We start from the raw sequence: 115343 nt of genomic DNA, 5'->3' as shown, positions 1-115343 counted from the left end.
CTGAACCTCGCATCGGCCCGGCTGGCCGCGGGTTCGCCGGAAAAGGCCGTCATCGTCAAGGAATCCGAGATCGGCAAGAAGGCGCGCGGACAGCTGATCGGCATCCCCGGCGCACCCTCCTCGCTGCGCTTCGACAAGGACGGCAAGGGTCGGATCTGGACCGTGTGCGACCAGCTGAAGGTCGACGGCAGTAAGGATTTCACCACTTCGGTGCTGGCCGGTGAGCCCTCGCTCGGCGAGAAGGCCTCGGTCATGGGCAGGGACCGGGCGCTGCTGGTGCAGGGCAAGGACGCGACGTACCTGGTGTACGACAACAAGCGCGCCCGCGTGGACCTCAAGGACCGCGCCGTCACCGACGCGCTGAAGATCACCGGCGCAACGGCCCGGCCGATCGGTGAGGGCCTGCTCAACACCATTCCCGAAGTGCTGGCGATCACGCCGCCCAAGATCGACAACCCGGGCGGTTCGGTCAGCTACTCGGTCGGCAACCACCGGATCGGCGATGTGGTACACGTGCCGGCGCAACCCAATACGGAATACGTTGTGCTGCAGGACGGTCTGCAGCAGATCTCGGCGGTGACCGCCGAGATCATCCGTAACCGGTATCGCTCGACATCGAGCAATGACGTCGTCGACCAGACGGACAAGACCTACGCGTCGGTGGCGAACACACTGCAGGTCAGCACGTATCCGCAGACCGTGCCGTCCATCATCGACTACAAGGACCAGCCGATCAGCTGCCTGTCCTGGAAGCCGCTGGCCGCTGCCGCGGACAACAAGGACGGCGGCAATCGCGCCGAGCTTTCGGTGCTGACCGGTGTGGCACTGCCGATTCCGGATAAGGCCAAACTGGTGCCGCTGGCCCAGGCGGACGGTTCCGGCCCCAATGCCGACTCGGTCTACATTGCGCCGGGCACCGGGGCATTCGTCCAGACCACCGGCATCGAACCGGACAGCCGCCGCAAGGACAGCAAGTTCTACATCGCCGACACCGGTGTCCGCTACGGCGTCAAGGATGCCGATGCCGAGAAGGCACTCGGCATGGATACCGATTCGGGCACGAAGGCCGAACCGGCACCGTGGCCGATCATCGGCCTGCTCGCGGCCGGTCCCAGCCTGGCCCGCGCGGACGCCATGGTCGCCCATGACGGTATCGCCGCGGACCCGTCACCGTCGAAATCGCCTGTCGCCTCGGCAAATTGAGCGACTAGTCGGAACTGTCCCGCATCGCGGCCGCACGCAATTCGGCGACTTCGGCTCGCAGCGAGCGGATTTCGTCGATCAGCACGGTGATCTCCCGGTCGGTGCGGTCGGCGGTCACCTCGACGTTCCGCAGCTGTTCCATTACCCAGCTGGTCGTGGTGCCGATGGCGAAGCTGATCAGGCCGATGCCGAGGGTCATCAGGATCAGCGCGATCAGGCGGCCGTGCACGGTCACCGGATACACATCGCCGTAGCCGACGGTGGTCACCGACACCATCGACCACCACAGCGCGTCACCGAAGTTGTGAATCTTGCTGTCGGGCGCGCCGTATTCGGCATCGAAGAACGCCAGACTGCACAGCACCAGCGTCAATGCCGAACTGGTGCCGACGAATATCGCCAGCCGAGCGCGGGTCACCCGATTGCGGTTGAGCGTGTCGAGCACCAGCAGGGCGGCCCGCAGCAGCCGCACCGGCCGGAACGGCGGCAACAATACGATCAGCAGTTCCAGCGGATGGGTGCGCACGAACCGCCAGCGATCGGTCGACAGCCACATCCGGATGCCGAAGTCCGCGGCGAATACCGCCCAGATCAGGATGTCGACCCGTTCGAGCCAGGCATCCAATCGCGGTGAGGCACCGGTATCCAGCACATGCCAGGCGTAGACGCCGATGAACAGCACGGCCAGCACCACCATCGGGATACCGGTCGCGTGTTCCCAGACTTGTCTACGGCTCGGTTGTCCGTCGTCGTGTTCTGCTGCGCGCGTCAGGACCATGGGAACTACCTGTATCGATCGGGTGCGACACCCTATGTACCGCCGTTTGCCACGATGACGCTACATATCGTCGGACTTGACCCCGAACCGGCGTCGGATCGGGAACGAGGCGAGGTAGCCGAGAACCAGTGCGGCGCCGATGATCCCGGTACCGATCAGCGCGACATTGCGGGCCCGGTTGTCCGCTGGCGGCGCCGGTGCGGACACCGCCAGCTGGGCGCTTCTGGCCGGGCTCGACCGTTTGGGCGGCAGCGGCGCACTGCTCACCTCATCGGTCAGCGCCGCGACCGGATCGACCGCGCCGTAACCGATGTACGGACTCCACCCCTCCGCGGGCGCGTGCGCGGTGGCCTGCATCCGCTTGATCACGTCCAGCGCGCTCAGCTCCGGAAAGCGGGCACGCACGAGCGCGACCACACCGGAGACCAGTGGCGTCGCGAAGCTGGTGCCGCTCATCGCCTGTTGCTGCCCTTGCTGATTCACCGTGCCGGTTGCGGTGCCGGTCCCGCGCGGGTCGAGCGAGACCATATTCTCGCCCGGCGCGGCCACACTCACCCACGGGCCGGGCACGGTGAACTTCGACGGCGCGCCGTTGGAATCGATCGAGCCGACGGAGAGCACATAGTCGTCCCAGCGCGCCGGGCTCACATTGACCTTGACATTGCTCCACGGATCGGCGGACGGATTGAGCGGATCGATGATCTGCTGTTCGGTCTTGCAGGATCCGTCCTGGTTACCGGCGGCGACGACCACGACCACGTTCTTCTCCAGCGTCGCGTATCGCACTGCCGCACCGATGGATCCGTCGACGTCATTGGACGAGCCGCACCACACCTCGGAGATATTGATGACGCTGACGTTCGCATCGGCCGCGCGCCGGATCGCCGAGGCCATGGTGGCCAGATTGCCGTAGCCCTCGGGCAGGTCGTCGGGATTGCGCTCCCGGGCCCGGCCCTCCTTCTGATACATCTTGCTGGTCTGCCGGATCGTCATGATGCGCGCTTCCGGCGCGACACCCGAGAACCCCTGACCGTCCACCTTCGACGCGGCGATCAGGCCCGCGACGAAAGTGCCGTGCCCGTCGCAATCCTCGGTGCCATCGCCCGAATTCGCCACGAAGTCGCCACCGGCGATGAGTCCGGGCAATCGGGGATGGCGTGCCACGCCGGTGTCGATGACCGCGATGGTCTGGCCCTCGCCCTTGGAGAACCGCCATGCGCTGTCCAGATCGAGTGAGCGCTGCGCGGTGGGGATCGTCGCGCCCTCACCGCCGGATACGGTGTTCGAACAATCGGAATTCGCTGGCCGCTCGGTCTTTTCGGGCGGCGCCGCCGGATCACCGGCGGGCAGCAGACCCGGGTTCACCGTCGGCGGGTGATCGGCGGACGCGGCGCCGGCGCCGAGCCCCAGCGACGCGCTCATGCCCAACGCCGCGACCGCAGCCGCGACGCGCAAATGCCGGTTCACAGCCCGCGAACGAGTGAGTAGAGCGAGGCCACCCAGAAAACCAGCGGCAGCACGGCGGCCACGAACGCGTACTCCAGCAGTTCCACGCCACGGCGCATCGGCGGTGTCGCGGACTGGTTCGGAATGATGATGCCGAGAATCAGCGCGGCGATCAGCACGACCATCGCCGCCCCGAAGACGGCCAGCGGCTGCTCCATACCGATGGCCACGCCGACCATCATGATCAGCACGATCGATGCGCCGCCCGCGATCAGCACCACGGCCTGCTCCGCGCCCGCGTAGGTGCGACTGCGGAACATCAGCACCACCGCGGTCACCAGCGCAAGTGCGATACCGGGCCAATACGGATCGTCCGCACCGGGATCGGTGGCTGCCAGCGCACCCGCCACCGAGAGCAGCGTGGTAGCCGCGACCAGTCCGGCCAGGTACATCCGGGCCCGCTCCGATTTCGTCCGCAGCACATCCATGGTCGGCAGCGCGCGGTGATCGTCCGGATCGTCTTCGGTCGGATCGATCGGGGTGCCCGGGGACGGCACCGGCGGCAGCGGCAGGCTTGCCAGCAGCATCGAAACCCGCGGTGCGAGTGAAAGACCCGCGAGGCCGAGCGCGGCGACGGCCGCGCCGATGGCCTTCTCCGGCTGGTCGGTCAGCACCCCGACCAGCCCGGACGGTACGGCGTACACCGCGAGCGTGGCAGCGCCGATGAACAGCGCGAGCCCGACGCCGGTGACCCGCCACGCGAGAATCGCGGTGGCACCGACCAATACCGAGCCGAGTAGCAGATGCGCCCAGCCGTAATCGTCTGGCACATAGAGCATTCCGGCGGTGAACGCGGCGGGCAGCGCACAGCCGCCGAGCACCAGCGCGGTCGAGGTGTCGCCGTACATTCTGCTGAGCACCATGCCCGCGACCACGAGCAGAATCGCCACGGCTAGCGCGAGCGAACCGCTCACCCAGCCCGGCAGCGCATCCTTGGACAGCAGCAGACCGAGGCAGCCCACGATCATGGTGAGCGCGGCGAGCACCGAACCGGTGATCCGCGCGACCTTCGGTGTCCAGCTGCGATAGTGATCGGCATCGGCGATCGCGACGTTGTACATGATGTCGTCGAACAGCGGCGTCGGCGCGATGTGCGAAGCGCTTTCCAGCATCAGCAATTCGCCGTCGCGCACACCGTGCTCGCCCAGACTCAGCGAATTGGAGAACGGAGGATGGCCGATTCGGGCGAGCACCCATTCCGCGGGCTCGAAGCGCTCGCCCTCATTGTCGAAGTCATTGGTGCGGCTGTGTTGAGCGACCATATCGACGACACTCGGAATCACCAGCGCGACCGGCACATCGACCGGAATCGCCATATCCACCTGGGTGTGCTTCGCGAGAATCGTGACCCGCGCGAGGTCGGGTGCACGGACGATGCCGCGCGAGGATTCTTCGTCGATGTGGTCAAGTCGCGCGTGCGTCAAGCTTCCCCCAACTCGGTCTCTACCTCGTATTTCCGCGTCCCGTGAGCGAGGGGGCCGAGCTTGCGAACCCACCGTTCGGGCAGCAGAATGCTGGTCGAACTGTACGACATGTCAGCGGTGGCCTCTACACTGAGGCCGAAAAAGTGCAGCTTGCGAAGAGGGGGATCTCGTTCGATGAGTACCGTCCGGTTCCAGCGGCGTGCGCGTCGCGAGATGCCGCGCTCGCCCGGTGGCGAGGTCACGCTGCAGCCGCCGCCCGAAATCCCAAGGGTGACACCGGGCAGCCTGGTTTCGAAGCTGATGCCGGTCGTCATGGTCGTCGGCATGGTCGGCATGATGGCGCTGCTGTTCACTCAGGGCGGCAGCATCGCATCGAATCCGATGAGCATGATGTTCCCGATGATGATGGTCGTCTCCATGGTCGGCATGTTCGCCGGTCAGGGCGGCGGCAAGGGACAGAAGGCAGCCGAGGCGAACGAGGACCGCAAGGACTATCTGCGCTATCTCGACCAGGTCCGCAAGGATGTCGACCAGACCGCCGCCCAGCAGCGCGCCTCGGTCGAGTGGAGTCACCCGGAACCGGCCCTGATCTGGATGCTGGCGGGGACTTCCCGCATGTGGGAACGTCGGGCCGGGGACAAGGACTTCTGCCACGCCCGGATCGGCATCGGCGGACAGCGCCTGGCCACCCGTCTGGTCGCGCCGGAGACCGGTCCGGTCGAGGAATTGGAGCCGATCGCGGCGGTTTCGCTGCGCCGCTTCGTGCGCGCGCACTCCACGGTTCCGGATCTGCCGACCGCGATCGCGGTCAAGGGCTTCGCGACCATCGCACTCGACGGTGACCGTGCCGAGGCCCGCGATATGACCCGCGCAATGCTGTTGCAGCTGTGCATGTTCCAGGCGCCGGACCAGGTGCTCATCGCCATCGTCTGCGGCCCGGACACCGCCCGCGAATGGGCGTGGACCAAGTGGCTGCCGCACACCCAGCATCCGGACGCGCAGGACGGCATCGGCACCCAGCGCATGTTCTACGGCTCGATCCGCGAGGCCACCGCCGGCCTGCATCCGTTGCTGGCCAACCGTGTTCGCTACTCCCGCAACCAGCCCGCCAATGCCAACCTGGTGCATATCGTCATTGTCGTCGATGGCGGCCTGCTGGAGGCCGAAGAAGACCAACTTCGGGAATCCGGCTATGAGGGCGTCACCATTATCGACTTGTGCGGTTACGCACCGCGTTTGGCGGTTTCCCGCGGCATCAAGATGGTCGTCGAGAATGGTGAATGCGTCGGTCGCGGCGCCACCGGCAATCAGGAGCGGTTCGCGCTCATCGACCGGATCAGCCCGCAACAGGCCCAGCAGGTCGCGCGCCGCCTCGCCCCGTATCGCGCCGCGACCCAGCGCAGCAGCGATGTCGAACACGATGACGCCGAAGTGATCTCGACCTGGACCCAGCTGATGAAGCTCGGCGATATCGGTACGTTCAATCCCGAACACGCCTGGCGCCCGCGCTACGGCCGTGAGCGGCTGCGCGTGCCCTTCGGTGTCGGCGCGGACGGTGCGCCCATCGAACTCGATATCAAGGAAGCCGCCGAGAGCGGTATGGGCCCGCACGGATTGTGCATCGGCGCAACCGGTTCCGGTAAGTCGGAATTCCTCCGCACCCTGGTGCTCAGTCTCTTGGCCACGCACTCACCGGACCAGTTGAACCTGGTGCTCGTCGACTTCAAGGGTGGTGCGACCTTCCTCGGTCTGGATGGTGTGCCGCACGTCGCGGCCGTCATTACCAACCTCGAAGAGGAAGCCGACCTCGTCGACCGTATGCGTGACGCGCTGGCCGGTGAAATGAACCGCCGCCAGGAGGTGCTGCGCCAGGCGGGCAACTTCGCCAATGTCTCCGAATACGAGAAGGCCCGCGCCGCCGGTGCCGACCTCGACCCGCTGCCCGCACTGTTCGTGGTGCTCGATGAATTCTCCGAATTGCTCACCCAGCATCCGGATTTCGCCGAACTGTTCGTCATGATCGGCCGCCTCGGTCGCTCGCTGCACGTGCATCTGCTGCTCGCCTCGCAGCGCCTCGAAGAGGGCAAGCTGAAGGGCCTGGAGAGCCACCTCTCCTATCGCATCGGTCTGAAGACCTTCTCTGCCAATGAATCCCGCCAGGTCCTCGGCGTCCCCGACGCCTACAACCTGCCCGGCGTCCCCGGCGGCGGCTATCTCAAATCCGACTCCGGCGAGATCCAGCGCTTCCAGGCCGCCTACGTCTCCGGCCCCTACGTCGGCGGCGGCTCCCAGCGCGAGGTCACCCAGGCCGGTGTCGCGGGCGGCGAAATCGACATCAAGGCACGCCCTTTCACCGCCACCCATGTCGACTTCCGTGCCATCGACCGCGTCCCGCTGCCGTCCGAGCCGACGCACGATCCGGAACCGCAGTCCGAAGACGGCGAACAGATCTCCAACCTCAATATGCTGGCCTCCCGCATCCGCGGCCACGGCCGCCCGGCCCACGAGATCTGGCTCCCGCCCCTGGATGAGGCGCCCACCCTCGACCAGCTCATCCCGCGCAGCGTGCTCACCGGCGAATACTCCGCCGTCGCTACCCTGCGCGCCCCCATGGGCATCGTCGACCGCCCCTACGACCAGCGCCGCGACCCCTTCGTCGTCGACCTGTCGGGTTCACGAGGCAATGTCGCCGTCGTCGGCGGTCCGCAGTCGGGTAAGTCGACCGCCCTGCGCACCATGATCATGGCGCTTTCCCTCACCCACACCGCCGAACAGGTGCAGTTCTACTGCCTCGATTTCGGTGGTGGCACCCTGGCCAGCCTGGAAGGGCTGCCGCACGTGGGTTCGGTGGCCAGCCGCTTGGACGAGGACAAGGTCCGTCGCACCATCGCCGAAATGACCACTATCGTCCGCCAGCGCGAGGCCCGCTTCCGCCAGCTCGGCATCGAATCGATGACCGAATTCCGCCGCCTGCGCGCCATGGACCCAACCAGCAGCCCCGGCGCCACTGGCGCACACGAGGATCCGTTCGGCGACGTCTTCCTGGTGATCGACGGCTTCGGCTCCATCCGCCAGGACTTCGACCCCCTCGAACAGCCCATCATGAACCTCGCGGTCCAGGGCCTGTCCTACGGCGTGCACGTCGTCATCGCCCTGGCCCGCTGGGCCGAAGCCCGCCCCGCCCTCAAAGACCAGATCGGCACCCGCATCGAACTGCGCCTCGGCGACCCGATGGACTCCGACCTGGGCCGTAAGTTCGCATCACTGGTCCCGCAGGGCCGCCCCGGTCGCGGTATGACGCCGGAGTGCCTGCACATGTTGACAGGTCTGCCGCGCATCGATGGCAGTGCCGCCCAAGAGAATCTCGGCCAGGCCGTCGCGGACGCGGTGTCGACCATCGCTCGGCTCACCCCGGGACGTCCGGCTCCGGCGGCCAGGATGCTGCCCGAAATGTTGCCGCGCGAACAACTGCTGCAGCTGGCTGGCAACTGGCCTTCGCAGGTCGACCCGGAAGCCAAGTGCACGCGAATTCCGCTCGGCATCAACGAATCCGAGCTGGCACCGGTATACCTCGACTTCAACGAGAGCCCGCACTTCATCGTCATCGGTGATACCGAGAGCGGTAAGACGACCCTGCTGCGCTCGATCATCGAGGGCATTGCCGCCTCGAACACACCCGACCAGGCACGCTTCATCCTGGGTGACTATCGGCGCACCATGCTGGGACTGGTACCAGAGGGATATCTCGCCGGATACGGTTCCACCGCACCGCAATTCACCCAGAACATGGCCGATCTCGCCGCCTATGTGGCCCAGCGAACGCCGGGTGCCGATGTCACGCCGCAGCAGTTGCGCGAGCGCTCCTGGTGGCGTGGTCCGGAGCTGTACGTCATCGTCGACGACTACGATCTGGTCGCCTCCTCCAGCGGTAACCCGGTATCGGCGCTGTTGGAGCACCTTCCGCACGCCCGAGATCTCGGTTTCCATGTGATCATCGCGCGACGCTCCGGTGGTGCGAGTCGCGCACTGTACGAAGCGACGGTCGCGCGTATGAAGGATCTCGGTTCGGCCGCTCTGGTCATGAGCTGCAATAAGGACGAGGGCGTGTTGTTCGGTAACACCCGCCCGGGTATCAAACCGCCTGGGCGCGGTACCTACGTCACGCGCAATAGCGAGGGCCTGATTCAGCTGGCGTGGATGCCTCCGGCGGAATGATGCCAAGTGTCGATCTGGTGGTGACGGACACCCGCGTCTGGGCGCGCGGCCCGGCCACACATTGGGATGCGCCGCCGTCGGTCGTGCTCGGTAGCAATGGGGATCTCGTTGTCGGAGAGCCTCTTACACCGCCGACACAGGTGAGTTCCGCGGTCCAGTACGTCGGCGCGGACCGGATAGCCCTGCTGCCGCGTATTCCGGCCATTGTCGAAGCGATGACCGCGGTGGTCGGCACGGTGCTGCGGAACCTCGGTGTTCCGATTCCGTGCGAACAGGTCACCGTCGTGTGCCCGACCGAATGGGGCTTGCGACGACGCGCGGTCATCGACGATGCCCTGCGTCGCTTCGCCACCGATATCCTGTTCGAGGACATGGCAATACGTGCCGTGGTCGCCGATGCGGGTGCCGCGCGCAGCAGGCGCACGGTCGTGTTGGAGTTCGGGCCGCTCTCGACCACCGCCACCGCCGTTGTACGGAGCCACCAAGGCATTCACATCGAATCATGTGAACATGAACCGAATCTCGCGATATCCGATATTGCACCGGAGAGCAGTGGGTTCGACGAGCTGTCCGCACTCTTCGATCGTCTGCTCGGCGGTCGGCCCGCCGAGATGGTTCAGGCGGTAGGTGTTTCGGATCCGACGAAACTTGACCTCATCAGGTCGGTGGCGCAGCAGTTCTGCGGACCGAGCGTGGAACTGCGCACGATCGGGGGAGCTGATCTGGTGCGCGGATCGCGACCGGAGCCGGAATACCAACCCGGGATCACGCCATTGCCGACGACGGAATGGATGCAGCCGCTGCGGCAGCGGGCCGCGGCCATGCAGCCCTCCGGTCGCAATACCAAAATGTATGTGCTGGTTGCCGTTGCCGCGGTCGCGGTGGTTGCCGCGGCCGCCATCGGTGCCGTGTTCGCATTCGGTGGCTCGGAAGACAAACCCACCGCGTCTGGACCGAGCACATCTGTGCCTGCGGGTCCGACGTCGCAGTCGACCGGTGTGCGGCCAGCGCCGACGACCACGCCGAAGCCGGCATCGGAAACCGTTGGGCGCGTGGGCTTCCAGCTACCGGCCGGGTGGCGATTCGCGCAGGCACCTGACCCGAGCAAGCCTCGGGTCGATCTCGTCCCCTCGGACGGAACTCGGATGCGCATCACCGTGATCCAGACTTCAGTCGCCGCGGGCACCGGATACGAGCAGGTCGCGGCGAATCTCGACGCCCAGATGAAGCAGCGCCCGAGCGGCTCGGTCAGCGAGCTGAAGCGCGACGTCGTATTCGGCGGCAAATCCGGCCTGGCCTACACCGAACAGCCCGGCGACGGCTCAACGGTGAACTGGCATGTGTTGGTGGAGCACGGACTTCAGGTCAGCACGGGGTGCCAGTACATCGGCGACTGGCAGTCGCTCGCCCAGACCTGCGAGCAGTTCGCGGCATCCATCCAGACGACGCCGTAATTCTCTTCTCTCGGCGGGACATCGTGCCGTATCCATACCTGTTCCGGTGTCCCACACAAACATTCGTGCCCCCGGCAGTTCGCCGGGGGCACGAATGATCTGAGGGCGTATCTCAGAAGAGGCCAGCGAGGGCGGTGTCCGTGCCCTGAAGCTCGGAATTGCCCTTGTCGACGAGCTGGGCGGCGCCCTGCAGCGTCGTGTTCAGCTGAACGACGTGCTGGTTCCAGGTCGTCTGGTACTGGTCGAAGGCGTCCTTGGCCGCACCGCCCTGGGTGTCGAAGAAGGCCTTGACCTTCTTCTCGAACGCCTCGAGCTCGTTCCGGATGTTCTCGGCACGGTTGATGATCTGCCGGGCGCCGTCCGCAACGCCGTCGAAATTAGCGGAGATGGGCTTGCCGCTGCTCATTATTCAAGCTCCTATGCTGCGTAGTTCTGGAATTTAGACCGCAGGCAGGTCGAGGCTGGAAACCTGCGCCTGCACCTTGGAGGCGAAATCATCGGTCTGATCGGAGAACGAGTTGCTCATCTTGAGCAGCTTCTCGGAGGTCTCCATCAGCTGGTCGTTCATCTTGTCGGCCTGGAAGTAGTAGCGCTCCATGAAGGCGTTGAACGCGTCGCGGGCCGCACCCTGCCAGTTGGCGCCGTTCGTCACGTTGTCTTCATCGGTCTTCAACTGCCTGATGGCGAGCATCAGGCTGTTGTGCTGCTCCTGGAACTCCTTCGCCTTCGCATTGATACCCTCGGTATCCGCAGCGAAATTCCCTGGTGAAGTCATCGCTTCTGCTCCTGGTTCTGGTTCTGGTCAACGTCCCAAGTGCTAGTTGACCTCTTCATATGGTTGGACGCGTCCTGGGCCCGTTCGGTTCCATCCAGTTCGAAAGAATCTGGTAGGTCCACCGCGTCGCACGGGCGCTGTAGCGTTGTCGACCGGCCACATCACGGTCGGAGGGCCTCAGAGATCCCCCCGGATGTCTCGGACCGCAATGTTGTCGTTTCGGTCGCCACCAGCACACCGATCCCCTCCTTCCCCCTTCGCGGCCACCTGAACTGGCGAGTGGGCTGGCTGCGAACACCCTACCGAACAGCGCAGTGTCGCGTCTATAAGACGGATCCCAGTTCGACAGGAGCCATGAGGCACGCCCGATGCGCTACTTGACGACCTTGGCGATTGTCGGAACCATCTTGTCTACCAACGTGTCCTGGGATTGCCCGGTCCACACCTGAAAGGCCTGCACGGTCGACGGATCATCGACCACAACGATTTTCGCGTTGCTGGACAGAATGCCGCCCGGCAATCCGCGCAGGCCACCGTTTCCGGCTTGACTGTCGGTCCGCAGCACGATCACGACCTCGGAATCGACGTCGGTCGAATAACTGGAGGCCGACAGCGCACGCGGTGACTTCTCATCGCCGACGGCCTTGTATTTGGGGCTGTAGACAAAGCCGACATTCTGCAGGAACTTGGATTGCTCGCTGGGATTGAGCACCACCGAGAGGGTGGAGTTACCAAAATTGAACGCGGTGACCGTCTTCCCCGCGAATTGCGGATTGGCGTTGCGGGCTTCGGCCACCTTGTCGCCGCCACCGCCGGGATCCGATCCGCCCTTGGTCAGTAGGAAGGTTCCGGCCGCGATGGCGGCGACCACCACCACGGCGAGTGCACCGGGTACCAGGAGGCGACGGGCGCGCGATCGTTCGGTGTGATTCCGCTTGGTCGCGATCAGGCTCTGATCCGTATTCTCCCGCGGCATGAATCCGGTAGTGGAAGTGTGGGTTCGGGTGTTGTATCCGGCGCCGGAACGATATGGATCCCCGACGACCGGCATCGGCATGGATGGATTCGAATAGCCCGCGACGGACATGCGGGCATCGGTCGCGTACCCGGCCTCCGGCGCGCGGAACTGCGTGCCGTAGAGCGCCGCCTCTGCCGCTTGGGTGAACTCGCGGCAGGTCCCGTAGCGCTGCTCCGGGTCCTTGGCCATGACCTTTTCGATCACGGCGTCCAGTGCGGGCGGCAGACCGGGCCGGACCGCGCTCAGCTTCGGCGGCGGCTCGTGCAGATGCCCCATCATGACCACGGCGGGCATGGTCGACGGATACGGATTCTGACCGGTCAGCAGTTTGAAGAACGCGCAGCCGAGGCTGTAGATATCGGCGCGGTGATCCAGGCTGGTTCCGACCAGCTGCTCGGGTGGGGCGTAGGCGACGGTGGCCATGAAATTGCCTGTCGCCGTGAGATCTTGACCGTCCTCGGCGGACTTGGCCACACCGAAGTCGGTGAGCAGTACCCGCTCCTCGTCTCCTTCCTCAGCGGCGGAGAGCAAGAAATTGGCCGGCTTCACGTCGCGGTGCAGCAGCCCGCGCCGGTGCGCGTAGTCGAGTCCCTTGCCGACCTCGGACACGATGCGCAGTGCGCGCTGCGGCGTCATTACCGAGGGGCCCTTCTTGGCCTCGTCCGCGGCATCGACTCCGTCGATGTACTGCATGGCGATCCAGAGCTGACCGTTCTCCTCGCCGCGGTTGTAGACGGCGACGATATTCGGGTGGTCCAGTCCGGCAGCCAGATTCGCTTCGCGCTCGAACCGGGCGCGGAACTCGTCATCGGTGGACAGATCGGCGCTGAGAACTTTCAGTGCGTCGCGGCGGGGCAGGATCGGGTTCTGGGCGAGATACACCGTGCCCATGCCGCCGCTGCCGAGAACCTGAAGTACCCGGTAGCCCCCAATGATTGCGCCGGGCCGCAACGCCATTCGGTCCTCCTCAATGATGTCGAATGCCCGGATACGCGAGCCTCCGCCAGAAATCTAGCAAGTCGTCGGTGGGTATTCGAGTCGCATCCGCACCGTCCTCAGCGACTCTGCAGCAGGGCATACTGCGCAGAGATCTTCTGGTGCAGATCCTGCAGCTGCTTGCCGAAGGCCTGCACGACGTACCGATCGACCTGGAACAGGCACAGATTCATCGTCCCCTTCGGATTCTGATCGGTCACTCCATCCGCGAAGCATTGGACATGGTCACCGAGCCCGGCGGGGGCGGCCGACAATTTCTGGTCGGACTTCAGCGGCTGCCATTTCGTCCACAGCCCCACCGCATCCTGGAGTGTCTTGGTCCGGAAGACGACGGCATCCCCGAAGGACACCAGATCGACGCCGTGCTGCTCCAACTCCGGCAGCGTCTCCGGGCTGGCATTCATCAGCGACACCGTGCCGCGACCACTGAAGAAACCATCGGGCTCCGCACGAATCGGCCGCTCCGGATTGCTGGGGATGGTGCGACCGAGCAAACCCTGTGGATCGAGCGGAATATGCGAGAGCTCGCCCGCCGGAGTCGGCTGAAATTTGTCGAGCAATGGAAGCTGCACATCGAGCATCTTCTCGACCTGCGATGTCAACGCGGGCAGATTTGGTGCGGAGGTATCGTCCACGACTTTGATGTAGATGACATACCGGTCGTGCACGGTCCACGAGCCGACGGAGGAGATATCCGGCCGCCAATGCGCGTAGGTATCCGGCTCGGCGATCGACACCGGCTGGTTGTCGTGGTTATAGGTGAAGTCGTCGTGCTCCAGGGTCGGTCCGACGGTGGATGCGGTCTGCGCGTCCGGGAACATCAGTACCGCGATGTTCAGAGTCCGCCGTTTGTCTTCGGGCGCGCCGCCGGTCTGCCATGCATTCACCCAGCCCGCCACCAGGTCTTTGGCGACTTCATCGAAGGTGTCGTTGATGACGAGACGGCCGAGAGTCTTGCGGTTGAGCAGGGTATGCGGCGCGGTACTCCACGCATCTTCGACATAGGAAGGATCGGCTTCGTAAGGCAGCGCAACGTAATCGGCCAGCCGTTGCGCCTCGCGCGTCCGAGCTTGCTTATCGCTCTTGGCATTACCCACTTGGCGTGGCTTGGTCTGGTAGTTGCCGACATCGAGCTTCGATACGTCGGGTTGTACGCGGACCGGCTGGCCGGTCACCTGGGCGCCACACCCTGACAACGCGGTCGTCAGCGCTGCGGCCCCGCACAGCGCCGCCATCCATCGAACGGCCGTCGGCTTCGTCGCGAGCTTCATGCCTCCCCTAACGCCCGTAAGCAAGTAACTTGTATTGCGCGGCGGCCTTTTGGTACGCCTCCTGCATATTGGTTCCCTGGACCCGCGCAACGTATCTGTCGTATGCGAGATAGCACACGGGCGGATACGTAAGCGAAGAGCTCTTCTTATCCTTGACGTCGAAACACTTGACGTCGGGCATATTCGGGGGTGCGTCGACCGGACGATATCCCTCGGCCTTCTGATCGATCATGGCGGCAATCAGGCGGACGGTGCTGCTCGAATCCCGTGTGCGATAGACCTTCTCACCGGCGTATGCGACCAGATCGACGCCCGCATCGTCGTAGGCGGCCTTGGCCAGCGCTGGGAAATTCTCCGAATGCAGCGCGACATGTCCGGGCATCAGCACGGTGCGATCGTTGCCGGATACGCTCTTCTGCCGCTCTTCGAGCGGTAGGGTCCGGCCGAGTAGTCCGTCGACATCCATTGGGAGGGAGGTGAGTCGATCGATCGGCGTCGGCGAGTAGTCCTTCAGCATTTCGATCTGTTCGGTGAAGGCCGCCTGGGTGAAAGCGATCAGTGGCGCGGTGTCGACCGGTTCGCTGACCGGATCATCGATATAGACGTAGACAAGCACGGCGTCGTGCACGAGAAATGAGTCGAGAGTTCGTTTGCTGGGTGACCATTTCGCACGAGCAGTCGGATGCCCAGGGATCGTTACGGTTTCGCCGGGCAGTACCTCGGCCTGGCGGTCCGCAAGGCGATGAGCCGCGGTTTCGGCCTTGCCCTTGTCGGTGAACCGGAGCGTGTCCATGATCACCGAGCGGCCGAGCCAGAAGGGGCTCCGGCGCTCACCCGTCGTCTCCCATCCGGCGACGAGTCCTTGGGCGAGATCGGGGAATTCCTTGCTATCGATCGACGAGATGGTCGCCGGGGATGTCAGGGTGGTCCGCCCATCGATGTTCGCCAGGCGTTGGAAAGCGAATTTCCCGTCTATATCGAAAGGTAGCGGTACGGAGTTTCCGAGCCGTACCGACTCCAGATAGCCCCCGGAGTCGGCATTGCGCGTTGTTTCCATATCGCGTGGTGTTGTCGGATAATTGCCGGAATCCAGTTTGGCGATGTCGATGGTCGGCGTGGTCGTGCCCTGGCTGTCGCCGCAGGCGGTGGTCGCCGCGATGGCGACAGCGAAAATGGCGTACAGACTGTGTCGCAAGCGCATGGTCGGACTCACTCACTCTTCGCCAGAATCGCGTACTGAGCGGCGGCACGCTGGTACAGCACCGGATCCACCGCCCCGGTGAACGTGCTCCCGACGACGACTGCCGCGTACCGCCCGTAGACCACAACGCAGTACTGGTCGAAACTTCGGGTGCCGTCCCGTTTATCCAGCTTGACGCACCGGATGTCGGACAGGCCCGACGGCGACGCCATGACCTCGTCGTTCTTACCGGTCTTGGCCAGCACGGATTGCAGGTGGAAGGCCCCGCGCAGATCGCGCGCACGGTAGATGACCGCGCCCCGGCGGCCGACCAGATCGACGCCGCTCTCGTCGAACGCCTTCTGCATTTCGATCGGATTGCGTTCGTAGTGCAGTTCTCCGGCCGGTTGGAAATAGCCGAAGTCGTCCTTGCCGATGAACGGGTCGGTGTGGTCCGGAGCCTCGGGCAGGGCTCGTCGCATGATGCTGTCCGGATCGGTCGGCAGGTCGAGCAGGTCGTCCATCGGTATCGGCTGCTGCTGATCCAATCGGGCGATCTGTAGGTCGATGACCTTTCCGATATTTTCCGCGATAGCGGCCTGGTTCGGTTGGGGCAGGGCGGTATTCACCAGGATGACGTACGGGCCGTGCGCCATGAACGAGGTGATGGTCTTGTCGTCAGTGGAAGAGGCTTTGGCATCCGGATGCCCAGGGATGGTCACCGGATGGCGGTCCCCATCGCTGTTGGTGAGTTGATCGAACTGGTCGGCCGCGGCTCGGCCCGCTGTGTCGGTCGGAAAGCGCAGCACCGCGATGATCAGCTTCTTGCGACTGCGGAGATTGTTGTTGGTGCCCGAAACATATACTCCGGCAAGGAGATTGTTGTCCTTCGCGACGGGACGATATCTCTCGGGCACGTAATTGTCGCCGACCATGGAATCGGCGTCGGACATGAGCCGTTGATTCCCGGTGTCGTAGATTTCGCTATCGATTTCGTATGGATGGACCAGGTAGTTGAGCATCCGACGCGCTTCGATCAGGCGCATTGCGGGAATGGTGCTGATGCCCGGGTCGTATGCCGTGGGCTCGGGGGTGTACACCCCCGTCTTCAACGCCGCCAGGTCCACCGGCGTCAGCCCCGGCCCCGGATGCCCCGTCACACTCCCGGCGCACCCCGCACTCACCACGGCCAGCAGCGCGACGAATCCGCCTCTGAACCTCATACCTCCCCCGTTCCCTCTCCCCGCTCGCATACTTCCCGCGGGATCCTACTCGACGCAAGCCGCCAGCACCGGGGGCTGGATTCGGGGCGGGGCCAGGGCATTGGCGGTTACCTGCCGAACGCCAGCAGTTCGTACTGTGCCGCGAGCTTTTGGTCGAGGTCTTGGCGCTGATCGGCGGTGATGGCGGCTACGTAGCGGTCATACGTTAGGTAGCAGATGAATTCGACGAGGTTGCGGGATTTGGTCGCGTCGTTGTCGAGCTTTTTCGAGCATTTTGCGGTGGGGAGGCCGGGTGGGCTGTCGGTGGGTTCGAAGAGGCCGGTGAGTTGGTCGAGGAAGCTTGCGGTGAGTCTGCTTGCGGCGGCGGGGCCGGCGGTGCGGTAGATCGACGAGTCGCTGTGGGCGATCAGGTCGACCTTGGCGTCGTCGAATGCACGCTTGCTGATATCGGGGCGTTCCTCGAGATGCAGGGCGGCGTGGGGGGTGTAGGCGCCGGTGATGTCGGCGTAACCCGCGGCGGGCTGGTTCGGCAGCGTTCGGGCGACCAAGCCATCGATATCGGCGGGTTCCTGTGCGACCTTGTCCGACGGTGTCGGGGTGTAGCCCTTCAGCAGATCGAATTGTTTGTCGAGCAGCTTCTCGGTGAAGTCGATCAGCGGGGCCGGATCCTTTGGGGTTGCGAGATAATTGCCGACGTAGGTGTAGAGCAGGTAGTCGTCGTGCGCGATCCAGGTTTGCACGGCATCGAATTCGCTCAGTGCGGATTTGGCGTTCGGATAGGCGGGAATCGAGAGCGGCCCTTTGCGGGGGTATGTGCCGTTCTTCTCATCGGAGAACACGTTCATGGCGGCGTTCGCCTGCGCGTTGTTCGAGAACCGTAGCAGGGTGAGATCGATGTTCAGCCCGAGCGAATTGTCTTTCCTGCGGTGCCCCGAAGCGGTCCAGCCCGCGACAAGACCGGGGGCCGCAGCGTCGAAGTTGTCGACGGATCCACCCAGCCAGCCATTTCGCGGCGGATTCTGCGGGGTGAACGGATGCAGGTAGAACGGTCGCTCGTTGTAGACCAGGCGACTATCCAGATCCATCATCAGTGGCACGAATTCGGCCAGCCGGATGGACTCCTGTACCGCACCGGTTTCCGCCGTTCGCTGCTTGTCGATATCGCGCGGCGTCGTCGGATAGTTTCCGGGCGCCAGCTTCGACACATCCACCGCGGGGGCGGGGTCGGCGGACCCGCCGCAGGCCGCGGTCATTGCCAGAGCGGTGGCAATGGCGAAGCAGAGCACGCCGTTTCGAAATCGGTGGTTCATCGGTGCGCTCACTGGGTCTTGGCCAGGATCGAATAGTGTGCGGCGGTCGCCTGGTACAGCGCCGGGTCGAATTGCCCGAGACCCTGTCCCCGGGAACCGAGCACCGCGACGTAGCGGTCGTACACGAGGATGCACAGATATTTGCTGTTGAAGATCGGCTCCGATTCGTCCAGCTTCAAGCAGCGCGCGTCGGGCAGACCCGGTGGGCTGCCGATCGCTTCGTCATCGGTGCCCAAGTGCGCCAAGGCGTTCTGGAGCCGAAATGATGCCGCGAGGTCACGGGTGCGGTAAAGGGTCGACTGGTTCTGTGCGACGAGATCGGTACCGGCTTCCTGCAGCGCCCGCTTCAGATCGGGGCCGTTGCGCTCGAAGTGCAATTGCCCGATGCCGTCATAGATGCCGACGTAGTTGTCCCGCGAGTACTCCCGTGTCTCCTTGGTCGGCGGCAGTGTGCGCCGCATGATCCCGTCGGGGTTCAGCGGCAGGTCGAGGATATCGTCCACCGGTGTCGGGACCATTCTGTCCAGCTCGGGAATCTGCAGGTCCAGCATTTTCTTGAATTGTGTCCCAAGGGCTTTCGGATCCGATTCCGGCATGGTGATCATGCTGAGCAGCACGAACGGACCATGTGCGAGGAAGATGTAGCCCTTCTTATCGTTGTCCGAGGAGGCCCGGATATCCGGATAGCCGTCGATCGCTACCGGGTGCCGCCCCGGTTTGAATTCATCGGTCGCCCGGTCGAATTCGCTGGCCGCGGTGCGTGCCGCGGCGTCGGACGGGAAGCGAAGTAGCGCAATGGCCAGATTCTTGATGCTGCGCAGGCTGTCGTTGGACCGCTGCGTGTACACCCCGGCGATGAAGTTGTTGCGCTCGACGACCGGCAGGTACTGACCGGGCAGTACACCGACGAAACCGTCGTCGAAGATCGAGGACGTCGCCTCCACCAGCCGGGTATCGACGAGGTGGCCGATATCGCTGTCGACGTCATAGGGCAGCACCAAATAGCCCAGCATGCGCCGGGATTCGATGCGGAAGACATCCGCCTTCTCGAAACCATCGGTAATGTAGTCCCGCGGTGCGGACGGATAGGGCCCGATATCGAGTCTCTTCGGATCCACCGCGGTCATGCCGGGTCCGGCGTGACCGGGAACCTCGGTGGCGCAGCTCGCGACAACGCCGACGACGAGCATCGCCACCGTCGCGGCGATCGCCGCTGTTCGAAGTTTCGATATCGCGGCGAATCTCACATCCCACCCGTCCGTTCTCGTTCCTCCGGGCGGATCCTACTTCACCTGGGCCTCGAGCACCGGGACCAGCTTTTCCAGCAGAACTGCTTCCGAATCCGTTGTCCAGTCGCGGATGGCACGCACGATTCGGGGGTCGTCGATGGCGATGACGGTGGCGGTGGAGTCGAGCAGTGTGCCGGGTAGTCCGCGCAGTCCGCCGGAACCGGAACCGGTGTCGCTGCGGATGGCCAGCACGTAGCCGGACTGGATCTTGCCGAAGACGGTGTACTGGTTGCTGACGGCGACCGGGCGGGGGGTCGGTTCGTCGCCGGTCCTGGTGAAGGCCGGGTTGTAGGTGAAGCCGAGGTCTTGCAGGAAGGCGGTCGGGTTGGACGGAGTGAGGAAGACCGCGTCCTGATTGTCGGTGATATCGACCATGGTCAGCTGCTTGCCCAGAAACTGCGGATGCTGTTTGCGGACTTCGTCTTTGGACAGTGCCGCGGTCGCCGCCGCGGGTGTCCGCTGATCGCCGGAGTTGGCCCAGATGCCGATCCCGACCGCGAGCGCGATCGTCACGACGGCCGCCGCGGCAATGGCGAGCCAGCGGCCGCGGGGCGCGGTGACCTGTGGGGTGGGTGGTTCGGGCCGCGGCGGGGCGGGTGTGAAGACCTGGATTGGGTAGGCGGGTGAGGTGTTCGTGCGGGCGGGGGCATGGCCGGATTTCAACGCATCGGTTGTGGCGTCGGTGAATTCGCGGCAGGTGCCGAACCGGTCTGCCGGATTCTTGGCCATGGCGATCGCGAGCACGTCGTCGATGGCGGGCGGCAGGCCTGGTCGCGTATCGGTCGCGCGCGGCGGAGGCTGTTGCAGATGGCCCATCATCGCCACGGTCGGCTGATCGGACGGGAACGGATTCCGGCCGGTGAGCAGCTTATAGAACGAGCACGCCAGACTGTAGATATCCGAGCGCGGACCGAGGTGGTGGCCGGATAGCTGTTCGGGGGAGGCGTAGGCGATGGTGGCGACGAAGGTGCCGGCCTGGGTGAGTTCGCTTGCGTCGTCGGCGGATTTGGCGACGCCGAAGTCGGCGAGCAGAACCCGCTCCTCATCGGTGTCATCGGTGGTCAGCAGGAAGTTCGCCGGTTTGATATCGCGGTGCAGCAGCCCTTTGCGGTGCGCGTAGTCCAGGCCCTTGCCGACGTCGGTGATGATCCGCAGTGCGCGCAGCGGATGCATGCCGTGCGGGTCGCGGGCGATTTCGGCGGCCGCATCGATGCCGGGCACGTACTGCATGGCGATCCACAGCTGACCGTATTCTTCACCGCGGTTGTAGACCGCGACGATATTCGGATGGTCGAGTCCCGCGGCGACATTGGCCTCGCGTTCGAACCGGGTCCGGAACTCGTGGTCGGCCGTGTGCTGGGCGCCGAGCACTTTGATGGCATCCTTGCGCGGCAGGCTGGGGTGCCGAGCCAGGTAGACCGTCCCCATACCGCCTGCGCCGATCTGCTTTTCGATGCGGTAGCCGCCGATGATGGTGCCGGGGCTCAGTGCCATGGCTGATCTCCTCTAACGGTTGTTCGCGAACAACGCGTACTGTGCGGCCGCCTGCTGCTGGGCGTCGCCGAGTTGATTCGCGCTGACGAAACCCACGTATGGGTGATATGCGACGATGCAGGTGAATCGCTTGCTGTTGGTACCGGATTCCTGGTTTTCCACACACGCCGAATCGGGCAGGCCGGGCGGTGCGGCGGCGTCGCGGGCGACCGCGGTCATGGTGACCCGATCCCGCACGACGGCGCGGGCGGCGGCGTCATCGGCCAACTGGATCACCGGGGTGCGTCCGAGCGCGGCGAACCGGCCGATGTTCCGCGCACCGAAACGGGTATCGGCGAGTTCGCGGTCCTTGGCGAAATGCAGCATGCCGTGACTGCCGCTGACGAATCCGTCGTCATCGTCGTATCCCGGTTTCAGCTGCTTGCTGTCGGGATCGAGCACCCGGTCGAGTAGCCGATCCGGATCCCATGGCAGGTCGATCGTCTGGGCCGCGGTCAGCGCGGGTAGCTGGTCGAGCTGGGCGAGTTGCAGGTCGTAGGCCCGGTCGGCGAGTGTGGTGAGCGCGTTCAGATCGGTTTCGGGTGTGCTGATGAGGAAGGCGACCACATAGGACCCGTGCGCCAGGACGGTCCGCAGCACGGGCGCGTCCGGCCGCCAATGCGATTGCGCCGCAGGATGTTTCGGCAACAATACGCGCTGATTGCTATCCTTGAAGGTCGCGAAGTCGGCCTCGTGGAACTCGGTCGCGGCGGTTGTGGCCCGATCCGCATCGGGGAACTGCATGACCATGGTCGCCGCGTACCTGGATTTCGCCGGGGACGGAACCGGCCAGCCCGGGAAGGCCAGCGAGGTCGACGCGTTATCGGATCCCTGGGATTCGAAACCGAACATCATCTTGTTGCGCTTGATGATCTGCTCGACCGCGGACCAGTCGCCGAGTTCGTCGGGTCGTCCGGGAATGGTGCCCGAGTGCATGCCGTACTTCATGGTCTTGTCGATCTCATATGCGGAGACGACATGGTCGGACAGCCGCATGGCGGCGACCTTGCCCATCTCGTAGAAGTTCGGGACGTAGGCGTCATCGTGTGCGTTGCGCGGCTCGGTCGGATATTTGCCGACATTGAGCTTGCGAACGTCGATTTCGGCGGGCAGTGCGGTCGGCGATACGGTCGTCCCGCACGCTCCGAGCAATATGGCGAGCGCGAGTGCGGCCGTGACCGCGAGGTAGCCGCGCAGCTTGCGAGTCATGCTCATTTGGCGTTCACCAGCAATGCGTATTGGGCCGAAATCCGTTGCTGCACATCATTGAGCTGGTCGGACCAGGTGTATCCGGTGTAGCGGTCGAAGGCCACCGCGCAGTAGAAGCGGATCACCGACTTGTCCCGACCGAGGTATTCCTGGCATCGGGCCTGCGGCAGATTCTTCGGCGCGGGCGCGGACCGGAACTTGCGGCTGGGGCCGACGAGCTCATCGCGCAATCTTCGGGCCCCAGCGGCATCGGCCGTTCGATACACCTCGGCGCTGTCGACGGCGAACCGGTCCACGCCGACGGCCTGGAATTTCGGAACGTCCTGCGCCGGTGCGGAACTGAAGTGTTCAGCGCCGCGAGCGCGGTAGGCACCGGGCGGATTCAGATTGAAATCCGCATCGAGTCGGGGCAGGGTGCGCCCCAGCATGCCGTCCAGATCGAGCTGCGCGCTCATGAGCTGGGCAGGCGGTGTCGGGGCGAATTCGCCGAGCGCCGGAACCGCCTTGTCCAGGCTCTGTGTCACGAGGGCGACGAGCGCGGGCAGGTCCTGTTCGTCGAGGAAGATCTTGCGGTAGTCGTAGACCCAGGTGTAGACGACCATCTTGCCGGTGGCAAAGAACGATCCGATGGACTGCTGGGTCGGGCGCCAATGTGCCTTGACGGCAGGATATCTCGGAATAGTGACCGGCTGGTTCGCGGCGGCGGCCGCCTCGAAGTCGGAGCGTTCCAACGCGATCGCCGCGTCTGCGGCCTTTTGCTCGTCCGGGAACTCCATGACCACATTCATCAGATCGGTGCCGCGATTGTCCTCCGCAGACGAACCGAAGCTGACGAAGCCGGTGATGAAATCCGGTGCCACCGCCTCGAATTCGTCCAGCTTGATGGCCCAGTGCAGATCCGAGGTCTTCGGGTCGAAGAAGATCCTCGAGCTGAAGTGCGGCGCGTACGCGAACCGTGGGTCGATCTCCCGCGGTGTCGGCACGAAATTCGCCAGCCGTTCGGCCTCGACGATCCGAGCCTGGTCGAGGTTCTTGGCCGCGCCGTAGTCACGCGGTTCGGTCGGGTAGTTGCCGACCTCGAGTGTGTTCAGGTCTACCGCGGGCTCCACGGCCGTGGTCGCCGCACTCTCGGATCCACATCCACCTAGCACCAATCCGACTGCGATCAGTGCGCAGGCAGCACGAACAGAATTTGGTCTCAAAGCGGTTTTCCCCCCGGGTCACAGTCTGACGGAATGCTACAACGGGGGGCCCGCCGATGCGTACCGCTGGGTCCGAGGACTCAGAGGCTGTTGGCGAACAGCGCGTACTGCGCGGTCACCTTCTGCCGCACATCCGATTCCCTATCGCTGGTGACCACACCGACATACCGCTTGTACCCGACGTAGCAGCGGTACTTGTACTGCCGCTCGGGATCGCCTTTGCTATTGAGCTGCAAGCATTTCGCGCCCGGTACATCCTTGGGTGCGTCGATGGGGTCGAAGGTGTCGCGCACCTCGGCCATCAGGCCATCGATGAACTTCTGCCCGGCCGGATAGTCGCGGACGCGGGTGACCGAGCCGTTGTCGACGATGGCGAATTTCTCGACCCCGACCTCGTCCACCAGCTGCTGGGTCTTGGTCTCGTCTTCGGCCGATTGGACGAAGTAGCTGGGTCCATAGACCGCGAAGTTATCGGCATTCGGGGTGTGGCCGCGCCGGTCGGCGACCACGACGCGGGCGAGCATGCTCTCCGGATCGACCTTCAGGTTGTTGAACTGGTCCTTCGGTGTGGCCTGGAATGTGTCCAGCGTGCGAACCTGGGCGTCGAGCGTCTTCTCCACCCAGCTCAGCAGGTCCGGGCCGTCCGCGCGGGGGCGTCCGACGAACAGCGAGATGACGAATTCCTTGTGCGCCATGAAGGTTCCGATATTGGGAATACCAGGGCGCCAATGAACATAGGCATCCGGGTATTTGTTCGACGGCAGTTTGCGGTTGTCGGGGGAGATATTGATATCGGCGTCTTCGAGTTCGCGGGCGGCGATTTTCGCGGTGGACTCGTCCGGGAACCGGAAGACCACAGTGGTGATCGCGGTGGTATCGGCCGAGGGCCGGGTCTGCCCGGGTGGATCGGGCTTATCCGATCCACTGGTGGCATATCCGGTGAGGTAGTTGCGGTTCACCAGTACCGGCTTCGATGCCGAGGCGACGTGTTCGACGGCGTCGTCGATGCTGCTCAGCACCTTGCCTTCACGGCCATAGGTGAGCGACGGGTCGATCTTCGTGGTCGCGACAACGGCCTCCGACATCCGCATGCCCTCGAGCAGCGCCCCGTGCGAGCCCGCGTCCTGGTCGTACCTGTGCCGCTCGACCGGATACGTGCCTATCTCCAGTTTGCGTACGTCCTGTTCCGCCGCCAGCGGCGTGCCCTGGACGCCACTGCATCCGGCCAGCACCCCGGCCAGCGCGGTACAAGCTACGGCAAACGCGATTCGCGAAGTCCTGACCATGGCAGACCCCTTTGTTCCTCCCGTTGTGCATCTGAAGTTACCGGACGGACGCCGGGGAGGGGGGCCTATGAGGGGTCGGTTGCAATACCCTTGGGTGTGTGGCGACAACCCTGCGATGCCTATACATAGGAGGCCGATTCCGTTGAAGGATCGGCAGGTTGAGGTTGTCGCCGGAAATCACGCCGTCGCCCGGGTCGCGGGTGCGGTGGTGCTCGTCGCACATCGTGGGCATGCCCGACCGACATCGGCCGCAACCGCCGTCATCGCACTGGAGTCACTGGCCGAACTCGTCCGCGAGGCCGCCGAACAGCATCCCGACGGCCCCGGCGCATTGGTCGCGCGCGCGGCAACCCGCTGGCTCATGAAATATGCCGAACAGATCAGTCCCGGTGAGCCAATCGATTTCGGCATCCTGTCCGCGGCCGAGACCGGCGGCGTGGCGGTCTTCCTGCACGGCGCGATCACGGCGGTGCTGGCCGGTGCCGGGACAGTCGAGCGCTACCGCGGCAGCGACGCCGCCTTCACAGTGGATCGGGTCGCGACGGTGCCCGCGCGGGCAGTCGCGTTATTCGTCGACGACCCCGAGGGCCGCATTCCCGAACTGCCCGCCGAGCGCGGGATCGGCTGGCTGGTGGAGGGAATCGCACAGGCGGGCGGCGCGATCGTCTGGTCCGACGCGGCGCGCGGCAGGTCCGCATCGGTGCCGTCCGAGGCCGCCCATCCACCACCGACCGCGCGCATCGATTCCGGCCCGACCCAAAGGCCGCACCCTGAACTGCAGCTGACCGAAACCAGGGCCTCGACCGCGATGCTCGATTCGGTCCAGGACCAGCAACCGGTCGACCCGCATCACGCGCCGACCCAAATGGGCGGCACCAATCCGGCCCCGCGTCCGGATCCGGATCTGCAGCGCCGACTGGAGGCCACCGCCAAGTCCACCGCGCTCACGGTCAAGGTGATGGGATTCAAGTGCGCGCGAGCCCATCCCAGCGATCCGCGCTCGGCCTTCTGCACGGTCTGCGGGATGCCGGTGGATCAGACGCAGCAGCTGATCGAGGTGGTGCGTCCGCCGCTCGGCATGCTGGTCCTCGACGACGGCATGACCTACATGCTGGCCGCGGACGCGGTGCTCGGTCGCGATCCGGAGCATTCCGAACAGGCGCGCCGCGGCATGGTGCCATTGAAGGTCGAGGACTCCTCGGGCGGCATGTCCCGCGCGCACGCCGAGGTGCTGCTGGTGAATTGGGATGTGTCCCTGGTGGATCGGGGATCGACCAATGGCACTCGCACCCGACTGCCCGGCTACCGCGACTGGATCCGCCTGACACCGCATCAGCCGATGGTGCTGGTGCCGGGCACCGAAGTCATGATCGGGAACCGAGTGCTGCGCTACGAACCCGCCGCCCCGCCGCCGTTCGGCTAGGAATACCGCGACGTGCAGGTGTGCTCGCCATTGAGCACCCCGGCGCGGAACGCGTCCACTCGGGAAAACCCACTCGGTACGGTCCTACCCTCGACATCGCTGGCCGCCAACCCATCGGCCAGCAGTCCGGATACCGCCTCGTCGAGATCGCCTGCGGCCAAGACGATATCGCCCTGCGCCTGGGTCCGCCCCGGTTGCGCGAGCTTGCCGGTGACCACACCCGACAGACAGGCCGCGCGCAGTCCGGCCTTGGCGCCCACGAGATCCTGGCCGTTGCTCTGCTGCACCGCGAGGGTATAGCGCGAGATGAAGACTACATAGCCGTTGTAGTCGCCGGTGACCTTGATCGGCAACGGATCCTTGTCGTCGGCATTCGAGGTGCCGCGCTGGGCGAGCGCGGGCACATCGGTCGCGATGGTGTTCTTGGCGGGACAGTAGGAGACCGGCGGTGTCGTGACGCCGTTCTTGCAGTCGATCTTCGCGCCGGAGTACTCATAGGTCGGCTCCGGCTTCAGCGGCAGGATCGTGGCGAGGGCCTTGCTGAGTTCGATCAGACTGTCCTTGTCGATCGGATTCTCACCGCGGCCCGGATCGTCCTTGAAGCTCTGCGGCAAATTGCCACGGCGGCGGGCGATCTCGTTCATATCAATGGCCTTGCAGGCCTTCGGACCGTCGGTGAAGCCGATCTGCACGGCCGTGACCCGCTCGAACGCCGAACCGTGCACGCTCTCGGGGTCATCGGGATTGGAATCGCGAATCGCGACCGTCGCGGCCAGCACCGAGTTCAGGCCATCGGAGGTGTTGATGGTGAAGTGCTTCGATTTGCCTTCGGCCACATGGCGAATGAACGCACCCGAGAAACAGTCTGCCTGCTGTTCCTTGACGATCACCGGATCCTTGGTCTGCACGATTTTGGCCAGCGTCTGGATGGCGTGCCCGTATTCATGGGCGAGCACCATGATCACCGCCATCTTGCCGAAGGTGTCCTCGATCGTCGGCAACAGCACCGAGCGGTCCCAGCCGATGGAGTTGTCCAATCGGCAGTAGGCGGCGTTCACCAGGTGATAGGTGGATTCCTTACAGAATTCCAGCGCCTGACTGCGCGGTGCCTTCGAGCTCCAGGAGATCAGCTTGTCGACCGGCTTGAACTCACCGTCGAAGTCCTTGCTGTATTCGGCGCGCCAATAGGTCTGAATATCCTCGATCGCGTTGAGTGCCAGCGCATCCACCTCACCGCTGTCGCCGTTGATCGCGGTGAGCGAGGTATCGGGGACGTTGGGGCGCGGTCCGCTCGGACCGCTCGTGGTGGGCAGTCCGGCGACCTTGAACGGATCGTCGTAGACCGAAACCGCATGACCGCTCACCTGACGAGTACAGCCCGCCAACATTGCGATTACGCAAAGCGCTGCGGTCAGGACTGCGGTCGCTCGGAGTTTCGGCAAGGCTCCCCCTAGTCGGCCGGTAGCGCGTTCATAACGGTCTCCGGATCGGGGTAAGAGGCGCATCGGGGGCACCGCCGAAGTCCGGGTGATGGAATAGTATCCGCTGCATGTCTTTACCGGGGGCGCAGACCATCACCGTGCGCCATGATGGAACCGAACGGGTCTTCGATTCGAATCAACAGGTCACGATGGGTCGCGCACCGGAAGTGACGCTCTTCGTGGACAGCCCGCTGGTCTCGCGTGTGCATGCGACACTCGCCTGGCAGGGGAACAGCTGGGTACTTACCGACAATGGCAGCACCAATGGCGTTTTCGTGGATGCGCGCCGGTTGAGTCAACCGGTTCCGATCACCCGGCCCACGCAGGTGCGCCTCGGTGATGCGATCAGTGGTCCGCTGTTGCATCTGCTGCCCGTGGCACAGTCGTCGCGGCCGCGGGCTCCGATGGCCCAGCCGCCCGCGGCACAGCAGCGGTCGTCGGTGCCGCCGGGTTATCAGCATCCGCGACGGACACCACCGGCGCAGCAGCGTCCGGAACAGCAACCCGTACAGCAGCAATCTCCGCACCCGTCTTCGCAGCCGCAGCCCCAACAGCAGCACCCGCAGCCGCTTTCGCAGCCGCAACCTCAGCAGGCGCCGCCCGCCCAGCCGCAGCAGCCGAATGTCAATATGACCTTCAAGGCCGATAGCTCGATGCTGCCGCCGGTCCGCTCGCGCCCGTCGACCGCGCCGACCGCCCGGGCCGACCGGCTGCCGCCCGGCGGGCTCAATATCGGTCGTACCTCCGATAACCAGATCGTCGTGAACGATCCGCTGGCCTCGCGCAGGCACGCCCGCCTGGTCGCGGGCTCCGAGGGGCTGACCATCGAGGACCTCGGTTCGGCCAACGGCACCTTCGTCAATGGTCATCGCGAGCAGCGCACGCTGCTGCGCGAGCGCGACATCATCACCATCGGCAATATCGACTTCGTCGTCCAGCAGGGCACTTTGGTGCTTCGGCAGAAGCCGGTCGCCGAACAGGGCCTGCACGTGCACGGTGTCGGCTTCACCGTCGAGGGCAATAAGCAGCTGCTCATCGATGTCAATATGCAGGCGGGGCGTGGCACACTAACCGCGCTCATCGGTCCGTCGGGTGCGGGCAAGTCGACGCTGTCGAAATTGATCGCTGGCACCACCCATCCCTCCGGGGGTGTGGTCACCTTCGAGGGCCGCAACCTGCACGCCGAATACGAGGCGCTGCGTTCCCGCATCGGCATGGTGCCGCAGGACGATGTGCTGCACCGCCAGCTGACCGTGCGCCAGGCCCTCGGCTACGCCGCCGAACTGCGACTGCCGCCGGACAACTCGAAGGCGGACCGCCAACAGGTGATCGATGGTGTGCTGAAAGAACTTTCGCTCACCGAACACGCCGACACCAGGGTCGACCGGCTCTCCGGCGGTCAGCGCAAGCGCGCGTCGGTGGCGCTGGAGCTGCTCACCGGTCCGTCGCTGCTGATCCTGGACGAACCGACCTCGGGCCTGGACCCGGCGCTGGATCGTCAGGTGATGGTGATGCTGCGCGAGCTGGCCGATGCCGGGCGCACGGTCATCGTCGTGACCCACTCGGTGGCCTGCCTCGACATGTGCGATCAGGTGCTGCTGCTCGCCCCCGGCGGCAAGACCGCCTTCTGCGGACATCCGGCCAGCGTCGGCGCGGCCATGGGCACCAGTGACTGGGCGGAGATCTTCGGGCGGGTGGCCGCGAACCCGGATCAGGCGTTCGCCGCGTACCGCTCCAGACTGGCGTTCGCCCCACCACCGCCACCGCCCGCTCCGCCGCGGCAGGGCTCGGCGGGCAGTCCACCGCAATCCGGGCGCGCCAAGCAGTTCTCCACACTGGCCCGGCGGCAGGTGCGATTGATCTTCGCGGATCGGGGCTATCTCGCGTTCCTGGTGATTCTGCCGTTCATTCTCGGTGCGCTGTCGCTGGTGGTGCCGGGCAGTAACGGTTTCCAGTCGGGTCCGCTGGAGCAGGTGCAGAGCGGCAACGAGACACTTTTCGTGCCCTCCGGCGGCAGTGAGACCCAGCAGTTGCTGGTGGTGTTGATTCTCGGCGCCTGCTTCATGGGGTCCACGCTCACCGTGCGCGATCTGGTCGGTGAGCGCACCATCTTCTATCGCGAGCGCGCGGTCGGGCTGCTGCCATCGGCCTATCTGCTCGCCAAGATCGCCGTATTCAGCATTACCGCATTCCTGCAGTCCGCGGTGCTGGTCGGGATCACGCTGGTCGGCAAGAAGCCGCCGCTGGAGGGTTCGGTGATCCCGAACGGACCGGCCGAGCTGTATTTCGATATCGCACTGACCGCGGTCTGCTGCGTGGTCTTCGGCCTGCTGCTGTCCAGTCTGGCGAAGTCGAACGAGCAGGTGATGCCGATGCTCGTGGTGATGATCATGGTCCAGCTGGTGATGGCCGGCGGCCTGATCCCGGTGACCAACCGGGTCGTACTCGAGCAGGTCTCGTGGCTGTTCCCGTCGCGCTGGGGCTATGCGGCCGGGGCGTCGACGGTGGATATTCGGACACTGTTCGCCAACGCGCAAACCGATGAGTTGTGGAAGCACGAGGCGAATATCTGGTACCTCGATATCGCCCTGCTCGTCGCGATCACCGCGGTGCTCGCGATCATCACCTGGCGTCGCCTGCGGTTGCGAAAGTCGACGGCGTGAGCAGCCGGTCATCCGGGGTCTACCCGGATGCGGTGAGCATGTCGGTCGCGCAGCAGGCACACTTATGCCTGTGACGGTGCGAGTTGGGGCAGTACATCTCGGGTGGGATGTGGTGTCCGTTGCCGCAGGCGGCGGTGGGACACCGATCCGCCCGGTGCAGGTAGAAGGAACGTATACGCCGCCCGCATATTTGCTGGCGGATTCGTCGGGTCGGCTGCATACCGCTGGTGTGGAGCGGCAGCGGCCGGATCTGGGGATGGCGATCGCCGACGTGCGTGACATCCTCGGCCATCCGCAGATCGTGGTCGCCGGTGCGACGTGGCCCGCCGAACTGGTGTTCCGGGCCCGTATGTACAACCCGCTCGCGGCCATCGGCAAATATCTGCGCGGTAAACCGGACCTGGTGGCCCTGCCCTTCCCGGACGGCTGGCCCGATGCGAAGGTCGATGTGTACGTCGATCTGGTCGAGCGGCTCGACGTGACGGTGGAGCCGTTGCCGGAGAGTGTCGCGCTATCCGGATATGTGCGTGCGCTCGGTCTGGTGCGCTCGCCGGATGAGCGCAATCCGCACGGCATCGGCGCGACCGGGGTGTACTCCGATGGTCGGACCATGCTGGTGGTCGCGGTGCACGGCGACGATGAGCAGCCGACCGAATCGGTCGATGTGCCGGTGACCGCCGAGGCCATGCGCGATGCGCGTTCGGCCGACAATGTGGTGATCGAGGTGATGGCCGCCGCGCGCTCGATCGGCGCGGACACCTCGACGGTGCTGCTTTCGGGCAATGTCTGCTTCAACGACGCGTTGCGGCTGGCCTTCCAGAACCACCTGGGGCACCGGTTACATGTGGCCGATCATCCGATGCATGCGCTGGTGCTCGGTGCCTCGCATCTGCTGGTGACCGATAACGAGAACGGAGAGCCCGAGTCGGCGGGGCGGCATGCCGAGCCGACGCCGCCGCCGGTGTCGCGGGAGCGGCAGGCAGAGTCGGTGCAACAGGTCGAATCGGCCCAGCAGCAGGCACTTTCGGCGCAGCGGCAGGTCGAGGCCGCGCAGGCGTTATCGGCGCAGTGGCAGGCGGAGGTGTTGCAAGGGCGGCCGGATCTGCCGTCGCGGCCGGAGCAGGTGCCGGTTCGTCCGGAACCGTGGTCCGGGCATCCAGAGCCAGCGCAACCGCATGCGCCGGTGGTTCAGTACGGGCCCGGGTATCCGACCGTGCCGCCCGCCGAACCCACGGGTGAGGAGCCGACCACGCGGGTCGGCCGGGAATCCCTACCGCCGAACCTCGCCGAGTTGGGAAGTCGATTCACTCGGCCGCCCGGGCAGTACCCCGACGCCGCGATGGGGCGTCCGCAAGGACCCGCACCCCAGAGCCCGCCGCCGCAACCGCCGGCACCTCCGCTCGGACCGCACGGTCCCTATCAACCGCAGCAACATCCTGGTGCCGAGGGCCAGTGGGGCGAGCGGCCACCCGAATCGGATGACGATGACAAGCCGCGCAAGGGCAAGCGGTGGGGCAAGTTGTTCGGCGCCCAAGCGGTGGCCGGTGCCGCCGCCTTGGCCGCCATGGGCATGCCGTCCGGCGGTGACCGGGTCGAATTGGCCGCCTCGATCGCGCCGGTCTCCTGTCCATTGACCCCGTACGTCACCAATGAGCAGCGTGCGGGCATCGCCGCAGCGCGCGGATTCGACCAGGGCTTGGTCGTCCTGGTACTGGAAGACTCCGCCTACGACGCGGCCGGAGCCGAATGCGCGCAGCCGAGCATCGACGTACCCCGCTATGTCGTGCCCGGTCCGCCCGGCGCCATCGATCACGGTCCGCCGATCGAGATCTGACCGGTTTCATACCGCTCGGGCATGGCTGGTATCGTTGCCCGTTGGCGTGTGGAAGGTACGTCGAGCCCCGGGTCTCCACCAGCCGCCGGGACCTCGCTCGACCGCGCGCCGTGGCTGGCAACACCGACTACAGACAGGGAATCACTGTGCCTACGTACAGCCCCAAGGCGGGTGACGTGACCCGGAAGTGGTACGTCATCGACGCCACTGACGTAGTGCTCGGCCGTCTCGCCGTCCAGGCAGCGAATCTGCTGCGCGGCAAGACCAAGCCGACCTACGCGCCGAACTTCGATGGCGGCGACTTCGTCATCATCATCAACGCCGACAAGGTTGCCATCTCCGGCAACAAGAAGTCGGACAAGCTGATCCACCACCACAGCGGACACCCGGGCGGCCTCAAGTCGCGCACTGTCGGTCAGGTGTTGGAGTCGCGCCCCGATCGTCTCGTGGAGAAGGCCGTCAAGGGCATGATCCCGAAGAACAAGCTCGGCAACGCCATCGCGGGCAAGCTGAAGGTCTACGCGGGCCCGACGCATCCGCACGCCGCCCAGCAGCCCATTCCGTTCGAGATCAAGCAGGTGGCCCAGTGACCGCTCCCGAGGAATACAACGAGGACTACGCCGACGACGCGGTCGTCGATGACGCCAACGTCGAGGTCGTCGAGGAGGAGTACGGCTACGAGGCCGAGCCCACCACCTTCGCCCCGATCGTGATCGACCGCCCGGTGCAGACCGTCGGTCGTCGCAAGGAGGCCGTCGTCCGCGTGCGCCTGCTGCCGGGTACCGGCAACTTCGTGCTGAACGGCCGCACCATCGAGGACTACTTCCCGAACAAGGTGCACCAGCAGTTGGTCAAGTCCCCGCTGGTGACCGTCGAGCGGACCGAGTCCTTCGACATCCACGCGCGTCTCGTCGGCGGTGGCCCCTCGGGCCAGGCCGGTGCGCTGCGTCTGGCCATCGCCCGTGCGCTCATCGAGGTCACCCCGGATGACCGTCCCGCCCTGAAGCGGGCCGGATTCCTCACCCGTGACCCGCGCGCCACCGAGCGTAAGAAGTACGGCCTCAAGAAGGCCCGCAAGGCGCCTCAGTACTCGAAGCGCTGATTTTGGCTGCGTCGGCCGCCGTCTTCCGTCACCCTGGAGGTGTTGGAGACGGTACGGTCGGCGGGGCACCTGCACGAGAGCAGGCTCCCAGTATCGCTGGGTGCCTGCTCTCGTGCTGTATGAACTCGAGGCATTCGCGGGGTACTTCCCGGTCGTACAGATCGCTGCCTTCGGGCACGCCGCGGATCCACCGATGATGGGCGAGGGTATGGGACGTTTGTTCGGCACCGACGGAGTCCGCGGGCTTGCCAACGGATCATTGAGTCCGGAACTGGCGCTGCAGGTTTCCGGAGCGGCGGCGCAGATTCTGAGCCGCGGCAAGAAGCGCGCACTCGCCGTGGTCGGTCGCGATCCGCGCGCCAGCGGCGAAATGCTCGAGGCCGCGGTGACCGCTGGTCTGACGGCCGCGGGTGTGAATGTGCTTTCGGTAGGGGTACTTCCGACACCCGCCGTCGCATATCTGACCGGTCTGTACGACGCCTGCCTCGGCGTCATGATTTCGGCCTCACACAATCCCATGCCGGACAACGGGATCAAGATCTTCGCGGCGGGCGGGCACAAACTCGATGACGCGATCGAGGACCGGATCGAGGCGCTGATCGCCGAGGGCGCGCCGCTGCGGCCGGTCGGCGCCGCCATCGGTCGGGTGGTGAACGCATCCGGTGCCCGGGACCACGGGCTGGTCATACCCGACCAGTACAGCGTGGCAGGAACGCACGAGCGCTACGTCGAGCATCTGGTCGAGGCGACCGGGCAGGATCTGTCCGGGCTCACCGTCGTGGTCGACTGCGCGCACGGCGCGGCCGCCGAGGTCGGTCCCGCCGCGTACCGCGAGGCCGGAGCCACGGTGTTCGCGATCAATGCCGAGCCGGACGGCCTGAACATCAACGACGGTTGTGGCTCGACCCATCTCGACCAGATCCAGCGCGCGGTGCGTGAGCACGGCGCGGACCTGGGCATTGCACACGACGGCGACGCCGATCGCACCCTGGCCGTGGACGCCGATGGCGCGATCGTCGACGGTGACGCGATCCTGGCCATCCTCGCGCTGGCCATGCACGAAACCGGTTCGCTCGCCCAGAACACCTTGGTCGCCACCGTGATGAGCAACCTCGGCCTGCACATCGCGATGCGCGAAGCCGGAATCACCTTGCGCACCACCGCCGTTGGCGACCGGTATGTCCTCGAGGAACTGCGCCGCGGCGGTTACAACCTCGGCGGCGAACAATCCGGCCACGTGGTGTTCCCCGACTACGGCACCACCGGCGACGGCATCCTCACCGGACTCAAACTCATGGCCCGCATGGCACAAACCCACCGCACACTGGCCGATTTGGCATCGGTACTCCAGACCGTCCCCCAGGTCCTGGTGAACGTTCCGGTCACCGATAAGGCCGCGGTCGCCGCCGCCCCCGAAATCCAGGAGGCGGTGCAGGAAGCCGAACGAGCTCTCGGCGACTCGGGCCGAATCCTGCTGCGTCCCAGCGGAACCGAACAACTGGTCCGAGTAATGGTCGAGGCCACCGACCCGGTTCAGGCCCAACAACTGGCCGACGACCTGGCCAAGCGCGTCGCCGCGGTGTAGGACCGCTCTGGCGGCCGCCCCTTTCAGCCCTGCGCACCCTTTGTGAGCGCTTCATCCACGGATGTGAAGCTGCCACGAGGTGTGGACGTGAACTCGCCGTTGTCGAGCGATCCCGATACGGCGAGTTGTCCACAGGAAACCGGTTATCCACAGACTTTCTGTTTGCGCTGGTCGGTGCCGCGAGGCCGAAGCGCTGTTCGTCGATAGTTGGCACATGCGACCAGGCCTGGAAGAAGTGCGTGACAAGCAATTCGGCGTTTTCACCTCATGGCAGGTGCTATGCGAGTACACCCGCGCGGAGCTGCGCGCCCTCCTCGACCAAGGCGAATGGGTCCGGGTCTTCCGCGGCGTCTTCCGCGAGGCCACTACCGCACCCTCGGCCCAATTGCGCGTAGAGGCGGCCCGCCTATCGATGGGCGTGCCAACCCTCGCCGCCGCCTACAACACCGCCGCCGAACTCCACGGCTTCGCGGTACAACACAACCATCCCACCCACGTCCTCGCTCAACAGGATTCCCGCATCGGCCGCCTCATCGTCCACCGCGACCATGTGGACAAAGACGAACTCGAACTGGTCCAGGGCACCGTCACGACCAACGCCGCCCGAACCGCAATCGACGTAGCACGAACCGCCAGCCGACCGGATGCCCTGGCGACCCTGAACGCCGCTCTGCGCCGGGGTATCCCGCGTGCCGCGCTGACCCTCGAACTCCAACGCCACCACAGACGCCGTGGCCACACCCAAGCCGCCGAACTCTTGGAACTTGCCCGAGCACGCCCCCAAGCCACCCTCCGCACCCGCCCGAAGTGCCCCAACGCGGGTGTCCCCAATCTGTCAGGGTGGCTGGCATCGGGTGATGAATCTACGAGGCGATCATGCCGTTGCGCGGCCACGCCTGCTCGCGACGGGCCCGATGGACTATCCGGCCTGCCGTGGCCCGAAAGAACCCGTCCTCGGGTCGGTCCCGACGGGCGGTGCTGCTCGTCTTGTCGATGATCAGGCTGCGGTTCAGGCAGCGCCACTGTTCGCTCCCCGGAGTGTCTCGTATCGTGCGCCGGTCAGGGCTCGGATATCACCTGACCCAGTGGTGGTACGCAACTCAGCGTGCCCGGGCGCCAGGTGGCTCGACCGCGGAGCCGGCGGTGCCGGTCTGGCTGAGCGCACCATCAGTGGCTGAGGTGGCTTTCGGGCTCTTCAACCGATGGCTGGCGCGGGCGCCTCAGCTTTCGGCGAGATGGCCGTTGTTCATGTGCCAGCGGCGGGTTGCGGTGACCGAGTCGAGCATGCGGCGGTCGTGGGTTACCAGAAGCATTGTGCCCTCGAAGGATTCGATGGCCTGCTCGAGTTGTTCGATGGCGGGCAGGTCGAGGTGGTTGGTCGGCTCGTCGAGGACGAGCAGGTTTACGCCGCGGGCTTGGAGGAGGGCGAGGCCGGCGCGGGTGCGTTCGCCAGGGGAAAGGGTTTCGCACGGACGCAGGACATGTGGGCCGCGCAGGCCGAATTTGGCCAGTAGGGTGCGGACATCGGCGTCGGTCCAGTCGGGCATTTCGGTGCTGAAAGTGTCCGCGAGGGCGGCACTTCCGCGGAACAGGCCGCGGGCCTGGTCGACCTCGCCGATTTCGACGCCGGAGCCGAGTGCGGCAGTTCCATTGTCCGGCTGGATCTTTCCGAGCAGCAGCGCGAGCAGCGTGGACTTCCCCGAACCATTGACTCCGGTCAGCACGATACGGTCGGCCCAGTCGACCTGGGTGGTGATCGGGCCGAGGACGAATTCTCCTCGGGTGGCGGTGGCATTGGACAGGGTGGCGACCACCGAACCGCTGCGCGGGGCGGCGGCGATGCTCATGCGCAGCTCCCATTCCTTGCGCGGCTCGTCGACCACCTCCAGGCGTTCGATGCGCCGCTGGGTCTGGCGGGCCTTGGCGGCCTGCTTCTCGGTGGATTCCGCACGCATCTTGCGACCCGCCTTATCGGAATCGATCTTCTTGGGGTCGCGCACCTTTCGGCGGGCATTGCGAACCCCGTGCTCGAGCCAGTTGCGTTGCATCTGGGCGCGGGCTTCGAGTCCGGCCTTGGTGTCGGCGTACTCCGCATAGGCCTCGCGGGCATGCTCGCGGGTGATCTCGCGCTCCATCAGGTACGACTCGTAGCCGCCGTCGTAGATCCCCACCTGCTGTTGCGCGAGATCGAGTTCGACGATGCGGTTTACCGTGCGCGCCAGGAACTCTCGGTCATGACTGATCACCATCAGCGGTACCCGAACGCCGGTCACGAACTGTTCGAGCCGGGCGAGGCCGTCGAGATCGAGGTCATTGGTCGGCTCATCGAGCAGCAGAATGTCGAAGCGGGACAACAGCACCGATGCGAGTCCGGCCCGTGCCGCCTGACCGCCGGAGAGTCCGATCATCGGCGTATCGAGGCCGTTCGGAAGGCCTTCCGTGAGACCGAGATCCGCCGCGACCTCCTGGGCCCGCTGGTCCAGATCGGCACCGCCGAGTGCGAGCCAGCGCTCGAGGGCTGGCGAATATTCGTCCGCGCCGCCATCTGCCAAACGCTCTGCCGCGGCGTCCATGATCCGCTGCGCGTCGGCGGCACCCGTACGGCGGCCGAGGAATTCGAGCACCGTCTCCCCGGGGACCCGCTCGGGCTCCTGCGCCAGGTATCCGACGGTGGCATCGGGTGGTGACAATGTGATGCTGCCGGTAGGCGTGGATCGGTTCGCGAGCATACGCAGCAGCGTCGACTTGCCCGCGCCGTTCATGCCGACCAGGCCGATCACATCACCCGCGGCAAGGGTGAAGTCCAGGTCGTCGAACAGGGTTCGTTCGCCGTGGCCCGCGGACAGTCCGCGGGCGTGCAGAGTAGTGCTCACCCGCACGAGTCTGCCGTGTTCGCCCAGCGCGTCCGCAGCGGGCCGGGTCATCGTGGGCTCGGGGTCGCACCCTGAGTTCCGACCTGCGGAAATCAGGGTCGGGATAGGTCATGCGACCGATGTGGGCCGCGGCTTTCCTCGGCAGAGTTGATGTTGTACCGAACATCACCAGAGAGGGAACGCCATGACCGCCCCCGCCCCCACCCGCCGCCTGAGCCGCTCCAACAACGATAAGTGGATCGCCGGTGTCTGCGGTGGCATCGCCGAATACTTCGGCTGGAACGCCAACGTTGTTCGCCTGCTCTTCGTCCTGTCCTGCCTGCTCCCCGGCCCGCAGTTCATCGTGTATCTGGTGCTGTGGCTGATCATTCCGAAAAAGTGATCGTCCCCAACAAATAGGGCAGCGGCTGCGCCCGGGACTCGCGGATGACACTATGGACCGGTACCCACCGATCGACCGCCGTGTCGCCCACGCGAGTCCCGACCAGGAGGAGTCATGATCACCTCAGGTGAATTCCCGGGCATGGATCTACCCGGCATCGACGCATCCTCTGTCCTGGACGGCCTCGGCGAAGTCGAACTGCACCACCCCACCCAGGACATCGACGGCGACGGCACCCTCGACACCATCACCACCACCGGCCCCGAGGCCATGCAGGTGTGGACCGACTGGGACCACGACGGCATCGCCGACCAGGTGACCGTGGTGGAGAAGGACGGCGACTACTCCGCATGGGAGTTCCACCGGCATCCCGATGGGTCGTCGGAGTGGGTGCGGACCGATAAGGGGAAGATCGGCAACTAACCGCTGATCTGGTCCGCGCATCGAACTGCTTGCAGCACTGGGGATCGCTACGTTCCCAGTGCTGCGACTGCCCGGGTGGACCCGTCGTCGGTCTATGTCTCGACGACGCTGCCGACCCCCAATTACACTGTCCGACAACGGCCCCCACACCTCCGACCCTTCGTGGGTACCGTCGGCCGCAGGCTGCACTGATCCGCGCGACAGACGTGCGGATCAGTGGAACCTGCGGATCTGATCGACGCGGCGAGACCCACTCGCTGGACTGATGGTCGGTTGTAGCCGATAGACCCACCCAGTAGATTCCTGCTGATACGACCTGGGCAATCAATCCGATGGAACCGAACCCGACTCGGGCGCGTCCATAGAGATATGACAGCCCCCTGTTGTGGCATTGGATTACAGCTGGAGTGGGGACGACCGCGAAGTAGTTGGGATGGAGGGTTCTCGTGGCCAGTGGGCAGGTAACGGTAGATCCAACCGCGCTGCAGAAGCTCGGCAACAACCTGAAGACTTCGGCGGCCAACGTCGGCGGCAAGACCGCCGATGTTCGGGGCTGGAAGTTCGGTTCCGCCCAAGCGGGCAGAGACTACGCGGCCGAGGGCAAGAAGGTCGGCGACGCCCTGGGGCGTATCGGAACTTGGCTCGGGAACTGGCAGACGGCAGTCGATAAAATGGGGACCCAAGCCAGTACGAGTGCAAATACCTACGCGACCGTCGATGATGCAAATGTCAAGAAAATTACAGCGGCGGGGGTGAATCTGTGATGCTGGAACTTCGTGAAATTTCCCGACAGATTGATGTATTTGGAATGTGCGGGGTGAGCTAATGGCTGACAGCGCGTCGTCTGCGTACACCGCCTCGGCGAATGCAACCGTCAAGGAGATGCTGGACGGGGGCGCTCCCGGGCTGCAGTATTTCGAACACTATCTGCCGAGATATGTGAAGGTATTTGCGTATTTCGGATACGGTAAGCGCGAGCTGTGCGGTGATGACGAGTATACGAAGCTGTGTGCGAAATATGATACCGAGCGGGATATGGACCTCGGGCAGCTCGACAATATTTCCACTACCCTCGAGAAGATCGTCAGTTCGCTCAGTGAGGAGCTGAATACGCAGCGTAGGCAGCGGTCGGCGCTGTCCACGGTGTGGCAGGGGCAGGCGGGGGACGCGGCCCTGAACATGCTGGACGCCCAGGTCAAGAGGGCCGAGACCGATTATGATCATGCCACCGGAATCTCGTTGACGCTGAAGTCGACCACTGCTGGCCTGCGAAGTATCGTCAAGGCAAAGGCGGAAACCGTTGACAAATACTGGAACAGGTCGCAGCCGGATATTCCGGACGGGAACGGTCTCGGTAGGAAAGAAATTGATTCGCTGATCGAATACGGCTACCTTCAGCCTAATTCCAAGATCGGCGAGGATGCCAAGAAGTGGTTGAGGGAGACCTTTGTTCCGCACGTCGAAGGAACTGTGACCAAATTCGAGGAGCTGTGCAAAAGTACCGAGGATAATATTCGCCGACTGTACGGCGACCTCGAGAAGGCGCTCAACACACTGGACATCGGGGCGTACCCGATGCCAGCGGATACTACGGTGAAGCCCACCACTAACGATCCAGGTCCCAGTCCGTCGTCACCTGGCCCTTCACCGAGCAATCCTGGCAGCTCGCCGAGCAATCCTGGCAGCTCGCCGAGCAATCCTGGCACTTCGCCGAGCAACCCTGGCAGCTCGCCGACCACTACTACGACGACGGCGGCCACAACAGCGAGCAGTCTCCTGTCCGGGCTCTCATCCCTGACCTCGGCAGCGTCGCAATTGACGTCCCTGGGTGAATCCGTCGGTCAAGGACTCACATCGCTGGGTACCTCGATCAAGGACGGGGTCGAAAACGCGGTGAAAGAGATCGAGAAGGTTTTCGATACGAACAAGACCGAGGACAAAGATGGCGACGGCAAGCCGGACAGCACGGTCAAAGCCGAGTTCGACCTGGCTGGCAAGCACCTGAAGCTCGAGATCGGCGCCGATGGTCAGCCGAAATTCGTAATGACCGATGCGGACGGCAAGACCCATGAGTATGGGGTGAAGCTGGATGACAAGGGGAATCTGACGGTTTCGACCGACGACCCCAAGGGAGAGGGCGACGAGTCCACATCGGGCGACAAGTCCGCCTCGGAATCGACGCCGGAGAAGTCGAGTGGCGAATCTCCCGCGCCCGAAGGGACTTCATCAGGACAGTCGGGGACTGTTCCGGGGGTCCCGTCATCGGGCAAGCGCGAGGAGGATGGCGAGCATTATCCGGAACCGATGCCGAGCGGCACCCAACCCGGCGAGGCCGCCGATAGTGGCGCCGAACTCGCCGAGGCAGGGCCGTTGTGAGCATGCTGGCAATCAATCGGGAGGGATGACACCGTGGACTACGCCTACGAAATCGACTGTGTCGTGGAGGAACACCTGCGCGGGGTCCGGCGGCTTCAGCAGGAATACGAGGATATGCGGCAGAGCCTCAGTGGGCACGGCGGAGCCGAGGTGCTCGCCGCAGTCGAACAAGCTCGAGCGGAGTACGCGGAACAGGAGCGTCTCGCGGCGGAGGAGAAGGAGCGGCTCGAGGTCGAGGCGCGGGCAGAGCAAGAGCGCGTGGCGGCGGAGGCGCGTGAGCAGCGGGAGGCGATTGCGCGGTCGATCGCGGCTCGAAAGGCGCAGGATGTTGTGATGCCGATCGATGACGAAGGCGATGAGGAGTCGGAGTACTACCGTCGCAAGAGTTGGTTGGTCTGAAGGCGGGCGATTGTTGCGGTTTACCCGAAGACGTTGTGCCGCAATAGATCCAGCCGCCTAACCGCTCGGGTTACCAGCGGTCTTCCGCTTCGCGCAGGCGTTGGGTTGTTTGGTCGATCCAATTGGTGAAGTGGGTGGTCAGGGCGGTGGGGGTGGTGGGGCGGATGGTTATGTGGGGGCCGCGGAGTTCGGTGTAGCGGCCGTCGTTGGCTATGTCGTGCCACTGGACGGTGGTGCGGGGGGTGGTGAGTCTATTGACGGAGCCGGTGTGTAGGAGGGCGGAGCCGCCGCCGTCGGCCGGGCGGTTCAGCAGGCGTTGGTAGCGCTCGCGAGGGGAGTTGCGGGTGATGCTTTCGAGGTGGCCGTTGGGTCGGCCGTAGATGTCGTCGGGGTGGAAAGTTGCGGCTGGGTGAGTGCCGGGTGTGCAGGGTGGGAGGGAACTGGTCAGTTGGGCGGGGAGGTGGTCCACCGGGAACAGGCGGCAGCGGATGGGGCCGTTGGTGTCGCCGAAGGTGGCTTGGGCCAATGACATTGCGCGGTGCTCGGTGCGTGCGCCGACTATGCGGTAGACGCGGACGCCCCCGTTGGGGTTCTTGTGTTGGGTGGTGCCGCCGAAGATTTGGATGTGGATCGTCGAGGTGGACAGGGTGTGCAGGGCGAGCTCGATCTCTTCGAGTTCGTCGGGGGAGTAGCGCTCGCGCATGGTGACCCGGTGGGCGTCGAAATCGTCGCGGTAGGCGAAGCGGCTGGTGAAGCGAAGTGGATTGGGGAAGCGGTCGTTCGCGGGGCTGAACCACAGTGCAGCGAAATCGTCCGGTTCCCAAGTCCATTCAGCCATCTAGAGGTTCCAATCGATCGTGCGGTGTAGGTATGTCCGGTCGGAATACGTATTCCGGTTGCTGCCAGTGGGTTTGTCGGCGATGCGGCGGAGGAATCCGCTGGCGCTGCCCGAGTTTTGAGCCGGAGTAGCCGCGGCCGGTCGCTGCCCCGAGTTGAGTCGGCCCGGTGGCGCGCCGATACTCCGGCCGCATGATGTCGCGCACAGCCGGAGCGGATGTCAGCGCGATCAGGGGCGTACTGGCGGAGGCGATTCGGGGTTCTCGCCGATCACACCACCTTCGACAGTCCTTGCGATTTCGCCGAGCAGTTCCTCGGTGTTGGCGGCGTTGATGAGGTAGTCCGGTATCTGGTGGGTGCTGTCTTCGTCGGACTTTCCTCGGCCGGCACCCGCACCCATACCGCCCATTCCCATTCCGCTACGTCCGGTCGTCGAGGTGGATGTAGTGGCCGCGGCCGCAGCGGGATTGGTGGCGGTCGTGTTTGGGGTGCCGGATACGGTGCGGCCAGGGCTCGGCGACGTCGAAGTGGAACTACCCGGGGAGCCCGGCGAGCCCGTGGTGATCGGAGTCGAGCTCGGGGTTGTTGCGGTGCTCGGCGTTGTTGTGGTCGGGATAGTGGGTGTTGTCGTTGTCGGTGTGGTCGACGTCGTGCTGCTCGGGTTGGTCGAGCTCGTGGTGGTATCGGTCGGGTTGGTGTCTGTGGAAGACGGCTCTTCGGTGGTCTTGCCGCCATCGGTCTTCTCGGGACCTTCGCCGCCCGGGGTGGACGGACCGCCGGTTGTACCGGGGCCTCCCGTTCCGCCGGGGCCGGACGAACCCGGCTCGTTCCCACCGGATTTGGTCGGTCCGGAGATATCGAGTGGATCGGTCGGATCGAGCGCGGTGGGCAGCACGGGGACTCGGCCGTCGAATTCGGCGAATTTGTTCACGTAGTTCGTGAGCATGGCATTGCGGGCGCCAGCGGTAGCCTCGTTCTTGGTGGTCTCTTCCTCATGAGCGCGGGGCGGCCAGACATTTGCGGTCCAGGAGTGGTGGTTGGCTTCCGGAATTCCATTGGCGACCGCGCGGACTCCCTCGGCGGCGGACTGCATGTCGTTGGACATCTGCGTGATCAGTGGAGTCAGTTGGTGGGCGTCGGTGACGTATCGGTTGATCGCATCCTTGGCCTTGTCGGCGGCCGAACCTTCCCATGCCTCGGCGATGGAGCCCTGGACGGAACGGGCGAAAGTCTCTAGGCCCTGGTCCCATTGGGTGGCGACGTTGGAGTACGTCATGGCCGCGTCGTGGGATGGTTTGGGATCCAGCGGTTTGAACGCGTCCTCGATTTCGCCACGCTCCCAATGGAATACGTTCTCCCCCTTCGGGGGGATCTGGGTGGACTCATTGCCGGACAACGGATCGCCCCTTTCTTACAGACCTGGCCGGGAGAAGATTTTCGGCGTGGCCGGATTCTGCTGAGGCAGGTTCGTTTCCAGGCTCTTCAAGACCCACACCCCGACAACACAACGACACCAACCGTGAACGCGGCACCAACCACGAGCTTCCCCCTGCTGACCATCTGGTCCTCCCCGTCGCCGGATGTCGATGACATCGAACAGGGCTGGACCGGCTCCCCGCCCCCTTTTTTCAGCTGGATCGACCGTACCGAGCGGCCGATCACCGTGCAAGCGGTCCGCGAGCGAGTCCGCACAGGTCGTCCACGGTCGACAAATGCCGTCGCCCGACCCGGCCAACCGAGCGAACAACCGCGAAACCCACACGGCCCGTTGACAGTCCGCAGCCGCCGGCTTACCGTTAAAGCGGAATCGGATTCCGGTTCACCACTCCCGACCGATAGGCCACCCATGACCACCCACTGGACCCTCCCGCGCATCCTCGTCGGCGCCGTCCTCCTCAACACCCTCATCGGCCCCCTCCTCGCCGACCTGGTCATCCCCGATATCGCCGACCTCCACCTGCACAACCCCGCCTGGCCCCCACACGCCAAATTCCATGACGCCCAATACATCGGCATGGGCGTACTGATCGGCGCGATCGGCCTGGTCGTCCTGTGGCAGCGCACCGGAAACCTCCGTAACCAGTTCTTCCTGTCCGCCGCACTGGGATCCGTCACCTGGCTCGCTATGTACGGCGCGCTGCTCTTCCCGGGCACCGCCGCGCAGGATCCCGAGCATGCGGCCGACGCGACCAAGGTCATCGGAATGGATCCGCAACTGTTCATCGCCTTGGTGATGCTCATCTTCTTGACGGTCGCGATCGTGGTCGAACGCACCCGTGCACCGATCCCGAGCCCGGTCTAACCTACGACCGGCCAGCAGACAGGGAGATCGATGACCGACCGGAACATCCGCAAGCTCCGCACCGATGCTGCCCGCAACCGCGACCACGTGCTCGCAACCGCGACGGCGCTGTTCACCGAACGCGGTGACGAGGTGCAGATGGCCGATGTGGCGCGCGCCGCCGGGGTCGGGGTCGGCACCGTCTACCGCCATTTCCCGACCCGTCGTGCCTTGATCGAGGCGGCCGCGGAACAGCGCTTCGCCGGAATTCTCGAGTACGTGCGACGGACCTGCCTCCCGAATCCGGATACCAGGCAGGCGCTGGCGGGCTTCCTCGGCCATGTCGCCGAAGTGCACGAGCAGGGGCGTGTGCTGTCGAGCACCATCGAGTCGGTGCTCGGTAATACCGAACCGCGCGGTACGGTGCGCGACGATCTGGCCGAACTCGGTGCGGAACTACTGGCCAGAGGCCGGGCCGACGGCAGCATTCGCGCGGATGCCACCGTCGCCGACCTCTATATGCTCGTCGGCGCGGTCGCCACGATCAGCCGCGACGGGTTCGGCGATTGGCGGCGGTTCATCGAACTCGCGCTCGATGGACTACGTCCCTGACCACCAGCGCGCTATTTGCGCAATAGCTGCGCGATTTGCAGGACCGAGAGCTTCGGCTTCTCCTGCTCGGGCGGCGCTTCCGGATCGACCACCGTGGTGTGCGGGATGAGTGCCTCGGGATCGGAGAACGCTGCATATGTCTTGTCGCGCAACAGTTTGTGCAGCAGATAGCCGGTCAAGATGGCCCGGGTAGTCCGGGTGGTCTTGGCTTCATGCTTTCCGGCACCCAATGCCGCGAGCGCCCGACGCCCTTCGACAATGCCGTTGTGCGATGCCCCGTCGACCTCCCGCAACACCACCGATCCGGCCCACGCCGCGGCCAACGGGATCGCATTCGAGCTGACCGATTCGATATCGGTGGACCCCGCCAGCACCAATGCGGGCACATCGATATCGGGCGCAATGGTCTCGGCGGACGGCGCGGTCGGCGCCGGGTAGAGGGCGGCAACCGCGGCGACGTGGCGTTGTCCGGCGGCGATGACCGCCGCACCCGCGCCCATCCCGTGTCCAGCCAAGGCCAGGCGTTCCGGATGCACGCTGATCGCACCGTCACCCAACCGAACGCTGGTGCAGATATCCAGAGTGGTGAGCAGATCGGTGGCCAGCCCGAGATGTGACGGAATCGGCCCGCGCTCGGTATCGGGGGCCGCGACCACAAAACCCCAGGACGCCAGGTGTTCGAGGGTGGTGCGATAGTTGGCGGTGCCGGTCAGCCAGCCGTGGCCGAACGCGACCGCGGGCAGACTCAGTCCGGACTCCGGAGTGAACACCACGCCGGGCTGACCGGCGATGGCGAGATTGCCGCGCAGTACGCGGTGGGGCCCCCGGCTGGTCAGGGTGCTCAGAAGTGATTTCACAGACGCCGACACGACGTGAACGTTATCCGATAAGTACTCTGGTGAGCCATGTGCGGAATCGTGGGGTACGTCGGGTACCGGGACGCCCTCGGCGTTGTCGTTGACGCTTTGCGCCGCATGGAATATCGCGGGTACGACTCCGCGGGCGTCGCGATCCTGGATGGCGCGGGCGTGTTGGCGGTGGAACGCAAGGCGGGCAAACTGGCCAATCTCGAGGCCGAACTCGCCGAAGTCGGGACCGACCACTTCGCGGGCACCACCGGTATGGGACATACCCGCTGGGCTACCCACGGCGCGCCGACCGACCGCAACGCCCATCCGCACCGCGACACCACCAACAAGGTGGCCGTGGTGCACAACGGCATCATCGAGAACTTCGCCCCGCTGCGCCGGGAACTCGAGAACGCCGGGGTGGAGCTGGGCAGCGATACCGATACCGAGGTCGCCGTGCACCTGGTGGCGCGCGCGTATGCCGAGGGCCCGACCGCCGGTGATTTCGCCGCGAGCGCGCTGGCCGTGCTGCGTCGGCTCGAAGGCGCTTTCACCCTGGTCTTCGCCCATGCCGACCACCCGGATGTCATTGTCGCCGCGCGCCGTTCGACGCCGTTGGTCGTCGGTGTCGGCAAGGGCGAGATGTTCATCGCCTCCGATGTCACCGCATTCATCGAGCACACCCGCGAGGCCGTCGAACTCGGCCAGGACCAGGCGGTCGTGATCACCGCCGACAGCTATACGGTCACCGATTTCGCGGGCAACGACGCGCTGGCGCGGACCCGTCCGTTCACCATCGACTGGGATCTGGCCGCCGCCGAGAAGGGCGGCCACGACTTCTTCATGCTGAAGGAGATCGAGGAGCAGCCAGCCGGTGTCGCCGACACGCTGATCGGGCACTTCACCCACGACGCGGCCGGTGGCCGGATCGTGCTGGACGAGCAGCGCCTCGCCGATCAGGAACTGCGCGACTTCGACAAGGTGTTCGTCGTCGCGTGCGGCAGCTCGTATCATGCCGGACTGCTGGCCAAGTACGCGATCGAGCACTGGACCCGGCTGCCCGTCGAGGTGGAGCTGGCCAGCGAATTCCGTTACCGCGATCCGGTGCTGGACCGTTCGACGCTGGTTGTGGCCATCTCGCAGTCGGGCGAGACCGCCGACACACTCGAGGCGGTGCGACACGCGAAGGAGCAGAAGGCGCGCGTGCTCGCCATCTGCAATACCAATGGCGCACAGATTCCGCGCGAGTCCGATGCGGTGCTCTACACCAGAACCGGACCGGAGATCGGCGTCGCGTCAACCAAGGCGTTCCTCGCGCAGGTGGCGGCGAACTATCTGGTCGGACTGGCCTTGGCGCAGGCCCGCGGCACCAAGTATCCCGACGAGGTCGCGCGTGAATTCGCCGAACTCGAGGCGATGCCGCAGCTGGTGCAGCAGGTGCTGGAGACCGCACCGCAGGTGCGTGCCATCGCCCGCGAACTGGCGCACGTGCCGACCGTGCTGTTCCTGGGCCGCCACGTCGGCTACCCGGTGGCCTTGGAAGGTGCGCTCAAGCTCAAGGAGCTCGCCTACATGCACGCCGAGGGATTCGCGGCGGGTGAGCTCAAGCACGGTCCGATCGCGCTGATCGAGGAGGGGCTGCCGGTCATTGTGGTCATGCCCTCGCCCAAGGGGCGGGCGGTGCTGCACTCCAAGCTGCTGAGCAATATCCGCGAGATCCAGGCCCGCGGCGCCCGCACCATTGTGATCGCCGAGGAGGGCGATGACACGGTGCGTCCATTCGCCGACGACCTCATCGAAATCCCTTCGGCGCCAACGCTGTTCCAGCCGCTGCTGTCCACCGTGCCGCTGCAGATCTTCGCGGCGGAAGTGGCGCAGGCTCGCGGCTATGACATCGATAAGCCGCGCAACCTGGCCAAATCCGTCACGGTCGAATAGCGGTTCGCTGCTCAGCGCTGAAGACCACAGGCCCAACCAGAGCTCGACCCGAAGCATCAACGGCTGCGGCCGCCGAATTGCGCCCTGAACGACGCGGCTGGCCGACGTGTCGCGAGTGATTCGACCTGGACCGGGCGCGGATCGAGCGCGGCCCGATCGGTCTCGTCGGACGCACCCGTAGCTGCGCGAAGGAAACCGTCCCGCGCGGCCGAATCCCGATCGCCGCCAGTCGGTTCGGGGCGCTCAGAAGTGTGCGGCAACCAGCGGTTCGGTGGTCTCGCTCGCCCGTTCGGCGGTCCGGTGCTCCAGGATGCCGGACAGCACCGCGAGTCCGAGGGCACTGACGACCAAGCCGACGCCGACCCAGTTCGGTGCGGTGTACCCGTACCCCGCGGCGATCACCACACCGCCGAGCCACGCGGAGACCGCATTGCCGAGGTTGAACGCGCCGATATTCAGCGCCGAGGCCAGCGTGGGTGCCGATCCCGCCTGATCGAGAACGCGCTTCTGCAGCGGTGGGACGGTCGCGAAGCCCAGTGCGCCGATCAGTACGACGGTGATCGCGGCCGCGATTTTGTTGTGCGCCGTCAGTGTGAACAGTGCGAGCACCAGCGCTAGGCCGCCGAGTGTCGTGTAGAGCATCGGCATCAGGTGCCGGTCGGCGAATTTGCCGCCGATCAGATTGCCGAGGAAGAAGCCCATGCCGAACAGGACGAGCACCCAGGTGACCGAACTCTCCGCATAGCCGGTGACCTCGGTCATCATCGGCGCGAGGTAGGTGATCGCCGCGAAGACGCCGCCGAAGCCGAGCACCGTCATCGCCATGGCCAGCAGCACCTGCGGGTTGGCGAGTACGGCGAGTTCGTGCCGCAGGCGGGCGTCGTGTGCTGCCGGCTGGTCGGGGACCAGCGCGGCGATGCCGAACAACCCGGCCACGCCGACCAGCGCGACGAGCCCGAAGGTGAGCCGCCAGCCGAACTGCTGGCCGAGCAGGGTGCCGAGCGGTACGCCGACGATGGTCGCGACGGTGAGGCCGGTGAACATGATGGCGATCGCACCGGCCTTGCGGTCCGGGCGCACCAGATTTCCGGCGACCACCGAGCCGATGCCGAAGAAGGCGCCGTGGGCCAGCGAGGCGACGATGCGCCCGGTCAGCATGAGGTCGAAAGTCGGTGCGAGCGCGGACAATACGTTGCCCGCGATCAACAGCAGCAGGCTGATCAGCAGCATGCGCTTGCGTGATACCCGGGTGCCGAGTCCGGTCATGATCGGCGCCCCGACCAGTACGCCGAGCGCATACCCGGTGACCAGCAGACCCGCGGTGGGGATCGACACCGTGTAGGTGTCGGCGATGTCGGGGAGCAGTCCGACGACGACGAATTCGGTGGTGCCGATTCCGAAGGCGCCGAGTGTCAGGGCGAGTAGTGCGAGCGGCATGAGCATGAGCCTCCACGTGATGTTGCGCCTGAGCTTTACAGGCGACAACAATAATTGCAGACGCATAATGATTGCAAGCGCGGGCTATTGCGGTGGCCATCTATCCTGGAGGGGAAGAGCCCCGAAGCAGAAGGAATGCCATGACCGCGGATGCCGCCCTGACCGGCCTGGCCGATGGTTGGTACGCACTGTCACTGCTGCACGATCGGATCGAGGCGCATATCGAACGCGCCCTGCAATCCGGTCAAGAACTGAGCGTGCGGGAGTACTCACTGCTGGTCGTGCTCAGTCGCCAGCACGACGGACCCGGCGGACATCTGCGCATGAACCAGGTCGCCGAAGCCGTCGTGCTGAGTCAGAGCGCGACGACCCGACTGGTCACCCGTCTAGAAGACCGCGGCCTACTGCAGCGTTATCTCTGCCCGGACGACCGCCGCGGCATCTACACCGATGTCACCCCCGCGGGTCTGGAACTACTGGCCCGAGCGCGCCCCACCCACGACGAGGCCCTGTCGAGCGCCCTCGGCCAAGCCGCCGCCGACCCCGAATTGGCCCCCTTGGTCGCGGCAGTGGAGGCGATGAACACCAACGCAGCACACGGCGTGCGAGTTCTGCACGCTTAGCTGGTGGGGTGTCGGGTGACGCGACGTGATGGTGAGTCGTTCTCGGCCGGGCCGCTGGCGACCGTGAATTGGCAGCTGGTTGCGGCCGTGGGGCAATGAACTCCAACTCGGCACGGGGCGTGCAGGTCCCGCACGCATAGCCGATCCGGCGCGGCTACTCGACGGTGACGGTGCCGCGCATCTGGGGATGTAGCGAGCACAGATAGCGATAGGTGCCGGGCGCGATGAAGGTGTAGCTCCATTGGCCCCGGTCGAAGATCGGGCTATTGATGCCCATTGCCTTATCGCCGATGCCCTGCACAGTGTGCGGCACGCTGTCCTTGAACTTCCAGGTCACGGTGTCGCCGACCTTGACGGTGACGTCGGCGGGGGAGAACTTCATATCCGCGACATCGACGGTGACGGCGGCGGTTTTCGTATCGCCGGACTTGGCGGTGGGTGCCTGGCTGCTCGTCTCGGCTGTGGTGGTCGGGGCGGGTGACTTCGTTTCGCTGGAGCCGCAGCCCGCTAGCAAGAGCGTCGTCGCCAGGACGAACCCGGCTGCGACCCGGGTGGATATCGCACGGCGCACCATCGGCATGCTGGCCAAGCGTAGTCTGCTGACCGTGCGGGTCTGCGCGGCGCCATGGCGGTGCCGGTTCGACCGCGATGGCGATGCCCCGCACCAGCGGAATCGCAGTGCCCGACCGATACAGTGGAGGCGAGCGTTCATGTCCAGCCAGCGGGGCTATTTCACCGCCGATGAAGTGCGTACGGCCGAGGCCGAGCTGTTCGCCCGCGTCCCCGAGGGCATGCCGATGCATCGGGCGGCCTACGGATTGGCGACGGTGGTCGCGGGTGAATTGCGTGCGCGAACCGGCGGTATCGCGGGCCGGTCGGTGCTGCTGCTCGTCGGCTCGGGCGATAACGGCGGTGACGTGCTTTGGGCGGGTTCGATGCTGCGCCGCCGCGGCGTCGCCGTGACCGCGGTACTGCTGAATCCGGAACGTGCCCACCCGAAAGGCCTTGCCGCACTGCGCAAGGCGGGCGGTCGGATCCGAACCGCATCGGACGTGATACGCGATGGTGCGGCTGCAGGATCGGGGCACGGTGCGGCAATTCTGGCCGAAACCGGTTCGGCAGCACCTGATCTGGTGATCGATGGCATCGTCGGTATCTCCGGCCGTGGTCCACTGCGCCCCACGGCGGCGGAACTCGTTGCCGCTCTGAATGTTCCGATCATCGCGGCGGATCTTCCCAGCGGAGTGGATCCGGATACCGGTGCGGTCACCGGCCCCGCCGTTCGCGCCGCTGTCACCGTCACATTCGGCGCCTACAAGCCGGTGCATGCCCTGGCCGCGCCCTACTGCGGACGAATCGAGCTGGTGCCCATCGGTTTACGACTACCGGAACCGAATCTCGCGGCCCTGGCGCCAGCGGAGATCGGTGCGGGATGGCCGACCCCGGGCTCGACCGACGATAAGTACACCCAGGGAGTGACCGGTATCTGCGCTGGCAGTGACACCTACCCCGGAGCCGCGGTGCTTTGTACGGGTGCCGCCGTCGCGGCCACCTCGGGCATGGTCCGCTATGCCGGAACCGGTGCGGCCGCGGTGCTCGACCACTTCCCCGAAGTCATCGCCGCCCCGACCATCTCGTCCACCGGCCGAGTCCAGTCCTGGGTTTTCGGTCCCGGCGCTGGCACCGATGCCGACGCCAGCAAACGGCTCGCCGAAATCCTGTCCACCGACCTTCCTGTCGTCGTCGACGCTGACGGCCTCACCCTGGTCGCCGCCGATCCCGACCTGGTCCTCGGCCGCACCGCCCCCACCGTCCTCACCCCGCACGCCGGTGAATTCGCCCGCCTGACCGGACATGAGGTCGGCCAGGACCGGGTATCCGCCGTGCGCGATCTCGCCGAATCCTGGCAACTCACCGTCCTGCTCAAAGGCCGCGCAACCCTGGTGGCCACCCCGGGCCGACCGGTACTCGTCAACGAGGCGGGCGGCTCCTGGGCCGCCACGGCGGGCGCGGGTGACGTCCTGTCCGGGATTATCGGCGCCCTCCTCGCCGCGGGCCGCGATCCGGCCTGGTCCGCGGCCGCTGCCGCCCGCGCCCATGCCCTGGCCGCCAACCTCGCCGCCCACGAAAACCACCCGTCAGCCGCCCCCACCTCCGCAACGCCCCTGCTCGAACACCTCCGCCCCGCCATCCGCATCCTGCGTGCTCTTGCCGCGCACTGACCAGCGCTGGCTTTCGCCCGGCCGCCCGGCCGCGCCGGGTGCCGGTGACCGTTCGCGACCCTCACTGGAATACTTCCGCACATCAAGACCATCTCTGCGCCGCCCCGACCTCGGTGCCGCCCCTGCTCGATCACCCCCGCCTCCGCCATTCTGCGTGCAGTTGCAGCCAGCTGACCCGGGGGTATGCCCGCGGTGACCGACGCCCTCGCGCGAGCGTTACGGCGAATGGCAGGATCAGTAGCCGTGGAGGCGCAAGTGGAGACGGTTGTCGATCTGGATGCCATTGCCCACAACGTGCGGGTTCTGCGGGAATACGCCGGTGATGCGGCGGTGATGGCGGTGGTCAAGGCCGACGGCTACAACCACGGCGCTGTCGAGGTCGGCCGGGCCGCACTGGCGGCCGGGGCCGTTGAACTCGGGGTCACCACGGTCGCCGAGGCGGTGCAATTGCGCGAGGCGGGCATTACCGCGCCGATTCTGTGCTGGCTGAACAATTCCGATGCCGACTTCGGCGCCGCGATCGAACACGATATCGAGATCGGTGTCTCATCCCTGGCCCATCTGCGGGCCGTCGAGGCGGCGGCACGCGGCATCGGCCGGACCGCCATCGTCTCGCTCAAGGTCGACACGGGCCTCAATCGCAACGGCATCGCGGCGCTCGAGTACCCGGCGGTGCTCGCGGCGCTGCGCGCGCTGGTGGACGAGCAGGTGGTGCGGTTGCGCGCGATCTTCTCCCATCTCGCACACGCCGACGAGCCGGAACACCCCTACCTCGATGTCCAGCGCGACCGGTTCGTCGATGCCATCGCCACCGCCAAGGAATACGGTCTCGAACCGGAGCTGGTCCACCTCGCCAACTCGGCTGCCACCGTGACCCGCCCGGATCTCGCCTTCGATATGGTCCGCCCCGGCATCGCGATGTACGGACTCTCCCCGATACCCGAACTCGGCGACTTCGGCCTGCGGCCCGCGATGACCTTCCAGGCCCGCGTCGCATTGGTGAAGCCGGTCGCCGCCGGAGAAGGCGTCTCATACGGCCACCAGTGGATCGCACCGCGCGACACCACCGTCGCCCTTATTCCGGCCGGATACGCCGACGGCGTGTTCCGCCCGTTGAGCAACCGATTCTCGGTGTGGCTCGGCGGTGCGCTGCACCCCGGTGTCGGTCGCGTCTGCATGGACCAATTCGTCGTCGACCTGGGCGATAACGCGGCGGGCGTCACCGAGGGCGACACCGCGATCCTGTTCGGCGCGGACCGACCGCGGGCCCAGGACTGGGCGGATCTGCTCGGCACCATCCACTATGAGGTCGTGTGCGCACCACACGGCCGAGTGGTCCGGCGCCATGTAGGAGGGGGAACCGGATGAGAAACCGCACCGTCGTCGGTGGAGTGGCCACCGCCGGTGTGGTCGGCGCGCTGGCGGGCGCACACACCTTGCGACGCATCGGCGCCCGGGTGCTCTGGCCCGCCCGTGTCGATGAATACCGCGACGAGAACTTCAACCTGCTCGACGAGGACCGCTCCGGCGCGGTGCTCACCGAAGACGGTGTGCGCCTGGCCACCAGGGAATGCGGTCCGCCCGACGCCCCGGTCACCGTGATCTTCGTACACGGCTTCTGCAACACCATGGAGACCTTCCACTTCCAGCGCCGCGATCTGGAAAAGCGTTGGGGCCCAAGGGTTCGCCTGGTCTTCTTCGATCTGCGCGGCCACGGCCGCTCCGGCACACCGACCACCAAGAGCTGTACCGTCGCCCAACTCGGCCGCGATCTGGCCGCCGTCATCGAGGCGACCGCGCCGACCGGTCCGGTGGCCCTGGTCGGTCATTCGCTCGGCGGTATGGCGGTGCTGGCCGCGGCCGCGCAGTTTCCGGAGTTGTTCGCGGCGCGGGTGATCGGGATCGGTCTGCTCTCGACCGCGGCGGCCGAGGTCACTTCGACGGGCATTACCCAGCTCTTGCGCAACCCCGCGGTCGACGGCTTCCGTTTGGCCGTGCACACCGCACCCACGCTGGTGCAGGCCGGGCGCAGCGCCGTCCGGCATGTGATCACGCCGATACTGCACGTCAGCTCCTATCACGGACATGTGAGCCCCACCCTGTCGCGCTTCACCATGCTGATGATCGACCGCACGCCCGTCGAGACGATCGTGAAATTCCTCGAGATCTTCGAACTGCACGACGAATCGGCGGCGCTGCCAACGCTCGCGCATCTGCCGGTGCTGGTGCTCGGCGGCGCGCACGATGTCGTCATCCCGTTCCGCAATTCGCGGGCGCTGGCGCGCGAATTGCCGCAAAGCGAACTCATCCGCCTCGATGACGCCGGGCATATGGCGCACCTGCAATTCCCGGATATCGTCAACGCCGCGCTCGACCGGCTACTGGTGCGCGCCGGTGTCATCGAGCACATCCCGTCAACCTCGGAGGTCGCCGGTGGCTGAACGGCAGCAGCGGATCCTGCCCACGGTCGCCGATACCGAGGCCTTCGGTCGCGAACTCGCCGCCGGACTCGGCGCGGGTGACCTGGTGGTGCTCGACGGACCCCTCGGCGCGGGCAAGACCGCGCTGACTCGCGGCATCGCCGAGGGACTCGGTGTGCAGGGCCGGGTCAGCTCACCGACATTCATCATCGCCCGCCAGCACCGCGCCGGAGCGCGTGTCGGCGCCGAGCCGGTGCCGCTGGTGCATGTGGACGCCTATCGACTCGGCGGCGACCTGGACGAGCTGGACGCGCTGGATCTCGATACCGATCTGCATCAGGCGGTCGTGGTGGTGGAGTGGGGCAAGGGTGTTGTGGAACACCTCGCCGAGCGGCATCTGTACGTGTTGCTCTCGCGCGAGCCGAATTCCGATGTCCGTACCGCGATCTGGGAATGGGTCGGATAGCCCGCGATCGTCGCTGATCGTCGCGGTGGTGTAGCCACCGAGTAGCTCCGCACCGCGCGCAGGTACCACCCGGTATCGTTGGGTCAATCATGCTTGTACTAGCCGTCGACACCGCGACACCCGCCGTTACCGCGGGATTGGTGGAACTGGAGCAGGCCGCATCCGGCACCGGTGCCCCGGCGCGAGTGCGCACCGTCGCCTCGCGCGTCCGGGTCGACGCCCGCGCCCATGCCGAGGTGCTCACCCCGCAAATCCTCGAATGCCTCTCGGAGGCAGGTCGTTCCAGGGCCGATATCGATGCCGTCGTGGTCGGCATCGGGCCCGGTCCGTTCACCGGACTCCGGGTCGGCATGGCGACCGCCGCCGCCTTCGGTGACGCGCTCGGCCTGCCGGTCTACGGGGTCTGCAGCCTCGACGCGATCGCCTCCGACGCCGCGCTCGAACCCACGGTGGTGCCGGACATCACAGCCGAGAGCGAGCTCCTGGTGGTTACCGACGCGCGCCGTCGCGAGGTGTACTGGGCGCGCTACCGTGACGGACGTCGCATCGAGGGCCCGGATGTGAACAAGCCCGGTGATCTGGATCCCGTGCACGCCAGCATGATCGCCGGATCCGCCTCGCACGTCGACCTGTTCGACCTGCCCGTGCTTCCGGCCGAGACGCCATCGCCCGCCGGGCTGGTGCGCGTCGCGGCCGCCGAACTACTGGCGCGCACCGTCCCGGAACCGTTGGTCCCGCTGTACCTGCGCAGGCCGGACGCGGTCGAACGCAGTTACCGCACGCTCGATCGGACGGGGGCGTGACGGCAGTGGAGACCGGTAGATCCATGATTCGCATCGAGCCCATGGACGGCGCGGATATCGAACGCTGCGTCGAACTCGAACAACTGCTGTTCCCGGAGGACGATCCGTGGCAGGCGGTGTCCTTCCGCTCCGAACTGGCCGGGCCGCACAACCGCTATATCGTCGCCCGCGACGACGCCGGGCGGATGGTCGGCTACGCGGGCATCGCACTGCTCGGCGATGCCGAACACCCCGAGGCCGAGGTGCACACCATCGGCGTCGATCCCGGCTGCCATCGCTGCGGCATCGGCACCATGCTGCTGGAGGCGCTGCTCGCGGAGGCGGGCAAGCGCGGCGGACCGGTCTTCCTCGAGGTGCGTACCGACAATGCCCCGGCCATCGCGATGTACGCCAAACACGGCTTCCATATCATCGGCCTGCGCAAGAACTACTACCACCCGAGCGGCGCCGACGCCTACACCATGCGCAGGCCCGAGCTGACCGCCGCGAACCAGGCCTGGGGCCCGCAGCCGAGCGAAACGGCACAACCGAACGAGGTGCTCTCGTGATCGTCATGGGTATCGAAAGTTCCTGCGACGAAACCGGAGTCGGTATCGTGCGCCGCCACGCCGACGGAACCTGCGAACTGCTCGCCGACGAGGTCGCCTCCAGCGTCGAACAGCACGCCCGCTTCGGCGGTGTGGTGCCGGAGATCGCCTCGCGCGCACATCTCGAGGCCATCGTGCCCGCGATGCGCCGGGCGCTGGCGGCCGCGGGCATCAGCAAGCCCGACGCGCTCGCGGTGACCATCGGCCCCGGACTGGCCGGTGCGCTGCTGGTCGGTGTCGCGGCCGCGAAAGCCTATGCGGCAGCGTGGGATGTGCCCTTCTACGCCCTGAACCATCTCGGCGGACATGTCGCCGTCGATACCCTCGAGCACGGTCCGATGCCGCCGTGCGTTGCGCTGCTGGTCTCCGGCGGGCATACGCATCTGCTGCACGTCACCGATCTGTCCGAGCCGATCGTCGAACTGGGCAGCACCGTCGACGACGCCGCGGGCGAGGCCTTCGACAAGGTGGCCAGGCTGCTCGGCCTCGGCTTCCCGGGCGGGCCCGCGCTGGATGCCGCTGCCGCGCACGGCGATCCGAAGGCGATCGCCTTTCCGCGCGGTATGACCGGACCGCGCGATCCGCGCTACGACTTCTCCTTCTCCGGTCTGAAGACCGCCGTCGCCCGCTACGTCGAGGCGGCCCAGCGCAATGGCTTCACCGCCGAGGAGCTGCCGATTCCGGATATCGCGGCGTCCTTCCAGGAATCGGTCGCCGATGTGCTCACCATGAAGGCGGTGCGCGCGGCCCAGGACGTCGGGGTCGACACCCTGGTGCTCGGTGGTGGCGCCACCGCCAATTCCCGAATCCGCTCCATGGCCGAAGAACGTTGTGCGGCGGCCGGATTGCGCTTGCGCGTCCCCAAACCCCGCCTGTGCACCGACAACGGTGTAATGATCGCGGCCCTTGGCGCCCACGTGATCGCGGGCGGCGCAACACCATCGCCCTTGACGGTCGCCACCGACCCCGGCCTCCCGGTCTCGGTCAGTCGAGTCGGCTGACTCCCCATAGGATTCGATCGCGACCGAGCGCGCGGCTGCCCAGCGCAGCGCTGTCCGGCACCGAGCGCGCACGCTGGTCAGCCGTTCGGCCCAACTCTCACCACGGCTCCCGACTGCCCGGAAGACGATCCCGAATTCGCCCTGGGCGGAAGGGGAATTCGCGATTGCGCAGGCGCCTGCGTCGTACCGGTCGGCGGCACCGTCGACGAGTCCTGGGCCGGAGTGTGTTCCGGCCCAGACGAGCCCACACCCGGCGCATTCGAATTACCGAACAGCGGACCGAGCAACTCCGGGAACGGAATCGGCGGCAGATTCGGATCCGGACGCAGCGTCGGCGCGTTCGGGATGGTGGTCGCGGCCGGTGTCGAGGTGGTCGAGGTCGGCGGCTGACTCCGATCCGGGGTGAGCGAGGGGATATTGGCGCCGGAGGGCCGGTTCGGGCTCTCCCGGTTCGGGCCGGTGGTCGAGGTACCCGCGCCGGTCGCCGGCACCGCCGACACCGGCGGCATCGGTAGTTGCGCGCTGCTGGTGGTGCCCGCCGGAGAGATCTCATCGTCGCCGGTCGGCGCGAATGTCTTCACGCCGTAGCCGACGACCAGCCCGACCACCACGATCGCACCCGCCAGCGTGCCGACGACCTTGGTGAAGGTGCCGACCGGTGCGTCGGCCGCGCCGAGCGCGACCACCGGGAATACCGACGGCTGCATCGAATCCGCCACCAGTGCCGCGCCTTTGGCGATCACCGCCTCCGGATCGTCGACGGTGTGCACCGGCAGATTCAGCTCACGGGCGAGGGTGGAGATCACCGCGGGGATATTGGCGCCGCCGCCGATCACGATCACGGCCTGCGGGAACTTCGGCGACCGCGCGAATGCCGCGGCGGCGAAGACGGCCGTATCGCGCAGCAGATCCGAGATCAGTTCCTCGAAGTCGGCCCGGGTCAGCTTCAGCGGCTGCCCGGCGACATGGTCGATGGTCACCGCGGGCGCGATCGACAGATGTTCCTTGGCGGCGCGACCGCGGTTGGTCAGCATGCCCCGGTTGGGTCGGGTGCCGCGGCGGGCGTAGTGCAGATCGACGAGGTGGTGATAGATCAGCTCATCGATGGCGTTGCCGCTGATAGCGCCGGTGCGTTCGGTGCGCAGGATGTCGGCGTCCGCCTGGTCGGCGACGGTGATGCTGAGGCCGGTCGCACCGAGATCGACAATGGCGACGGTTTCGTAGCGGTCGACCAGTCCGGTGTGGCGCAGATAGGTGAGCGCCGCGGTGCCTTCCGGAACCAGCCGCAGATCGCGCTGTTTGCCAGTGGCCGAACGGATTACCTGCGCCTGCTCCTTGCTGCGGTAGGCCACGGCGACAGTGGTCGGTGGGCGACCGGCGGCGGAGTCGACACCGATCGGTTTTCCGCCCGCGAAGCGTGCGCCGACCGGCTGCGCGGGGAAGGCCACGTCATAGGAGAGCTGCGTAGTCGGGAGCTGGGTCGTCATCAACTCGATCGAGGACGCGACGAGATCGCCGAGATCGGAGTGGGCCGCGTCCGCAGAGACCACCCGATAGTCGAAACTCTGTGCGCCATTGGACGCGGTTGCGACCAGCGCCGAGCACACGACCTCGTTACCGGCCGAGATGCCGAGGGATGTTCGCATGTCACCTCCCTTCGAGCGGATGGTCATGGTGGTGCCGACCATCTCGAATGGACAGCCGAAACGCCCGCGTGGATGGCGAACGATTCGGACGCGGGACCCGGCCGACCCGTTGTCCGGATGGGTCGCTGGGACGGCCATGGATCACGTGTGGTCTTGCCCTCTGGTGAAGCTTCTTCTGAAGAATGTTTGTACTGTGACGTTGGTTCGGACTGGTGCTGACGCTGACGTTGCTCTGGCGAAACAGGGTATTGCTGTGTGCCGCAGGGTATTTCCTGACGGTCTGTGCTCCCCCCACGACGCCGGTTCATGACGAACACGGCAAGCGAAGCACGATCGTCGTCAATACTGTCACAATCCGTTATCCGAACGTTACAGATTTGACGAAGTCTTGGGAAGCCCTCAGACCCCTGGGCGTGGCGTGGTCTGTGACACGCGCGGCGCGGTCGACGACACGGCCACGGCGCTGTCGGCGACGCCGACACGGCGCGACCAACGGTTTGGCACAGTCCAACCTTGAGCGCTGGCACTCTCATGTATAGAGTGCTAGTCGGCACTGTGTGATGTGCGTGTGCCAGTTCGACTACTGAGCAGGGTCCCGGCACCCGCGACGACGGGGCTGATGCGCAGGGTCGAGTCCGGGTGGCCAGTGGCGACTGCTTGCGGGCCGCTCGAAACAACACCGATACCGATAGTCCGGGACAACAGTTCCGGACGACCGCAAATCCCCTGAAAGTGGAGGGCTCAACGTGGCGAGCGTGAACATCAAGCCGCTCGAGGACAAGATCCTCGTCCAGGCCAACGAGGCCGAGACGACGACGGCCTCCGGCCTGGTCATCCCCGACACGGCAAAGGAGAAGCCGCAGGAGGGCACCGTCATCGCCGTCGGCGAGGGCCGCGTCACCGACAAGGGTGACCGCATCCCGGTCGACGTCAAGGAAGGCGACGTCGTCATCTACAGCAAGTACGGCGGCACCGAGATCAAGTACCAGGGCGAGGAATACCTCATCCTGTCGGCGCGCGACATCCTGGCCGTCGTCACCAAGTAGCCGATAAGGCACATGCGTTCCGCCCCGGTGTCTTTCGCGACCCGGGGCGGAGTGCGTTCGGCCCAGAACACACAGGAGCTGACAACACATGGCAAAGCAGATCGAGTTCGACGAGAAGGCTCGTCGTGCTCTCGAGCGCGGCGTCGACAAGCTCGCCGACGCGGTGAAGGTCACCCTCGGGCCGCGTGGTCGCCACGTCGTGCTCGCGAAGGCCTTCGGTGGCCCCACCGTCACCAATGACGGTGTCACCATCGCGCGCGATATCGACCTCGACGACCCCTTCGAGAACCTCGGCGCCCAGCTCGTCAAGAGCGTCGCCACCAAGACCAACGACGTTGCGGGTGACGGCACCACCACCGCCACCGTGCTGGCCCAGGCGCTGGTGCGCACAGGCCTGAAGAACGTTGCCGCCGGCGCGAACCCGATCTCGGTCGGTTCGGGCATCGCCAAGGCCGCGGACCTGGTGTCCGAGGCGCTGCTGGCGCAGGCCACCCCGGTCTCCGGCGAGCAGGCCATCGCGCAGGTCGCCACCGTCTCCTCGCGCGATGAGGAGATCGGCGAGATGGTCGGCAAGGCGCTGGCCACCGTCGGCAAGGACGGCGTTGTCACCGTCGAGGAGTCCTCGACGCTGCAGACCGAACTCGTCGTCACCGAGGGCGTGCAGTTCGACAAGGGCTACCTCTCGCCCTACTTCGTCACCGATGCCGACAGCCAGCAGGCCGTCCTCGAGGACGCCTACATCCTGCTGAACCGGGAGAAGATCAGCTCGCTGCCCGATCTGCTCCCGCTGCTGGAGAAGATCGCCGAATCCGGTAAGCCGGTGCTGATCATCGCCGAGGACGTCGAGGGTGAGGCGCTGTCCACCCTGGTCGTCAACTCGATCCGCAAGACCCTCAAGGCCGTTGCGGTGAAGGCCCCGTTCTTCGGTGACCGTCGCAAGGCGTTCCTCGACGATCTGGCCGTCGTCACCGCGGGCACCGTGGTCAACCCGGATCTGGGTATCTCGCTGCGCGAGGCGGGCATCGAGGTGCTCGGCAAGGCGCGTCGCATCGTCGTCACCAAGGACGACACCACGATCATCGACGGTGCCGGCACCGCCGAGGACATCGCGGCCCGTGGCGCGCAGCTGCGTCGCGAGATCGAGGCGACCGATTCGGATTGGGATCGGGAGAAGCTCGAGGAGCGACTGGCCAAGCTGGCCGGTGGCGTCGCGGTGATCAAGGTCGGCGCGGCCACCGAGACCGCCCTCAAGGAGCGCAAGTACCGGGTCGAGGACGCGGTGAGCGCGGCCAAGGCCGCCGTTGACGAGGGCATCGTGCCCGGTGGTGGCACCGCCCTGGTGCAGGCCGCCGCCAAGCTCGTCGAACTGCGCGACTCGCTGTCCGGCGATGAGGCCGTCGGTGTCGAGGTGGTGCGCACCGCACTGCGGGCGCCGCTGTTCTGGATCGCCACCAATGCTGGTGTCGACGGCGCCGTGGTGGTCAGCAAGGTCGCCGACGGTAAGGAAGGCTTCAATGCCGCCACCCTCACCTACGGTGATCTGCTCACCGACGGTGTGGTGGACCCGGTGAAGGTGACCCGCTCGGCCGTCGTGAACGCGGCGTCGGTGGCTCGGATGATCCTGACCACCGAAAGCGCCGTGGTCGACAAGCCCGAGGAACAGGAGCACGACCACAGCCACCACGGCCACGCGCACTGAGTTCACCCCTCAGCTGACGGCCCAATGGCAAAGGCCCCCGGGACCATCCGGTCCCGGGGGCCTTCGTTGTGAACAATATGAACGCAACTACCGCACAACAAGTCGAAAAATATCAATCGCGGTAACGGATTTCGCCTCGACGAGGCGGCGCTGACTCAGGATGCGACGGGCGGTTGTTCCGCGGCGATGGCGGCGAGCAACCGGCCACGCAGGGCGGCGGGCGGCTGGGCCGCCGTCGCCACCGCGAGGGCGGAGAGGACTTCCTTGGTCTGCTGCACTTCGGTCATGAATTCCGCGCGTAGCGCTGGGTCCTCACCGTCGAGCACTCCCTGTATCGCATTGTGGTCTTCGTCGTCGATCGATCCGAGCGCGACGGCGTGCGCGAGATCGATCTGCGCTTCGTTCATCTCACGGCACCCCCAAACTTTTCTTCAGTCGTGTCAATCCGTCCCGTATGCGGGACTTAACGGTCGGTAACCCTACGCCGAGGTGGGTCGCGACTTCCGCGTAGGTTCGCCCGCCGTAGTAGGCGAGCGATATGGCCTCCCGTTGGGTGTCTGTCAATGTCCCTAGACCTTCCAGGACGGCCTGCTGTTCGAGTCGTCGCTCCACTTCTTCGGTGACCTCATCGAATTCGTTGCCGAGAACCCTTATCCCGTACGCAACTTCACGCAGGGTATGGGCCTGTTCGGCGCGGACCCGGTCGACGGCTCGTCGGTGGGCGAGGGTCATCAACCACGTCACCGCGGATCCTTTGGCGGCGTCGAAACTTGCCGCGGTCCGCCAGATCTGCAGAAAGACCTCCTGTGTGGTCTCCTCCGCGTATCCGGGGTCGTGCAGTACGCGTAGCACCAGACCGAAGACGCGCGCGCACGTTCGGTCGTACAGCTCAGCGAATGCCTCCTGGTCGGATCGGCCGCAGCGTTCGAGAAGTGCGGCGAGCTCGATACTTTCGGCGGCGCGTGCCGTAACCGCAGAATCCACCCGGATGTCGGGTGGGATGGCTTCTCTTCGGAACGAGTCGCCCTCTGCGGCCGGCGGCCGCGTTGTCACAACGCTCCATTCTGTGTCATCGGTCACTACCGTAGCGGGTCGCTATGACACCCGATTCGGCGGGGTGCAGGCAAACCGCGTGTTGCCTGGCAACTTTCTGGAAAACTTCAACACGCCAGGTGTTTCCAGAAGAGACACGCCGTGACGCGCCGATAGTTATCGCGAAACGCCGGATGTGCAACCGACTTCGGCTTGTGGCCATCGCCGGTTGTTTGCTAGGGATTCGGCGCGCCGCGCCGGACGGATGGGAAGAAGTTCGTTTATACGGCCATACGACGGCGGTTGCGCCGGGCGTGCATCTCGCGCTCGGTTTCGGACATACCGCCCCAGATGCCATACGGCTCGCTGACTTTGAGGGCGTGGCTGCGGCACTGCATGAGCACCGGGCAGGCCCGGCAGATCTCCTTGGCGCGCATCTCGCGTGCGGTGCGGGCGCGACCGCGTTCACCGTCCGGGTGGAAAAACACCGCGGAGTCCTGGCCTCGGCAGGATCCTCGCATCTGCCAATCCCAGACGTCCGCGTTCGGTCCGGGGAGGTGGGTAGGCATGGGCATGGTGAACTCCTCGTGGTGCGAGCTCGTCAGCGTTGTCGAGCAGTTGTTCTGCAACAGTTGTGGCCACGGCGCTGGATCGGCGCGGCGTGCCCTGGGCTCGCCTATTGCGGTCGCTGCAATTTCGCGCGGCGCCGACCGTGGCGATGAGCTACGTTAGGTCCAGCCGCGAAATTCCGTCAATAGTTCGATGCAGCAGTTTTCGAAATCTTTAGCTGCGAAATTTAACCTCCGGGCTGTTTACTTTTAACGCCTTTCCAGTAATACTGATCGGTTGACCAGTGACGGGGATCTCTTGGCATGATGCCAGTATTCCGCATTCCCGCAGGTGGGAACGGGTTTGGTGGTTGCGCCCCGATGATCGGGCGGTCCTCGTAGACGTGGGTCCTGTCACAGTGTCGGTCGGCGGCTCCGGCGTACGGTCGATCGGAGATGGCAGAAACGGGACGCTGAGGTTAATTGCGCGAAACGCATGTGAATTCCAGTCACACGCGCTACGGGATTGCCGGGACACTTTTACTTGATGGAAACACGGCATCGGCGACAGAAATGCTGAATAGTAGCCGGATCGACCCCACTGGCGGCTTCTCGGCGTGCCGCCGGTCGCGCCGCGCAGGATAGAGTTCGGCCGTGCTCGCGTCAGCTTCCCCTATATATATCGAGTCCGCCATGCTTGCCGATGCGGCCTTCGGCACCTGCCCCGAACGTGCCGCTACCGAGTTGCCAGCTGCCGCGCACCCCCTCGATTCCTGGTATCGGGCGGTGATTCTGGGGGGCCAGGGTCGCTACGCCGCGGCACGCGAGGAGTTGCGCTCGCTATCGGCCAGCGCCACCGATCCGGTATTGCTCTCGCTGGCCGCGAGCACCGCGGGTTCGCTGCTGCGCCAGCTCGGCTGGCATGCCCGCGCCGCGGCCTTCGACGGTCGTGCGGCCGCGTTGAGCCTGCCGACCGGATCCGCCGATCGTGCCGAGTTCGGGCCGAATCGCGTCGACGCGATATGCGATGCGCTGACCGGTCTCGCGGCCGATGCGCTCGGCACCGGCCGTCTCGCGCTGGCCACCCGGCTGCTGCGGCGCAGTCATGACGAACTGACCCGTGCCGGGACGTCGGCGGGCTGGCGGGCGCTGATCCGCTGGCATTGGGTCTGTGCGGAGACCGCACTCGCCTCCGGGGCCGCCGACACCGCGGCGCCGCACGCCGCGACGGCCCTCGCGCTCGCCGAGCAGGGACCCTCGGTTCGGCACCGCGTGAAGTCCAGGCTTCTGGTCGCCGCGACCGCGGCTGCCTCCGGCGACAGTGAGCGCGCGCGCGTGCTCGCCGATGAGGTCGCCGAACAGTGCCGCGAGCACGAATTGCTGCCATTGCGTTGGGCCAGTTCGATGTTGCGCGCCGGGGTGTCCGCCGGGACTCGTGCGAGTGCGGCCGAGGCCGACGCGCGGCGGTGCGCCGAGACCATCGGCCGTCGTGGCGGGCACTTTCGTCCATGAGTGATTCCCGAGTCTGATCTAGAGACGACCGTGTTGCCCGTACCCGCGGGTTGTATCGCTATTGTTAGATCCGTTCCGCCCCTTCGGCGGAAGCACTGTTCATCACCGACGGTGCCACTTGTAACGCCAGGAAATTCTCTGACGATGACGAACACGGGCGAAGAGTTGGACCTCGCCGTCGCTGCCGCTGCGCAGGGCGACAGATCCGCTTTAGCCCAGGTACTCGAAATGGTCCGCCCGTTGGTGGTGCGCTATTGCCGCGCGCGGATCGGCGCTGCGGAGCGTGGACAGCTCTCCGCGGACGACGTTGCGCAGGAGGTATGTCTGGCTGTGATGACAGCCTTGCCCCGGTATCAGGACCAGGGCAGGCCCTTCATGGCCTTTGTATACGGAATCGCCTCGCACAAGGTCGCCGACGCACATCGCAACGCCGCCCGTAACAAGGCGGAGGCAATGGCCGAAGTACCAGATGTCATATCCACCGACCAAGGTCCGGAACAGCGAGCACTGGAATCCGAAACGAGCAGGCAGATGAACAGCCTGCTCGCGACGCTTCCGGAGAAGCATCGCGAGATTCTGATCCTGCGTTTGGTCATGGGTTTGTCAGCAGAAGAAACCGCAGTCGCCGTGGGCAGTACGGCGGGTGCGATACGCGTCGCTCAACACCGGGCGCTCGCGAAACTGAAGTCACAAGTGGCGAGGGCAGGTGAAATGTATGGCTAGGGATGGCGAGCGCGGTCGGGGCGACTGGAAGGCGCGACGTGGATCGCGGAACAGCGGTCCCTACGCCGGGAGCGGTGACACCGGACCGGTGGACATCGCGGCGGTGCGCCGAGACGATGCGCTGATCGATGCCATTGCTAGCAACGGGCCGGTGCAGACCGACTCCGCGGAGGAGTATCAGCTCGCGACGCTGCTGGCGGACTGGCGGGCGGAGCTGATTTCCCCACCGCTACCCAGCGAACCGAGTCTCGATGAGATCGTTGCTGCGGTCAACCAGGAGATCGGTGCCCGGCAGGTTCGCATCGGTGCGCAATCGGGTACGCGATTACGGCTTGTTCGTCCGATCCTCGGGACAGCGGCCGCGCTGGCTCTGGTCATCGGCGGACTTTCGGCGTTTTCCTATGGTGCCGCCCCGGGTGATCCGCTGTGGCGGGTCAAGGAAGTCGTGTTCAGCGAGCAGGCGCAGAGCACCGTGGTGCAACGTGCCGACAATGATCTGGCGAACGCGAAAGTGATGCTCGATCAGGGCAATCCGGATATGGCCAGGCAAAAGCTGGAGGGCGCCAAGGCAAATGCGGAGCTGATCGACGATCCGGCCAAACGCGACAAGCGGATCAGTGAATTCGATGCGTTGCTCGCGCAGTTGAGCAAGATCGCCCCGGAGATCGCGAAGTCGCTCGCGCCGAGTACGTCCTCGACGACGCCGAGTTCGGTGACCGATGGCAGCACCATCACCGCACCGACCACCAAGCCGTCCGGCGATGGTGGGTCGACTTCCGCGGTGGTGCCGCCGGTCGATACGAAGACGCCGACGACGACCGAGCCGACGGTGCCGGGTACAACGGGTACGCCTGGTAAGCCGACTGTGCCGACGACGCCGGTGACCACCGAACCGCCGACGCAGCCACAGCAGCCGAGTCAGACGCACCCGCCCCAGGGACCGCCGTCCACCGTCGTGGGAACTCAGCCCCCGCCGGTCCAGCCGACTGCGGACACCGGCGTGCCCGCGCAGCCGCGTCCGCAGCCGCCGACCGTTGGTGGCAACACCTTTGTGATTCCCAGTGGTTTGCCTGCTCTGCCCGGGTTTCCCGGATCGGGACCCGCCACATAATGGGAGTTGGTACTCCACAAGCGCTTTGGCTTCTAGGAAAGCGCTGAACCCGCAGCCGCGCTGGGGCGTACGCATATTCGGACGCCCCAGCGTGTGCGTGGCTCGATCTCCGAATTGCTGTGCATGAATCGATTGCCGACCGGCGGTCGGCTTTTTTTCTGTTAGCTATTTCACATCACGCCCGCTCGTCACCGCGCCTATTACCCCGCGCGTCACCGCGCCTATTACTCGGCGTGCGATATCAGCTGTCGAACCCGTCGAACCCATCGCCGTGGAAGGCCTCGTTCATCGAGGCGTCGGCGTATCCCCGGCAGTAGTCCCAGGTGACATACGCCTCCGGCATCGGATCGTAGGCGGGCTCGTGCGGGCGCACCGTGCCGTCGACCAGCAGCTGAAGCAGGTTGGCGCGCAGCATGTCCCAGTCGTGGTAGTGGTCTTGTCTGCAGTCCTCGCAGCTGACCACAAGTCCGCGGATGCCACGATGCGCTAGTAGCGCCTCATACACCGCAAGGTCGGCGAGATCCTCCTCGACCGCAAGGCGCTCGTGGGGATCCAGCGGCTCGCCGGGCTCGATTGCGTCGAGTGCGGCGGACGGGTCGGAGGGGTCTCCGGCGAACGGATCCGGCGGCAAGCCAGGTGGTAGATGGTCACGCACACCCCCACGGTACGCAGAACAGGGTGCTCTTCGCCAGCTATGCGGCGCGCCAGTTTCGGTGGTGGGCTCAGTTCATCGGTGTGTTTGCGGGGCAGATACCATGGTTTGCAGGCCCGGCCGGCACCCGACATTGCTGGCGGAGCCGCCACCGTCCATTCCACCAATCCACGACGCCGGTCATCCGGCGTTCGTTGCTTTCGATGTCCAGGAGGGGTCGATCCGAATGAGTAATCCCGTATCGGGCGAACGAATCGCGGTCCGCCCTCCTACGGGTGGTGACGATCCGAACAAGATCGCCATGCTCGGCCTTACGTTCGACGATGTGCTGTTGCTACCGGCCGCTTCGGATCTCATCCCCAGCTCGGTGGAGACCTCCAGCCAGTTGACCCGCGAGATTCGGCTGCGCACCCCGCTGTGCAGTTCCGCGATGGACACCGTGACCGAGGCGCGGATGGCCATCTCCATGGCGCGCGCCGGTGGTATGGGTGTGTTGCACCGCAATCTGGCCGTCGCCGATCAGGCCGCGCAGGTCGAGACCGTCAAGCGGTCCGAGGCGGGCATGGTCACCGATCCGGTGACCTGTCGTCCCACCGACACCCTGGCCGAGGTCGACGCCATGTGTGCGCGCTTCCGCATCTCCGGTCTGCCGGTGGTGGACGAGACCGGTGCGCTTGTGGGCATTATCACCAACCGCGATATGCGCTTCGAGGTGGATCAGAACCGCCGGGTCGCCGATGTAATGACCAAGGCGCCGCTGATCACCGCGCAGGAGGGCGTCACCGCCGAGGCCGCGCTCGGCCTGCTGCGCCGCCACAAGATCGAGAAGCTGCCGATCGTCGATGGCGACGGCCGCCTGCGCGGACTCATCACCGTCAAGGACTTCGTCAAGACCGATCAGTACCCGAACGCCACCAAGGACCGCGACGGTCGCCTGCTCGTCGGCGCCGCGATCGGCGTCGGTGAGGACTCCTGGTCGCGCGCGATGACCCTGTCCGACGCCGGGGTTGACGTGCTCATCGTCGATACCGCGCACGGCCACCAGGCCGGTGTGCTGCAGATGGTGACCAAGGTCAAGGCCGAGGTCGGCGATCGCATCCAGATCGTCGGCGGCAATGTGGCCACCCGGGCCGGTGCGGCCGCACTGGTCGAGGCGGGCGCGGACGCGGTGAAGGTCGGTGTCGGCCCCGGCTCCATCTGCACCACCCGTGTGGTCGCCGGTGTCGGCGCGCCGCAGATCACTGCGATCCTCGAGGCCGTCGCCGCATGCAAGCCGCACGGCGTTCCGGTGATCGCCGACGGCGGCATCCAGTTCTCCGGTGATATCGCCAAGGCCATCGCGGCGGGCGCGTCCACGGTAATGCTCGGCTCGCTGCTGGCCGGTACCGCCGAATCGCCGGGTGAGCTGATCCTGGTGGGCGGCAAGCAGTTCAAGAGCTACCGCGGTATGGGCTCGCTGGGCGCGATGCAGGGCCGCGGCCAGGCCAAGTCCTACTCCAAGGACCGCTACTTCCAGGACGATGTGCTCGCCGAGGACAAGCTGGTGCCCGAGGGCATCGAGGGCCGGGTGCCGTTCCGCGGACCGGTCAACCAGGTGATCCACCAGCTCGTCGGCGGGCTGCGGGCGGCCATGGGCTACACCGGATCGCAGTCCATCGCCGATCTGCAAGAGGCGCAGTTCGTGCAGATCACGGCGGCGGGGCTCAAGGAGAGCCACCCGCACGACATCACGATGACCGTCGAGGCGCCCAACTACACTGGTCGCGGCTAGCCTGCTCGACGGTGGTGTACGGGACCGTCCGGTCCGTGCATGATTGAGGTTGTTCGCAGGTCGTCGCGGTCCCGAGCCGCGACGATCGAGCGAAGCGAGTGGTCGGGGACTACGAGTCCCGATGGCCAGGTTCCCGCTCTGTCGACCACAACGGAGCGAGTCTTACGAGCGACCCGTTCGCGGCCCGCCTCGCATCGAGTCGTCGAAACGTGTGCGCCACAGGTGCGAGTCTCGATGGCTCGGACGCGAGACATCAGGGGCCGTGAACACGCCGCGCCTGCGCGGCCGAAATGAAGGAGAAGACGCGTGCGCGACATGGTCGAGATCGGCATGGGCCGGACCGCCCGGCGTACCTATGAACTGGACGATGTCGATATCGTCCCGTCGCGGCGGACCCGTTCGTCGAAGCAGGTATCGCTGGCGTGGCAGCTGGACGCCTACCGGTTCGAGATCCCGTTCCTGGCGCACCCGACCGACGCGCTGGTCTCACCGGAGTTCGCCATCGAACTGGGCAGGCTCGGCGGACTCGGTGTCATCAATGGTGAGGGGCTGTGGGCCCGCCACGCCGATGTCGCCGCGAAGATCGATCAGCTGCTCGAGCTCGTCGCCAAGGGCGGGTACGAGCGTGCGGTCGGGCTGTTGCAGGAGCTGCACGCCGCACCGATGCAGCCGGATCTGCTGGCCGCCGCGGTCGCGCAGGTGCGCGCCGCCGGTGTGACGGTCGCGGTGCGGGTCAGCCCGCAGAACGCGCGCGCGCTGACCCCCGCGCTGGTGCAGGCCGGTATCGACCTGCTCGTGGTGCACGGCACCATCATCTCCGCCGAACATGTCGGCGACGGTGAGCCGTTGAACCTCAAGACCTTCATCGCCGAACTCGATGTGCCGGTGGTCGCCGGTGGTGTCAGCGATCACAAGACCGCGCTGCATCTGATGCGCACCGGCGCCGCGGGCGTGATCGTGGGCTACGGCTCCTACCCGGGCGCCACCACCACCGGCGAGGTGCTCGGCATCGGGGTTCCGATGGCCACCGCGATCGCCGACGCCGCCGCCGCGCGCCGTGACTACCTGGATGAGACCGGTGGACGCTATGTGCACGTGATTGCCGACGGTGATATCGCGACCTCGGGTCAGCTGGCCAAGGCCATTGCCTGTGGTGCCGATGCGGCCATGCTCGGCGTGCCGCTGGCCCTGGCCGCCGAGGCGCCCGGTCGGGGCTGGTACTGGCCGTCCTCGGCCGCGCACCCTTCGGTACCGCGCGGTTCGCTGCTGCACGTGGAGGATCCATGGGATCTGGGCGGCGAACTGTCCGGCGATACCGGTGAAACCGTGCGCCCGAGTCTGGAACGAGTGCTGTTCGGGCCCTCCGACGATCCGTTCGGCTCGCTGAATCTCGTTGGCGGCCTACGCCGTTCGATGGCCAAGGCGGGCTACTCCGACCTCAAGGAATTCCAGCGGGTCGGGCTGAGCGTGCGCGCCTGACCACACCGTTTTCGCGCCGCACGGTATTCGGTGAGCCGAGCCGATGCCGGGTCGGCGTTCAGCGAACGCGGGTCGGCACGGTGTGTTCGCGCAGGAACTGCCGGATGACGGCGTTGACGGGTTCGGGGTGCGTCATCGTGACGGCCAAGCGCGCGCCCGCGATCTCGACGTAGGTGGATACGGCCAGCCTCCTGGCCAGTTGTTTGGCGCGGTCGCGGGTGATGCCGCTGTCGGTGGCGTGAATCACCAAGGCGGGGCAGGTGATTTCGGATAAGCGGTCCAGCACCGAGTCGCGGCCGAGCAGGCAGCCCGCGGCGACCTCGATACCGTGGCGGTCGCGGGCCAGCCAGCGTTTGGTCCAGATCGAGCGGTACCACTCGTCATCGCCGATCAGCCAGTACGCGAGCTGTTCGACGGCCTCCTGCCGGGAGCCGTCGTCGTACCACTCATCCAGGAATTTCTGGGTCGCGGTGGACTGTTCGGGTGTCGGGCCGTGTGCCTCGGTGCTGATCAAGATCAACGCGGAAACCCGCTCGGGTGCGATGAGCGCGGTGCGCAGCGCGGTGAACCCCCCTTGCGCGGTACCGCCGAACACCGCGCGTTCGGCGCCGAGATGGTCCAGCACGGTGAGGGCGTCGCGCGCAGCGGTCCAATAGGTGAACGGCAGCCCCTCGTCCCTGGTGCGGCCATGTCCACGCGCATCCCAGGACACGATCCGGAATTCCGGTGCGAGCGCGGCCATCTGGGACGCGAACATCGTTCGGTCCATGAAGAATTCGTGTGCGAGCAAGACCACCGGACCGTCGCCGCCGCTGTCCTCGTAGTGGATGTTGGCATCTATCGCGCGGGCGAAGGGCACGGCATGAGGATAACGAGCGGTGCGGGGGTGCGCGGGATGATTCAGCCGCTGACATCTACGCCTCGCTGGCACTCGGCTGCGATGCTGCTGTGCCGATGGTTCGCTCGCTACGCACCCTTACTAAACTGAATGGGTGGCAGAAACCCAGAGACCGGTCCTCGTCGTCGACTTCGGCGCCCAGTACGCCCAGCTGATCGCCCGGCGGGTCCGTGAATCGAGTGTGTTCTCGGAGGTGATCCCGCATAGCACCACGGTGGACGAGATCGCCGAGAAGCAGCCGCTCGCGGTGATTCTGTCCGGCGGACCGTCCAGCGTGTATGCCGAGGGCGCGCCGCAATTGGATGCGCGGCTGTTCGATCTGGGCATTCCGGTATTCGGCATCTGCTACGGCTTCCAGGCCATGGCGCAGGCGCTCGGCGGCACCGTCGCGCACACCGGCACCCGCGAATACGGCCGCACCGAGCTCAGTATCGACGGCGGTGTGCTGCACGGTGGCCTGCCGACCAAACAGCCGGTGTGGATGAGCCACGGCGACGCGGTCACCGATGCGCCCGAGGGCTTCGAGGTCACCGGTACCAGCGCGGGTGCACCGGTCGCCGCGTTCGAGGATCGGGCCCGCAAGCTGGCCGGCGTGCAGTACCACCCCGAGGTGCTGCACTCGCCGCACGGCCAGCAGGTGCTCAGCCGCTTCCTGCACGACCTCGCCGGAATCCCGGCCACCTGGACCCCGGCCAATATCGCCGATTCGCTGATCGCCACGGTGCGCGAGCAGATCGGCGACGGTCATGCCATCTGTGCGCTGTCGGGCGGTGTGGACAGCGCGGTCGCCGCCGCGCTGGTGCAGCGTGCCATCGGTGACCGGTTGACCTGTGTGTTCGTCGATCACGGCCTGTTGCGCGCCGGGGAGCGCGAGCAGGTGCAGCAGGACTTCGTCGCCGCGACCGGCGCCAAACTGGTGACCGTCGACGCGGTCGACAAATTCCTCGGTGAGCTGAAGGGCATCACCGATCCGGAGGAGAAGCGCAAGATCATCGGGCGGGAGTTCATCCGGTCGTTCGAGGATGCGGTCTCCGAGGTAGTCGTCGCCGACGGCACGGCATCGGATTCCGGTCCGGCCGTAGAGTTCCTCGTACAGGGCACGCTGTACCCGGATGTCGTCGAGTCCGGCGGCGGCTCGGGTACCGCGAATATCAAGAGCCACCACAATGTCGGCGGTCTGCCCGACGACCTGGAGTTCGAACTCGTCGAGCCGCTGCGGCTGCTGTTCAAGGATGAGGTGCGCGCGGTCGGTCGCGAACTCGGGCTGCCCGAGGAAATCATTGCCCGCCAGCCGTTCCCGGGCCCCGGCCTGGCCATCCGCATTGTCGGCGAGGTCACCGCGGACCGGCTGGATACGCTGCGGCAGGCCGATGCCATCGCGCGCGAGGAACTGACCGCCGCCGGTCTGGACGGCCAGATCTGGCAGTGCCCGGTGGTGTTGCTCGCGGATGTGCGCAGCGTCGGCGTGCAGGGTGACGGCCGCACCTACGGTCATCCGATCGTGCTGCGCCCGGTCTCCAGCGAGGACGCCATGACCGCGGACTGGACCCGTCTGCCCTACGACGTGCTCGAACGGATCTCCACCCGCATCACCAATGAGGTGGCGGAGGTCAACCGGGTGGTCCTGGACGTGACGAGCAAGCCGCCGGGCACCATCGAATGGGAGTGACCCGCGATCGGGGCTGATCGAGGGGATTTCGGGAGTACCGTCAGCCGGGTAGACCAGTTTTCAGGGGGTCCGGATGGCAGCGAAGAAGCCGCTCTGCACACTCAACGCGGTCGTCGAGGCCCCGTGCGGGGTGGTGGCCGCGCTGCTCACCTCGGTCAGCGCGGGTCCGGTTGGTCCGGACAACGCCTTCTTCCTCGCCGACGGTCCGGATCCCGAGATGCGGCTGCGCGGCGGCCCGAACGAATTCCGGGCCGCGATCGCGGGTGATCCCAATGGGATTCGGGTCGAGGTGGATCGGGCGCAGGCCATGCTCGCGGTCGAGGGGCAGTGGTGGTTTCGCGCCGAATGCCGAGTGTTGCCGCATCCGAAGGGATCTCGGATGATCCAGCAGGTGTTCAATGTCGCCACCACTGGGCGATGGATGGTGCCGATGATCGCGCGCGGCGTCGAGGGGAAGCAGCGGCTGAGTATGCAGCGGTTGCTGGATCGGATCAGCGAACATCTGAGCTGCTCGGCCTATTTGGAGTAGGCGCGTCGCTGGCGTCGCGCCGCGCAGCGCTGTTCGGTCCCGGTCGGCTGGCGGTGCCGCCGAGGATGAACTGCCCGAGTAGCAAACCGCCGCCGAGGTAACTGCGGCTCGGTGTCAGTGGCATGAACCGGCCCAGCGGAATTCCGAGATGATCGGTCGGTTGATCGTCGATGTCGAACTGTTCCATGGGCATTGGTGTGCTCCTGCGCCGGAAAGAAAATGGCCCGTCGGGAGACGGGCCATTTGTGTCGGTTCATTCGGTTGTCGATCAGCGCGGTTTGCGTGGGGAGATGACCAGCAGGATGCCGACCACGATGGCGGAGATCACGACGACCCAGCCGAGCGAGACGACGCCGCTGGCGGTCGTGGTCGGGCCGGTGAAGGCCCAGATGCTGACGCCGAGGGCGAGCAGGCCGACGATCAGCAGCGAGACCGACGGCCCACGCTTGGTCGTGTTGTTATCGGTCGGGTCAGCCACGGTGCACCTCCGCATTGCCGGTCCGGACATGGACTTTCAGGTCGAGCACCGGTGTGCCGTCGGCGTGCGGGCCGGTGATCCCGGTCGGGCAGTGGACATCTCCCAGATTGACGGTGCATTCGGTGCGCACCGCCATACCCTCGGGCAGCAGGATCTTGGCATCGCCGAGCTGGACCGCGACCTCGACGGCGCGGTTCTCGGTCAGCTTCAGCGATCGCAGATCCAAAACGCCTGTCCCCACGGTCAACTCGTACCTCGGGGCCAGGTCGGTCATCGAGGTCGGCGTCCAGGTGCGATCGCCGACGGTGGCGCTGTCGAATTCGATCGGGCCGATCATCGAGGCCAGCACCACGAATCCGGCGAGCGGCGCGGTCAGTACCAGCAGGCCGTAACCGCGGCGCAGGAAGGCGCCGACCACCAGACCGAGGCCGATCACCGCCAGCGCCACCGCGCCGATGCGCCCAGGTGTTATCCAGTCCGCACCCGAGGCGGCCAGTGCGCCCGCACCTGCGGCGGCCAGGATGGCCAGGCCGAGCACCACCGCGGTCAGTCGGGAGCGGGGGCGCTTGGGCGGGGGTGCGACGACGGTGGTGGTCGGGGTGGGTTCGGGGAGGTCCCAGGCGAGTGGGGCGACGCCGAGCGGATCCCAGGAGGGTGGGGTTACGGCGGTCGTTGTCGGCTTAGCGACAGCCGCGACCGGGGGGCGGGAAGCGGATTCGGATTGCGACGAGCCGCCGCTGGTACTCGTCGTGGGGGTGTCGGTATTGCTCGCGCTCGGCGTGGCGGCAGCCTTATCGAGAGGCAGGCTGGCTCCTGGCACGTTGGACGTCGTGCCAGGCGCTGCGGAGGCGACGGTTCCGATCGGTGTTGTGCCGTTGTCGGGCCGGGTGGTCTCGATATCGCCCCGGGGCGTGGTTTTCGTGTCGCCGCTATCGAGTAACACCGTGTCTTTGCTCAGCGACACGGTCTCGGCATCAGTTGGCGCAGCGCCGGCGTCGGTCGGCGTGCTGCCCTTTTCGATCACTTCGGTTACGGCATCGTCTCTATCGGCGTCGTGCAATAGGACCGTGTCCGGATCTGCCTGCTGCGGAGGTGCCTCCTGGACCGGATGGTCCGGAACATAGGCGTCCGGCAACTTCGTGTACGGCGTGTACATGCTGGTCGGCGGGACATCGGGCGAGTAGAAGTCGGCGGGCCCCGTGCGCTGCGGGAATACGGCCCCGGGATAACCCGTCGCGGTGAGACCGCCATCGAAGGCGCCGAGCGAACTGGTGCCGGGCGGCGGCTGTGGATTGCGCATATGCAGCATCCACCAACCGGCCAGCATCAGCGCCATGCTGATCAGGCCCGACCCCGCGAGTCCGACGCCGACCGGTCCCATGGTGCTGACCGCGATGGCGAGCGCAACGATCAAGACGATGGTCTTGGTCTGCGACTGGGAGCTGTGCCCCTTGCCGAACAGCGATTCGGCCGCGGACGACTGGTCACCCGCCTCGCTCAGCAGCAGCCAGGCGAGCAGGTACAACACGATGCCCGCACCGCCGAAGATCGTCGACACCACCAGCGCGACCCGGATGAGCACCGGATCGATGCCGTACCGCTGCCCGAATCCGGCCGCGACGCCTGCGATCGGACCTTGCCGCGGCAACCGGACGGGCCGCGTCTGCCACATCTGGTGAAGTTGATCGCCGAACGTCGTTTTCGTCATATTTCCCATGGTGGGGCTGACCAGCACTTCGGCGCATCGGGGGGAACCCTGAGAAAAACTCTGATCTCTTTGTACCAAGCGGTCTGTTGTTCAGTTGCAGGGTGGGCGATAGAGGAGTTGGGGGAGGTAGCGCCGCCACAGTTCGGGCGTCATGAGGGTGGCGGTGGCGCGGCAGATGCGATCGATGGCGTGTTGCTCGTCCAGATCCCACAGCCGACGTGCGCCGTCACTGCTCGAGGCGGACAGATAGTTGCCCTGTGGGTGGAACCGGATGAACCAGACCTTGGCGTCGGGCGGTGCGATGGAACCGGAGATGAGTCGAGGGTGGCTGCGATCGGTGACATCCCATAACCGCACCGAACCGTCGTTTCCGCTGGTGGCCAAGATCTTGCCATCGGGGCTGAAGGTAGTGGCGGTAATGGCCAAATTATGGGCGACGACCCGGTCGCCGATCGGCTCGGGCGATGCAGGGTTACTGATGTCCCAGACCTGAAAGCTTTCATTCGCCACGGTGACGGCGGTGCGGCCATCGGGGTGCACGGTCACATCGGTCATCAGCGATGATCGCTCCAGGGCGGATTCGCCCACTCGGATCGGCCGGTCCGGATGCGAGATGTCCCACAATGTCAGCCTGGTGCGCAGCGTCATCGCTGGCGAACTCGGTTCGGACAGCGTCGCCTCGATGACCGCCATAATTGGCCCGACCGGACTGAAACTGACCGCTTGCACCTGCGCGGGAGCCACGGATATCGGGCTGCCCAATAGCGCGGGGCGCAAGCGATCCGAAATGCTCGCGAGTTGGAAAGTCTTGATCTCAGGATCCGTGGTCACTGCGGCCAAGGTCCAGTCGCGATCGAAGGTCAGGTGTGACCAGTGCGACGATGCCGACGGCCAGTCACCTGATACCCGAATGTGCTGAGGGTCGGACAGGTCGATAAGGGTCAGCGGGCCCGTCGGACCGTCCCGCGCTATCAGGGACTTCCCGTCCGGGCTCAAGGCTCGCAGCGACGAGCCGGGTTTCGATCTGAGTTCCCCCATCGGGACCGGCTCCCCGGGGTTGCCGGTATCCCATACGACGAAGGTGCCGTCGCCGGAATCGCTGACCATCCGCGCGCCGCGGGCATCGAAGACCGGGCTGCGTCCCCAGTCGGTATGTCCAGTGAGGACCGCGGGTGCCAGCGACCACAGCCGCACGATTCCTTCGGTGCCGCCGACGGCCAGGGTCCTTCCGTCCGGACTGAATTCGACGCCGGTTGGTTCACCGGTACACCGGGTGGGCAGCCTCGCATCGCTGAGGCAGCGGGCCGGAATCGCCGACAGCGTTGCGCCGAGCGGTGTCGGCTGCGCCGGATCCGCGATATTCCAAAGCTTTGCGCCCGTCGTGCCGCCGGTGGCCAGCGTCTGCCCGTCCGGGCTGAAGGCGAGCACCTGTGTCGGCTGTTGTATCGCGGTGTCGACCAATGGATTTCCTAGCGCGCGCGGATGTGCCGGATCGTCGATAGCCCACAGCTGTGTCATGCCGACATAGGTTGGCCTTGCCGTCAGACGTAAACCGCCGATTGCGAGCGCTGTGCCCTTTGGGCTGAAGCGCATGACCTGGATGCCCTGTGGCACTTCGAGTCCGGTGCCGATGCGGGCCATGTCACCGGTTCGGGTCGTCGTCCACAGTTCGACAGTTGCGGTGGTGCGGTCCCAGTCGCTGCTCGCGACCGCCAATAGTCGTCCATCGTTGCTGAACGCGAAGGCGGACAAACTTCCGCCCAGCGGCGCCGGAATCACCTGTCCCGGACGCGGTTCGGCCGGATTGCCGATATCCCAGAGGGTCACAGCCTTGCTGCGCGTGGATCCGACGGCCACCGTGCGACCTGTGGGGCCGAATGACACTATGTGGCCGGTGTCGGTGGTGCTCGTCGGTGGCGGTCCGAACAGCTTGGGGTGCGCTGGGTCACGGACATCCCAGAGTTGCGGCCGCTCCGAGGTGCCAGCGGTCACGAGGACCGTGCCGTCGGGGCTGAACGCCATTGAGCTGGCACCGGAGGGAGATTCGCGCAGCGGCTGTCCCAGCGGGCTGGGATGTCGCGGATCGGCGACATCCCAGAGACGGATGGTGTTGTCATTGCTCGCCGAGGCCAGTACGCGGCCGTCCGGTCGATAGGTGACGGTTCTGATCCCCTCATCGTGTGCGACGAATGGTGTTGCGAGGGGGACGTTCTGGGTCGCGAGCAACCGTGCCCGCACTTCCGGATCTCCCGGTCTGAGTTGTCCGGCTACCAGGTACAGCTGTGCCGACAGCGATGGATCGATGCCCTGCAACCGATCGGCCTCGGCCAGTACGGATCCGAAGTCCTTATCGTTGCGTTGCTGCTCGGTGAGCCTGCTCTGCGCGTATGCGACGATGCCGAGGACGAGCAGTCCGACACCGAGTATGGCCAAGGCGACCTGTGTCACCGACCTGCGTCGGCGGCTGTGGGTGCGCGCGGCTCGGGAGGTGTCGAGGAAGGTGCGGGCCTGGTCGCCGATGACGGGCGGATCGACATGACCGAGCGCGGTCTCGAGCCGGGTGCCCCGGTAGAGCAGCGAGGTGTCCCGCTCGGTCGAATCCCATTCCGCGGCGTCGGCTTCCAACCGTTGCCGGACCAGGTAGCCGACGCGATCCTCATCGATCCACGTGTGCAGGCGCGGCCACGCGTCCAGCACGATCTCGTGGGTCAAGTACACCGAGTCGGCGTCGAGTGTGATGAGTCGGGTGCGGGCCAGCAGTTCCAATGCGGCCGTAGCGGATATCGGGTCGGATGTGCGGCGCAGCAGGCCCGGACGGACGGCGATGCGTCGGGTATCGCGCGAATCCTGGGAAACAGCAACGAGTCCCAGCAAGACGTCCTTCGCCGCGGTCTGCTGCGTATCGCTGAGTTCGCTCCAAGCCTGTTCGGCAGTGGCGGAGACAGAGCCGCCCACCCCACCTGCCTTGCGGTAACCGGTGACCGTGAGGCGGCGGCCTTCGCGCTGCTGCCAGGTGGCCGCCATGACATGGGAAAGCAGCGGGAGTGTGCCCGGGTCGTAGCTCTGCCGGTGCTCGTGGTCGCCGACTCCGCAGAGTTCGGTGATCACCAGCTCCACCAGTCCGGACTCCAGTTCGAGCCCGGCGTGGTCGGCTGGACCGGTGAGCGCGTGGGCGAGTTCGTCCAGCCGCATCGGGCCGAGCAGGTAGCTGCGGTGTTCGAGAGCGCGCTGCAGCACGGGATAGTCGAGACACTGGGCGTAGAAATCGGCACGCAGGGCGATAACAACGGTCAGGGCGTCATCGGGTCGGGTCGCGCAGCGGTCCAGGGCATTCAGGAAGGCCGTGCGCTCGGATTCGTCCCTGCAGGTGGTGAACAATTCCTCGAACTGATCGACAATCAGCAGTCGGCCCGGGGCTGTCCACTGGCCGAGTGTCGCGAGCACGTCGTCTGTGGAAGGGTTCTCCGGACTCTCCTGATGAAAGGCCTTGGCCAGTGCGGTAAGTGGTGTCGTCCCGGGTGTGATGGTCGCGGTCGACCAGCCGTCGGCGGCGACCGCAGGCACCAGTCCCGCGGCTAACAGCGAGGATTTGCCCGCACCGGATGCGCCGATCAGCACGATGATTCCGTCGGCGTCGTTGCGGACCAAATCGGTGAGTTCGGTGGTGCATCGGGTTCTGCCGAAGAAGATCTCCTGGTCCTGCTTGCTAAACGGCGTCAGCCCCAGGTAAGGGCAGGCGGCGTCGTCCGCGTCATCCGGCGTCCAGGTGATGGCGGCCTGCCAGAGCCGTTGCCATTCCCGGACTTCCAGCAATTCGCGGGCGGTCTTGCGTTCGGCCTTCTTGGCCAGGTCGATCAAGGTGAGCACCACTGGAAGCAGTGATTCCCATCGAGCCGGAACATTGCGTCCCGCCTTCCAATCGCTGATCCGCTGGGCGGACGCACTCGCCGCGGCCCGTGGCCCCTGCGCGGCCCGCATCCGTGCTTCGGCCGCATTGGCCACCCGCCGCAGCGTCGGATTGCCCGCGGCCGCAAAGAGATCGGCAAACCGCTGTGCGAAAACCGCACGTGGTGATCGGATTTCCCCCCGGTCTTCGGCGGTGGTGCCGCCGGTCACCACGTGCGCCCGGCAAGAGTTCTGGGCGACACAGACATAGGGACAATTTACCGGTTCGGGGGTGCCGGTACGGCTCGAGCGGCGATGCGAAACCGCATCACCGCTCGAGTCTTGCCGGGTTACAGGAAGATTCGGTCTCCTGTCACCGCGTCGGCGGCGGTGACGTCGGGCGATACTCCTGTCAGGGTCACGTAGGACTGGATGGTGAGCGGTCCGCCGCAGTTCTTCACGATCAGGTGGTAGTCGTGGCTGACCAGATAGCCGGTGCCACCGTGGGTCAGTTCCTTCGTGCCCACTTCGATCGGCTTGATCTCGCCGGGCGCGATCGACATGTCGAGGCTGACCCCGGCGTAGATCTTCGGGCCGATGCTGGCATCGAAATTCGGTGACATCGAGTCTCCGCTACCGCTGACACCGATGCTGAACCCGGCGTCGAAGCCGATTCCGGCCTTGATGCCGATGGTGAGATCGACATTCACGGCGCAGGCGACGAGGTAGCCCACCTTCATGGTGCCCGTCGCATTCGCGGGAATCGTGCCGTAGAAGGTGTTGTCCAGGAACACCTCTCGGTTGGTCGGCATGCCGTTGAGCGGGGGTACCGGGCGGAATTGCTCGTCCATGTGGCCGACGGTCATCTCGAATCCCGCTGGGCCCGAATAGTTCTTCTCATGCGGTGCCATGCCCTGGGCGTTGGCGATCGGTGCACCCGCCAAGGCGACCCCGACCAAGGTGGCGGCGGTGACCAGTACCGACTTGATGTTCATGGTTCCTCCCCGAACCTGTGCTCCGCCCCTTGCGGAGCGAGTGCCGCCGTCTCCGGCCGCGGTGTTGAGTGGGCCGTTTTCCGGCCCGGAAGAAACGTATGGCGCTGGGCTGTGCGCTGCCGCGGCCATTGATCGGTGGGCGAGCCCAAAAGCACTGGTAGACATGCCTGGTGGCAGTTCTCCGGTCCGGCGGTGCATGGGTCGGCGGCGGATCCGTCGGTTGTCGGCCCAGTGCGTCGCAAGACGCCCTGAGCTCTACATAAGAACGGCAGTTCAGCGTGGCTTTCCTGTCCGGACCGGACAGGAATCGGGCGGCCTCACCACGTCTGAGAACGCCGTAGCGTTCTGCTGACATCGAACAAATCGGGAGAAACAAGTGTCACGCACCAGGTTCGTCCTCAGCGCTTGCGTCGCCACGGCATTGGCGAGTACCGCCTTCACCAGCACTTCGGCATCCGCTGATGTGCTCCCCAACCTGACCGGCCCCGCGGTTCCAGCGATTGCCGACCTCAACGGCGACGGCTACACCGATGTTGTATTCAGCGATTTCGTGCTCGGGTTCGGAGTGTCTGTTTTCCTGGGAAGGCCCGGCGGAGGCTTCGAGCCCGCCGTCCGCTACGCCACCGGCGGTCAGGCGGACTACGTCGCCATCGCGGACTTCGACCACGACGGCAAGCTCGATATGGCCGTCACCAACTTCACCACCAGCGACGTCTCCATACTGATGGGCAATGGCGATGGCACTTTCGCCAAGGCCGTCAACTATGCGACGGACCTGGCTCCCGGGGCGGTCGTCGTCGGCGACTTCGACCACGACGGCAACCCGGACTTGGCCACCTCCAACCAGGCCCCGTCATGGTCGGTGCTCCTGGGCAACGGCGATGGCACTTTCCGCCCGGCATACACCCTCTCCAGCAACCTGGGCGTCGGCTCCGGGTCCGCCGACGTCGCGGACTTCGATGGGGATGGCAACCTCGACCTGCTGCGCGGCAACTACGTCAACAGCACCATCCAGATCTACCGCGGCCGCGGTGACGGCACCTTCGCCGCCCCGACCACGTTCAGCCAGGGTGCCCTGACCGCCTGGTACGGCATGACGCGCGACATCAACGGCGACGGCAAGCCCGACATCCTTTTCTCCAACCTGGTCGGAGGCACCGTATCCACGCTGTTCAACAATGGTGACGGCACCTTCGGCGCGCCCACGGCATATCAAACCGGCGGTCTGCTCCCGCAGTGCTTCGACCTCGCCGACCTCAACGGCGACGGCCTGCTCGATATGGTGGTTGCCAACGGCGGCACCTCCAGCATCAGCGTGCTGCTCGGCACCGGCAACGGCACCTTCGGCCCGCCGCACACGTACCCCTCCGGCGGGCTGGTGCCGCTGTCCACCCCGATCCTCGCCGACTTCAACGGCGACGGAAAAATCGACACGGTCATCGGCAACACCGGCACGGGCAACATCACATTGCGCTACGGCAATGGCGACGGCACCTTCGGCCCCGCTATCGACTACTCGGCCTGATCGACCGCTACGGGCTCGGCCACCGATACTGCCAACGTCGGACCGGTCGGCGGCGGCCGCGCGGCCTCGGGCGTCGTTTTTCCGGAACGCGCCGACTGCCGCCGGTGCTGGGTTCGGATTCAGACCGCTCCAAGGCCAGCCCCGACTACTTGCGGCGCAAGTACAAGGAGCTCGACCAGGTCGATCCAGCAATGCCCGCTGTAATCGGTTGGGAGGCAACCGATGACGAACCCCTCCCACCGAGAAAGGCCGAAAATAGTCCGCGGAGGGATGAGTAGTGCGGTGGGTATTCACCCCGGACGAATTCACTCATGTCTGGGCGACCGAGACCAGACGCGATCGCCGTCCCTACCCGATCGATCTCGCGCCTCGGGGCACGGTGGGTACCGAAAGCGCAAGAGCCGCATTGAAACTTACCGACAGATTCCCGCTCAACGATGACCCCGACCTGACCGGGACATTGACGTTTCTGGCCCGTACCGATGTCACAACCATCGCCGTATTCGGTGACCGCTTCGCCCACGGCGAGCGCCTACCCGACCCCATCCTGCCTCTCGGGGCCACCTTCTCCGACTGGGGCGCGGCCATCCTCGCGACCGTCGATGCAGTAACAGTGGTGTCCTGTCACGCCCGCAACGTCGCCAAACATCTGATCAACGCGATCGGCTCGGCACCCGTAGGCACATTCGACACGATACGCGAGCCCCGGCAGGCAGTGTTGTTCCCGGATCCCGGGCAATGGCAGGAAACCGAGGACAGCCTCCGCGCCAAACGGTTTCGGCAAGTGCTGCGCCGCCCCATCGACGCCCGCGGGTATCTGACCGTCACGGTGAATCCAGCAGACCCCATGTCACCGCCACCACGACACCGCACATGGCTCGACTTCTCCGACGACGGCCGCTACCTGCTCGCCATCGGTCACAACATGACCCTCACCCCCGTTGGGGACAGCGAACTCGCCCAACACATCACTCATCTCGCTCGAATTCGCTGACCAGCGCCACACCTCGTCGTGGATCTGCCCAGCTCGAGCCGTACGTCATCAGGCTCATGCCCGCCATCATGGCCGCCGGGCGGCATTCGTGGCCACGGGGTTTCGCTAGCAGGGCTCGATCGGCTACCCACCGACGAACGTCAGCAGCGGATCCGGCAACAAATAGCCACGGCACAATCGTTTACATAATACTCCGGCATCAACCCCGCGATATAACTGCGCTAGCGCCGGATTCCGTTCGGCTGCACCACTACCCCCGAATATCGGTGCAGCTACCCGGTCGCACTCGATGCGCTGGTGCAAGACTTCGGTCCGGATTCAGACGTGGGCACTCATACCGAGAGAACTACACTGAAATAGGGTGTCAGCGGCAGGGAATGGTTCTAGCCCGGATCCGTGATTTTGCCGAGCGGTGCTGGCTAGCGGGCCATATGGGATGAGGGGTAGGCGTTTTCGCGGCAGGTCCGGATCGGCCTGGCCACAGCACTGGCGTTTCGGGTGCTTGTTGACGGTGCCCTCGATTGGTCGTTGCTCCACGGCAGGTGGCTCCTGCGATGATCGCAGTGGTCATGGAAATTCACGGACTTCGACAACGTCGAAGCCGACGGACCGGGCGGCGGTTTCGAACATATCCTGCCACTGGTCCACGTCGGTGCTATAAATCAGAACATCGGGCATGACCTCGACGCTGATGGACCACCGACCTTCACCGTCGCGCCACAGCTTGGCCAGCACCGAGGCTTCCCCGCCCGCGCCGAGCTCACGTGAACCGAACTGCGTGTCATCGGGGTCATCGAGACGGCCGCGGCGGCTCAGGCCGAGCGTGTCACGCAACTGTTCCAGTCGACCGTGGTCGAGCTCTCCCGAAAGGATCAGCAGCAACCGGCGTTTCGGTCTGGCCGGGAGTTCACGATCTGTCGCCGATGCTGCCTCGTTGCGGGTTGGTTCCAGCCCTAGCAGGGGAAGGGCGAGATCGGCGTTGCCCTTGTTCTCGTTCCACGCCGTATACGTCAACTGCGCCGGTGTAGCGATTGCGAACGCATCCCGCAGACCGGAGGTGATCATCGTCGCTAGCCTGCGGTAGTCGGCCCGTGGCGCGGGCCACGCCACGTTGTACGACCAGTTGTAGCTGTCGCGCCCTTCAGGCGGCTGCCAGCCCAGGTCGGCGATGTGCTGAAGGCCCGCGGTATCGGCTCGCACCTCGGGGTCGAGCATGCCGGGGCCGGGTAGTTCGGCGCACAGCTCGGTATCGGTCTGATAGAACTGCGCATATCGGCGCCGATCCGGGTTCGGTACACGCTCCCTGATGGACACAACCGCACCCGCAGGCAGCAACGCCAACTGGTTGGCCAACCTATTGGTGAAATCATCCCAGCTGATCACAAAAGTCCTGCCTCTACCAGCGCGTCTCCCTCGTCGTCGAAAGCCAACTGCTCGTTGGGCACCAGCTTTAGGTTGACCACGCTGGGAAACGCTTTCAGCGCGAGGGTCTGCTGCGGTCCAGCCCACCGCACTTCGGGATCCTCACCCGGGATTCTAGTGGTCGGCTCACCGAGGGCACCCGTGAGCGTACGCGTCATGCGCACGAACGCGTCCCACACGTTGTCGGCCTCATCGGAGTCGCGGTCGGTCACCGACTGCACGATGTGTCTGGCCTGTCCGTCCCGGCCGTCGACGCGGCCGCTCGCCAGCCCGAATCCGACGTCAAGGCGTACCGAATGTGGGCCGATCCGCTCGACATGCCAACCGAATTCCGCGGCCAGGTCCGGCACGTCGACCAAACGCCACGACCAATGCAGCGACCGCAATCGAAGCGCCAGCTCGACAATCTCGGTGTCGTCCAGCGCCCGCCATACCGTCATGACCTCACCCTATCGTCACTATCGAACACGGCCATCCCGTTCACGTGCACGCTCTTCACGTTCGCGCGCCCTGGCTTTATCCGCCAATTCCAGCACCTTCGCCGGGTCGACCGTTCCATCCTTCGCCGCGTTGGTCACCCCAGCCAGGAACTCCACACGAGCGAGTTCCAGGGAAAGACCCTGCTGGATGGCCCTCGCCGCCATGGCCTGGTGGTAGGCGACTGTGCCCAACTGGACCCGGACCTGTTCATCCTTGTGCTTGTAGATCAGTTCTTTCGTGTTCTTGTCGTACCCGATCGGATCGTGGTCTCGAACGAGCTCATGGGTTCTCGCATCGAAGGTCTCCGCCCGCTCCAACGCGATACTCAGCCCAGGAGCATTTTCCACTGTGCGGTTGTGCTCCTGCCGAGTCTCCTCGCGGCTGAGTGCCTCCTGCGCGCGCCCTTCCTTGGTTTGCGCCAGTTGTGCATCGACTTCACGTTCGACACGCTGGGCGACTTCAGGCGATAGCGCCCTGCCGTCGAACTCGCGCATGAGTCGATCACGCTCCTGTGCGAGCGCGCGCTCGAGTACTTGCCGCTGGTCCTTGACTTGGTTGAGTCCGGGCTCTTTCCCTTGGGCGAGTTCACGTTCGATCACCTTCGAGTGGTCTATTGCTTGCGCGCGTTCTTGGACAAGTTCCCGCTCCACCCCCGGCGCTTCCACCGTTCGTTGCACCACCTGGGTGAGGATTTCCCGGCTGAGCAACTCCCGAGCCTCCATCGCCGGGGCCAAGCGCGCCTGCAGCTCGAGCGCGACCTGGCGGTCATGCTCGGGAGCCAACGCCAATCCTTCGAGCACGCGGGCCGCGTGCTCCTGCTGGGCCTCGATCGCACGGTGAAGGAGATCCATCTCCTGCACCACAGCTTCGAGTCCCACGTCTTTGCCGAGCGCGAGTTCCCGCTGCATTTCCAGAACCTTCTCCGGCACCCTGGCCAAGTCCCTGCCGGGCGATTCACGTTCGAGGCCGGGCACCTCGAGCGCCAAGCGCAGGGCCCGATCGACGGTTTCCCTGCCGCGGGCTTCCAGGATCGAAGTCAACGCTCGATCCCGATTTCCGATCTCCAACGGCAGCAGCTTGTCGGCAATCTCCAATGATTTCGAATCCAGCCCCAACTCTCGCAGCATTTCTTTGCGCTGTGAGAGTTCCAATTCTTGCGCTATGCGCAGCCGGTCCTCAGCCTGTGCGATCTCGCGGCTCGCTTCAGACAGATTCAAACCAAGTTCCTCGCGGACCAGGTCGGTGAATTTGATCACCTGCGCACGAAGCGGCTGCGCCCTGGAATCGCCCAGCTCCCGTTCCAGCGCTCGCTCGATAGCCTTCGAGACCTCTTCCCGTTCCCGCGGATCCAGTTGGCGCAACAACTCCTCACGAGCCCGCTCGAATACCCTCCCCTGGTCGATCGCTTGCACCATGGCGCGGGCGTGATACCTGTCGATGCCGCCGATGACGTTGATCGGCATCTCGTCAGGGCCACGAAGAAACGGCGCGACCTCGACCCTCGCCTTCCACTCGGGGCTCCTCGGGTCCGACAGGTCCTTGTAATAGTCCACATGGACCCGGTTGTACTCGAACTGCAGGGAGCCATCGGCGTGCGCCCGCAGCATCTCCTCAACGGCGCGCTGCAACTTCTGCCCCTCGGCGCTATTGGGATCGACACCCCGCGCCGCCATCTCGGCGGGGGTTTCCCGCAGGATTCTGGACAAGTTTGGGTCGATAGCGTAGGTGCGAACCTCGTAAGGCCGTGAGCCCTGTTGCGCGAAGCCCTGTGGCGTCTCCGCACCTTCGAGCCTTGAGGTGCCGCCCTTGTTCTCTTCCGCGGCCGAAGTGGGTGGCGACTGTTCGCTCGCGAACTGGTAGACGACGGTATCGAGCATACCGGCGCCGTCACGCGCTCCATGGAAAGGCACGAGTACGACCGCGCCCGGCCGTTCAACCGGATCTGTGCCGACGGCTAACCCCCCGATATCACCCAACTGCTTCACGGCCCCGTTCAGCTGCTTACCGGCCGCATGATAGTCGCGGGCGTTGGCGGCGACATATTCCAAACGAGCGAGCTTCTCGTCTTGTTGTGTCACATTGAGCGATTGATCATTGAGAATACGTTCCGTGTGCTTTTCCAAGAACTTATCGAGTTTTTTCTCGCCATTCACATCGTCGATTTTATTTATCCCAAATTCGCCTTTGTGTTTCATGATGTTCTTCGAAGCGGTTTCGCGCTCTTCTTTCAGCTTCCCCGCTTCTTTGGCTGTTTTATCCAGATTTTCGACATGTGTCGGGTCGCGGGGAGTATACGGTTTGTCCTCGCCCAGCGATGCCTTCGCATCGAATCCCTGTTGTCGCGCACTATTCGGATCGGTGACAAAGTCGCCGTTGTGGTCGATCAGTTTGAAAATCGCGTTGCGTTTCGTGCCCAGATCGTCCCTGACATGGTGCCAGTCTCCGTTGGGCTCGCGATAGGAGTTCGGATATTTGCTATCGCCCGGTTGGTGCAACGCTCCATCGGCTCCGACGTACATACCCTTCGGGACCGGCCCGTGGTGCTGCGGTGGGCTGTCGGCTGACGGAGTATGACCGGATTGCGGTTCGGGAGAATTATGCGTTGTCGGTGGGGTCGGCGTCTCTTGGCGTGCCGGCTCGTTGCGTGTCGGTTCGGGGACGCGGTTGTCCCTGGATGATTCGACGGCAGGCGAACGGGGCGTGACCTGATCCGCGGGGGTGATATGCGAACGGTCGGAATGAGAATCCCGGCCCGGATTGGAGTCGCGCCAGGCTCGCGAGGCCTCGTTGCTCGAATCGCTGCCGCGTTCGAGCCGATACGCCTCGTTGTACCCGCGCAGGAAATTCGGATCGCGAGCTGGGTCGATTGAGTCGGGGTCGCTGCCGAGTCGGCTCGGCGGTGCCGTGCGATGCTCCGCGCCGAGGTCATCTACCGGGTAATCGACCGTATAGGACATCTCGCGCCCGGCCCGGGTGCTCCATTCCTCGGCCCATCGGTACAGGCTCGGAAACTCGTTCTCGACAAGCCCTTGGTTCAGACGCCCGCCATCCTTGGACAACGAGCCGGTATAAGCGTGCGGATCCCACGCTGAACGGGCCCGATCGAGCATCTGTGGGGAGGAGATGCTGATGTCGATAGCGCTCGGCCCCCCGAGACCAAGATTATGTATGGATCCTTGGGGCCGACCGTTCAGCGGCTGTGTGTCTGTAGTCGAGTCGCGCAGCCTGATTTCGACCAGGTCGGGATCGATGTGATCGCGCCGCAGGGCTTCCAGCAGGGTGCTCCGCAGTTCCAGGTAGGCCTCCTGGGTCACCCCCAACGCCGACTTCTGCGCGTCCAAACCGAGCGAGACCGCGCGGTGGCGCTCCGGTTCTAGAACTCGATCATCCCGCTGGTCGGCCACGTCCCGTGCGTGCGGCTGTGAATCTCGGCCCACGACATTGCCAGCATCGACACCGAATCGCTCGGCTGAGAAAAGAGGGTGAGCTTGTCGATCAAGAGCTGATACGGCGGGGTCGACTGTCCGGGATTCTCCAGGGACTCGGGTTGGATCCGGTACTCCACCATGTCCGGGTCCTCGTTGGTCAACTGCAGATGCACTCTGGTCCGGTGCGGGTAGATCTGATATGCGGGCATCGACGTGCTGTCCCTCATCGCCGACAGGTATGTCTCCACTACGACGTCCACCGGTAGACTCGGAAACTCCAAGATCACCCCGGTCTGGGCGTTGAGCACCAGTTTCGTCAGTCCGAGGTGACGTCCCTGGCTGATCTGCTCGTCCTCCAGTTGCTGATAGATCACCCATCCCAGCTCGAACGGGAACATCCTGTACTGCCGACGTCCACCGAATGCCGTCGCCAAATATGCGCGGGCTTGCTGTTCGGTCGTGATCGGTTCTTGCATGAAGCGGACTCCCATCGGATTGGAGCGGAATCGCGTGCAGATCGGCGGCGCGGTCGGCAAAGTGCGCGGGTGGGCGGTCCCAAGTATGAGTTGTCAACGGATCCCACCACACCGGGCCGGTGGCCTCGAGCGGGTAGACCACTGCGATCGAGTGGCCAGCTTCGATAACCGGGCGGCCGTCGGCGTGGAATTGTGGTACCCCGTCAGGGGTGTGCGTGTACCAACCGATCGCCACCGCCGCCGCCGAGCCCGGGCCGAGCCGCTCGACCAGCGCATGCAGAGCATCGAACTGTTCGGGCACGCTGAGTTGCCGGTCGAACGCAAGCCAGTCACCGCCGAGCCACTCGCTGATCCGTTCAGCGGCTCCGAGTTCGCCGGTGTGGTTGTCGATGGTGCCATCGGGAAATCGGTCTGGGTATCGCGGTAGGGCGATCTGTGGGTCGCCATAGAACGTCGACAACCCCGCGGCCACCGCCTCGGCACAACAGTTGCCTCGGCCCGGGAACTCCGGGCCTCCGTCATTGATCAGTTTTCCGAACGCGTGAACGCTCGGATCGGCACCGACAATGAAACGGTTGCCCTCCCGCATAGCGTCCTCGACAGCCATCTGATACTCGGCAACCTCGAGGTTGCCCAGCCGGTCCGGTGCCACAACCCGGGTCTGCGGCAACCCGGTCAACCGGGCGTTGGTGCCGGCACCCGCGATGTCGTTGCTGAGCTGCCGGATTTCCAACGGGCCGAGCGGATGTTCGCCCTCGACGGCCGTGAGGCCGAAGTGCTCACGCAGACGAGAAGCCAGCGCACCGGGGGGCTCGTGTATCGACCAGGTGTGTTGGTCACCGACGGCGCGATCAGTCAGCACGGCAGTGAGATGGGCCGCGGCGCGGTCGGTCGTGAACTCGACGGTGACATGGAACTGGTCGCCGCCACCGAGCAGTCGAGTATTCGTATTGAATATTCGATCGGCAACCTGCCCGACAGTGTCCGCGGCTCGCTGCGCATCGGTAGGTGTGACGGTGTGATCGGGGGTGAGGTGGACTCGGACAGTCGCCTCGATCCGAGCGCTGTCGGGCCCGTCGACCCGACGGATCTCATAGGCAGGCTCTTGCCCCCTCGCAGTAACCGGAGTGGAGACATCTCCCGGTCCTCGAAAGTTCGGTGCTCCTGCCTCGCCTGGTCCACGCGCTTGCGAATGTTCGCTGGAGCTTTCGTGTGGAGACGCAATTCGTGGATCGGTTGGATGTTGATTCGTGCGCGGAAGGGCTTCTTGTCGATCCCGAGCCGACGTTCCATGACCGGATCCGGTGGCTTCAGATAGTTCGCCATTGGCACGGTCCGCTGGTAGTCGGCCGACGCCACGGGACCGATCCAGCGCGTAATCAGGATCGGTTACACGGTCGGTTTGCGATGGTCGACCTGTCTCTGTTGTCCGATCGCCGGGCGCAGATGTGGATCGGCTGGTCGGCAAGTCCGAAGGCGAAACACGATCACGAGAAGCTCCGAAGTCCGCACCGGCGCGTGATTCTGCGCCCGGTGTTCGCGTTCGTGACTCGGTGGTCCGGTCAGCCTCTGGCGGCGGGCTCCCCGCGTCGGGTTCTAGTCCTCGAAGGTCCCCTGTTCCGGCCAGGTTCCGTCTTGACGGGATTTCCATTCCGCCCACGCCGCTGCGCGTGTCGCGCGCGCCCAGGTCGGCCGAATATGGAGCGGGTGCTTGGTGATGGTCAGCTGGAATTCTTCGGTCGGCTCCGGGGGTTGGACCAGCGACTCGATCCGGACTTGATACTGGATCATCTCCGAGTCCTCGTGTGTGCGTTGAATTGTCGTCCGGGTGCGATGTGGGTAAATCTGGGCGCCCTGGACCGGTTGGCCCGCTTCGATCGCCTGGTCGTACATCTCCCCGATCGTGAACGGATCCAGACTCGGGTGTACCGTCACCACGCCTGTTTCCCGGTTCACCACGTAACTGGTGAGGCCCAGATCCATGCCCCGCGCTATCTCCTCCGGGGTGAGTTTCGGACGGCACACCCATCCGTGCTGGAACGAAATCGGCCCTTCGAACTGCAGACTCGGGAATGCCTGGGCCAGATACTGCTGAACCTGTTCCTCGGTTTGGAACCGTTGTGCCACCATATGATCCTCCATTCGGGTCGCTAATCATGAATCGCACCCCCATCGACCTGTCGACCAGATGCGCCGGCGGCTTATCGGAGATGATCGGTGGCTTCGGTTGCGCGTCCACCCACATCGGCCCGCTTGCCCCGTGCGGGTAGACGATCGCGGTAGCGTGCGAACCCCCCATGATCGGGCTGCCGTCCGGGTTGTAGAGCTTTTGCCCAGTTTGCGGGTCGCGGGCGTGCCAGGCGTTGTGCACGTATGCCGACGCACCTGGGCCCTGTTGAGCTACCCAGTCATGCAATGCCTGGAACTGCTCGGGTATCGATCTGCCGCCGTCGTTGAAATGTTGCCAAGTGCCGCCGATCCACGCTTCGGCGCGCTGTAGACCGAGCGCTTCACCTCTGCGGGTGTCGATGCTGCCATCAGGCAACACATCCGGCCATCGAGGGGCAGCGACCTTCGGCCGACCGTTGTGCGTGGACAGGATGGCCATCGTGCAATCACTGCAGTCGTTGCTACGACCCGGTTTCGCGGGGCCACCATCGTTGATGTGCTCTGCGTACAGGTGAGGATCGGCACCAACAAGGAATCGATTGCCAGCACGGACGGAATCCTCGACTACGTGCTGATACGCGGGATCCTCGATATCGTTGAGGTTGCCTTCTCCGATCACCCGACTATCCCCAATGTCGCCGCGGGTGACAGGGGTATTGGCCTTGGCGATGTCGTTGCTGAGCTGGCGAATCTCGTCCGGGCTGAACCCGTGTCCGCGTTGGCCTGGTTCCGATTGCAGCCCGAGATGTTCGCGTAACTGCTGGACGATCGCGTCGGGGTGGGCGTCGGGATGCCAGGGTCCGGAGGAGTCACTGACATGGATGTGGAGGTTCGCCGCCGCCGGATCCGGCATGTGTACCAAGTCGATCAGTACTCGGTCGCCCGACAACAACCGCTGACCATGATTGAAGGTCAGATCCGTTGCCAACTGCGCCCTTTCCCACAACCGCGCCACCTGCTCCGGGGACACGCTGCGGTCAGCGGTGACATGCACCTTGATGCCAGCCATCGCGATGGGGCCTTCGTGCGCATCGGGGTAGCGCCGGAAGTCATAGGCGGGCTTGGCATTCGATCCATGCTCGGTGGGAACCGGAGTGGAATGGCCGCCCTCGGGCAGCTGCTGGCGGTACCACTCACGTACCTGTCGCGCTTGATGTGCCTGCTGCAACTCTTGGGGCGACAGCCGTTGCGGACCCTGGTGCGGGCGAGGCTGATCCGGTCTCGGCGCTCTGCCTGGATGCTGGGGATCATCTGGGCCGTGCGGACCGCGCTGCGGTGCGCGTGAATCCGGGTGCGGCGATGAGTGTTCCGCAGGACCCACATGTCGTATCGGTGTAGACGGGGCCGGCGTATGTGACTCGATAACTCGCGGGGGAGTCGAGCTACGAGGGGATTCAGGAGGTGCCACCGGAGTGCGAGGGTGCGTTGACGGGACCTGGTGAGGGCTGAGTTCTGGTGGACGCTGGTGTGGAATCGACGGTGTGCGGGCTACGTGCCGGTGCGGTGGTGTCGGCGTATGCGTGGGCGAAATGTGCGGTGCCGATGCCACATTCGTTGGTGAGCGATACGGCGCAGGCGAGACGGGGCGATGTGTTTCAGGGGATTGTTGCGACGGCGGTGTCGGAGAGTGCGACTCCGGCGCGGGTGCATGTGGTGTCGGCAGCGGTGACTCGGGGGCGCGCGAGGACGTCCATGGTTCCCGTGGTGCCGGAGGGTGGGACTCTGGAGCAGGATCGTGGGGGTGCTGTTGCTGGGCGTCGAGCCAGTTGCGCACCTGGATGTCGTGTGGGCTCTCGCCCGGTGGATGGGCGCGGGCGGCGGCGATTTCTTGCTGGGTGGGTTGGTAGCGGCCGATGTGGGGGTTGTATTCGCCGCTATAGAACGGGTCCATGGGAATGAGGCGGCCGTCGTCGAATCGCGCGACGTATTTGTGGACTTCGGGGTCGAAGCCTGGACGTTGCGGTGGTGGCTCCAGAAATGGGGCTCGAGTGGGTGTCGGCGCGTGTTCTGTTGCGAGAGGTCCATTTTCGGAGTGTGCAGAGCGAGCATCGGGCCGCGCGTGGGACTGGCCGGTGCCGCTTTCGGTCACCGAATCCGGGCGTGCCCATCGCGGCGGCTCCGATTCTGGTGCACGCGTCGACGAGGTTACCGGGCGGTCGACCGGACTATGGCGCGGTGCAACCGATTCCGGTCCTAGTCCGTTGCTTCTCCCTGTTCCCGAGCGATACGCTTCAGTTCCGACTCCCCCCAGGCTTGCCAGATCTTGACCTGCTCCTCGGATGCTGGACGTCGCCCCTTCGCCTCCAGTTCGGCTCGGTGAGCGTCCATCCTCCGTACTGCTTCCTGACTCTCGGGGTCGGGGTTGGACTTGCGTAGCGTCGGGCCGAGGAGTTCTCGCGCTATCTGCTCCATTTCCTCTGGACTGATGGCCATCTGAAATCCTTCCTAGATCGGTGAGACGGATGACATATTTGCCTGGGTCGTGCGGGCGCCTCCCCGGCTCGAACGACATGTCATCGATATGGAATCGGTGTCCCGGTGGGAAGACGACCTCGTCCTGGCTGAGGCTGGCCCAGGAGACATCTTTGCCGTGGCGCGACTCGATGATGAGTTCGACGTTTCCGCCCGCCATCGAGGTCTCTTTGTCCGAGGACGCGAACCCGGGATCGCTGACGACCGGATCGGGCCGATCGGGGTCGTAGTATTGGAGAAACCTCTTGAGCTCAACCGGGTCGTCGATGTGTAGGGATCGGTAGACCACCCCCTCATGGTCGGGCAGTTTGTTGTAGGCGTTGACCAATGCCCGGATCTCGAGATCGTGCTTCGCAAGCAACGCCTCGTCACCGTTGCGCATCGCCTGATTGGCCGACTCATTGAGCACGACATCCTGATTGCGGCGGATCAGCTCGATCTCGGAGTCGGACAGTCGGGCCAGCTCCGGATATTCCTCGACGCTGTTGCGGGACCGGATATCCCGCGCCTCAGGACTCACCGGGTGGTCGCGCGCGTATTCGCGTTCGGCGATCGGGTCGTGGTAGTCCGGATTGGCGTAGTACGGCTTGCTCTCCACCGGCAGCTTCGGCCAGTATTTGGCCTCTCCCGGTCGTGCCGCCGGATTGCTTCCAGCACTGTGGCTATCAGGATCTGACGGGTGGCTGTGGCTCGCCGGGTCGTGAGAGCCTGGGGCGGGGAGGGAGTGCTCGTCTCCGCTGGGCATTCCGGGCCGAGGTGAATGACCAACAGTCGGTTCGGGGACCGATGTGTCGCGGCGCTCGCTGTCGTCGGTTAAGAGGCGATTACCCCGTTCTGCGGCCACGCTTTCTCGCGCTTGGCTCGGAGCATGATCTGTCCCGCCGCGGACCGGAAAATCACGTCCTCCGGTTGGTCCGTGCGGGCGGTGTTGTTCGTCGTGTCGATCGTCAGGACGCGGTCGAGGTTGTCCCTCGTCTCCCCGAACTGGTATTCCACCTCGTTCGGGTCGTTCCTGATTCGGTTGTAGTAGATCAGAAGCGCCATCGTGTCGTCCCCATAGTGTGTCGTACCGTTCGCCGCTGCGCGGTGCCGCAATCGGTGCCCAGTTGTGGTCGATGTTGGCGTGTGCGTGGGCCTCTTGATAGAGCGCCCCCGGGTTGTCGCGATAGTAGTTCGACTCTGCCAGTTCGTGCTCGAGCAGCACGATATCGGCGGGGTGCGGCCTACCGGATCGCAATCGTATCCATGCTTCGGCGATGTCGGGGTCGGCGTCGTAGCGTCGGTGTGCCACGGTTCCGTCGTAGTCCTGGATCGGATGTTCTTCGCGGAACAGGTGGTTCTTGATCTGCTGGACGTCGTCGTGCGTGAAGTGCGCCCCGTCGTCGCGCGGATGGTCGGCGAGAACGCTGGCGATGTCGCCGATATCACGGTCGTCGCTTCGGAAATGATCGTAGGCGTCTTCGGCCCATTCGAACGCCGCGAAATCGTCGCGTGGCCGGACCGCTCCGCCCGAATAGGCGACGTCCTGTTCGTCTGGTACGGCGGCGTCACGCGGCGAGTGATCGGTCGAATCCGCGTGTGGTGAGTCGGTGCGACGCTCACCTGGTGCCGAAGAACCGCGACGGATGTCACCGCTGGAAGGCGGGTGCGCAATGACCTGCGGTGCCTGGTCGCTCGTGCCCCCGGTCCAGGTGTCGCGAACTTCTGGCTTGAGCGTGTGATGGTCTGTACCGTCGGGCCAGTCCGAAAGATCGGCGGCTCGTCGACGTGCGACGCTGTCGGGATCGTCGCCGGGTGCACGGTGGCTGCGGGGCTCTGTATTGCGGTCCGCGCCAGGAGTATTGCGGTCGGCAGCGGGCGCACGGTTTGTAGCGGATTCTGGGGAGCGGGGCGCGTTGCGTTGTCCTGTGTCGGCGCTGCGCGAATTCGCCGAGTTTGCGGTCTCTCGTGGTGAGGAAGCGGTGTCGCGTGGACCGGGCAGGTGGCTATCGGGTCCGCTGGCGGCTGAGATTGGGTGTGGTGACCGGTCACGGGTCCCGTTAGTGGGTGTCCGGTCAGTTGGCTGGTGTGACGCGGAATCGAGACGCGGTGTGTTGCCGGTGGTTTCACGTGCCGGGGGGGTTGACGCCGTCCGATCCGGGGTGTCGACGCTGCTGGATGAACGAGGGGGTTCGGTTGGGCGCTGTGAGGTCGTGCCGCCATCGGTACGGGCAGGCGACTCTGATCGGGGTGCACCGTCCGGACGCTGGGGGACGTCGGTGGATGTTCGAGCCGGACTTGCTGGTGAGGGGCGATCGCCGCTGGGTGTAGCCGCGTGGGACGCAGGTGTCCCCGATCCCTGCATGACTTGTCGGTCTGGCGTGGGTGTCGCGGTTGTCGCCGACGGCGCCTGTCCTACAGTGCCACGGTCGGCGGTCGAGGGCCCTGCCGTGCTGCCAGTGGGTGCGGCAGATGGGTCGGAAGGTATGGGACGGCTGTCGGCGGTATGGCCGGTTCCTGTTGAATTGGATTGGGCCACAATCGGATTGTCATGGCCAACGGCCGAAGTGGAAGTCGAGCCGTGGGTGTCGTGGACTCCTGTTGTGGTCGCGGCGGCCGACGAGGTGCTCGCTTCTGGGTGCGATGCGCTGGACGAGGACGTGGTGTCGGTGTGGGTTTGTGTCGCCGGTGTGGATGCGATTGCGGTCGAGGGGTGCTCGCTGCCAGTGGTGACTGGGGGTTCGTGGGAGGCGTCGGTGTGAGTGCTGGCTGGGGTCGTGGTGCCGGTCGATGATCCGGTCTCGTGCGTAGTGACAACTTCATGTGGTTTGACGCGACCGAATCCGGCGCCTGCGCCGTCGGCGACGGTGCTGAAGTCGACGTGCCCCCCAGATGCTGCGAAAGCGGCTGCGGTGTTGCCGGCGATGTTGCCAGGGACTGCACCCACGCCGCGGGTCAGCACTCCGCCCAGCGAATTCGATCCGACGTCAGTACCCACCGTGCTGGCCAGACTCTGGCCGGCCTTCGCAGCGATCGGCCCGGCCACCGCGCCGGCAACGGCGCCTGCGCCAGCGGATCTGCCAACAGAGCCCAGGTCGAGGCCGTCGCGATTGCCTTCAGCGATCTGAACACTCTGGGCGGCCAGATCCGTGCCCGCGCCGAAAGCCGTGCCAAAAGCCGAGCCGCCGGCGGCTTCACCAACGATCTTGGCAGCCAGTCTCGATGCCGCCTGCTCACCCAACTGGCCGGCTGCTTCCAGACCGACTCGCTCGACGAGAAATGCCGCGCCTTTGGCAGCGAGCTTGTCGATCAGCTCCTGCACCGTCTTACGGATGATGAGCTTGACGGCGGCGGCAGCAGCTAAGTCGGCGACCTCACCGATACCGGGCACGAAGGCTATCGCCAACATCGCGGCCAACGAAAAGTAGATCGATAGCTTGGCGTATTCGATATCGGTGGCGCCGTGTTCGAGTTGCTGGGCGAAGCTGTCGCAGGCATTGATGAGGTTCTGCAGATCGCTGCCGTCCCCGCCGGCGACATCCTGCCAGTACGTGGACATCGCATCGTGGATCTTGCCGTCGATAGCGGACAAAGCCGTGTTCATCGCTTGATCGGCAGGACTCTGCAGTTCCCGCAAGGCATTAGCCATATTCGACCAGTGTTCGGCCGTTCGGCGCATGGCGTCTTCGTCGCCCTCAGGCCAATGCCCGATGAGGAAGTCCTCCAGCCATCCCAGCGGGCCCGGAAGACGCGGAAACCACAGAGTCATAGGTGTCGTCCCTACAGCGGCCGGTACTGGTCGGCGTTGTGTTGATCTTGGTTTTGGAGGCCGTTGGCGGTGGTGGTGAGGCGGTCACCGGTTGTCTTCAGCTTGGTCGCCAGATTCGCCAGTGCGGCAAGGCATTCCCCGACGCTGCCCTGGCCGTCACCCTGCGGATAGTTCTGCTCGAACTGTTGTCCTGGCTTGTCCTCACCCCAGCAGCGGCCCTCGGACTGAATACCCTGCCGAAGCGTCTCCAAGGCCGAATTCACATCATCGCCCAACTGCTCGAACTGCGGCGATACCGCCCGTAACCGGTCGGGATCAGCCCACAGTTCAGCCATGTTCGCACTCCCACATCAGGTTTCGGACAGTCTTCGACTTAGACGCTGCGGCAGCGCCTTTGGTTCCAAACGATCTATGTCAGCTCAACGTGATCGCTCGGGCGGCGGCGATGTCCGGGACAGCACTGCTTGGATATCCCGCAAACTCGGTGCGCCCGGGATGATTTCGTTGAGATCGGCCATACCATCCACAACCGACTTGATGGGCGCGAGCACCTTCTCACGGGCTGCGGCCGCCGCCTCGACCGCGCCACGGATCGCGGCATTGAGATCCTCGCTCAACTGCTGCGGTGTACTGCGACGGTAGGCGTCATCGGCGACGGTGATCTCGGTGACCATCCCGGACGAGTTCACCGTCACCCGCGCGAGATTCTTCGGTGTCGTGGCATGGATCTTCATCGCGGCCAGCTTGCGCTGGATCTCGCCCAATTCGTCGATCTCACGGTCGAAGTCGTTCTGGATCGCATCCAATGCCGAGCGCAGCCCAGCGTTGGCGGACCGGATCTGCTCCTGTTCCCATCGCTCCACGCGATCACCCACCATCGGATTCTGTTGCCAGACGGCCGCTTTCGGCGGCAGTCCACTCATGCCACCAATCGGCCAGATCCGAGCCACGCAACTCCATGTTCGGGAAGCTTTCGGGGTTGACGATCACAACCGTCCGCTCCTGCGTGCACACTTGCTCGAGCACTTCCCGGCCCGGGACCGTCCGGCGCAGCCACGGGTTGACATCACTGGGCAACATGCCCGCAGAGGTATGGACCTCCAAGAGCATGGATTCGCCTACCGCGTGCAGCGGCAAACCCCGCTGGCCATCTGGATCGTCGGTGGGCAGAACCACAATGAGCTCACTGCGGCTGAACGCGTCGATGAATCGACCGATGTTGTTGAACCCGTACTCGACTCGCCACATCACCAGCTCGAACTCGTTCGTGATGTCCCGACGTGCGTACTGCGGAGTCGGTATGAAATTTGGATTCAACCAGATCTCAGCGAATCCGCCCTTGTCGTCGGCCAACCAGCCACCGATCACGTTGGTCTGCTGGATTGCCGACTTGTCGGCCCGCGGGTCCACGAAGTGCTTCCACTTGCCTGGATTCGCATGTGCCCACGCGAAATCCGCGTCGGTCGGCTCGGGCAAGACCTGGGGATTGTCACACGGACAGTCGGAAATATGGAGCTTGTCCTGTTGAGCCCGCTGGCTCAGATTCATAACCGCCCCTACCATTCGTTCGGGCCAAGATGGACACACTTGGACGTCCCGGCCAGATCAACTCGCAACCTTATCTCGCGAAAACCACACACCTTGTTGCGCAGGCGAATAGAACCGCCCACTGATAGAGCTCGCTAGATCAGCCAGGACTTCGGTGTGCCATAACCTTCTTCTCTGGCCTCGTCCTCATCGGTCCAATCGGTCGGCATCACGTAGTTGTCCCTGCTGGTCTTGCGCCCCGCTGCGGCAGCCCTAGCCCGGTCGGCGGCTTCGCGTAGCAGTCGATCATGCTCGGCACGGGCCTCGCCAGCCGCTCTTTCTTCCGGGGTCTGCTGGTGCTGTTGTTCCCGCTGGATCAGCTCTTGGCGGACGTCGTCGAACACCTCGGCGCCGCTACGAGCTGTCCGCGCATCGGCGTCGAGAAACCGGTTGAGAACCGTACGCGAAGCCGCGGTGTAGTCGGCGAGAATTTGGTCCATCTCGGCCGCATAGTTCATTTCTGATCGCCCATTTCGATCTCGATCTTCACGCCGTCGTCTCGTGGAGCCGGTGTTGTCGCGGGCTCGGGTGCCGATGCCGGATCGGTCGGCGCTTCGATATCCGAGGCCACTTGTGATCCGCTGTCCAATGGCCCGGCCGTTGCAAGCACCGGTTCCAGGGGCGTTGCGCCGTCCGGTCCGGGTGGGGCGTCGATTACCCCATCGAAACCTGGAGAGGTGTTCCACATCGGTTGTGGTAGAACGAGTCCGGTGGAGCTGCGGTCGCGCTCTGCTGAGCTCTTGCCTCCGGCCGCGCTGCTTCCAGGCATGCCGCTTGCCGTGGAACCCGTGGCTGCTGGTGATCCGCTCGCGTACGAGCCGGAGGTGGAATCCGTTGCCGCAGCATGCGGTGTCTGCGCCACTGACGTTCCCGACGGCGTTTCCGGCACGGACAGTGTTGCCGTTGGCGCCTCCACCCGCGTTGTTGCCCTATTATCTGCTGTGGAGCCGACATCAGGGGCTCCGGCGTCGGGGGTCGTTGAAGGCGTTGTCGTCGATTCCCCACCCGGGGCAAAGAACGGCACGCCATCCTTGATCCCCATCGAGTACTGCTGCGACTTACCGTCGGGGCCGGTGATCTTCGCGGTGACCGTACCGTCGGGTGCCTGCGTTACCGTCATACTGTGGCCAGCGACAGTGAAGGTCGCGAGCGTCTTCGATCCGGAAAAATCATTCGTGGTGGCCGTCGGTGAGCCGGTACCGGCTGTGGTGCCGCCGAGTCCGGTCAATCCTTGTTGAACGGTAGTACCGAGCTGGCTCAGACCCTGCTGCACGGTCTGTCCGGCCTGGCTGGCAAGGCTGGCAAGGCTGGTCAATGTCTGCAGCGGATTTGTTTGTGATGTGGTCGGGATGGCTGATGTGGGGGTTTGCGATGTCGGTTGGGTCGGCGTCTGCGGTGTGGTCGAGTCGACCCCCGCGGTCTGGACGCTGGTGTTCGCGGCGCCGGGTTGCGGCGTGGAAGTTGGCGTTGTCGGTTGTTGATCCTGCGGCTTGGGGAACGGTTTGGGGTCGTGGTTGTCCAGCAGGTCCATCGCTGGCTGATAGGCGCGGCGGATGTAGTAGTCGGCCAGCGCGCACTGGTGCACAAAGGCTGTGAAAGCCTCCCGCACCGCAGGGCCAAAATGACCGGTCAGCCATTGTTTGCACGCCGACTGGATCTTCGACATGTTGCCCGCGTTGTTCAGCATGACCGTGCCGTCGGACTCGGTAATGTGCAGCTGCCGGATTGCGACTTGTGTGTCGTTACCCAACCAGTCCCTATCCCCCGATGCCACCGTGATCATCGCGCTCACTGGGTCTTCGGCGCCGCTGAGCCGCATGGCGTGCCCGGCGACCGGACATTGGGAGCTGTCGAACGCGGCGACGAAATTCGCCTTGTCCCTGACGATCTGCAACAGCACGTCCGGCAGCCCATTGACAGCCGCCGCAACCGCTTGCAAGTACTGGCTCTGCTGGTCAGCATGCGCGTGGAATCCGGCCAGATAGTCCTGCGCGGCCCCGCCGGCATTCCCCTGCCATGCCTCTGGCACCGCATCCTTCACACCAGCCAGGTTGGTCGTGATATCAGTGGTGCTGGGGTGGGAATCAGTCCCTGAGGAGGCACCGGCGAGCGCTGCGGCCAGACTACGCAAGCTGTCGAGCTTCATGCTTCGCTGTTGGTCGTAGTACTTCCACTCCAGACGGCGCATCTCATCGTTCGGATCCCTGATGGTGTTGATAGGTTCACCGCCAACCGCACCTTCACCGCCGACCGCCGCACCATCGACACTCACCGGCTCGACGACGATGCTGTCGAACCCCGGCAGCTTCAACACATCCCACACACGGTGGTAACGAACCAGCGCCAACCGGAACCACTCGAGCCCAGGAGCAGCCTGATCCAGTAGTTTGTTGACATCGGAACCAGTGAGTTTCGGCTTGTCGTTCCAGATCGCCTTGTCGAAGACGTTGTTGCCGTCTTCCTTGAGGAAGCGAGCAAGGTCCTGCTGCGCCTTGTTCAGATTGGCCTGATACTGCTGCTCATACTGTTGGGGAGCCGTCATGCTGACGGTCCCAGCCCGTCGTCGGCTGCGGCAATCTGAGCACCAGACTCTTGATCGGTGTTCACTGTCGTGGTCACTGCCTGCCGCAGAACCTCGACCGTAGCGCCGGAAGCTTCAGACCATGACTGCAGCATGGTGACAATCCCGTCGATACCCGCCGCGAGTTTCTTCCCCTGCTCCAAGTAGTCCTGCCCGGCATGAGCTGCCTCGAATCCAGCACCCGCGATCCGCGTCGCGTGCCCCTGCGTGGCATCAACGGCTGGTTCGATCGTGCTTGCCATACCAAGCACCGACTCCGGGACGAAAAGCATGATCCTCCTCACCCCCCGATGTCACCCACCGAAAAACTAGCCTTAGGAAGCAAGGCCGCGTCACGATCATGTCAGAACCAGAAGGAAGCACGCCAGTCGAAAGACATTGCTTTGCAATGTCTTTAACCCCTGGGTGACAGTGGACCGGATACGACTGCAAGGTTACTTCAGGTGTCGTGCGATCGAGCTGACGGATCCTTCGGATGCGCGGGGGATCGCCAGGGGCAAGGATTGCGTCCCCGCGTGAACAGGATGACGCCACTGATACCAACAGGGTGGCGTCATCCTATTCGGTGATTTTGAGTTGGCGGGATCGTTTGACGTCCTGGAAGGACTCGTAGGTGTGCCGACCGAAGGTCTTGAGCAGCGTCTTCAGCTTCGCGGCCTCGAATTTCGGTACCAGGCACTGCTCGTAGAGTTCCGGGTCGGCGGCTTTGACCAGGTCGGGGTTGATGAGTCGTCGTTCAAGGGTCCGTTCCCAGGTAGCGACTCCGGCGATTCCGCTGGCGGTGCCGATGGCGAGTTTCAGTTCGGTCTCCACCCGCGTCTTCTCGGCGGCGACACGGTCGCAGTCGATCCGCAGCTGCTGCTCCCGGGCGTTCAACTCGATCCACCGCCGCCGCAGCCCGTCGACGGTGTCATCGGACGGCAGGACGGTTGGGTTGGGCTCGACATCTTCGAGTTGTTCGACCTGCCTCTTCTTCGGCAGTTCGTCGGTGAGCCAGGCACGGCACTGCACGAAAACCTGCGGGACTTCGACTCCGGTAAACCGGTATATCTCCGATCCACCTTCCTCGCCGCGCCGGTCGGCCCACGTGTCCTTGATGTACTTCTCCAGCGCCTTGTACTCGTCGGTTTCGATGGCATCGAACAACGACAACGGGTACGGGCAGCCCGTCTGCAGCGAGTTGCGGCGCTTGGCCGGAGTCATGGTGGTCTGCCCAATCTTGAACAGATCTTCTCCGCCGAGACGGAATGCGTAGATGTACCCCATTTGCGGAACCCCCTTGTGTCAGTTCGATTTCCGCCAGAGCAAGGATTGTCCTGGACTATTGGCGGATGCTCCATGATGGACTGACACGAACCGCCGCCACAACAGGGCGAGGCGAGACGAAGCGGATCAAAACATGGGTGTCGTGTACACGCGGGAGGAGCTGGTTGAGCCAGCCGCCGACCGCGCCTCGTCCGCCCCCAATGCCGTCTCGGGTGGCGTGAGGTCTAGGCAGCTCGTGAAACATCTACGTGCAGACAGGGGTTCGCGAGATACGCTTGAATATCGCGCGAGGTGGGGAGGTCGCTGTGCTGCCGTTGGTCAACGACGGTTCGGAGCTATCGCCCGCCGAGCAGCGGTTGGCCGAATGGATCGAGTGGAGTCCCGCGCAGCCCGGGGTGGCGCTGCTGGACGTCGAGGTTCCGACCGTGACTGTAGTCGCCAGCTCGACGCGCTGATCTGGACGCCGCAGCGGTGTATCGCGGTGGAGGTCAAGGGATTCCGTAGCCGCCAGGATGGGATGCTGGTGGTGCCTCCGAACGGGCCATGGCGGATGGACGACGGGCAGGTCGCTGACATCTACGGCAACGATATCGACCACAACCCGATAAACCAGGTGCGTGCCAACACACTGGCCGCCAAGAACTGGATCGGTGAGGCGACCGGGCGCCGTCTACGACGGCAGCCAGGACGTGAACGCCGAAACGGGCATCGGCCGGACGATGTGTGCAGTGGACCTTCCGGTCTGCCAGAAGGCAGCTCGTCCCGGTAGGTCGACTCACTCGCCCTTGGCTACTTTCTTGACGGCCATTGCCGGTGGCGAACCCTTGGCACTTGCGTTGCTCGACGACAGGTGCTGCTCGGCGTCGGCGAGTAGTGCTGACGGTGTCGTTGCCAGCGCTTCCGCCAGGTCCCACAGTCGATCGATCTGCACGCCGCTGTTGCCCAGCTCGATGCGGGCGATTACGGGTCTGGATACGCCTGAAGCGGCGGCCAGTTCGTCCTGATTCATCTTCGCCGCCTCGCGGGCTCGCCGAATCGCAGCACCGACCGCGTCCCGCCTCATCTTGCGCACCTTCCTTTGCTGCGGAGACAGCGAGGCTTCCGGTACGGGCATGGCCGCATCATCGCACGGCGCACCCTCCTCAAGCCCGCATCAGCCGCGCGGAACGAGACGTGCATCTGAGCCGAGTATATCGCACGCGATACAAACGGCATGTAAACGATGGTGACACGCGGGGCAAAAATGCACCCTGCGAGACGTGAAGGATGCCAGGCTGTGACGCGTCGATCGCTAGGGGCGCGGGGCCACCGTCTATCACCTCATCAGGTGTTCGAATGACCGGAAGGAATGCAGTTGTCGACGTCGATCGTGAAGGGTGCCGCGAAAGGCATAGATGCCGATGCCGAAACATGGCTGGCGACAACCGACCTGGCAGGCGCCCCGAAGGCCGCCATACAGCTATCGCGAGCGATCGCACCGGCCCGGTACGGTTTCGGGGTCCGGCGTCCGCTTGATCTGGCCTCTTCGGATGACCGGACCCACATCGTCCTCGATTTGCTTCGCGCCAAACAGGTTCCTACCGCTGATGCGGTCGATGCCCTGGCACGTCGTTCGCATAGCAGTCGCGGTGTGGGCACACCAACAGCCTGCGACGAGCAGATCACACACGCCGAACGGATCTTGCAAGCCGAGGGCGACTCGCTGGGTTCCGAACTGTCCTCGGCTGTCACACTGCACCGAATCGACCACAATCACGGCCCGACATGGCAGCAAGCGTGGGCGTTCGATGCTGTCAGCAAGTGGTGGCTGCCCCGCGTGGGCGGCATGCCGCCGTTCAAACCGATCGGGCGAATCGCTTTCGCAACGTTGCACAAGGCGGGATGGCTCGCGTCGAATCAGACCGTACGGTCATTGTGTCCCGGTCGCCGCTTCTACGTCCGCTTCTACGGTGACCACGTCTCGCACATGTCACCCGAGGTCGTCGGCTTCGCCGTCGCTACGTTTATCTCGAATGGTGGTCATGCCAACTGTATTGAAATACTCCATGATTGGTGCGGAGACTCTCTGAAATTCCTTCGAGTATGCGGTGGATTGTCGATTCACGCTGTGAGCCCAAGTGGCGTCATTTCTTTCTTTACCGGGGTATGCGGCATGGAACATGAAATTAATGAGGTCGTAAACCTCAGTGCTGTTCAGGATTATGTCTGCGGCTGACAGCAGAGCTGCGGACCCGATCGCGGTAGCTGGTGGTGAATCAATAGGAGGTGCTTTTCTGTAAGTTTCAGGGTAGTGTCGAGCAATGCTCTCAACATGAGCGTCCACGGCGTACCGCAAATTTGACTTCACAAAATCGGAAGACTGCGGCCAAGATGCGGTAATCAATGCGGCCGTCAGGCGGAGATCGGTTATATTGCATTCCTTGTGTGTCGGATTGCCGTGAAGTGCATTTAGAATTTGTTCTTGGCAGCTAATTATCTCTGTCCCGGGTGTCTGTAAGTGTGAATATTCTGCGGTTTCCAGGTAGGTGCGGCAGAGCGTAGCGGCCGACCGTGGCTGTGAGGTGTTTGTTGATATTCGGCATTGTGACGGGGTGTGCGAGGGAATTTGGATTCCATATTAGGTCACCTTTAGGCGCGCTGCGTGGTGCGTGAAAGGATTCTCGTGGGCACTGATCCGATAGGAAGCGGTTGTGTTCAACACAAGCGAAGGCTACGGGTAGATGCCAGTATTTCTTCCAGGGGCCGCCAAGTTGCTGTTGTATTTCTGTCGAATTCCCCGCTAGGCATTGCGGGCAGAATCTAGGGTTTATGCGATATATCCATTTGTCCCATCTTTTTTCAAGTGATAATTCGATAGGGGGATACGGATCCCTCCATGAGGAAAGGGTCAGATTGGTGACCTCGGATTCGTCTAACTGGGTTACAGTCATGAACCTTTCCAACTCCGCATCGGACAACTGCAATAGTTTTCTACCGTTCACGAAGTCTCGGCGGTTCGCAGCCAACCCCGATGCTTGACAGAACTGCAATGGAGTCAGGTCGAGACGGTATGCTGACCGCAGCATGTATCCAACCAAGGACTCGCCTGCCAGTGGCGCCAAGCTGCGGGGAAGTCGGGACCCTCGCGGTGGGGTACTCCTGCGGCTCACGTCGGCTGTGCCCAACGACTCTGTCGTGTCAGAACCACCTGTTGACCGTAGGGCACCAAGCCCTGACCGGCCTGGCAAACGTGCCAAGTCGTGTGGTGATCCAACGAAGCAGAGCCAGTCGCCGCACGAGTGGCGGTGACAACTAAGGCTTGCATGTGACAACTAAGATTTGTCGTCACAGATAGATAGATCAGGGTGATTCCTGATGGTCGGGTGTCGGTGGCCGTGCCAGTATCGAAGACATGTACCCGTCCATGCCCGCGTTCGATGCTGCCCGAGGGGATGACCCTCGCAGTGCCGCGTGGGGCGGTGGGCCGGGTTCGGGCGTCGCGCCCGGGTTTGCCCCGGGGCCCGGGCGCGGCTTCGGCCCCGCGCCGGTGCTGCTGTACACCGAGCCGCCGTATCCCAGGATGGTGCGGCGCTCTGGTGGCCGGATCGTCGGCGGTGTGGCCGGTGGTATCGCCGATCACCTCGGGCTCGACGTCTTCAAGGTGCGGATAGCGTTCGTCCTGCTGTCCGCGCTGGCGGGGGCCGGGATCGTCGGCTACGGGATGCTGTGGATCTTCACCCCTGGCGGCCACGATGCGGTGAAGCCGACCGGTCGGGAGCGCCGGCAGGCGATCGGGCTGGCCCTGCTCGGCATCGGGCTCGCGGTCGGGGTGTCGTGGTTGCTGAGCGGAACCGCGGCGAAGGTGATCGTGCCGATCGTCGTGGTTGCGGTCGGTGCGGCGCTGGTGTGGCGCGAGTACGACACCGACGGCCCGCGGTCGTTGCTCGGGCTGCCCGCGCGTCCCTCGGTGGTGACCTGGTCGCGCATCGTCGCCGGTATCACGATGATCGTGCTCGGCCTCGGTGTGGTCGTGCTGGCCAGGATCGATCTGAGCTCACTCGGTTCTGCGTTGCTCGCGGTGGCGGTCACCTTGATCGGTGCCGGTCTGTTGACGGTGCCGCTGTGGCTGCGCATGATGCGGGCGCTGAACGCCGAGCGCTCCGCCCGCATCCGCAATGAGGAACGCGAGGAAATCGCGTCCCACCTGCATGATTCGGTGTTGCAGACGCTGGCGCTGATCCAGCGTCAGGCCGACGACCCGCAAGAGGTGGCCCGGCTGGCGCGCAGTCAGGAGCGGGAACTGCGCCGCTGGCTCTTCGAGGATTCCGGTCCGGCACAGTCGAGTCTGGCCGCCGCGCTGCGCACGATCGCGGGCGAGGTGGAGGACCAGCACGGCGTGAAGGTGACCCCGGTGACCGTCGGTGATGTCACGATGGACGGTGACGACAGCGGATCCGGTCTGCCGAAGGAGCATTTCACCGCCTTGCTCGGCGCGAGCCGGGAGGCGCTCGTGAATGCCGCCAAACACGCGGGCGTTCCGGAGATCGATCTGTTCGCCGAGGCGGAACCACATCAGGTGAGCGTCTTCGTGCGCGATCGCGGGACCGGATTCGATATCGCGGCGGTGCCGCAGGATCGGCAGGGCGTCGCGAAATCCATCCGCGCGAGGATCGAGCGGCGCGGCGGTTCGGTGGAAATTCTTTCCACGCCGGGCCGGGGCACCGAGGTGCGGATCATCATGCCGCGCACCGATTCCGGTGATCAGGATCGGATCGACGATGCGCAGGCGCCGGTCGGCGACGAACAGCGTGACGGGGCACGACAGACGGTTCGCAACGGTCGATGATCGTGGCTGTCGAACGGCGCTGCGTACTGACGACGTTCGGTTGCTGCCCGGGTTTCAGATCTGTTGTGAGCCGATGATGTCGCATCGGCGGAACTTGGACCGGCGGCGATTCAGATATTCGGGTGCCGCCACAGCGCGTCCGGTCCGGTTGGCGGGCAGCGCATTCGAGGCATTGCATTCGGGCGCTGGGGTGGTAGTGAGTGGCCCGGATGGCGACAGATGCGATCGCAGTTGTGGTACCGATGAAGTGCGGACGGCCTGCGGGCGGTCCGTGCGTCAGGGTGGTCGATCCACCGAGGATGAGGAGAAGTAGGTGACCGTGCGGGTCTTTCTCGTCGATGATCACGCCGTATTCCGCTCGGGTGTGCGGGCGGAGCTGAGCCGGGAAACCGATATGGAGGTGGTCGGGGAGGCCGGTGGTGTGGCCGAGGCGGTCGCCGGGATCAATGCGGCGCGGCCGGATGTGGTGCTGCTCGATGTGCACATGCCCGACGGTGGTGGGGTCGCGGTGCTGTCCGGTATCGATGACGGTCCGGTGTGCTTGGCATTGAGTGTCTCCGACGCCGCCGAGGATGTGATCGCGGTGATCCGGGCGGGCGCGCGCGGCTATGTCACCAAGACCATCTCGGGATCCGAACTGGCCGATGGCATTCGGCGGGTTGCGGGTGGCGATGCCGTCTTCAGCCCGCGGCTGGCCGGATTCGTGCTGGACTCGTTCACCGGAAAGTCACCGGTGCCGGAGCCACCGCTGGATCCCGAACTGGATTCGCTCACCCCGCGCGAACTGGAGGTGCTGCGCCTGCTGGCCCGCGGCTACACCTACCGGGAAATCGCCGAAAACCTCTACATCTCGGTGAAAACCGTGGAAACCCACGCCTCAAACGTTCTGCGCAAAACCCAGCAGTCCAACCGCAACGCCCTGACCCGCTGGGCCCACCGCCGCCGCATCGACTGACCAGTCCAGCCTCTCGGACAAGCGACACCATGCGCTCACCCCGGTGAACATCTGCACCAGCGCATTCTCAGCCGCGTCCCGCACGGGGCTGGGGCGGTTACATCAGGGCGATGATGACGGCGATGATGAGGACTAAGCCGATCAGGAGTCCGATGGCGATGGCCAGGGGGGCGTTGCTCGGCTCTTTTGGTTTGGGGCGCTGGGGGGTGGGCGCGGTGGGGGCGGGGGTGTTGCGGTGTGGGCGGGGGAGGGGGGTCGAGTGGGGGCTGCGGAGGCCCGAGGCCGAATTGCGGGCGGCCCAGGCCGGGATGGTGCCGTCCTCGGTGCGTACGGGGGCGCCGAGGATATAGGGGCCGGTGCCGGGACCGAATGCGGCGGTGAGGATTTCGTCGCGCGCCTCGGCCATTGTCGGCCTGCGCTGCGGCGCGGGTTCCATCATGTGCAGCAGCGCATTGGTGAGCATGCCGCTGCGGCTGGGCGGGATGATCTGGGCCATGGCCGCGCGGTAGACCACGGCATCGGTGTCATCGTCCATACCGAACGGCGGTTGCCCCTCGATCGCGGTGTACAGCGTCGCGCCGAGGGAGAACACATCGCTCGCCGTGGTCGGCTGCGCACCGCGCGCCACCTCGGGAGGTAGGTAGGCCGGTGTGCCGGTGATCATGCCGTCCGGTTCATCGGAGTTGTCGGTCGCACCGCGGGAGATGCCGAAGTCGCTGAGCTTGGCCAAGCCGACGCCGGGGCCGCGGTCGGCGACGAGAATATTGCCCGGTTTGATATCGCGGTGCACGATGCCCGCGGCGTGCGCGGCCGCCAACGCGTCGGCGACCTGCGCCCCGATCTGTGCGACCTCGACCGGCGGCAGGGTGCCCGCCAGCGCCAATGCCCTTGCGACACTTCGTGATGGCAGATGTTCCATCACCAGCCACGGCTCGCCCGCCTCCAGCACCACGTCGTACACCGCGATGGCGTGCTCATGTGAGAGCTTGGCCGCGACCCGGCCCTCGTGCATGATCCGATTGCGGATCTCGGTGGCCTCGGCCTCGGGGAGTTCGGCGGTGGAGAGCACCTGTTTGATCGCGACGTCCCGGTTGAGCAGGCGATCGTGTGCGAGCCAGACCGCACCCATGCCGCCGCCACCCAGCTTCGACTGCAGACGGTAGCGGCCAGCGACAAGATATTCGGGGCCGACTATGGGACGAGCGCGTTCGGTCACGGGTGCAGGGTATCGGAAAATGGGGTTAACTGGCCTGATTCGAGACCGACACCCTATTGTGCCAGTAGCCGATCCGGGTGCATGCCGTCCACCATGCCGATGAAGGGTGGGTGGATGCTGTAGCCGAGCATGCGCCGGATTTCCGGGGATACCGCGCGCACCGTATCGCGACTCGTCGAGAGGGTGAACGCCTCCTGCGTGCGCAACCACGGCTCGCAGTACTGCGCGGTGGCGGCCAGGCGCGAGCGCGCCGAGCGGTTCGCGCCACCGCCGTGCCAGAGGGTGCCGAGGAAGAAGACACACGATCCGGCGGGCATGACGCCGGGCACGCGCAGGTCGTCCTGCTGCGGTGTCCGACCGTCCGGCCAGCGGTGGCTGCCCGGGATCAGCATGGTCGCGCCGTTCTCGGCGGTGAATTCATCGATCGCCCAGATGGTGGCCGCCGACAATGCCTTTCGCGGTCGCGGCACCGGGTAGAAGCCGTCGTCGGGATGCAGGAGTTGGGCATTCTCGCCGGGGGCGATATTGATGATTTGCAGTTGCGACAGCAGGTAATTGGGCACTAGGAGTCGATCCAGCAGAGCCAGTACGCGGGGATGGTCGACCAGCCGATCGATCATGCGCGTCTTGCCGAGCACACTGTAGAGCCGCTGAGTGTGGTGTCCCTCGAACGCATTTCGCCCGTTCGGGCCCAGGAGGGGCAGCAGTTCGGTCCGCAGGGCGGCACATTGCGCCGGGTCGAGCAGTCCCTCGAGGATGACGTAGCCGTCACGGTCGAGGGCGGCGAGATCGGCGTCCACCTGTGCGGCGGGGATATCGCGCGGCGCGTGCACCGCGCGATGGGTTCGGGACAGGTCGCCGGTCAGATCCTCGAGTCGTTCGACCTCGGGCTGGATATTGCTCATCGCTGTTCTTCCCTTCCCGCGCCGGTTGCTCCGGCCACGAATTCCCAGACTTGATCGGCGACGACGGCACGGTCCGGTCGCGGGCTGCGGGTGAGCGCCACCGCCACGGCCATGTGCACGCCGCCGAGAACGGCCGCGACGAGCAACTCCGGGTCGCGATCCGCGGGCACCGCGCCCTGGCGCTGGCCCTGAGCCATATTCCGGATGCCGACCTCGATCGCCTGCTGCAGTCGCTGGCGTTCCACACCCGCCGCTTCGGCATCGCCGAAGCGGCCGAGTGCTACGGGGGCGAGCGGATCGTCATAGAGGAAGTTCACCCAGGCCACGACGCGCGCGTGTTCGCGTTCGCGCCAATCCTTTCCGGCGAACTCCGCATAGGTGACGTGCTCGCCGAGGCGGTCGTAGAAGTCGGTGATAACGGCGGTGAGCAGGCCGCTGCGTGAGCCGAAGTATCGGTAGGGCAGCCCGACGCTGACTCCGGCGCGGCGGGCGACGGCCGCCACCTCGAGTTCCCCGGTTTCGCTCAGCTCCGCATGCGCCGCCTCCAACAGTCGTCTGCGTGCGGTCGCCCCCCGTCGCGACAATTCTTGGTCGGTCATGACTCCGCCTCGCTGGCGCTCGGCTCCGTCATGACCGACATGTCGCCTGTATTGATGGTCGCTCGCTCATATCTCCGATAGTAAGTTGAGTTCAACTCAAAAACAACGGCATCGTTGCGAACCGGTCGGGGTCGGTGCGCGGACTTGACGGAATTCGGGGGTGGGTTTCTACTGAGCGAGTATCGAACGTATATTCGATATCGATCGATAGCTGGATCGGTGCTGACTCCTTGATCGTGAAGGTTCGCTCCGTGTGCTTCGCCTCGGGTCCATCGTGGAAGTAGGTGGTTGTGATGGGTTCGGATGAGGATTCAGGGGCGGGGAGACGGCGGGACGGTATGCCGTCGAGGGATAGACCGACATTGGATGAGCTGCGCCGACGGATGGCGGCGATACCCGGGCGCGGGGAAGCGGCGGCCGAGCGGATGCCTCGTGCCGTCGAATTGCGCCGGGAAGCGCTGGCCGTGCCGCCCGCCCTTGCCGAGCTGTTGCCCGAAGGCGGTCTGGTCAAGGGTTCGGTCGTGGCCTACTCGGGTGCGAATTCACTGCTGGTTGGGCTGCTGGCCGCGGTGACCGAGGGCGGCGGACATGCCGCGGTGGTCGGGGTGCCCCGGCTCGGGCTGCTCGCCGCGGTCGAGATGGGCGCGCAGCTGCAACGCCTCGCCGTCGTCGCCGATCCCGGCCCGGATCCGGTGGAGGTGGCCGCGGTATTGCTCGACGGTCTCGATCTGGTGGTGCTCGGTCTCGGCGGTGCCGCCGTGGCCCCGTCGCGCACCCGCGTCATCGCCGCCCGCGCCCGCAGCAAGGGCGCCACCCTGGTGGTCACCGACGGTCGCTGGCCCAACCCGTCCCTACGCCTGGACACCCGCGTCGCCGGATACGGCGGCCTCGGCGCCGGTCGCGGGCGGCTCCGCTCGGTGCGCCTGGAGGTCGCGGTCCGCGGCAAGGTGGGACCGCCATGCCATGGCCGAATCGAACTGCGGCCCAATGCGAGTCGCGTGGAGTGGGTGTCGCTGGAAACGGTCGCATCGGTGCGCGAAGAAGCGGTCGAGGCGCGCGGTGCGGCGTCATGAACGAGGTGACATCCGATGCGTGCGGTGCGGCACCGTGATTCGGATGGCTGCGCGATGTCGATCGGTATCGGCGCGGTGCTCGCGGGAGTAGGGCGGTGATTCAGCCGAGTCGGGTGCGCGGTGGTGCGCGGGTGCTGGCGCTGTGGTGCCAGGACTGGGGGGCGGTTACGGTGGCGGCGGTGGCGCGGGTGCCCGCGACGCGGCCGGTGGCGGTGCTGTTCGGCAATAAGGTCGTGGAGTGTTCGGCCATTGCCAGGGCCGAGGGGGTGCGGTGCGGGCTGACCAGGCGGGAGGCGCAGTCGCGGTGTCCGAATGTATATGTCGCGCAGGCGGACCCGGATCGGGATGCGCGGCTGTTCGAGCCGGTGGTCGCGGCCATCGACGCGACGGTGCCGGGGGTGGAGGTGCTGCGTCCGGGGCTGCTCGTGCTCGGGGCGCGGGGTGCGGCCCGATACTTCGGGTCCGAGGAGGCGGCGGCCGAGCGGCTCGTCGACGCGGCGGCCGCGGTGGGTGTGGAGGCGCAGATCGGCATTGCCGATGAGTTGTCGACGGCGGTGATCGCGGCGCGGTTCGCCGTGATCGTGCCGACCGGTGCGGGTGCGCGGTTCCTGGCGCCACTGCCGGTGCGGGAACTCGCGCTCGAACCCAGCCTGGCCGCACCGGAGCGCAGTGATCTGGTGGATCTGCTGCACCGCTTGGGATTGCGGCGCATCGGTGATTTCGCGGCGCTGACCTCGACCGAGGTCACCTCGCGCTTCGGCGCGGATGCCGTGCTGGCGCACCGCTGCGCCAGGGCCGTGCCGGAGCGCCCGCCGTCCGCGCGCCGTCCGCCGCCGGAGCTGGCGGTGCAGTACCGCTGTGATCCACCGATCGATCGGGTCGATGCCGCCGCCTTCGCGGGCCGCCTGCTCGCCACCCAATTGCACGAGGCGCTGTCGCGTGCCTCGATGGCCTGCACTCGGTTATCGGTGTCGGCGGAAACCGAGGCGGGTGAACAACTTTCGCGCATCTGGCGGTGCGCGGAACCGCTGACCCCGGAGGGTACCGCGGATCGAGTGCGCTGGCAGCTGGACGGCTGGCTGACCCGCCGCGACCGCCCCACCGCACCGATCACCCTGCTGCGGCTGGAACCCGTCGAAGTCGTTGCGGCGGGCGCACTTCAGCTCGGTCTGTGGGGCGGTGTCGGCGAGGAGGACGAGCGGGCCCGCCGCGCCCTGATCCGGGTGCAGGGCCTGCTCGGCGGCGAGGCGGTCCGGGTCGGTGTGCTCAGCGGCGGGCGCGGACCCGTCGAACGCATCACCATGGTCGCACTCGGCGACGAGCCGGTTCCGGCCGCCGATCCGGCCCTGCCCTGGCCCGGCCGCCTGCCCCGCCCCGCGCCCACGGTGATCCTGGTGAACCGCCCAGTCGTGTATCTGGAGGCCGCCGATGGAGCCCCGGTGCAGGTCACCGAACGCGGCCTGTTCACCGCCGATCCGGCCCTGCTGCGCTGGGGCAGCAAACAATGGCGACTCGCGGGCTGGGCGGGTCCGTGGCCGGTGGACGAACGCTGGTGGACGCCGGAATCCGATACCCTCTCCGCCGGAATCGCCGCCCGCATCCAGGTGCAGCTCGCCGGTGAACCGGCCGATGTCCGCGTGCTACTGCTCATCTACAACGACCGAACATGGCGTGCTGAGGGGCTTTACGACTGACGGCGTGCGGATGCGTTGCGCAGCTGGCTGTTACAGGTCGCGTCGTGTGCGGGCGAACGACCGTTGTTGGCTTCGGTTCAGCCCAGAATCCAGTAGGTCGCCGCCCGGCCCGACCGCCGCCCGATCGGGCGCAGGATCGGCCGGTTGACAACCTGTTACGGGCGTGACCACACCAGCGCCAGCGTGAACGGATATCCGCGCAGCTCGGCCCATTTCGGCTTGGCCGCGATCCACGCGTCATCCACCAGCGCCTCGGCCATCTCGGTGAGCACCCACCCGGCCGCCGATGCCGCCGATATCTGCTCGCTGATCAAGTGCAGATGTGTGCTGATCGCCACCGGTTCCCCCGCCTCGGGCGTGTAGTGCGTCGGCATACCGGTCACCATCATGAATTGCGGGTGATAGCTGACTGTCACGCACATGCCGCCCGGCGCGGTCAGCCGCCAGGTCTCGGCGTAATAGGGCGCGAGGTCGTCCAGGTGCTCATCGATCAGCGAGGAGATCACCAAATCGTATGCGCCACCGGCCAATCCGGTATCGCGCACATCCGCCTCGGCGAGCGTGGTGTGCACCCCGCGCTCGCGGGCCCGCGCGAGCATCCCCGCACTCACGTCGACGCCATCGATCCGCTGAATTCCCCGCTCCCGCAACCAAGCTCCGGTACGCCCGGTCCCGCAGCCGAGATCAGCGGCGCGCCGCACCCCGCTCCAGTCCGGGTGGTGCAGCCGATCCAGCAGTGCGAGATCCATCTCGTCCATGACGGTCTGCTCATACGTCGGGGCCCACCCGTCATATCCCGCGGCGACATCAACAATGCGATAGTTGCGGCGATCGAAGTCCGCGAAGGAGGGCATGTCCGCAGTATTGCCGTGATCCATCGGCATCCGCCAGACAATTTCCGGCACCACCCCGTCGTTGGCTTCGAATGCCGTGTAACAGATGCTGCACGACCCACCCTCAGGCGAGCACGACGGAGCGAGTTTTACGAGCGACCGTTCGCGGCCCGTCTCGCGTCCGAGTCGTCGAAGCGCATGCGCCGAAGGCGCGAGTCTCGACGGC

103 protein-coding genes and 2 pseudogenes (1 of these 105 running past the window's edge) are annotated in these 115343 nt (G+C 65.4%); 51 read left to right on the top strand and 54 right to left on the bottom strand.

All coding sequences use genetic code 11. The features are described 5' to 3' along the window. Window positions 1-1203, top strand: partial view of a type VII secretion protein EccB gene (gene eccB, locus ABZW16_RS03690; protein WP_354951776.1) — the 3' portion only. It extends 285 nt beyond the left edge of the window; only the last 1203 of its 1488 coding nucleotides appear in the window; the start codon falls outside the window, past its left edge; the stop codon is at window positions 1201-1203. A 4-nt stretch (window positions 1204-1207) separates the two neighbouring features. Here eccB and ABZW16_RS03685 read toward each other — a convergent pair whose 3' ends face one another. From ABZW16_RS03685 to eccD, 3 genes are read right to left on the bottom strand one after another with little or no spacing between them, the layout of a single operon-like run. Continuing rightward, on the bottom strand, window positions 1208-1981 hold the full coding sequence (locus ABZW16_RS03685) for an ion channel (RefSeq protein ID WP_354951774.1): 774 nt from the start codon (window positions 1979-1981) through the stop codon (window positions 1208-1210). A 60-nt stretch (window positions 1982-2041) separates the two neighbouring features. Next, window positions 2042-3403 (bottom strand): type VII secretion-associated serine protease mycosin, encoded by a 1362-nt coding sequence (gene mycP / locus ABZW16_RS03680; protein ID WP_354951772.1) that lies wholly within the window; start codon window positions 3401-3403, stop codon window positions 2042-2044. Between the two features lie 41 nt (window positions 3404-3444). Next, window positions 3445-4911, bottom strand: coding sequence for a type VII secretion integral membrane protein EccD (eccD, locus tag ABZW16_RS03675; RefSeq protein WP_354951770.1), 1467 nt, complete (start codon window positions 4909-4911; stop codon window positions 3445-3447). Window positions 4912-5085: 174 nt separating this feature from the next. On the opposite strand from eccD, the gene eccCa reads away from it, so the two are divergent. Together eccCa and ABZW16_RS03665 are read left to right on the top strand one after the other, a co-directional pair. Continuing rightward, window positions 5086-9126: a type VII secretion protein EccCa gene (gene eccCa, locus ABZW16_RS03670; protein ID WP_354951768.1), complete on the top strand. Its 4041-nt coding sequence runs from the start codon at window positions 5086-5088 to the stop codon at window positions 9124-9126. Between the two features lie 20 nt (window positions 9127-9146). Next, entirely contained in the window at window positions 9147-10580 is a 1434-nt protein-coding gene (locus tag ABZW16_RS03665; RefSeq protein WP_354951766.1) for a type VII secretion-associated protein, read from the top strand. A gap of 112 nt (window positions 10581-10692) precedes the next feature. Here the strand turns inward: ABZW16_RS03665 and ABZW16_RS03660 are convergent, their stop codons facing one another. The 12 genes from ABZW16_RS03660 to ABZW16_RS03605 form a co-directional block, all read right to left on the bottom strand. Beyond that, window positions 10693-10986 carry a WXG100 family type VII secretion target gene (locus ABZW16_RS03660; protein ID WP_354951764.1) on the bottom strand — a complete coding sequence of 98 codons (294 nt, stop codon included), beginning with the start codon at window positions 10984-10986 and terminating at the stop codon, window positions 10693-10695. A gap of 33 nt (window positions 10987-11019) precedes the next feature. Further along, on the bottom strand, window positions 11020-11355 hold the full coding sequence (locus ABZW16_RS03655) for a WXG100 family type VII secretion target (RefSeq protein ID WP_354951762.1): 336 nt from the start codon (window positions 11353-11355) through the stop codon (window positions 11020-11022). A 373-nt stretch (window positions 11356-11728) separates the two neighbouring features. Beyond that, window positions 11729-13330, bottom strand: a complete 1602-nt coding sequence (locus ABZW16_RS03650; RefSeq protein WP_354951760.1) for a serine/threonine-protein kinase — start codon at window positions 13328-13330, stop codon at window positions 11729-11731. A 98-nt stretch (window positions 13331-13428) separates the two neighbouring features. Continuing rightward, window positions 13429-14640: a hypothetical protein gene (locus ABZW16_RS03645; RefSeq protein WP_354951758.1), complete on the bottom strand. Its 1212-nt coding sequence runs from the start codon at window positions 14638-14640 to the stop codon at window positions 13429-13431. A gap of 7 nt (window positions 14641-14647) precedes the next feature. Beyond that, a complete protein-coding gene (locus ABZW16_RS03640; RefSeq protein ID WP_354951756.1) occupies window positions 14648-15841 on the bottom strand; it encodes a hypothetical protein in 1194 nt (397 codons plus the stop codon). Window positions 15842-15849: 8 nt separating this feature from the next. Further along, window positions 15850-17043, bottom strand: a complete 1194-nt coding sequence (locus ABZW16_RS03635; RefSeq protein ID WP_354951754.1) for a hypothetical protein — start codon at window positions 17041-17043, stop codon at window positions 15850-15852. A gap of 107 nt (window positions 17044-17150) precedes the next feature. Further along, window positions 17151-18353, bottom strand: coding sequence for a hypothetical protein (locus tag ABZW16_RS03630; RefSeq protein WP_354951752.1), 1203 nt, complete (start codon window positions 18351-18353; stop codon window positions 17151-17153). An 8-nt stretch (window positions 18354-18361) separates the two neighbouring features. Next, window positions 18362-19600, bottom strand: coding sequence for a hypothetical protein (locus ABZW16_RS03625; RefSeq protein WP_354951750.1), 1239 nt, complete (start codon window positions 19598-19600; stop codon window positions 18362-18364). A gap of 36 nt (window positions 19601-19636) precedes the next feature. Next, window positions 19637-21136: a serine/threonine-protein kinase gene (locus ABZW16_RS03620; protein WP_354951748.1), complete on the bottom strand. Its 1500-nt coding sequence runs from the start codon at window positions 21134-21136 to the stop codon at window positions 19637-19639. Window positions 21137-21148: 12 nt separating this feature from the next. Further along, window positions 21149-22390, bottom strand: coding sequence for a hypothetical protein (locus tag ABZW16_RS03615; RefSeq protein WP_354951746.1), 1242 nt, complete (start codon window positions 22388-22390; stop codon window positions 21149-21151). After that, complete coding sequence (locus ABZW16_RS03610) at window positions 22387-23493, bottom strand: hypothetical protein (RefSeq protein WP_354951744.1); 1107 nt, start codon at window positions 23491-23493, stop codon at window positions 22387-22389. Before ABZW16_RS03610 ends, ABZW16_RS03615 begins: the two co-directional genes overlap by 4 nt. Before the next feature lie 173 nt (window positions 23494-23666). Next, window positions 23667-24872: a hypothetical protein gene (locus tag ABZW16_RS03605; protein ID WP_354951742.1), complete on the bottom strand. Its 1206-nt coding sequence runs from the start codon at window positions 24870-24872 to the stop codon at window positions 23667-23669. Window positions 24873-25014: 142 nt separating this feature from the next. Here ABZW16_RS03605 and ABZW16_RS03600 point away from each other — a divergent pair, with 142 nt between their 5' ends. Continuing rightward, window positions 25015-26295, top strand: coding sequence for an FHA domain-containing protein (locus ABZW16_RS03600; RefSeq protein ID WP_354951741.1), 1281 nt, complete (start codon window positions 25015-25017; stop codon window positions 26293-26295). Here the strand turns inward: ABZW16_RS03600 and ABZW16_RS03595 are convergent. Continuing rightward, window positions 26292-27737: a metallopeptidase gene (locus ABZW16_RS03595; RefSeq protein WP_354951740.1), complete on the bottom strand. Its 1446-nt coding sequence runs from the start codon at window positions 27735-27737 to the stop codon at window positions 26292-26294. The two genes, ABZW16_RS03600 and ABZW16_RS03595, sit on opposite strands and share 4 nt — an antisense overlap. Before the next feature lie 107 nt (window positions 27738-27844). Here ABZW16_RS03595 and ABZW16_RS03590 point away from each other — a divergent pair, with 107 nt between their 5' ends. From ABZW16_RS03590 to ABZW16_RS03565, 6 genes are all read left to right on the top strand, one after another. Next, window positions 27845-30439, top strand: a complete 2595-nt coding sequence (locus ABZW16_RS03590; protein ID WP_354951738.1) for an FHA domain-containing protein — start codon at window positions 27845-27847, stop codon at window positions 30437-30439. Window positions 30440-30503: 64 nt separating this feature from the next. Continuing rightward, window positions 30504-32273, top strand: coding sequence for a hypothetical protein (locus ABZW16_RS03585; RefSeq protein ID WP_354951734.1), 1770 nt, complete (start codon window positions 30504-30506; stop codon window positions 32271-32273). A gap of 146 nt (window positions 32274-32419) precedes the next feature. Then, entirely contained in the window at window positions 32420-32863 is a 444-nt protein-coding gene (gene rplM, locus ABZW16_RS03580; RefSeq protein WP_354951732.1) for a 50S ribosomal protein L13, read from the top strand. After that, window positions 32860-33375 (top strand): 30S ribosomal protein S9, encoded by a 516-nt coding sequence (gene rpsI / locus ABZW16_RS03575; protein WP_354951730.1) that lies wholly within the window; start codon window positions 32860-32862, stop codon window positions 33373-33375. Before rplM ends, rpsI begins: the two co-directional genes overlap by 4 nt. Window positions 33376-33583: 208 nt before the next feature. Beyond that, entirely contained in the window at window positions 33584-34960 is a 1377-nt protein-coding gene (gene glmM / locus ABZW16_RS03570; RefSeq protein ID WP_354951875.1) for a phosphoglucosamine mutase, read from the top strand. A gap of 214 nt (window positions 34961-35174) precedes the next feature. Further along, a complete protein-coding gene (locus tag ABZW16_RS03565; protein ID WP_354951728.1) occupies window positions 35175-35957 on the top strand; it encodes a hypothetical protein in 783 nt (260 codons plus the stop codon). Window positions 35958-36180: 223 nt separating this feature from the next. Here the strand turns inward: ABZW16_RS03565 and ABZW16_RS03560 are convergent, their stop codons facing one another. Beyond that, the gene (locus ABZW16_RS03560; protein ID WP_354951726.1) at window positions 36181-37833 is read right to left on the bottom strand and encodes an ABC-F family ATP-binding cassette domain-containing protein; all 1653 of its coding nucleotides are present in this window, start codon (window positions 37831-37833) and stop codon (window positions 36181-36183) included. A gap of 184 nt (window positions 37834-38017) precedes the next feature. Between ABZW16_RS03560 and ABZW16_RS03555 the strand changes: the two genes are divergently transcribed. The 5 genes from ABZW16_RS03555 to ABZW16_RS03535 all read left to right on the top strand — a co-directional run bounded on the left by ABZW16_RS03555 (window position 38018) and on the right by ABZW16_RS03535 (window position 41413). Further along, the gene (locus ABZW16_RS03555) at window positions 38018-38215 is read left to right on the top strand and encodes a PspC domain-containing protein (protein WP_354951724.1); all 198 of its coding nucleotides are present in this window, start codon (window positions 38018-38020) and stop codon (window positions 38213-38215) included. 114 nt (window positions 38216-38329) lie between these two features. Continuing rightward, window positions 38330-38638, top strand: a complete 309-nt coding sequence (locus ABZW16_RS03550; RefSeq protein WP_354951722.1) for a DUF6802 family protein — start codon at window positions 38330-38332, stop codon at window positions 38636-38638. A 446-nt stretch (window positions 38639-39084) separates the two neighbouring features. Then, a complete protein-coding gene (locus ABZW16_RS03545) occupies window positions 39085-39402 on the top strand; it encodes a hypothetical protein (RefSeq protein ID WP_354951720.1) in 318 nt (105 codons plus the stop codon). Between the two features lie 61 nt (window positions 39403-39463). After that, window positions 39464-41014 (top strand): hypothetical protein, encoded by a 1551-nt coding sequence (locus ABZW16_RS03540; RefSeq protein WP_354951718.1) that lies wholly within the window; start codon window positions 39464-39466, stop codon window positions 41012-41014. Window positions 41015-41047: 33 nt separating this feature from the next. Beyond that, window positions 41048-41413, top strand: coding sequence for a hypothetical protein (locus ABZW16_RS03535; protein WP_354951716.1), 366 nt, complete (start codon window positions 41048-41050; stop codon window positions 41411-41413). Between the two features lie 70 nt (window positions 41414-41483). Here the strand turns inward: ABZW16_RS03535 and ABZW16_RS03530 are convergent, their stop codons facing one another. Together ABZW16_RS03530 and ABZW16_RS03525 are read right to left on the bottom strand one after the other, a co-directional pair. Continuing rightward, on the bottom strand, window positions 41484-42251 hold the full coding sequence (locus tag ABZW16_RS03530) for an ESX secretion-associated protein EspG (protein WP_354951714.1): 768 nt from the start codon (window positions 42249-42251) through the stop codon (window positions 41484-41486). A 228-nt stretch (window positions 42252-42479) separates the two neighbouring features. Continuing rightward, the gene (locus ABZW16_RS03525) at window positions 42480-43646 is read right to left on the bottom strand and encodes a hypothetical protein (RefSeq protein ID WP_354951712.1); all 1167 of its coding nucleotides are present in this window, start codon (window positions 43644-43646) and stop codon (window positions 42480-42482) included. A 450-nt stretch (window positions 43647-44096) separates the two neighbouring features. Between ABZW16_RS03525 and ABZW16_RS03520 the strand changes: the two genes are divergently transcribed. After that, a complete protein-coding gene (locus tag ABZW16_RS03520) occupies window positions 44097-44552 on the top strand; it encodes a DUF6640 family protein (protein ID WP_354951710.1) in 456 nt (151 codons plus the stop codon). Between the two features lie 30 nt (window positions 44553-44582). Further along, the gene (locus tag ABZW16_RS03515; RefSeq protein ID WP_354951708.1) at window positions 44583-45143 is read left to right on the top strand and encodes a helix-turn-helix domain-containing protein; all 561 of its coding nucleotides are present in this window, start codon (window positions 44583-44585) and stop codon (window positions 45141-45143) included. A gap of 11 nt (window positions 45144-45154) precedes the next feature. Here ABZW16_RS03515 and ABZW16_RS03510 read toward each other — a convergent pair whose 3' ends face one another. Then, a complete protein-coding gene (locus ABZW16_RS03510) occupies window positions 45155-46012 on the bottom strand; it encodes an alpha/beta hydrolase (protein ID WP_354951706.1) in 858 nt (285 codons plus the stop codon). 36 nt (window positions 46013-46048) lie between these two features. Between ABZW16_RS03510 and glmS the strand changes: the two genes are divergently transcribed. Then, on the top strand, window positions 46049-47929 hold the full coding sequence (gene glmS, locus ABZW16_RS03505) for a glutamine--fructose-6-phosphate transaminase (isomerizing) (RefSeq protein WP_354951704.1): 1881 nt from the start codon (window positions 46049-46051) through the stop codon (window positions 47927-47929). Window positions 47930-48172: 243 nt separating this feature from the next. Here the strand turns inward: glmS and ABZW16_RS03500 are convergent, their stop codons facing one another. After that, the gene (locus ABZW16_RS03500) at window positions 48173-49366 is read right to left on the bottom strand and encodes an MFS transporter (RefSeq protein WP_354951873.1); all 1194 of its coding nucleotides are present in this window, start codon (window positions 49364-49366) and stop codon (window positions 48173-48175) included. 140 nt (window positions 49367-49506) lie between these two features. Between ABZW16_RS03500 and ABZW16_RS03495 the strand changes: the two genes are divergently transcribed. After that, complete coding sequence (locus ABZW16_RS03495) at window positions 49507-49989, top strand: MarR family transcriptional regulator (protein ID WP_354951702.1); 483 nt, start codon at window positions 49507-49509, stop codon at window positions 49987-49989. A gap of 154 nt (window positions 49990-50143) precedes the next feature. Here the strand turns inward: ABZW16_RS03495 and ABZW16_RS03490 are convergent, their stop codons facing one another. Next, the gene (locus ABZW16_RS03490; RefSeq protein WP_354951700.1) at window positions 50144-50569 is read right to left on the bottom strand and encodes a plastocyanin/azurin family copper-binding protein; all 426 of its coding nucleotides are present in this window, start codon (window positions 50567-50569) and stop codon (window positions 50144-50146) included. A gap of 130 nt (window positions 50570-50699) precedes the next feature. Here ABZW16_RS03490 and ABZW16_RS03485 point away from each other — a divergent pair, with 130 nt between their 5' ends. The 7 genes from ABZW16_RS03485 (at window position 50700) to tsaD (ending at window position 57488) form a co-directional block, all read left to right on the top strand. Continuing rightward, complete coding sequence (locus ABZW16_RS03485; RefSeq protein ID WP_354951698.1) at window positions 50700-52211, top strand: NAD(P)H-hydrate dehydratase; 1512 nt, start codon at window positions 50700-50702, stop codon at window positions 52209-52211. Window positions 52212-52436: 225 nt separating this feature from the next. After that, entirely contained in the window at window positions 52437-53579 is a 1143-nt protein-coding gene (alr, locus tag ABZW16_RS03480; protein ID WP_354951696.1) for an alanine racemase, read from the top strand. Next, complete coding sequence (locus ABZW16_RS03475; RefSeq protein WP_354951694.1) at window positions 53576-54652, top strand: alpha/beta hydrolase; 1077 nt, start codon at window positions 53576-53578, stop codon at window positions 54650-54652. Before alr ends, ABZW16_RS03475 begins: the two co-directional genes overlap by 4 nt. Further along, window positions 54645-55097 carry a tRNA (adenosine(37)-N6)-threonylcarbamoyltransferase complex ATPase subunit type 1 TsaE gene (gene tsaE / locus ABZW16_RS03470; RefSeq protein WP_354951692.1) on the top strand — a complete coding sequence of 151 codons (453 nt, stop codon included), beginning with the start codon at window positions 54645-54647 and terminating at the stop codon, window positions 55095-55097. Before ABZW16_RS03475 ends, tsaE begins: the two co-directional genes overlap by 8 nt. An 89-nt stretch (window positions 55098-55186) precedes the next feature. Next, entirely contained in the window at window positions 55187-55900 is a 714-nt protein-coding gene (tsaB, locus tag ABZW16_RS03465) for a tRNA (adenosine(37)-N6)-threonylcarbamoyltransferase complex dimerization subunit type 1 TsaB (RefSeq protein WP_354951690.1), read from the top strand. A 23-nt stretch (window positions 55901-55923) separates the two neighbouring features. Further along, window positions 55924-56448: a ribosomal protein S18-alanine N-acetyltransferase gene (gene rimI / locus ABZW16_RS03460; RefSeq protein ID WP_354951871.1), complete on the top strand. Its 525-nt coding sequence runs from the start codon at window positions 55924-55926 to the stop codon at window positions 56446-56448. Further along, a complete protein-coding gene (gene tsaD, locus ABZW16_RS03455; RefSeq protein ID WP_354951688.1) occupies window positions 56445-57488 on the top strand; it encodes a tRNA (adenosine(37)-N6)-threonylcarbamoyltransferase complex transferase subunit TsaD in 1044 nt (347 codons plus the stop codon). Before rimI ends, tsaD begins: the two co-directional genes overlap by 4 nt. Window positions 57489-57565: 77 nt before the next feature. Here the strand turns inward: tsaD and ABZW16_RS03450 are convergent, their stop codons facing one another. Next, a complete protein-coding gene (locus ABZW16_RS03450; RefSeq protein ID WP_354951686.1) occupies window positions 57566-59134 on the bottom strand; it encodes an Hsp70 family protein in 1569 nt (522 codons plus the stop codon). A gap of 746 nt (window positions 59135-59880) precedes the next feature. Here ABZW16_RS03450 and groES point away from each other — a divergent pair. Both groES and groL read left to right on the top strand, forming a co-directional pair. Continuing rightward, window positions 59881-60180, top strand: a complete 300-nt coding sequence (gene groES, locus ABZW16_RS03445) for a co-chaperone GroES (protein ID WP_040686722.1) — start codon at window positions 59881-59883, stop codon at window positions 60178-60180. Between the two features lie 88 nt (window positions 60181-60268). Beyond that, window positions 60269-61879, top strand: a complete 1611-nt coding sequence (groL, locus tag ABZW16_RS03440; RefSeq protein WP_354951684.1) for a chaperonin GroEL — start codon at window positions 60269-60271, stop codon at window positions 61877-61879. A gap of 155 nt (window positions 61880-62034) precedes the next feature. Here the strand turns inward: groL and ABZW16_RS03435 are convergent, their stop codons facing one another. The 3 genes from ABZW16_RS03435 to ABZW16_RS03425 all read right to left on the bottom strand — a co-directional run bounded on the left by ABZW16_RS03435 (window position 62035) and on the right by ABZW16_RS03425 (window position 63486). Then, entirely contained in the window at window positions 62035-62286 is a 252-nt protein-coding gene (locus tag ABZW16_RS03435; protein WP_354951682.1) for a hypothetical protein, read from the bottom strand. A 1-nt stretch (window position 62287) separates the two neighbouring features. Continuing rightward, on the bottom strand, window positions 62288-62863 hold the full coding sequence (locus ABZW16_RS03430) for a sigma-70 family RNA polymerase sigma factor (protein WP_354951869.1): 576 nt from the start codon (window positions 62861-62863) through the stop codon (window positions 62288-62290). 329 nt (window positions 62864-63192) lie between these two features. Continuing rightward, window positions 63193-63486, bottom strand: coding sequence for a WhiB family transcriptional regulator (locus ABZW16_RS03425; RefSeq protein WP_014981828.1), 294 nt, complete (start codon window positions 63484-63486; stop codon window positions 63193-63195). A 627-nt stretch (window positions 63487-64113) separates the two neighbouring features. Here ABZW16_RS03425 and ABZW16_RS03420 point away from each other — a divergent pair. The 3 genes from ABZW16_RS03420 to ABZW16_RS03410 all read left to right on the top strand — a co-directional run bounded on the left by ABZW16_RS03420 (window position 64114) and on the right by ABZW16_RS03410 (window position 66805). After that, window positions 64114-64971 carry a hypothetical protein gene (locus ABZW16_RS03420; RefSeq protein ID WP_354951680.1) on the top strand — a complete coding sequence of 286 codons (858 nt, stop codon included), beginning with the start codon at window positions 64114-64116 and terminating at the stop codon, window positions 64969-64971. Window positions 64972-65115: 144 nt separating this feature from the next. Then, a complete protein-coding gene (locus ABZW16_RS03415) occupies window positions 65116-65694 on the top strand; it encodes a sigma-70 family RNA polymerase sigma factor (RefSeq protein WP_354951867.1) in 579 nt (192 codons plus the stop codon). Further along, window positions 65687-66805: an anti-sigma-D factor RsdA gene (locus tag ABZW16_RS03410; RefSeq protein WP_354951678.1), complete on the top strand. Its 1119-nt coding sequence runs from the start codon at window positions 65687-65689 to the stop codon at window positions 66803-66805. Before ABZW16_RS03415 ends, ABZW16_RS03410 begins: the two co-directional genes overlap by 8 nt. A 241-nt stretch (window positions 66806-67046) precedes the next feature. Here ABZW16_RS03410 and ABZW16_RS03405 read toward each other — a convergent pair whose 3' ends face one another. After that, entirely contained in the window at window positions 67047-67460 is a 414-nt protein-coding gene (locus tag ABZW16_RS03405) for a DUF5319 domain-containing protein (RefSeq protein WP_040686729.1), read from the bottom strand. Window positions 67461-67683: 223 nt separating this feature from the next. Here ABZW16_RS03405 and guaB point away from each other — a divergent pair, with 223 nt between their 5' ends. Together guaB and ABZW16_RS03395 are read left to right on the top strand one after the other, a co-directional pair. Further along, entirely contained in the window at window positions 67684-69228 is a 1545-nt protein-coding gene (guaB, locus tag ABZW16_RS03400; protein ID WP_354951676.1) for an IMP dehydrogenase, read from the top strand. A gap of 306 nt (window positions 69229-69534) precedes the next feature. Beyond that, window positions 69535-70707, top strand: a complete 1173-nt coding sequence (locus ABZW16_RS03395; protein ID WP_354951674.1) for a GuaB3 family IMP dehydrogenase-related protein — start codon at window positions 69535-69537, stop codon at window positions 70705-70707. Between the two features lie 58 nt (window positions 70708-70765). On the opposite strand, the gene ABZW16_RS03390 is transcribed toward ABZW16_RS03395, so the two are convergent. After that, the gene (locus ABZW16_RS03390) at window positions 70766-71566 is read right to left on the bottom strand and encodes an alpha/beta fold hydrolase (protein ID WP_354951672.1); all 801 of its coding nucleotides are present in this window, start codon (window positions 71564-71566) and stop codon (window positions 70766-70768) included. 133 nt (window positions 71567-71699) lie between these two features. On the opposite strand from ABZW16_RS03390, the gene guaA reads away from it, so the two are divergent. Together guaA and ABZW16_RS03380 are read left to right on the top strand one after the other, a co-directional pair. Then, on the top strand, window positions 71700-73274 hold the full coding sequence (guaA, locus tag ABZW16_RS03385) for a glutamine-hydrolyzing GMP synthase (protein WP_354951670.1): 1575 nt from the start codon (window positions 71700-71702) through the stop codon (window positions 73272-73274). A 73-nt stretch (window positions 73275-73347) separates the two neighbouring features. Continuing rightward, complete coding sequence (locus ABZW16_RS03380; protein WP_354951668.1) at window positions 73348-73803, top strand: hypothetical protein; 456 nt, start codon at window positions 73348-73350, stop codon at window positions 73801-73803. Between the two features lie 268 nt (window positions 73804-74071). Here ABZW16_RS03380 and ABZW16_RS03375 read toward each other — a convergent pair whose 3' ends face one another. The 4 genes from ABZW16_RS03375 to ABZW16_RS03360 all read right to left on the bottom strand — a co-directional run bounded on the left by ABZW16_RS03375 (window position 74072) and on the right by ABZW16_RS03360 (window position 80869). Beyond that, the gene (locus ABZW16_RS03375; protein WP_354951666.1) at window positions 74072-74281 is read right to left on the bottom strand and encodes a hypothetical protein; all 210 of its coding nucleotides are present in this window, start codon (window positions 74279-74281) and stop codon (window positions 74072-74074) included. Beyond that, a complete protein-coding gene (locus ABZW16_RS03370; RefSeq protein ID WP_354951865.1) occupies window positions 74274-75998 on the bottom strand; it encodes a PspC domain-containing protein in 1725 nt (574 codons plus the stop codon). Before ABZW16_RS03370 ends, ABZW16_RS03375 begins: the two co-directional genes overlap by 8 nt. An 81-nt stretch (window positions 75999-76079) precedes the next feature. Continuing rightward, a complete protein-coding gene (locus ABZW16_RS03365) occupies window positions 76080-80105 on the bottom strand; it encodes a hypothetical protein (protein ID WP_354951664.1) in 4026 nt (1341 codons plus the stop codon). Between the two features lie 119 nt (window positions 80106-80224). Then, window positions 80225-80869 (bottom strand): MspA family porin, encoded by a 645-nt coding sequence (locus ABZW16_RS03360; RefSeq protein ID WP_354951662.1) that lies wholly within the window; start codon window positions 80867-80869, stop codon window positions 80225-80227. A gap of 376 nt (window positions 80870-81245) precedes the next feature. On the opposite strand from ABZW16_RS03360, the gene ABZW16_RS03355 reads away from it, so the two are divergent. Both ABZW16_RS03355 and ABZW16_RS03350 read left to right on the top strand, forming a co-directional pair. Then, window positions 81246-82394 (top strand): VCBS repeat-containing protein, encoded by a 1149-nt coding sequence (locus tag ABZW16_RS03355; RefSeq protein ID WP_354951660.1) that lies wholly within the window; start codon window positions 81246-81248, stop codon window positions 82392-82394. A gap of 277 nt (window positions 82395-82671) precedes the next feature. Then, a complete protein-coding gene (locus tag ABZW16_RS03350) occupies window positions 82672-83388 on the top strand; it encodes an ESX secretion-associated protein EspG (RefSeq protein ID WP_354951658.1) in 717 nt (238 codons plus the stop codon). 567 nt (window positions 83389-83955) lie between these two features. Here ABZW16_RS03350 and ABZW16_RS03345 read toward each other — a convergent pair. From ABZW16_RS03345 to ABZW16_RS03325, 5 genes and pseudogenes are all read right to left on the bottom strand, one after another. After that, entirely contained in the window at window positions 83956-84603 is a 648-nt protein-coding gene (locus tag ABZW16_RS03345) for a hypothetical protein (RefSeq protein WP_354951656.1), read from the bottom strand. A 164-nt stretch (window positions 84604-84767) separates the two neighbouring features. Next, window positions 84768-85250 carry a DUF6301 family protein gene (locus tag ABZW16_RS03340; RefSeq protein WP_354951654.1) on the bottom strand — a complete coding sequence of 161 codons (483 nt, stop codon included), beginning with the start codon at window positions 85248-85250 and terminating at the stop codon, window positions 84768-84770. Between the two features lie 18 nt (window positions 85251-85268). Further along, entirely contained in the window at window positions 85269-88694 is a 3426-nt protein-coding gene (locus ABZW16_RS03335) for a hypothetical protein (RefSeq protein WP_354951904.1), read from the bottom strand. Continuing rightward, complete coding sequence (locus ABZW16_RS03330; RefSeq protein WP_354951903.1) at window positions 88664-89194, bottom strand: hypothetical protein; 531 nt, start codon at window positions 89192-89194, stop codon at window positions 88664-88666. Before ABZW16_RS03330 ends, ABZW16_RS03335 begins: the two co-directional genes overlap by 31 nt. A 151-nt stretch (window positions 89195-89345) precedes the next feature. Further along, window positions 89346-89783, bottom strand: a pseudogene (locus ABZW16_RS03325) (toxin glutamine deamidase domain-containing protein); the annotation flags it as partial. Between the two features lie 156 nt (window positions 89784-89939). On the opposite strand from ABZW16_RS03325, the gene ABZW16_RS03320 reads away from it, so the two are divergent. After that, window positions 89940-90512: a hypothetical protein gene (locus ABZW16_RS03320; protein ID WP_354951901.1), complete on the top strand. Its 573-nt coding sequence runs from the start codon at window positions 89940-89942 to the stop codon at window positions 90510-90512. A gap of 278 nt (window positions 90513-90790) precedes the next feature. Here ABZW16_RS03320 and ABZW16_RS03315 read toward each other — a convergent pair whose 3' ends face one another. Further along, window positions 90791-91324: a hypothetical protein gene (locus tag ABZW16_RS03315; protein WP_354951899.1), complete on the bottom strand. Its 534-nt coding sequence runs from the start codon at window positions 91322-91324 to the stop codon at window positions 90791-90793. A gap of 109 nt (window positions 91325-91433) precedes the next feature. After that, window positions 91434-91982: pseudogene (locus tag ABZW16_RS03310) on the bottom strand (toxin glutamine deamidase domain-containing protein); the annotation flags it as partial. Here ABZW16_RS03310 and ABZW16_RS03305 point away from each other — a divergent pair. Then, the gene (locus ABZW16_RS03305; protein ID WP_354951897.1) at window positions 91875-92120 is read left to right on the top strand and encodes a hypothetical protein; all 246 of its coding nucleotides are present in this window, start codon (window positions 91875-91877) and stop codon (window positions 92118-92120) included. The pseudogene ABZW16_RS03310 and the gene ABZW16_RS03305 sit on opposite strands and share 108 nt — an antisense overlap. 60 nt (window positions 92121-92180) lie before the next feature. Then, on the top strand, window positions 92181-92648 hold the full coding sequence (locus ABZW16_RS03300; RefSeq protein WP_354951895.1) for a hypothetical protein: 468 nt from the start codon (window positions 92181-92183) through the stop codon (window positions 92646-92648). Window positions 92649-93556: 908 nt separating this feature from the next. On the opposite strand, the gene ABZW16_RS03295 is transcribed toward ABZW16_RS03300, so the two are convergent. Continuing rightward, complete coding sequence (locus ABZW16_RS03295; RefSeq protein WP_354951893.1) at window positions 93557-93796, bottom strand: hypothetical protein; 240 nt, start codon at window positions 93794-93796, stop codon at window positions 93557-93559. 334 nt (window positions 93797-94130) lie between these two features. Between ABZW16_RS03295 and ABZW16_RS03290 the strand changes: the two genes are divergently transcribed. After that, window positions 94131-94511, top strand: coding sequence for a hypothetical protein (locus ABZW16_RS03290; protein ID WP_354951891.1), 381 nt, complete (start codon window positions 94131-94133; stop codon window positions 94509-94511). A gap of 137 nt (window positions 94512-94648) precedes the next feature. Here the strand turns inward: ABZW16_RS03290 and ABZW16_RS03285 are convergent, their stop codons facing one another. Then, the gene (locus ABZW16_RS03285; protein ID WP_354951889.1) at window positions 94649-94879 is read right to left on the bottom strand and encodes a hypothetical protein; all 231 of its coding nucleotides are present in this window, start codon (window positions 94877-94879) and stop codon (window positions 94649-94651) included. A 145-nt stretch (window positions 94880-95024) separates the two neighbouring features. On the opposite strand from ABZW16_RS03285, the gene ABZW16_RS03280 reads away from it, so the two are divergent. From ABZW16_RS03280 to ABZW16_RS03270, 3 genes are all read left to right on the top strand, one after another. After that, entirely contained in the window at window positions 95025-95420 is a 396-nt protein-coding gene (locus ABZW16_RS03280; protein ID WP_354951887.1) for a hypothetical protein, read from the top strand. 979 nt (window positions 95421-96399) lie between these two features. Beyond that, window positions 96400-96576 carry a hypothetical protein gene (locus ABZW16_RS03275; protein WP_354951885.1) on the top strand — a complete coding sequence of 59 codons (177 nt, stop codon included), beginning with the start codon at window positions 96400-96402 and terminating at the stop codon, window positions 96574-96576. Between the two features lie 41 nt (window positions 96577-96617). Then, window positions 96618-97178 (top strand): hypothetical protein, encoded by a 561-nt coding sequence (locus tag ABZW16_RS03270; protein WP_354951883.1) that lies wholly within the window; start codon window positions 96618-96620, stop codon window positions 97176-97178. A gap of 416 nt (window positions 97179-97594) precedes the next feature. Here the strand turns inward: ABZW16_RS03270 and ABZW16_RS03265 are convergent, their stop codons facing one another. The 7 genes from ABZW16_RS03265 to ABZW16_RS03235 form a co-directional block, all read right to left on the bottom strand. Continuing rightward, window positions 97595-97918 carry a hypothetical protein gene (locus ABZW16_RS03265; RefSeq protein ID WP_354951652.1) on the bottom strand — a complete coding sequence of 108 codons (324 nt, stop codon included), beginning with the start codon at window positions 97916-97918 and terminating at the stop codon, window positions 97595-97597. An 84-nt stretch (window positions 97919-98002) separates the two neighbouring features. Then, window positions 98003-98458, bottom strand: a complete 456-nt coding sequence (locus tag ABZW16_RS03260) for a YbaB/EbfC family nucleoid-associated protein (protein WP_354951650.1) — start codon at window positions 98456-98458, stop codon at window positions 98003-98005. Continuing rightward, window positions 98451-99131, bottom strand: coding sequence for a hypothetical protein (locus ABZW16_RS03255; protein ID WP_354951648.1), 681 nt, complete (start codon window positions 99129-99131; stop codon window positions 98451-98453). The genes ABZW16_RS03260 and ABZW16_RS03255 overlap by 8 nt, the downstream gene beginning before the upstream one ends. 134 nt (window positions 99132-99265) lie before the next feature. Next, on the bottom strand, window positions 99266-99628 hold the full coding sequence (locus ABZW16_RS03250; protein ID WP_354951647.1) for a hypothetical protein: 363 nt from the start codon (window positions 99626-99628) through the stop codon (window positions 99266-99268). Then, entirely contained in the window at window positions 99625-101712 is a 2088-nt protein-coding gene (locus tag ABZW16_RS03245) for a hypothetical protein (protein ID WP_354951645.1), read from the bottom strand. The genes ABZW16_RS03250 and ABZW16_RS03245 overlap by 4 nt, the downstream gene beginning before the upstream one ends. Continuing rightward, entirely contained in the window at window positions 101709-102023 is a 315-nt protein-coding gene (locus ABZW16_RS03240) for a hypothetical protein (protein ID WP_354951643.1), read from the bottom strand. The genes ABZW16_RS03245 and ABZW16_RS03240 overlap by 4 nt, the downstream gene beginning before the upstream one ends. Before the next feature lie 286 nt (window positions 102024-102309). After that, window positions 102310-103017: a GIY-YIG nuclease family protein gene (locus tag ABZW16_RS03235; RefSeq protein WP_354951641.1), complete on the bottom strand. Its 708-nt coding sequence runs from the start codon at window positions 103015-103017 to the stop codon at window positions 102310-102312. Window positions 103018-103292: 275 nt separating this feature from the next. Here ABZW16_RS03235 and ABZW16_RS03230 point away from each other — a divergent pair, with 275 nt between their 5' ends. Together ABZW16_RS03230 and ABZW16_RS03225 are read left to right on the top strand one after the other, a co-directional pair. Next, window positions 103293-103472, top strand: coding sequence for a hypothetical protein (locus ABZW16_RS03230; RefSeq protein WP_354951639.1), 180 nt, complete (start codon window positions 103293-103295; stop codon window positions 103470-103472). Window positions 103473-103498: 26 nt separating this feature from the next. Next, on the top strand, window positions 103499-103786 hold the full coding sequence (locus tag ABZW16_RS03225; RefSeq protein ID WP_354951637.1) for a hypothetical protein: 288 nt from the start codon (window positions 103499-103501) through the stop codon (window positions 103784-103786). 6 nt (window positions 103787-103792) lie between these two features. Here the strand turns inward: ABZW16_RS03225 and ABZW16_RS03220 are convergent, their stop codons facing one another. Next, window positions 103793-104131: a helix-turn-helix transcriptional regulator gene (locus ABZW16_RS03220; RefSeq protein WP_354951635.1), complete on the bottom strand. Its 339-nt coding sequence runs from the start codon at window positions 104129-104131 to the stop codon at window positions 103793-103795. Between the two features lie 240 nt (window positions 104132-104371). On the opposite strand from ABZW16_RS03220, the gene ABZW16_RS03215 reads away from it, so the two are divergent. Beyond that, window positions 104372-105232 (top strand): hypothetical protein, encoded by an 861-nt coding sequence (locus ABZW16_RS03215; protein ID WP_354951633.1) that lies wholly within the window; start codon window positions 104372-104374, stop codon window positions 105230-105232. A gap of 253 nt (window positions 105233-105485) precedes the next feature. On the opposite strand, the gene ABZW16_RS03210 is transcribed toward ABZW16_RS03215, so the two are convergent. Beyond that, window positions 105486-106166 carry a TniQ family protein gene (locus tag ABZW16_RS03210; protein WP_354951863.1) on the bottom strand — a complete coding sequence of 227 codons (681 nt, stop codon included), beginning with the start codon at window positions 106164-106166 and terminating at the stop codon, window positions 105486-105488. Between the two features lie 410 nt (window positions 106167-106576). Here ABZW16_RS03210 and ABZW16_RS03205 point away from each other — a divergent pair, with 410 nt between their 5' ends. Then, complete coding sequence (locus ABZW16_RS03205; protein ID WP_354951861.1) at window positions 106577-107842, top strand: PspC domain-containing protein; 1266 nt, start codon at window positions 106577-106579, stop codon at window positions 107840-107842. 319 nt (window positions 107843-108161) lie between these two features. Continuing rightward, the gene (locus ABZW16_RS03200) at window positions 108162-108797 is read left to right on the top strand and encodes a response regulator transcription factor (RefSeq protein WP_354951859.1); all 636 of its coding nucleotides are present in this window, start codon (window positions 108162-108164) and stop codon (window positions 108795-108797) included. 97 nt (window positions 108798-108894) lie between these two features. Here ABZW16_RS03200 and ABZW16_RS03195 read toward each other — a convergent pair whose 3' ends face one another. The 3 genes from ABZW16_RS03195 to ABZW16_RS03185 are packed head-to-tail and all read right to left on the bottom strand — an operon-like array spanning window position 108895 to window position 111517. Beyond that, on the bottom strand, window positions 108895-110013 hold the full coding sequence (locus tag ABZW16_RS03195; protein ID WP_354951631.1) for a serine/threonine-protein kinase: 1119 nt from the start codon (window positions 110011-110013) through the stop codon (window positions 108895-108897). A 53-nt stretch (window positions 110014-110066) separates the two neighbouring features. Continuing rightward, window positions 110067-110918 (bottom strand): phytanoyl-CoA dioxygenase family protein, encoded by an 852-nt coding sequence (locus tag ABZW16_RS03190; protein ID WP_354951629.1) that lies wholly within the window; start codon window positions 110916-110918, stop codon window positions 110067-110069. Continuing rightward, complete coding sequence (locus tag ABZW16_RS03185; protein ID WP_354951627.1) at window positions 110915-111517, bottom strand: TetR/AcrR family transcriptional regulator; 603 nt, start codon at window positions 111515-111517, stop codon at window positions 110915-110917. The genes ABZW16_RS03190 and ABZW16_RS03185 overlap by 4 nt, the downstream gene beginning before the upstream one ends. A gap of 338 nt (window positions 111518-111855) precedes the next feature. Between ABZW16_RS03185 and ABZW16_RS03180 the strand changes: the two genes are divergently transcribed. Then, window positions 111856-112590, top strand: coding sequence for a hypothetical protein (locus ABZW16_RS03180; protein ID WP_354951625.1), 735 nt, complete (start codon window positions 111856-111858; stop codon window positions 112588-112590). Between the two features lie 95 nt (window positions 112591-112685). After that, window positions 112686-114284, top strand: a complete 1599-nt coding sequence (locus ABZW16_RS03175; protein WP_354951623.1) for a DNA polymerase Y family protein — start codon at window positions 112686-112688, stop codon at window positions 114282-114284. Between the two features lie 155 nt (window positions 114285-114439). On the opposite strand, the gene ABZW16_RS03170 is transcribed toward ABZW16_RS03175, so the two are convergent. Then, complete coding sequence (locus ABZW16_RS03170) at window positions 114440-115138, bottom strand: class I SAM-dependent methyltransferase (protein WP_354951621.1); 699 nt, start codon at window positions 115136-115138, stop codon at window positions 114440-114442. Between the last annotated feature and the right edge of the window lie 205 nt (window positions 115139-115343).

The organism is Nocardia sp. NPDC004604 (assembly GCF_040609795.1).
Taxonomy (GTDB): domain Bacteria; phylum Actinomycetota; class Actinomycetes; order Mycobacteriales; family Mycobacteriaceae; genus Nocardia.
Note: the sequence above shows the minus strand (reverse complement) of the source record. Positions and strands in the feature narration are given on the sequence as shown.

Bases quoted from the DNA above. Each gene is read 5' to 3' on its own strand.
- ABZW16_RS03605 (WP_354951742.1), bottom strand. From the start codon at position 24,872: ATGGTCAGGACTTCGCGAATCGCGTTTGCCGTAGCTTGTACCGCGCTG.
- ABZW16_RS03685 (WP_354951774.1), bottom strand. From the start codon at position 1,981: ATGGTCCTGACGCGCGCAGCAGAACACGACGACGGACAACCGAGCCGT.
- ABZW16_RS03370 (WP_354951865.1), bottom strand. From the start codon at position 75,998: ATGGGAAATATGACGAAAACGACGTTCGGCGATCAACTTCACCAGATG.
- ABZW16_RS03345 (WP_354951656.1), bottom strand. From the start codon at position 84,603: ATGCTCGACCCCGAGGTGCGAGCCGATACCGCGGGCCTTCAGCACATC.
- ABZW16_RS03645 (WP_354951758.1), bottom strand. From the start codon at position 14,640: ATGAAGCTCGCGACGAAGCCGACGGCCGTTCGATGGATGGCGGCGCTG.
- ABZW16_RS03530 (WP_354951714.1), bottom strand. From the start codon at position 42,251: ATGGCTGAATGGACTTGGGAACCGGACGATTTCGCTGCACTGTGGTTC.
- glmM (WP_354951875.1), top strand. From the start codon at position 33,584: ATGGGACGTTTGTTCGGCACCGACGGAGTCCGCGGGCTTGCCAACGGA.
- ABZW16_RS03520 (WP_354951710.1), top strand. From the start codon at position 44,097: ATGACCACCCACTGGACCCTCCCGCGCATCCTCGTCGGCGCCGTCCTC.
- ABZW16_RS03250 (WP_354951647.1), bottom strand. From the start codon at position 99,628: ATGAACTATGCGGCCGAGATGGACCAAATTCTCGCCGACTACACCGCG.
- mycP (WP_354951772.1), bottom strand. From the start codon at position 3,403: ATGAGCGCGTCGCTGGGGCTCGGCGCCGGCGCCGCGTCCGCCGATCAC.
- ABZW16_RS03330 (WP_354951903.1), bottom strand. From the start codon at position 89,194: ATGCAAGAACCGATCACGACCGAACAGCAAGCCCGCGCATATTTGGCG.
- ABZW16_RS03255 (WP_354951648.1), bottom strand. From the start codon at position 99,131: ATGAATCTGAGCCAGCGGGCTCAACAGGACAAGCTCCATATTTCCGAC.
- ABZW16_RS03585 (WP_354951734.1), top strand. From the start codon at position 30,504: ATGCCTGTGACGGTGCGAGTTGGGGCAGTACATCTCGGGTGGGATGTG.
- rimI (WP_354951871.1), top strand. From the start codon at position 55,924: ATGATTCGCATCGAGCCCATGGACGGCGCGGATATCGAACGCTGCGTC.
- ABZW16_RS03190 (WP_354951629.1), bottom strand. From the start codon at position 110,918: ATGAGCAATATCCAGCCCGAGGTCGAACGACTCGAGGATCTGACCGGC.
- ABZW16_RS03185 (WP_354951627.1), bottom strand. From the start codon at position 111,517: ATGACCGACCAAGAATTGTCGCGACGGGGGGCGACCGCACGCAGACGA.
- ABZW16_RS03615 (WP_354951746.1), bottom strand. From the start codon at position 22,390: ATGAGCATGACTCGCAAGCTGCGCGGCTACCTCGCGGTCACGGCCGCA.
- ABZW16_RS03555 (WP_354951724.1), top strand. From the start codon at position 38,018: ATGACCGCCCCCGCCCCCACCCGCCGCCTGAGCCGCTCCAACAACGAT.
- ABZW16_RS03170 (WP_354951621.1), bottom strand. From the start codon at position 115,138: ATGCCCTCCTTCGCGGACTTCGATCGCCGCAACTATCGCATTGTTGAT.
- ABZW16_RS03540 (WP_354951718.1), top strand. From the start codon at position 39,464: ATGGCTGACAGCGCGTCGTCTGCGTACACCGCCTCGGCGAATGCAACC.
- ABZW16_RS03565 (WP_354951728.1), top strand. From the start codon at position 35,175: ATGCGACCAGGCCTGGAAGAAGTGCGTGACAAGCAATTCGGCGTTTTC.
- ABZW16_RS03550 (WP_354951722.1), top strand. From the start codon at position 38,330: ATGATCACCTCAGGTGAATTCCCGGGCATGGATCTACCCGGCATCGAC.
- ABZW16_RS03495 (WP_354951702.1), top strand. From the start codon at position 49,507: ATGACCGCGGATGCCGCCCTGACCGGCCTGGCCGATGGTTGGTACGCA.
- ABZW16_RS03630 (WP_354951752.1), bottom strand. From the start codon at position 18,353: ATGAACCACCGATTTCGAAACGGCGTGCTCTGCTTCGCCATTGCCACC.
- ABZW16_RS03320 (WP_354951901.1), top strand. From the start codon at position 89,940: ATGTTCGCCCTCGACGGCCGTGAGGCCGAAGTGCTCACGCAGACGAGA.
- ABZW16_RS03265 (WP_354951652.1), bottom strand. From the start codon at position 97,918: ATGGCTGAACTGTGGGCTGATCCCGACCGGTTACGGGCGGTATCGCCG.
- ABZW16_RS03245 (WP_354951645.1), bottom strand. From the start codon at position 101,712: ATGACGGCTCCCCAACAGTATGAGCAGCAGTATCAGGCCAATCTGAAC.
- ABZW16_RS03425 (WP_014981828.1), bottom strand. From the start codon at position 63,486: ATGCCCATGCCTACCCACCTCCCCGGACCGAACGCGGACGTCTGGGAT.
- ABZW16_RS03635 (WP_354951754.1), bottom strand. From the start codon at position 17,043: ATGAGGTTCAGAGGCGGATTCGTCGCGCTGCTGGCCGTGGTGAGTGCG.
- ABZW16_RS03315 (WP_354951899.1), bottom strand. From the start codon at position 91,324: ATGGTGGCACAACGGTTCCAAACCGAGGAACAGGTTCAGCAGTATCTG.
- ABZW16_RS03435 (WP_354951682.1), bottom strand. From the start codon at position 62,286: ATGAACGAAGCGCAGATCGATCTCGCGCACGCCGTCGCGCTCGGATCG.
- ABZW16_RS03235 (WP_354951641.1), bottom strand. From the start codon at position 103,017: ATGGGGTACATCTACGCATTCCGTCTCGGCGGAGAAGATCTGTTCAAG.
- ABZW16_RS03295 (WP_354951893.1), bottom strand. From the start codon at position 93,796: ATGGCCATCAGTCCAGAGGAAATGGAGCAGATAGCGCGAGAACTCCTC.
- ABZW16_RS03640 (WP_354951756.1), bottom strand. From the start codon at position 15,841: ATGCGCTTGCGACACAGTCTGTACGCCATTTTCGCTGTCGCCATCGCG.
- tsaB (WP_354951690.1), top strand. From the start codon at position 55,187: ATGCTTGTACTAGCCGTCGACACCGCGACACCCGCCGTTACCGCGGGA.
- guaB (WP_354951676.1), top strand. From the start codon at position 67,684: ATGAGTAATCCCGTATCGGGCGAACGAATCGCGGTCCGCCCTCCTACG.
- ABZW16_RS03220 (WP_354951635.1), bottom strand. From the start codon at position 104,131: ATGCCCGTACCGGAAGCCTCGCTGTCTCCGCAGCAAAGGAAGGTGCGC.
- ABZW16_RS03285 (WP_354951889.1), bottom strand. From the start codon at position 94,879: ATGGCGCTTCTGATCTACTACAACCGAATCAGGAACGACCCGAACGAG.
- ABZW16_RS03650 (WP_354951760.1), bottom strand. From the start codon at position 13,330: ATGGCGTTGCGGCCCGGCGCAATCATTGGGGGCTACCGGGTACTTCAG.
- ABZW16_RS03515 (WP_354951708.1), top strand. From the start codon at position 44,583: ATGACCGACCGGAACATCCGCAAGCTCCGCACCGATGCTGCCCGCAAC.
- glmS (WP_354951704.1), top strand. From the start codon at position 46,049: ATGTGCGGAATCGTGGGGTACGTCGGGTACCGGGACGCCCTCGGCGTT.
- ABZW16_RS03205 (WP_354951861.1), top strand. From the start codon at position 106,577: ATGGTGCGGCGCTCTGGTGGCCGGATCGTCGGCGGTGTGGCCGGTGGT.
- ABZW16_RS03380 (WP_354951668.1), top strand. From the start codon at position 73,348: ATGGCAGCGAAGAAGCCGCTCTGCACACTCAACGCGGTCGTCGAGGCC.
- ABZW16_RS03500 (WP_354951873.1), bottom strand. From the start codon at position 49,366: ATGCCGCTCGCACTACTCGCCCTGACACTCGGCGCCTTCGGAATCGGC.
- ABZW16_RS03590 (WP_354951738.1), top strand. From the start codon at position 27,845: ATGTCTTTACCGGGGGCGCAGACCATCACCGTGCGCCATGATGGAACC.
- ABZW16_RS03410 (WP_354951678.1), top strand. From the start codon at position 65,687: ATGGCTAGGGATGGCGAGCGCGGTCGGGGCGACTGGAAGGCGCGACGT.
- eccCa (WP_354951768.1), top strand. From the start codon at position 5,086: ATGAGTACCGTCCGGTTCCAGCGGCGTGCGCGTCGCGAGATGCCGCGC.
- ABZW16_RS03475 (WP_354951694.1), top strand. From the start codon at position 53,576: ATGAGAAACCGCACCGTCGTCGGTGGAGTGGCCACCGCCGGTGTGGTC.
- ABZW16_RS03655 (WP_354951762.1), bottom strand. From the start codon at position 11,355: ATGACTTCACCAGGGAATTTCGCTGCGGATACCGAGGGTATCAATGCG.
- ABZW16_RS03180 (WP_354951625.1), top strand. From the start codon at position 111,856: ATGCCGTCGAGGGATAGACCGACATTGGATGAGCTGCGCCGACGGATG.
- ABZW16_RS03240 (WP_354951643.1), bottom strand. From the start codon at position 102,023: ATGCTTTTCGTCCCGGAGTCGGTGCTTGGTATGGCAAGCACGATCGAA.
- ABZW16_RS03290 (WP_354951891.1), top strand. From the start codon at position 94,131: ATGGTCGGGCAGTTTGTTGTAGGCGTTGACCAATGCCCGGATCTCGAG.
- ABZW16_RS03360 (WP_354951662.1), bottom strand. From the start codon at position 80,869: ATGAACATCAAGTCGGTACTGGTCACCGCCGCCACCTTGGTCGGGGTC.
- ABZW16_RS03620 (WP_354951748.1), bottom strand. From the start codon at position 21,136: ATGGCACTGAGCCCCGGCACCATCATCGGCGGCTACCGCATCGAAAAG.
- ABZW16_RS03450 (WP_354951686.1), bottom strand. From the start codon at position 59,134: ATGCGAACATCCCTCGGCATCTCGGCCGGTAACGAGGTCGTGTGCTCG.
- ABZW16_RS03660 (WP_354951764.1), bottom strand. From the start codon at position 10,986: ATGAGCAGCGGCAAGCCCATCTCCGCTAATTTCGACGGCGTTGCGGAC.
- ABZW16_RS03340 (WP_354951654.1), bottom strand. From the start codon at position 85,250: ATGACGGTATGGCGGGCGCTGGACGACACCGAGATTGTCGAGCTGGCG.
- ABZW16_RS03300 (WP_354951895.1), top strand. From the start codon at position 92,181: ATGGATGTGGAGGTTCGCCGCCGCCGGATCCGGCATGTGTACCAAGTC.
- ABZW16_RS03415 (WP_354951867.1), top strand. From the start codon at position 65,116: ATGACGAACACGGGCGAAGAGTTGGACCTCGCCGTCGCTGCCGCTGCG.
- groL (WP_354951684.1), top strand. From the start codon at position 60,269: ATGGCAAAGCAGATCGAGTTCGACGAGAAGGCTCGTCGTGCTCTCGAG.
- ABZW16_RS03485 (WP_354951698.1), top strand. From the start codon at position 50,700: ATGTCCAGCCAGCGGGGCTATTTCACCGCCGATGAAGTGCGTACGGCC.
- alr (WP_354951696.1), top strand. From the start codon at position 52,437: ATGGCAGGATCAGTAGCCGTGGAGGCGCAAGTGGAGACGGTTGTCGAT.
- ABZW16_RS03490 (WP_354951700.1), bottom strand. From the start codon at position 50,569: ATGCCGATGGTGCGCCGTGCGATATCCACCCGGGTCGCAGCCGGGTTC.